The sequence below is a fragment of the Streptomyces sp. NPDC052910 genome (genome assembly GCF_055585605.1).
Window position 1 is genome coordinate 178080 of record NZ_JBVJJR010000006.1, and the last position, 114567, is coordinate 292646.

Genomic DNA, 114567 nt, shown 5'->3' on the forward strand with positions numbered 1-114567 from the left:
CCGACCTGTGGATCATGGGCGTGGCCCTGTCCGGCTTCGGCAGCATCCTCGGTGCCGTCAACTTCATCACCACCATCATCTGCATGCGCGCACCCGGCATGACGATGTTCCGGATGCCGATCTTCACCTGGAACGTCCTGCTCACCGCCCTGCTGATCCTGCTGGTGTTCCCGGTGCTGGCCGCCGCGCTGTTCGCGCTGGAGATGGACCGGAAGTTCGGCTCGCACATCTTCGACGCGGCCAACGGCGGCGCGCTGCTGTGGCAGCACCTGTTCTGGTTCTTCGGCCACCCCGAGGTGTACGTCCTGGCGCTGCCGTTCTTCGGCATCGTCTCCGAGATCATCCCGGTCTTCTCCCGCAAGCCGATGTTCGGTTACTGGGGTCTCATCGCGGCGACCGTCTCCATCGCCGGTCTCTCGGTGACGGTGTGGGCGCACCACATGTACGTGACGGGCGGCGTGCTGCTGCCGTTCTTCTCCTTCATGACCTTCCTGATCGCGGTCCCGACCGGGGTGAAGTTCTTCAACTGGATCGGCACCATGTGGAAGGGCTCACTCTCCTTCGAGACACCGATGCTCTGGGCCACCGGCTTCCTGATGACGTTCGTCTTCGGCGGTCTGACGGGTGTCCTGCTGGCCGCGCCGCCGCTCGACTTCCACGTCTCGGACTCGTACTTCGTCGTCGCGCACTTCCACTACACGCTGTTCGGCACGGTGGTGTACGCGATGTTCGCCGGGTTCCACTTCTGGTGGCCTAAGTTCACCGGCAAGATGCTGGACGAGCGGCTCGGCAAGGTCACGTTCTGGACGCTCACGGTGGGCTTCCACCTGACGTTCCTCGTCCAGCACTGGCTGGGTGCGGAGGGCATGCCCCGCCGGTACGCCGACTACCTGGCGGCCGACGGCTGGACGGCGCTCAACACCCTGTCCACGGTGGGTTCCTTCCTCCTCGGGCTGTCGTTCCTGCCGTTCTTCTACAACATCTGGAAGACCGCCAAGTACGGCAAGAGGGTCGAGGTCGACGACCCGTGGGGCTGGGGCCGCTCCCTCGAGTGGGCGACCTCCTGCCCGCCGCCGCGGCACAACTTCCCCTCCCTGCCGAAGATCCGTTCCGAATCCCCGGCGCTCGACCTGCACCGCCCGGGCCTGGAGTCGGGCGACGCCCGGACGGCGGCGGAGCGCGAGCGGGCGGTGACGCCGGCGGGCTGACGGGCTCACGGGCGGCGACCGGCCGGGGCCCGGGGACGCGGAAGGACGCGTCCCCGGGCCCCGGTGCGTTTCCGGGCGGTTCACGCGTCCGGTGGTCCGGCGGCCGGCGGGCCGGACAGCCCCAGCCGGGCGTGGACGATGCGGGCGATGTCGGCGACCGTCCCGTTGCTGCGGAGGATCTCCATGGGCGGGATCTCGACGTCGTACTGGCGGCGCAGCCCCACCAGCAGCTCGGTGCCCATCAGGGAGTCCAGGCCGTACTCGTCCAGCCGGCGGTGGTGGTCGATCCGGCCGTCGGGGAGTTGCAGGACGGTGGCGAGCGCGGCGGCCACCGAGTCGGCGAGGTGGGCCAGGGCCTCCTCCGGGGGCATCCCGGCGAGCAGCGCCAGCAGGTCGTCGTGGACCTTGGCGTCCTTGTCCAGCAGGGCGGGCAGCAGCTCGAACAGCCTCGGGGGCAGGACGGCGGGCAGCAGTCTGCGGGTCACCGCCCAGTTGACGCGGCCCAGCCCGACGCATTCGGCGCCCTCGGCGAGGGCGCCGTCCATCGCGGCGAACGCCTCGCGGAGGGTGAGGGGTTCCAGGCCGATCCCGGTCAGGAGGGGCTGGAGGTCGTTGCGCACGACGTAACCGGTCTCGCCGAGGGCGCCCCAGAGCATCGCGAGTCCGGCACGCCCCTCGCGGCGCCGCCTCCGTACGACGGCCTCCATGGCCAGGTTGCCGGCCGCGTACGCCGCCTGGCCGGGGGTGCCGATGGTGGAGGCGAGGGAGGAGTGGACGACGAACAGGTCCAGGGGGCGGTCCCGGGTGACGGCGTCCAGGACCGCGGCCCCGGCCAGTTTCGCGGCGAGGACGGACCGGACGCGCTCGTCGGTCAGCTCGGTCAGCAGCGCGTCGTCGAGGTGCATGGCGGCGTGGACGACGCCGCGCAGCGGACGTCCCTCCCGGTCGGCCTCCTCGACGAGCGCGCGCAGGGCGGTCTCGTCGGTGACGTCCACCGCGTGGGCCCGGGCGGTGACGCCGCGCGCCGCGAGGTCGGCGAGCAGCGCGGGTGCCTCGGGGGAGGCGGCTCCCCTGCGGCCGACGAGGGCCAGCCGGCGAGCGCCGAGGCCGGCCAGCCGGCGGGCGGTCGCCGCCCCGAACCCGCCGAGGCCGCCGGTGACCAGGTAGGTGCCGGCCGGGTCGAGGGCGGCTCTCGCCGGCCGTCGTTCCACGGTCGGCGGGTCGTCGTCGGGGTCGAGGGAGACCACGACCTTGCCGATGTGCCGTGAGTGCCGGAGCAGGGCGAACGCCTCGGCGACGCGGGCCGCCGGGTACACGCTGTGCGGCAACGGGCGGTATCGTCCGGTCCGGATCAGCGCGGTGACTTCCGCGAACTGCCGCCGGGCGAGCTCCGGTTCCGCGAGCAGCCGGAGGAGGTCGACGCCGAAGAAGGCGATGTTCCCCGCGAACGGGCGGAGCAGCAGCGGCCGGTTCTCGTGGATGTCGCGCTTGCCGAGCTCGACGAAGCGCCCGCCGGGGGCCAGTGCCTCCAGGCCCCGGGGGATCGCCTCGCCGGCCAGCGAGTTCAGGACGACGTCCACCCCGCGGCCTCCGGTGAGGTCACGGACCCGTTCGGCGAAGGACGGGTCGCGCGAATCGAGGACGTGCTCGACGCCGAGCACGCGCACGAGTTCGCGTTTGAAGGGGTTGCCGGCGGTGGCGATCACCCGGGCGCCGCGCCGCCGCGCGTACTGGAGGGCGGCGAGGCCCACGCCGCCGGCGGCGGCGTGCACCAGGACGGTGTCGCCGGGGGCGAGACGGGCCAGGTGCCCGAGCCCGTAATGGACGGTGAGGAAGGCGACCGGCAGCGTGGCGCCTTCGGTGAAGGACATGCTGCTCGGCAGCTTCCCCACGGCGTGTTCGACCGTGCACACGTGCGAGGCGAGGGTGCCGGGGGCCAGCGCGAGGACCCGGTCGCCCGGGGCCACCGAGGTGACTCCCTCCCCCACCGCGGCGACGGTCCCGGCACACTCCAGGCCCGGCGCCTCGGCCGTGCCCCGCGAGGGGTCGGCGGGCAGCAGGCCGGCCGAGAGCATCACGTCGCGGTAGTTGAGGCCGGCGGCCCGTACGGCGACGACGACCTCGCCGGGACCGGGTTCGGGTACCGCCTCCTCGGTCCAGGCGAGCCGGCAGGCGAGCCCGGGGTCCCGTACGCGCAGCGAGAAGGCGGGCATCTCGGCGGCCGGGGCCGTGCCGTGGTGGGCCTCGGACCACTCCTCCACCCGGGGGAGGAACCGGCCCCCGGCCGTGAGGGCGATCTCGTCCTCGTCGGTGGGGGTGAGGAGCTCCCGGACGATCCGCCGGGCGTCCTGGGCCGGGTCGCCGGTGCGTTCCGCCGAGATCCGGGTGACGGTCAGCTCGGGGTGTTCGTTGGCGAGGGTCCGGGCGACGCCCCAGGCGGCGGCGTCGTGCGGGGCCAGGGGTCGCTCGGGTGCGGGCAGCGCGCCGCTGGGGCGGGTGACCAGCCACAGTCGGGTCTCCGGACCGCCGTCGGCGGTCCGGACGGCCGTGGCGAGCGCGCGCAGCACCGAGGTCCGGCGGACGGCCAGTTCCACCAGGGCGGCGCCGTCGGGCCGTTCGGGGTCTGCGTCCAGCAGGAGGACGACCGCTGTCGGCCGGCCGCCGAGGGCCCCGCGCCAGACGTCCGGGTCGGAGCTCGGCACCGGGTGGTGCACGACCCGCGCGCCCGCGGCGGCGAGGCCGTCGGCCACGGCGCGCGGCAGGTCCGCTCCCGAGGGGCCTGAAGGGCGCTCGCCGACGACGAGCCAGGACCGCGCGCCGTCGACGGGCGGCGGCGGGACAGGCGGGACGGGCCGCTCGGGAGCGGCGGCGAGGAACACCGACATGACCGGGGCAGGCCCGCCGCGGCGCCGGCCGCCGGCCCGGACGACGTCCGTGAACCCCCCGGCGCGCAGCAGTTCCGGCCACCGGGCGGCGGACGGCAGCAGCGAGTCCCGGCGCGGGTCGTGGCCGGCGAAGGACCAGGCGCTGTCCAGGGTGCCGAACAGCGGGACGACGAACTCCTCAGCGTGCGTCTCCAGGGCCATCAGGTGACCGCGCGGCGCCTGCAGACGGGCGACCCGGCCGAGTGCGGCGCCGAGGTCCCTCGCGGTGTGCAGGGCGTTGGCGGCCACGACGAGGTCGAAGGTGCCCTCGGCGAAGCCCTGGGCGTCGGGGTCCTTGTCGAGATCGAAGGTGCCGTACTCGACGAACCGGTAGGAGGCGAACCGCTTTTCCGCCCGGGAGACGGCCAGCGGGGAGAGATCGGTGAAGTGGTAGCGCGTCCGGTCGGCGGGCAGCACCGGCAGCAGGGCGGCGGTGGTGCCGCCGGTACCGCCGCCGACCTCCAGCACCCGCAGCGGCCGGTCCGCGGGCCACCGGGCGGCCGCCTCGGCCACCAGCGCCTGGAGGACCCGGTTGTAGCGGCGCATGACCGGGCCGACGTCGTAGTAGTGCTCCAGCCGTTCGACGCCGCCGCTTCCCGACAGCGCTTCCGGGGCGCCCTCCTCGTGGCACAGCGCGTCGAAGCGCGCGGCGACCGCGTACAGCGCGCAGTCGGCGGCCAGTTCGGGGAAGTCCGCGATCAGCCGCCGCAGATGGGCGTCGGCGTCCGGTCCCGGGTCCGCGAGCCGCCACCGGCCGGCCTCCGCGCACGCCGTCAGGGCGCCGTGGCGCTCGGCCGAGGCGAGGCGCCACGCGACGAGCCGCCGGTGGCGGGCGAGGACGCCGGCGGCCACGAGGTCGTCCACGCCGAACGGGCGGGCGGGACCGGGCAGCAGCCGGGCCACGGCCCCCGCCGTGTCCGCGGCCAGGGCGGCGCCGATCCGGCGGCGCAGCACGACCGGCCGGTTCTCCCGGGCCGGCGCGGGCCGGGCGCCCGGGCGGTCCTCGGCCGCCGCCAGGAGCAGGGCGGGCGCGGGCAGGGGGCTGGGCTCCGCCGGTACGGCGGAGTGGGGGGCCGCCCGCATCAGCCACCGGTAGCGGACCGGTGGTACGCCGCCGCTCCGGTCGAGGCGGCGGAGCCTGCAGCCCTCGAAGACCGCGGCGACCGTCCCGTCCCCGTCGGTGACGACGGTGTCCCAGCACACCTCGTTCGCGGTGCGGCCCCGCTCGCGGACGTGCATCCAGCCCCTGATCGGGGGGCGGCCCCAGACGCGGACGGCGTCGAACGCCGAGGGCAGGAAGGCCTGCCGCCCGTCGGCCATCGTCTCCGCCAGCAGTGGCACCCCCGCCTGGAGGGCTCCGTCCGTGAGCGACGGGTGGGCCTCGTACCCGTCCTCCGGCACCGGGTGCTCGTAACGGGCGAGCACCTCGCCGTCGCCGACGTGCAGTTCCCGGAGGCCGCGGAAGGTGGGCCCGTAGTCCAAGCCGGCCTCGGCGAGGGCCGGGTAGAGCTCCCCGCCCGGAACCGTCCGCTCGCAGCGGCCGCGCACCGCCGCGACGTCCAGCGGGTCCGGGCGGCAGCGGAGCAGGGGCCGGATCCGGCCGCGGGCGTGCCGCTGCGGCGGGCCGTGGCGGCCCCGGGAGCTCGCCACGGTGAGGATGCCGTCGTCCGGGGAGAAGGAGACCTCCGTCCACACGCCGCCGGGGTCGTCCCACGGCACGACGAGCGGGCGGACCAGCTCCAGCGCCTCCACTTCCGTCGGCCCGTCCCACGTCCGGCGGCCGACGGCCAGGGCCGCTTCGACGTAGCCGACGCCGGGCATGATGACGGACCCGCCGACCCGGTGGTCGGCCAGCCAGGGGACGAAAACCGGGTCCAGCGGCCCGCGCCAGGCCGGTTCGAGCAGCGGCAGGCGCTCGCCCAGCAGCGGGTGCCCGTCTCTCGGCAGGCCGCCCGTCCACGCGTCCGGTCCGCCGTTCCAGTGCCGCTCGCGCCGCCAGGGGTAGGCGGGCAGGTCGACCACCCGGCCGGGAACGGGGAAGTACGCGCCCGGGTCGACGTCGGCGCCGGCGGCGATCGCGCGTGCCACGGCCGTCGGCAGCGCGGACGGGCCGTGCGCGGCACGGGACAGGGTGGGGATCACCGCGACCGGCCGGCCGGCCGCGGCACGGCGGAGGTGCGGGGCGAGGATCGGTTCCGGTCCGACGTCGAGGAACACGTCGTACCCGTCCGCCAGCAGCTCGCGCACGGCGGGCCCGAAGCGGACGGGCCGGCGCATGTTGTGCCACCAGTACGCGGCGTCCAGCACCGTGCCCTCGACGGGGCCGCCGGTCACCGTGGAGTAGAGAGGGATCCGGGCCGGCCGGGGCTCGAGCCGGTCCAGCGCGGCCTTCAGCGGCCCTTCGGCCGGGTCCATCGCGGCGCTGTGGAAGGCGTATCGCAGACCGAGGTCCACGCAGGGCGTGCCCGCGTCGGTGAGCGCCCGGACGAACGCGGCCAGCTCTTCGGCCGGGCCGGAGACGGTGACGTGCCGGTCGGAGTTGACGCAGGCGATCTCCAGGCCGGGGAACGGCTCGACGGCCCGCGCGGCCTCGTCGGGCGGGAGCGCGACGCCCGCCATCCGGCCCTTGCCCGCGGTGCCGGCCTGGACCCGTCCCCGGGTGGCGACCAGCCGTGCGGCGTCCTCCAGGGAGAGGGCGCCCGCCGCCCAGGCCGCCGCGATCTCGCCGACGCTGTGCCCGGTCACCGCCCGGGGTACCACGCCCCGGTGGCGCAACGCCTCGACCAGGCCCACCTGGACGGCGAAAAGCAGCGGCTGGGCCACCTCGACCGCCGCGAACCGCTCCTCGTCGGCAGGCCCCGCCGATGCCTCCAGCACCGACCAGCCCAGGTGCGGGGTCAGGACGGCGTCAGCCGCCTCGACGCCCGCCCGGAACGCCGGGTCCTGCCGCAGCACCTCCCGCGCCATCCCCGGCCACTGGGACCCGTTGCCGGGGAACGCGAAGACGACGCGGCCGTGCTCGACGGCCCGGGCGGTGACGGCGACGGGCGCCGCGAGGACGCGTACGGGAGGCGGGGCGGACGCGGGCGGGACCGAGCCGTCCGTTCCGGCTCCTGCCCCGGCGGTGCCGCCCGGCGGGGCGAGACCACCGGGCCGTTCGCCGCCGGGGGCGCCCCCGGCGGCGGTCCCGGCTTCCTCCGGCCCGGTCATGCCTGCCCCTGTGCCGGGCGACACCGCCGCGCCGCCGGGGCGTCCGCCGCCCTCCGCCCGGCCCTCGCCGGCGCATCCGCCGTCCGCCTCAGGGCCGCTCTCCGGGGGTGCCCCGGCCTCCGCGCCGGTGAGCTCCAGCAGTCCGGCCGCCGCTTCGGCCGGGTCCGCGGCGAGGACGACGGCCCGGTGGGGGTGGTGGCCCCGGCGTACCGTCGCGGTGTGGGCGAGGTCGTGGAACTCCTCCGGCCGGGTGTCCCGCAGGCGCTCGGCCAGGGCGCGCGCCGCGTCCGCCAAGCCTTCGGGAGTCCGGGCGGAGACCGCCACCGGCCGTACGCCCGGGGCGGGTTCGGCCCGGGGCGCGGGTCGGGGTGGCGGGGCCAGGATGACGTGCGCGTTGGCGCCGCCGAAGCCGAACGAGTTGACGCCGACCACCGCCCGGGTGCCGATGTCGACGGTGCGGGGTTCCACGGCCGGGGCGAGGCGCAGCGCGGCGAAGTCGATGTCCGGGTGCGGGGGCGAGGCGTGCAGGGTCGCCGGGACGGTTCCGTGCCGCAGCACCAACAGCGCCTTGAACAGGCCCGCCATGCCGGAGGCGGGCTCGAGGTGGCCGAGGTTGGACTTCACGGAGCCGATGGGCAGGGCACCGCGGGTCCGGCGGACGCCGAGGGCGCGGCCGACGGCCAGGCACTCGGCGGGGTCGCCCACCGGTGTGCCCGTGCCGTGCGCCTCCAGGTAGACGAGGTCATCGGGGTGTACCCCCGCCCGGGCGTACGCCTCCCGCAACAGGGCTTCCTGCGCGTCCGGGTTGGGGAGGGCGATCCCGGCCGTCCGGCCGTCGCAGTTGGTGGCGGAGTCCAGGACGACCGCGTGCACCCGGTCCCCGTCGGCAAGCGCGTCGGCCAGCCGCTTGAGGACCACCACGCCGCCGCCCTCGGCGCGCACGTAGCCGTCGGCGCCGGCCGAGAACGGCCGGCAGCGTCCGCTGGGCGACAGCATGGACGCCTGGGAGAAGCCGACGTAGTGGTACGGGCTCAACAGCACGTTGACACCGCCCGCGAGGGCCGTGCGGCTGGTGCCGTCCAGCAGGAGGCGGCAGGCCTGCGCCACGGCGACCAGGGACGACGAGCAGGCGGTGTCCACCGCCGTGCTCGGGCCGCGCAGGTCGAGGAAGTGGGACAGCCGGTTGGCGGCGATCGAGGAGGCGCCGCCGGACATGGTGTAGGCGTTGACTGACTCGTTCATGAGCATCTGCAGGGCGCCGTAGGAGTGGTCCGACAGCCCCATGACGACGGCGGTGTCCGAGCCGGCCAGCCGGGCCGGCGCGATGCCGGCGTCGTCACACGCCTCGACCGCCATCTCCAGCAGCAGCCGCTGCTGCGGGTCCATCCGTGCGGCCTCTTTCGGCGCGATGCCGAAGAAGTCGGCGTCGAAAGAGGCGACGTCCGGGAGGAAGCCGCCGGCCGCGGTGTAGCTCCGGCCGGGGCGGGGGCGCGCCGGGTCGACGAAGCGCGGGACGTCGAAGCGGTCGGGCGGCACCTCGGTGACCAGGTCCCGTCCCTCGACCAGCGCTCTCCACAGGCCGTCGAGGTCCGAGAGTCCGCCGGGCAGCCGGCAGGCGGCCCCTACGACCGCGACCGCGCGCTCCGCCACGCCGGCCGCCCTGGTGCGCTCCTCCGCGCCGTCCCCGCCCGTCCCGCCCGTCCCGTCCGCGTCCACGCCGGACCACCCGCCTCTCGCTTCGCTCGGAAACCGACGCCGTTCCGACGGGGGACCGCCCCGCGTCCTCCCGGGCAGGTTCGGAGCCGGGCCGGGGCGACGCAATCGCTCTCCCACCCTTTCGAGTGAGTTAGTCCGGGGGACGACCGCCATCACCAACGGTCCGACACCTTGGGCGCGTTGGCGCGCTTCACGGCGCTTGTCCGTTTTCGGGCGCCGCCGCGCCCTTCGCTCTTCACCGTCACCCACCGGCCGGACGACACCCGGATCGCGGACCGGATCGCGGTGATGGAGCACGGTGATGGAGCACGGCCGGATCACCGGACAGGGGACGTTCGACCGGCTGGTGACGGCCGGCGGCCCCTTCCGGGAGCTCTCCGCCCTCTCACAGGGCCGCTGACCCGGGCGTCTGCCGGGAGGAGCGCGAAGGCGCCCGCCCACCGGACCTGGAGTCCGGCGGACGGGCGCCTTCGACGTACGTACGCTCCTACCCGCGTGTCACCCGCGCCGCTCCGCGCGGCGCACGGCCACCCGCCGGCGCAGCAGCACCAGCGGGACGGCGCCGACGAAGGCCACGGCGGTGGGGGCCGTGGCCGCCGCCTTGTCGAGGCCCTTCTGGTCGAAGGTGTCGGGTACGGGCAGGGTGGCCCAGCGGTCGATCGGCCAGGCCACGACGATGGCGCGGCCGACCACGTTGCCGACGGGCACGAAGCCGTTGCCCGGCTCGTCCTGGTGGAAGCGGGAGTCCGCGGAGTTCTGCCGGTGGTCGCCCATCACCCAGAGCCGGTCCTTGGGCACGGTGACCTTGAACTGGCCCCACTCGCCCAGGCTGCAGGGGGTGTTCCCCGGGAAGACGTACGGCTCCTGGAGCGGCTTGCCGTTGACCTTCAGCGGGCCGGTCCCCTTGCACTCCACGGTGTCACCGGCGACCCCGACGACCCGCTTGATCAGGTCCTTCTCGTTGGCCGACGGCATCAGTCCGATGAAGCCGAGCGCCTTCTGCACCATGTTGGGCTGCGGTGTCGGCTCGTCCTTCAGCCAGGTGCCGGGGTCGTGGAAGACGATGACCTCGCCGCGCTCGGGCTCCGACCCGAACCACGGGGTGAGTTTGTCGACCAGCACCCGGTCGCCCCGCTGGAGGGTGTCCTGCATGGAGTCCGAGGGGATGGAGAACGCCTGGACGAGGAACGTCTTGATCAGCAGCGCCAGCACCAGGGCGACGACGGCGAGGAGGGGCAGCTCCTTCCAGAGCGGCCGCTGCTTTCCGCCCTTCTTCGTCGCCTTCCGGGCCTTGCCGGTCTCCCCCTGCTCCCCGGCCTTCCCGGCACTGCCGGCCGACCCTGCCGTGCCTGCCGTACCCGCCGTCCCGTCGGGTGTGCCCACGGGCTCCTCCTCCGGCCCGCCGTGCTCCGAACGCGCGCCCACCGCCACGTCCCCCACATCCACTCCTCACTTCGACCACCGCCCGCTCCGTCCGCGGTTCGGGCCCCGGCGTCCCCGTCGAGCGGCGATTCCGGCGGGGCCAGCCTATGCGAAGCGGGAGGAGCGCGTTCCGGGCGGCGCCAGCGCGCGCCGTGACGGACCGTCGGCGGCGCGGCGGATTCCTCCGTACGGGCCGCCGGAACCCCGGCCCGCCGGCCCGGCTCCCGTTCGACGGGCGAGAAGCCGGCGACCACGCGCGCCGGGGGGAGACGACGGCAGGGCGACGGTGGGGGACGTCGTGGCCGGTCACCTCGCCGGTGTCCGGTCCCGTCCTCACCGGCCGCCGTCAGGACAGCAGCAACCGTGCCGCCAGGAGCAGTCCGAGCACCGTACCCGCCTCGGTCACGGCTCCCGTCCCGGCCGCGTGGACCGCGTCGGCCAGCGGCATCCAGCACACCCGCATGCCGGCCTCGGTCGGGTCCCGGCGGACGGTGCCCGGGCGCAGGGCGGTGCCCAGGTAGAGGTGGGTGACGGCCGAGGTCCGGGACGGGAGCGGGTGGAAGACGCCCAGCGGCCGGAGCGCGCCGGGGCACCGCCCGGTCTCCTCCTCGCACTCGCGCGCCGCCGCGGCCTCGGGGCGCTCTCCGGCGGCCACGCCGCCGCCCGGCACGTGCAGCAGCCTCCGGCCGAGCGGTGCGAAGGCGTCCTCGACCAGGGCCACGCGGCCGTCGTCGTCGACGGGGACCACGCGGGCGCCGTCCGCGAGCGTGAGGCGTTCGTACGTCCCGGGCGCGCCGTCCGGCTGCACGACACGGTCGCGGTGCAGCGTCAGGTGCTCACCGCGGTACAGGACGTCCGTGCCGAGCCGTTCCCAGCCCCGGCACCCTCCGTTGTCGTCGGCCATTCCTCGTTGCTCCCCCGGGCTCTCGACGGCGATGTGACGTCGTGAGAACGACCCGGGCGCCCGCCGGTTCCGCGGCCGCCGTGCCATGGCGGACCTTGCGGCTCCCGACCCCGCGGGATAGACCTGCCCCACCACGCAAACGAACTGGAGTACGACACATGACCCCCGACGACCGCGTTCCCCCGCCCACCACCGGAGACGAACGGGCGACGCTGCGGGCCTATCTGGACTACCACCGCGCGACCCTCGCCCGGAAGTGCGCGGGCCTGACCGACGAGGAGCTGCGCCGCCGCTCGATGCCGCCCTCGACGCTGTCGCTGCTCGGCCTCGTCCGTCATCTCGCGGAGGTGGAACGCGCCTGGTTCCGCCGGGTGTTCGAGGACAACGACCTGCCGCTCGTCTGGTCCGACCGGACCGACTACCAGGCGGCGTACGACGCGGCCTCCTCGACCCGCGCCGAGGCCTTCGCCGCGTGGGAGGCCGAGGTCGCGCACTCCCGGCGCGTCGAGGCCGCCGCACCGGCCCTGGACGCCACGGCGCTCCAGCCCCGGTGGGGGCAGCGGGTCTCCCTGCGCATGGCGATGGTCCACGTCCTCCTGGAGTACGCCCGCCACAACGGCCACGCGGACCTCCTGCGCGAGGGCGTCGACGGCATGGTGGGGGCCTGAGGTCATGCGTGGGGATGCGCCCGGGCCCGGTCCCGGCCGGCCGCCGTCCGGCCGGCCCGGCGGAGGGGAGGCGATGCTGGTCAGCGCGTGTCTGCGAGGGGTGCCGTGCCGGTTCGACGGGCGGCACAAGGCGGCGCCGGAGGTCGAGGAGGCACTGGCCGGGCGGGCGGTGGTCGCCTTCTGCCCGGAGGTCGCCGGCGGACTGGTGACGCCGCGGCGCCCCGCGGAGCTGGTCGGCGGCGACGGGCACGACGTACTCGACGGGACGGCGCGTGTCGTCGAGGACACCGGGCGGGACGTCACCGCGGAGTTCGTGGCCGGGGCGCGGCGGGCGCTCGCGGCGGCGCGGCGGGGAGGCTGCTCGGAGGCGCTGCTGATGCCGCGCAGCCCGTCGTGCGGGCGGGGTGCGGTGTACGACGGCTCGTTCGGTGGCGAGCTGGTGCCGGGCGACGGTGTCACGGCCGCGCTGCTGGAGCGCGCCGGGATCGCCGTGCGCCCCGCGCCCGGGGTGTGACCCGGCCGGATCCCCTCGGACGCGGGACCTCGCACACCGGCCCTCGCACGCCGGCCCTCGCACGCCGGATGTCGGACACCGGATGACGGACACCGCATTTCAGACGACGGTTTTCGGACCGGTTTAGCCACCCGGCGATCGGCAACGCGTGCCCCATCGGCACTTTCCGGCCATAAGGAGGCACAGTGGCAGCGTCCGGCAAGGTGAGCACCGAGCTGTGGGACGAGTTCCACGAGGCGGTGAACATGACGTCCCGCGAGCTCCAGGACTGGCTGAACGTCCAGGCGGCGGGCGAACGGACCGAGGAGGTCCCCGACCGCGCCGGTCCGCGCACCGGGCGGCAGGTCCTCGACGTCCTGGCCAAGTGCCGCACCGACCTGACCGAGGAGGACGCGCGGGTCATGCGGCGCGTCTGCGACGTCGTCCGCTCCCAGCGCGGCCCCGACCGCGAACCGGAGGCCGGAGGGACCCAGTGGCGCCACGGCCTGATGAACATCGGCCACGACCCGCTGAAGCCGTCCTGAAGCCGTTCCGAACCCACCGCGAGACCGCCGTCCGGGCCACGGCGTGCGCGCCGCACCGGGCCGGACGACACTGGAAACCGGGGCGGGGGCGCGCCGTACCGGGCGCCGGCCGTCCCGACCCTCTGCAAGCGAAGCGAAGGGCAGCGCCGACATGAGCGCCAAGGACAGGACGAAGGCCAAGGCCGACCAGACCAAGGGCCGGCTGAAGGAGACCCTGGGCCGGGTGACCGGCGACCGGAAGACACAGTCCGAGGGCCGCATCCAGAAGGCCAAGGGCGAGCTCCACGACGCGGTGGCGAAGGCCCGGCACGCGGCGGAGCGGAAACAGCACAAGGGCAGGTGACACACACAACCCACCCGGAGAGCCGCACGCCCGGAGGGCCGCCTCACGCCCTCCGGGTGCCGGGTGCGGTGCCGAGGCGCGGCGAGGCGCTGACGGCGAGGGAATGCCCGTTCGGGCCGTGATGTTGCAGCCGACGCCGGGGGTGGCGACGGTTACGGGCGTCGGCCACGGCACCGGCTCATCAAGGGGGGCACATCGCCATGCACGACGCCGACCGGCGTTTCCTCTTCCTGCTGGGCAGTTCCCGCACCGACGGGAACACCGAGGCACTCGCCCGGCACGCCGCCGACCAGTTGCCGGCACGCGTGCCCCGGCGGTGGTTGCGGCTCGCGGACCTGCCGCTGCCCGCGTTCGACGACCTGCGCCATGCGGAGGGGCGTGCCCGCGACGAACCGACCGGCAACGAGAAGCTGCTGCTGGACGCCACGTTCGAAGCGACGGATCTGGTCGTCGCCTCACCGCTCTACTGGTACAGCGTGTCCGCCTCCACCAAGCTGTACCTGGATTACTGGGGCGGCTGGCTCAACACACGGGAGCTGCGCTTCCGGGAGCGGATGCGGGGCAAGACGATGTGGGCCGTCACCACCACGAGCCACGACGTGGACACGGTGGCCGAGCCCCTGCTCGGCACCCTGCGGCTGTCCGCCGAGTACATGGGCATGCGCTGGGGCGGCTCCCTCGTCGGGCACGGCAACCGGCCCGGCGACATCCTCCGTGACACCGACGTCCTCGCGTCGGCCAAGACGCTCTTCACGGCCGGGGACCGCTGACGCCGGGCCCCGGCTCGGCGTCCCGCCGGAGGAGCGGCAGGAACAGTACGTCCACGATCTCCTCCAAGTAGGCCTCGGCCGGCGTGCGGTGGGCCACGAGCAGGTCGTGGACGGTCAGCACCACCGGCAGGGTGACCAGCCGGTCCGGGAGCGGTGCCGCCGGGGCGATCTCGCCGCGGCGGACCGCGCGGTCGAGGACCGTCCGCATCCAGTCGCCGCCCGGGTCGCGGTTGCGGGACACGAGGCAGGCGGACAGGTCCGTGTCCCGGTCCGTCTCCGCGGCGAGCACCTGCCGGACGGGGGCGAGTTCGGCCATCCGCCGGACGACGAGGCGCAGCACCGCGAGGACGTCGCCCCGCAGCCCGCCGGTGTCGGGCGGCCCGTCCGGCAGGGGCGGGGCCCGGTGCCCCAGCGCGGCGAGGACGAGCTCCCGCTTCGTCGGCCACCGGCGGTAGAGGACCGGCCGGCCGGTGCCGGCGCGGGCGGCCACCGCCTCGTACGTCAACCGAAGGCCGCGTTCCACGCGCTCGCCGCGCGGTACCGGGCCGTGGCGGAACGGGAGGCGGGTGCGCGCGGCGGACGGTGAACCGGGCCCTGCGGGCCGGAAGGGCTCCGCGCCACACCTCACACCCTCGTCCCGTGGCCACACCATGCCCCGGTGTGATCGGCTGGCGCCGTGGAAGCCATCTGGACGAGTGCCGTGGCGGTCGCGGGAACACTGCTCGGTTCCGTGATCACGCACTTCCTGCAGCGCCGCGTGTCCGAGCGCGGCGAATCGTTCGCCCGGTCCGAAGCGCTCAGGCGGGAACGCATGACGACGTACAGCGCGTTCGCCGAGGCGTTGGAGGACTACCGGCACGGCCAGGCGGAACGCTGGTACCGCCGGCTGGAGGCACCGGACACCGAGGCGTACATCGCGGCGCGCGACGAGGCCCACCGCCGCCGTACGGTGGCCCGGCAGGCCCTGTACCGGGTGCGGCTCCTCACCGACGCCCCGGTGGTGAACACGGCGGCCGGACACGCCTACGCGTGTGCGGTGGACATCTCCAACGCCCGGGACCAGGACGACCACGACGCCCGGAACACCCGGGCGAGACGGGCCGTCGAGGAGTTCGTGGCGCGGGCCGCGCCCCTGGTCCGCTGAGCCCGGGGCGGTGGGGAGCGGCCGGTCAGGCGGCGGCCGCCTCCAGCAGGATGCCCGCCAGTTCCCGCGGCCGGGAGAACATCGGCCAGTGACCGGTGTCCATCTCGGCCCGCTCCCAATGACCGCCGGCCCTCGTTCGCGGCGACCTCCGTCGCCACCGCGGGCGGCGAGTTCGAGCGACCCAAGGGCCGCCGACAGCCGTACCCGGTCGGTGGTGGGGTCGTGGCCGGGCACGGGGTGCGCGCCCGTGGGCCCGTCCGGCGCGTCCCGGTGCCGGTCGCGGTCCGGGTGTTTCCGCCGCGCGTACCGCCCGTAGGGTGTGGGGTGTGGGCAATGTCTTCTCCGCCGGTGATCTGCGTCTGTACCTGTCCAACGGGGGTACGGCGGTCTTCGTCGACGTGCTCACGCTGGCGGTGTCCGACTTGGCGGAGCGGCCCTGGGACCACCGGTTCGCCGCGCTGCTCGCCCGGCAGGACCAGTCCGTCATGGGACGGGGTGCCGTCGGTTTCGACCTGGCGGCCCTCGACTGGGGACGGACCGCGCGCGAGCGGGCGGCGGCCAAGGACTTCGTGCTGCGCGTCACCGACCTGGCGCTGCGCCGGCACCGCTGGGACGAGCTGAACTACTTCCCGCCGTTCGCGGAGAAGTACCTGCGCCGGTTCCGGGAGATGGTCGAAGGGTTCGACCCGGCCGCGGCCCGGGACGACGGGGAGACCCTCCCCGGGCCGGACGAGGCGGCGACGGCCTCATGCGTACGGCACCGGGTGCTGAGTTCGCTGCCCCTCTTGGAGGGCTGCGTCTTCTGTTTCGCGGGCTGACACGCGGAGCGGACCCCCGCGCGGGCGCCGGACCGCGGCCCGTACCGCCGACGCCTGGGGGCGCGGGACGTCTCAGGTGTGCATGCGGGTGTCCAGGGCCTCCATCAGCTCGATGACGGACGCCTCCCAGAACATGTCCCCGGCCAGGGCCTGCAGGGCGGATCCGCGGACGATGGGAACCGGGTCGTCGTCGAGCCCTTGTTCCCGGAGGAGCGCCCGGACCGCTTCCTCGGCCGGTTCGGCCGCCTCGGGGTCGGCGAGCGCGTCGCACTTGTTGAGGAACACCGCGAGCCGCCGCACCCCCGCTCCCCGGGCGAGGCGCAGGTGTTCACGGGCCTGCGGGGGCACGGCGCCGAGCGCCGAGACGACGAGGACGACGCCGTCCAGCGGCGCCAGGTCGAGCAGGTCGCCGACGTGGCCGGCCGCCGTGTCGAAGTGGGTGTAGTGGCACCCGGGTGTGGCGTACGCGCTGTGGGTGCTGTACGGGGCGAGCGCGGCCCGGGTGCTGCCCGCGGCCTCCACGATCCGTTCGACGGCGCCGGCGTCCTGCCGGTACGTCTTCGCCGCGGCCTTGCCCGCCGCGACGGCCAGGGTGGTCTTGCCGTGCCCCCGGTGTCCGATCGTCCCGATGGTCCGATGCTTCCTGTGGCGTGGTCCTCCGCGTTGCCCGCTCATGAGCGTGTCCTCTCTTCCGGCTTCCCGGTGTCCGCGGCCTGCTCGGTGCCTCCCGGGCCCGTTCTCCGGCGCCCGTCACCGCGCGGGTGCCCCGGGCCCCCACCGCGATGCGGTCGCGTGACGGGGCGCCGGGAGCGCGGGAGGCTCGCGGAGAGGGCGGACGCGTCGGACGTCGGGGCGTGTACTCGCGCCCGGACGGCCGCGCACCCCTCACGCCCGTCTCGGCGAGGGGCCGGGGCCGAGCCGGGTCGAGGGGCAGGGCGGCAAGCCCCGGGCACCGGCCGGGACACGCTGTCGATCCCCGACCCGACAGGCTCCCGGTTCACCCTCCGCACGCGCGTACGCCCGCATGTTGTGCTCAGTTCACACGCGCGTACGCCCCGCAGGCCGCGCTCAGTGCACGGGCCGCCAGGCGTCGACCGCCAACTCGTCCGTGCCCCCCAGGTCCACGCCGCCCTCCGGCTCGACGGCCTGGGCACGCTCGCCGGGAGCCGGGGTCACCTCCAGGCGACGGCCGAGCAGTGGGGGACGGCCGGTGTCGTCGTATGTGTCGCGCCACAGCACCACGGTCACGGCCGCCGCACCGGGGCGCAGGGTCACCGGGCGGGACGGGGTGTTCGGCACGCCGGAGCGGGCTACGGCCCTGACGTCGTCGCGCACCGCGACGTCGAGGACCTTCCCCTTCTCCCCCAGGACCCGGACACCGGGGTGGCCCTCGACGGTCCGGGGACGGGCTCCGCAGTTGTCCAGCCGCACGGTCATACTGCGCAGCCCCATGGCGCCCTCGACCGGCTCGGCCGTGATCCGCAGGCCGTCGCGCGGGCAGGCGGCCGGAGAGCCCGTCATGGCCGGGGTGTTCCGGAGCCGCTCACCGTAGGGCGCGTAGTCGCTCGGCAGCGGGCGGGCCATGCCGGGCCGCGGGGCGCCGGACGGCGACGGGCGGGCCGGGGCGGTGCGCGCGGCAGCCGTCGGCAGGGGCCGGGCCCGTACGCTCGGCGCGGGGTCGGACCGTCCGCAGGCGGTCAGTGCGGCGGCCGAGGAGACGATCAGCAGCGGGACGCAGGCGTGGTTCCACACGGTCCGGTTCATCGGGCGGATCCTCCCACGCGCCTCCCTGCGGCCGCTCAGCCCGTGGCAAGGATCGCGTCGACGGTCTCGCCGAGGGTCATCCCGGAGCTGTCGAACCACGTCCCGCGGCCGTGGAGCTCGGCCCGCATGGCCCGGTCGAGGAACGACCAGTCGTCGGCCAGCACCTTGTCCCGTGCGGCGAGCCGCCGGGCGACGGCGTCCGGGGTGGGCGCGAGGACGACGAGGTGCAGCGGCAGGCCGTCCAGCCGCTCCAGGTAGTAGTCGAGGTGCGCGCGCCGGACGACCACGTCGTCGATGACGGGGACGACGCCGGCGGCGTGGAAGCTGTGGGCGAGCGCCGAGGCGTTCCGGGCTCGCAGCAGCAGTTGGCGGTCGGCCTCCGGGTCCTCCTCCGGCGAGGGCAGGTGCCCGCCGGAGACGATGAGTTCCTGGAGGTGGTCGCCCTCGATGTGCGCGCCGCGGGGGAAGCGCCGGGCGAGCGCGGCGGACACCGAGCTTTTCCCGGACCCGGGGATGCCGACGACGAGGTAGGCGGCGGACGCGGGCTCGGTGTCGACGACCAGGCCCCGGAAGAAGTCCTCCGGCATTTCTTCCTCTCCTTCTCTTACGGAAGGTGCCGCTCCTTCTCTTCCGGAAGGTGCGGCGCCGTCGCGCTCTTCCCGACGGCGCCGCTCCGTCGTGGTGGCGGCGGGCAGTGCCGCGAACGCGGCGGGGCCGGGCCGGCCGGTGCGGCGATCGTAACAAGCGCCGGTGACCGGCCGGCCGCACGAGGCGCGCCGCCCCCGGCCGCGGGCCGCCCCGGTCGCGAGGGCGGCCCGCCCGTCAGGGGCCCGTTCACCGTTTCGTGTCCTCTCCCGGCGTGTCCCGGCGGCTCCGGGCGGGCTCGGGCGGGCCGGCCCCGCGCGCGGGCCGCGGTGGTGCGGGGCGGAGGCGAAAGCGGTGGTGCGGGGGCGTTTCAGGAGGGCGGAACGGCCATCGGTCCGATCTTGCACCGGTTCGCCCGGCCCGGCAGTGAACCGGATCACGGTCTTCCGCTCGTTCCGCCGGTTCCGGGCGGTCCGCTCCCTCCCCGATGACCGCCGGCCACCGTCTCTCGAACTCCCCTCCACGGCACGGCGGTTCCTGAGAGCATGAGCGGAGGGGCCGCACCCGCGTCAGCACCCGAACCCTCGTCCGTCCACTCGTCCTGATGTGCGGAAACGGGCCGGGTGGCGGCCGACTGTGCCATGCTCGGGGCGTGACGAGCGAGTCTGTCCAGGACGAGAAGTCCGGCGTCGAACCCGACGTCGTCGCACTGGCGAAGGTGGTGGCCAAGCTACGGGCGGAGAACGAGCGGCTGGAGCAGTTGTCCTCCACCACGGCGGTGCTGGAGCGCGCCAAGGGTGTCCTGATGGCGCGCTCCGACTGTTCCGCCACGGCGGCCTTCGAGCGCCTGACGCGGCGCGCCCGCACCGCCGGCCGGACGTTGATAGAGGAGTGCTGGATCGTCCTGGGCGACCTGCCGCAGGCCGGCGGCGTCCCCGCCGCCCGGAGGGCTCCCGGCTCGGACGGACCGGCGGGCGGCTCGCTGTTCGACCCCACGCGGTACACCCGCGACGGCCCGCCGCGGCCCGCACCGCACCGGACGCACGCGGAGGTCCTGGGCTCCGTCGGCGAGGCCCTGGCCCGCGTCACGGGCCTCGCGGAGCTCGCCGGAACGCTGCTGGACCACCTGTCGGGGCCGCCCGTGTGCGCCGACGCCGTAATGATCTTCCTCAGCACGCCGGACGGCGTGCTGGAGCTCGGCGGCCACGCCGGCGTCGGGGCCGCCGTCGCCGCCCAGTGGCGGTCCGTGCCGCCGGTCAGCGGCATCGCCGCGCAGGATGTCGTCCGCCGGGGCGAGGCCGTCTGGCTGGAGGACCCCGAGGGGGACGCCCGGCGGTACCACCTGATCGGCGAGGCGACCCACCGGTGGTCCACGCGGGCCTGGCTCCCCGTGATCACCGGCGGCACGGTCACCGCGGCCCTGGGCGTCCTCCGCACGGTCGACGCCCCCTTCGACCCCGCCGTCCGGGAACTGCTGCGGGCGGTGGCGCGACTCTGCGCGGGGAGCTTGCACATGTGCGACACGGCGGACGGCCGGCCCGGCCCACTCCTCACCGAACACGTCCAGAGCGTCTTCGACGCGCTCATGGGCCCTGCGGCCCTGCTCACGCCCCTGCGGTCGGCGACGGGCGCGGTCGAGGACTTCCGCGTCGACGCCGCCGCCCCGCAGTCCGTCGACGTCGCCGGCCGGCGGGGCCGCCAGCTCGTCGGCCTGCGCGTCCTGGAGTGCTACCCCACCATGGCCGGATCCTCGGCCTGGCACGGCTACCTGCACACCCTGGAGACCGGGCAGCCGTACCAGAGCGAACCGTTCGCCTACGAGGAGGTCGTCGCGGGCGTCCGCCGCCAGTCCGTCTACTCGGTGCGGGTGGCGCGGCTGGGCGGCTCCCTCGTCGTCTGCTGGACCGGCCACGACACCGAGACCCGGCAGCGCGAACTGCTCGCCGACCTCCAGCGGCTCGGCAACCTCGGCTGGACCGACTGGAACCTGGCCACCGACACCGTCACCTGGTCACCGCAGGTCTACGACATCCTGGACCGCGACCGCTCGCTCGGGCCGATGCGCCTCGACGAGCTGCCGCGCCACCTGCTGCCCGAGGACCTGCCGGGCTTCGCCCGGGCCATCCAGGCGCTCCTCGACGACGGAACGCCCATGGACCACCTGTTCCGGTTCGCCACCACCTCCGGCGTCAAGCACCTCAGGGTCGTCGCCGAGATTGTGCCGGACGCCGACGGCACACCCGTCGAGGTGCACGGCGTCATCCAGGACCTCACCGCCCGGCGCCGCGCCGAGCTGGCCCTGCTGGAGTCCCAGCAGGCAGTGCTCGCCCAGCGCAACGTGCTCCAGACGGAACGCCTGGTCGCGGCGCGGCTCCAGCACGCGCTGCTGCCGCTGCCCACCCAGTCGCTGAACCTCGCGGACCTCCGCGTCGACGTCGCCTACCTGCCGTCCCACGACGACCTCAGCGTGGGCGGCGACTGGTACAGCGCCGTCGAGATGCCCGACGGCTGCGTCCTCTTCGCCGTCGGGGACGTCGCCGGACACGGCATCGACGCGGTGGCCACCATGGCACAACTGCGCTTCACCGCGAAAGGAATGGTGTTCACCGGCTCCTCGCTGACCGGCGCCCTGCACCGGCTCAACACCCTGCTGCTGCACACCCCGGACGGGCACGCCACGGCCACCATGGTCCTCGGGCGGTACGACCCCACCGACCGCTGCCTGACCTGGGCCCAGGCCGGCCACCCGCCGCCCCTGCTCCTCCGCCAGGGCAAGCCGGAGTACCTGACCCCGCCGGAGGGCGTACTGCTCGGCGCGACCCTGCGGCCCTCCTACGAGGAGGCCACGTGCCGGATCGAGCCCGGTGACCATCTGCTGATGTACACCGACGGGCTGATCGAGCGCCCCGGCGAGCATCTGGACGTCGGCCTCGACCGGCTCGTCGAGGCCGCCCGGAGCGTCTCCGCGCGCGGCGGCGCCGGCTCCCTCGACGCGCTGCTCGCCCGGCTGCTCCCCGACGAGCAGCGCGACGACGTGTGCCTACTCTCCGTCCATCTCCCCCCGGAGTCCGCACCGCGCGCCTGACGGGCGACGAGCCCGGCGGGGCCGGGCCGGGACCACGAGGGGCGCGGGCCGGGCCGACTCGCGCTCGCTCCGCACCACTCACTCCCCCGCGCTCGGCGGACGGCTCCACGAAGGGCCCCGCGAACGGCACCGCCGTGAAACGGCACCGCCATGACCCGACGGCCCGGGTGACGCCCGTACCTGCGGCGCGCCGGACCGGACCCTTCCGTTCGGCGGTCCGGTACGCCCCCTTCCTCCGGTTCCGGTGCCCGTGGGGCACCGACGTCCGTCGTGCCGGATGTTTCACCGTACCAAGGCGTTTCGTCCCGCCCGGGTGTTCAGGTGTGTTTTCGGACGGACCGATGGCGTTCCGGCCCAACTGAGTTCATAGAGCACTCAGTTCCGGACAACTGAGGCCAATGGGGGTTGCGGGGACACCGGGGACCGTGAAATCCATGGGTCCCGAAGCCGACGGCCGAGTCGCCCGCCAAGGCGACGGCCGAGCCGGCGACCGAGTCGAGGACTCCTTTCCGGCTCCGGCTTCGCGTGTGGAATTCCCCTGCCTCAGGAGGAGACATCATCATGCGTCAATTCAGGCGAGTTCGTTTCACCGCCTGCGCTCTGGTCGCCGCCGCCACGGGTATCGCCCTCGGTGCGGGGCCGGCGTCGGCCGACATTCCGATCGGCCAGAAGATGACCGGCAAGATGACGTACTACAACGACAAGGGTTACGGCGCCTGCGGAACGCCGATCGACGCCTCGTCGCAGGACCTGGTCGCGGTGCCCGCCGCGTGGTGGACCAGCCCCAACCCGAACAACGACCCGCTGTGCAGAGGCGTTTCGGTGGAGGTCTCCTACAACGGCAAGACCATACGGGTTCCGGTCAGGGACAAGTGTCCGTCCTGTGACCGGACGCACATAGACCTCAGCCAGACGGCATTCCGTAAGCTCGCGCCGCTGGACCGGGGTGTGGTCAACGGGATCACCTGGAAGTTCGTCCGCTGACCTTCCGCAGTGCGGTACGCCGGGCCCTTTCCTCTCGCACGGAAGGGGCCCGGCGGGGCGGGCGTCCGGCCGAATCCGGGTCTCCGAAACTCGGCCACTCCGCCGCTCCGCCGCTCCATCACTTCGCCACTTCGCCACTTCGCCCACGGAAAAGCATGCCCCTTCGCTTTTCGTGGTGCCGAGCCGCAGCCCGGCCACCCGTCCGCCGCGCGGCGGACGGGCCCGTGTCACGCGCCGGCGGCCAGGCGCTCCCGCCACCACGCGACCGTGGCCTCGACCTGCTCGTCGACGGGCGTGGCGCGGACCGTGAACGCGGCCCGGTAGGCGCCGGAGTCGACGACGAAGGGCCGGTCGAACTGGTAGCGGATCTCCTTGAGTTCGCGGAGCAGCGGGGAGAACAGCGACGCGACGCCCAGGACGGCCGGCGGCATCGCGCGGACGGCGGCCGGTGCGGTCCCGGCCGCGGCGGCGAGACGGTCCGCCATCTCCCGTACGGACAGCGGCGGTTCCGTCGGGACGTGCCACACGCGTCCCCAGGCCCGTTCCTCGCCCGCGACCTCCACCAACGCCCTGGCCACGTCGGGGAGGTAGGTCCAACTGTGCGGGACGTCGGGGTCGCCGAGCGCGCTGACCGCCTTGCCGCGGAGCAGCGGCGGCACGAAACGTCCGGCCAGGTGACCGCCGTCGGTCACGCCGGGACCGAAGAAGTCGGAGGCCCGTACCTCGACCGCCTTGAGACGCCCCTGTTCGTGCAGGGTCCGCGCCCGTTCCCAGGCGGCGGCGCGCACCCCGCCCTTCGGCCCGGTCGCCGCGAGCGGCAGGTCCTCCGTCAGGGGCCCGTCCACCGGACCGTAGCCGTAGAGGTTGCCGAGCATGACCAGAACCGCTCCGGTCGCCTCGGCCGCCTCGCGGAGCGACGCGGCCAGCGGCGGCCACTCCTTCGTCCAGCGGTGGTAGGGCGGTGCCGCGCAGCCGAGGATCGCGGTGGCGCCCCGGGCGGCCTCGGTGAGCCGTTTCCCGTCCGCCGCGTCCAGGGCGATGTGCTCGATGCCGGGTTCGGGGGCGCGGCCCGACCTGGTGACGACGCGTACGGCGTGGCCCTGTTCGGCCAACAGCCTGGCGGTGGCCGCTCCGGCGGGCCCGAATCCGACGACGATGTAAAGATCCACCGGCGCACCCTAGCGCGTAAGGCCGGCACCCCGACGGACGCCCCGGGCCCCTGCGGTCGCCCTCTCTTCCGAGAGGCCCGGTGCTCCGCCACGACCGGCGGCGTCCGCCGGCGACCCCGGACCGACCTGCCGGCCCGGCCGACCGGCCGGCCCGGCCGACCGGCCGGCCCGGTCGGCCTGATGACCGCAACGGCCGTACGCCCGGTCAGTCGTCCGACCGCGTGATCAGTTCGAGCTCGTCGAGCACGGCCTCCACCGTGGTGCCGGTGCCCACGGCCCGGTGCTCGATCTCCACGGACAGACAGACCGCGAGGTTCATCACCAGCAGGACCAGGCCCTGTGGGCCGTGTTCGGCCAGCACCTCCTCGGCGGTCGCCCGGGCCGCCCCGGCGATCTCGTCCTCGGGCGCCGTGGAACCGCACATACGCCGCAGCATCCTGATCGCGGCGGCGTCGATGTCCGGCGCGAGCGCGATCAGCTGCTGTTCTTCCTCCGGTGTCATATCGGCGGAGCGTAGCCAACCGCTGCGGACTCTGTCACAACATCGGCCGAGAACCGTGGACTTGGCGCCGGAATCCGACCAGGAGTGATCAACACCGGGGGCGGGCGGCCGGGGTACGGAGAAAAAACCAGCGAGGCCCGACGCCGGGTCCGGTTATAGTCCCGGCGTGGCCGTCGTAGCGATCTCCCGCCGATTTACCGGCCCCCCGGCCCCCGACGGGCGCCGCAGGGGTCGGACGTCGCCGCGTTCCCGGAGCCGAGTCGGCTGACCCCGTCTCGCGGCCGGGCCCAGGGGCCGGGGGGATTCCGCATCCCCCGTCATCGCCCTTGACTTGGCCAGGAGGCCGCCATGCCCGCGCACCTCTCCCCCGAACAGCTCGCCCGTGATCTGTCCCTCCGGGACCTCACCGATCCCGCCGCCGGACCGCACGCCCTCCAACTCGTCCTCGAGCAGGCCGTTCAGGCGCTCGCGAGTCGCTGGGGCTGCGAAGTCCGCTGGTGCCGCGGTGCACGCGTCGTCACCGTCGAGGACAATTACGACAACCTGGGCTATCGCCCCGACGCCGTCACCCGCGACTCCCGTCACACCCGCTACGTGGACGACCGGCACATGCTGCGCAGCCACTCCAGCGCCCTGGTGCCGGCCGCGCTGCGGGCCCTGGCCGCGGAACCGGCCGACGACGTGCTCCTGGTCTGTCCCGGCCTGGTCTACCGCCGCGACAGCATCGACCGTCTGCACACCGGCACTCCCCACCAGCTCGACCTCTGGCGCGTCACCCGCCGCCCGGCCGCCCTGACCACGGACGACCTGGACGGGATGGTCGCCGCCCTCCTCGAAGCGCTCCTCCCCGGGGCGCGCCACCGCCACGAGGAACGTGCGCACCCGTACACCCTCGCCGGCCGCCAGGTGGACGTCGACCGCGACGGCGAGTGGGTCGAGGTGGCGGAATGCGGCCTGGCCCACCCCGAGGTGCTGGAGCGGGCCGGTCTCGACGCCTCGTGGAGCGGCCTCGCGCTCGGCATGGGACTCGACCGGATACTCATGCTCCGCAAGGGTGTTCCGGACATCCGCCTGCTGCGCTCGGCCCGGCCGGCCGTCGCCGCCCAGATGACCGACCTGGCCCCTTACCGGGCCGTCTCCACCATGCCCGCCGTCCGCCGGGACGTGTCCGTCGCCGTCGACCACGACGACTCGGCCGAGGACCTCGGCGACCGGGTCCGCGACGCCCTCGGCCCGGACGCCGACTGTGTGGAGACGGTCGAGATCCTCGCGGAGACGCCGTGCGCGGAGCTCCCGCCGCAGGCCCTGGAACGGCTCGGCGCCCGCCCGGACCAGAAGAACGTTCTCCTCAAGGTGGTCCTGCGGCACCTGGACCGCACCCTCACCGACCACGACGCCAATGTGATGCGCGACCGTGTCCACGCCGCCGTCCACCGGGGCGGCGGCCCCCGGTAGGCCGGGAGCCGGCAGGGTTTCCGTGGCGGTAGCCGGAGTCCTCCTCCGGCTACCGGCCTGCCGTCCGCCGCCGGTGCCCGCTGGGGTGAGCGACCGGGTGAACAGGCCGCGCAGGAGCCCTGCCGCGGTGCTGCAGACCTGACCAGTGGATCTTCGACCGTGTCCGAAATCGTGTGCTGGACACCGAACGGGTCCGCTCCCTCTCCCGGTGCGAGAACCGCGACCCGCGGCCCGGGAGTCGGGAGCGGAAGGAGCGGCTTGGCAGGGGCGGCGGGGGCGGCGACGGTCAGACCGCCCAGGGTCGACAGGACGCCGGCCACGGCGGCGGTGGCTGTGGCGGCGCGGCGCGCGCTGATCTGCCTCGTGCCGGGGCCGACGAGGCGGCGCCCGGGCGGTGACGTGTCGCGCGGACCGGTCCTGGCGGATGGTCGTGACGCCTCGTCAGTCGTCGAACTCCAAGATGTCGTCGACCGGGCGACGTCGCGTCGCGGTGCCCCGGGGGCCGTAGCCGAGCCGCAGGATCATCTGCGTGGATCCGGTGCCGGTGAGGGGGTCGCGGAGCGGCCACCGCAGGTCGGGCCATTCGAGTGCCTGGGTGGCGAAGGAAGTGGCCAGACCTTCGAGGGTGGCGACGAGCAGGACCCGCTCCGTGGCCTGTCCGGCACGCAGCCAGTCCGCCGGGCGGTCGTTCTCGGTGGTCAGTACGGCGAGGTGCGGAGTGTCCTCGAAGACCGCCGCGCCGCGGCCCGGGACCGGCCGGCCGCCGGAGAAGTCCCGCGTCGGGGCGTGCCCGGCGTGCCGGCGCGGCCCGAAGGCGTGTTCCGGGACGCCGTCGGCCGCGTTTTCCGCCTCCTCTCCGTCGCCGGTACGCGTCCACCGGGCGAGGTCGCGTTCGCGGTCCGGGTCGGCCCGGTTGCGCGCCTCGGCCTCGTCGGCGAGTTCCGTGATCCAACTGGCCTGCCAGGACTCGGGGAAGGAGAGTACGGCGCCCTCCTCGCGCGCGGCGTCGGCGAGTGCGGCGCGGATTCCGTCGGGCACCGGTTTGTCCAGGAAGGGGTGGCGGCTCGTGTGCCGCAGCGGGATGGCCGGTGCCAGGGCCGCCGGCGCGGCGTCCGGTCCGACCGGGCGTTCCGTTCCGATCGGCCCGTCCGCGTCGCCGGAGGGGGCCGGGCGCACGAGCGCCAGCAGGGTGGGGTCGTCCGGCTCGGGCAGGAGCGTGACGTCGGCGTGGTGACCGGCCCGGGCGAGGGCCACTCTCAGGTTGAACAGGGCGGCTCCGCAGCCGATGTGCAGCGCGCGGCCGTCCGGGTCGCTGTGCGGCATGCCACGACCGGCGTCGGCGTGCAGCCGGAACGCACCGCTGCCCCGGGCGTACCGGAACCGCCAGGGCTGCGCGTTGTGCATGGAAGGGGCGGCCGCGGCCGCGCCGACGAGTTCGCGCACGCGCTCGTCGTCCAGAATGGATGCCGCTGTCACGGGGTCTCCCTTCCGGCCGGTGTCCGGCGACGTCGCCGGCTCCCTTCCATGCTCCCTCTTCGGGATGGTCGGGGCATGGGCCGGGAGACCCTGTTCGCTCGCCGGTGCCTCACCCCGGGCGAGGGCGCGCGGGGATCCGGGCGGGGGCGGGCGAGGTTCCGGGCGGGGGGTCCCGGGCAGGCCTGACGGCCGCCGGGCGGGAGTGGAGCCCGGGGCGGGCGCGGAGTCCCGGACGGGCTCAGAGTCGCTGGGCGGCCAGAAGCGCGAGTGCTCGTTCCCGGAGGGGCACGGAGTCCGGACGGGCTCAGAGTCGCGAGGCGGGCCCGCGAGTGCTCGTTCCCGGGCGGGCGCGGAGTCCGGACCGGCTCAGAGTCGCGAGGCGGGCTCGCGAGTGCGCGTTCCCGGACGGGCGCGGAGTCCCGGACGGGCACGGAGTCCCGGACGGCGCCGAGCCTCCGGCGGACGCGACGGCCCGGCGAGCGCAAGAGCAGGCGGGCGCAAGGTCAGGCGAGCACAAGAGCGGGCGGGCGCAGAACCCGCGGCGGACGCGTCGTCCCGGGCGGGCGCGGAGTCCCAGGCAGGCAGGGACTCGGGCCGGGCCCGGTCTCGGACCAGGTGCAGTCTCGGGCCAGGCGTGGTCTCGGACCAGCCGCAGTCTCGGGCCGGGCGCGGCGTCCCTGGCGGCCTGTCAGACGCCCGATTCGGCCAGTTCGGTCAGGACCCGCTCGGCGGCCTCCACGGACGACTGCCGGGCCGCGCGGGAGGCGGCGCGCCGCAGGCGGGTGAGGCCGACGGCGGCACCGGCGTATCCGGCTGCCAAGGCCAAGGCCGCGCGGGACGGCGGCAGGACCCGCTCGGTGGCCCGCAGAAGAGCCTGGTGGGCGGAGACGAGGGAAAGGGCGCCGAGCGCACCGCTCAGGGCCATCGCGGTCCCGGCGACGCGCGCCCGGCCGATCGCCGTGGTCAGCGGGCCGTCGGGTCCTCCGGCCTCCGCGCGCACCAGCCCGGACACGTCCTTCCAGATCCGACCCGCCGCATCGGGCCACGGCCCGTCCCACGGCAGCCCGCCTCCGGACCCCGTACTCGCCGCCATGCCGTGCCTCCGTTCCTCCCGTCCGCCTCGGTCGCCACCGTCGGCGCCGCCGTTCGCGGTCACCGGCGGTATGTCGCGGGTGCCACGGATCCGTGTGGCGAAACCGGGAGGTGCCCTCTTCCGGGAGGGGGCTTGGGGGCTTCCGGGGGGTCTTGTGGGGCTTCCGGGGAGGGGCCGGGGCGCCCCCGTCCTTCCTACCCCTCCTCCCACGGCCTCCCGAGGCGCGCCGCGCACTCCAGCATCAGGGCGTGGACGAAGGCCTGGGGCAGGTTGCCGCGGAGCTGGCGCTGGGCGACGTCGTACTCCTCCGAATAGAGGCCGGCGGGGCCGCAGGCGGCACGGTTGCGTTCGAACCAGCGGAAAGCGGACACCTCGTGGCCCTGCTGGTGCTCGGCCAGGGCGGTGACGAAGCCACAGAGGAGGAAGGCTCCCTCGGCCGTCTCCAGGGGCTGCTTCCCGTGGCGGAAACGGTAGGCGTAGTGGTCCTCGGTGAGGTCGTCGACGTAGGCGCGCAGGGTGGCGCGGGTGCGGGGGTCGTCGGCGGGGACGGCGCCGCGGAGCGGGGGCAGCAGCAGGGCGCCGTCCAGGCCGGGGTCCTCGGGGGAACGCTGCCAGCGGCCGGACGGGTGGAGGCAGCGGGCGGCGGTGTCGGCGACCAGGCGGTCGGCGAGCGCGCTCCACTCGGCCGCGCGTCCGCCGGCCGCGCCGGTGGCGGCGACGCGCCGCAGGCCCGCCGCGCATGCCAGCCGGCTGTGCGCCCAGCGGCGCGGGGGGAGTTCCCACACCCCGGCGTCCGGTTCGTGGTGGCGCCTGGCGATGGTGTCCGCCGCGATGACGGCCGCGTGCCACCCGTCGGCGTCCAGCCTGCCGTGCCGCGCGGCCGTGCCCAGCAGGAGGAGGGACTCCCCGAAGACGTCGAGCTGGAACTGGCCGCTGACCTTGTTGCCGACGCGGTCGAAGCCGCCGGGGTAGCCCGGGAGGTCGAGCTCGCGTTCGTCGGGGATGGGGTGCCCCTCCACGGTGTAGGCGGGGGCCATGCGGGGCCCGTCCTCGTGCAGGCGGGCGGTGACGAACCGGACCGCGTCGTCGAGCAACGCCGTGTCGCCGGCGGTGGCGACGGCCTGGCCCGCGTAGCACTGGTCGCGGATCCACACGTAGCGGTAGTCGTAATTGCGGCCTTCCTCGGCGCGCTCGGGGAGGCTGGTCGTGGCCGAGGCGACCATGCCGCCGGACGCGCCGGTGAGGCCGCGCAGGACGGTGTACGCCCGGCGGGCGTCAGCCCGGGCGACCGTTCCGTCGAGTGACGGGACAGTGGCGTGCCACGCCTCCTCGGTGGCCCGCCACAGGACGTCGGGGTCGGGCGGGCGGCCGGGCAGCGGCCGGTCGCCGATTTCCAGGACGAGGTCGAGAGAGGCCCCGGCCTCGACCGTCAGGTCGGCCACCAGCCGCCGGCCCCGGGCGTCCGCCGGCCGCGGATCGGGGAACCGGCCGGACCAGCGCAGCCGGAGGTCCCCGGCGCGTCCGGTCCACACGCCGGGGGCCCGGCGGGAGAAGTCCCGCAGCGGGTGCCGGCCGAAGGCCGCGCACGGTTCGAGCGCGACGGACATCCGGGCGGCGGCGTTCCGGCAGGGCATGATCCGCCGGAGGAGGACGGCCCGGTGCGGATCGCCGGGGAAGGCGAGGGCCTCGCGGCACTCGACGATGCCGTCGTCGGTGACCCAGCGGCTGCGCCAGATGAGCGTCCCCTCCTCGTAGTAGCCTCCCCAGACGCACCGCCCCGCCGGAGTGACCAGGTAGACGCCGGTCCCGCCGACCAGGGTGGAGAAGACGGCGTCCGAGTCCCACCGCGGGGCGCACATCCAGGCGTACTCACCGCGGGGGCCGACGAGGACGCCGCGCTCGCCGTCGGCCAGCAGGGCGTACTGCCGCAACGGCTGGGGCGTGAGGTGCCCTCCGGCGAGTCCGGTCTCCGCCGCCGTCCCGGTCATGTGCTCATCCCGGTCATGTCCTCGCCCCGGGCATTCCCTGTTCCGGTCATTCGCTGTCCCGGTCGTTCGCTGTCCCGGCATCGTCGTTCTTCGGCCGACGCACTCCCCCGGCCCCTGCCCGTGGGGCCGCGGGGGCGGGCCGGGCCGCGCGGCGCCGCACAGGGCGCGGGAGTTCCCTAACCGCCGTCGGCGCGGGGCAAACCGCACGGCGCCCCTGGCCGCCACGGTGCTCCGATCGGCACCCTCACATAATGGGGACAGGCGCGACGCCGCGCCACGGGGGACGGGGAGGCTCGGGAGATGGTGGGGAAGGCGGATGCGGCCCGGTGCGCATGCCGGGGTCTCCGTACCGTCGTCCGTTCCGCGTCGCCGTCCCCTCCGGGTCCTCGACGAAACGTCACCGTCTCTTCCGCGTCACCGTCTCTTCCGGGTTACCGACGAAACCATCCGGTGCGGAGCCGCCCGGTGCGCCCGGCCACCCGCGCGAGGCGGTACGCGCCGCTCTCTGCGACTCCCCCGACCGGCTCCCTCACCTCACCACCACCGCGCCGCCGGACGTACCCCCTCACCACCCGTACCGAAAGGCCCCTCACCGTGATCATCGTCGCCGGGGAAGCCCTGATCGACCTCGTTCCCGAAGAGCTCGTCGCCGGGAAGACGGCGAGTGAGGGGGCCCCGGCCGGGCGGCGCCCCGACGTCCCGGGCACGGGCGCGGGCACGGGCACAAGCGCCGCCGAACTGCCCGCTCTGCGGCCCAAGCGCGGCGGCGGCCCCTACAACACCGCCGTGGCGCTGGCCCGCCTCGGCTCCCCCACCACGTTCTGCTCCCGCCTGTCCACCGACCACTTCGGCGAGGCGCTGCTGAGCGGGCTGGCGGCGGACGGGGTGGACGTCTCGCTCGTACAGCGCGGCCCCGAACCCACCACGCTCGCGGTGGCCCACATCGACGCCGACGGCTCCGCGGTCTACTCCTTCCACGTGGAAGGTGCCGCCGACCGCCTCTTCCAGGCCCCGGACACACTCCCGACGGCGGCGCGCGCGGTCTCGTTCGGCACCTGCTCCCTCGTCCTGGAACCGGGCGCCTCGGCGTACGAGGAGCTGATGCGCCGCGCGTCGGACGACGGCCTCTTCACCGCCCTGGACCCCAACGTCCGGCCGGGTCTGATCCCCGACGCCGACGCCTACCGGGCCCGCTTCCGCTCCTGGCTGCCGTACGTCACCCTGCTCAAGCTCTCGGAGGAGGACGCGGCCTGGCTGGCCGGCCCCGCCGACCCGGCGACCGCCGTCCGCGCCTGGCTCGCGGCCGGCCCGTACGCCGTGGTCCTCACCCGGGGCGGCGCGGGTCTGACCGTTCTCACCCGGGACGGCCTCGAACTCTCCGTTCCCGGCGAGAAGGTGGCCGTCGTGGACACCATCGGAGCCGGCGACACGGTCAACGCCGCGCTGCTGCACCGGCTCGACGGACACGGCGCGCTCGTCCCGGCCCCGGCACTGGACGCCGACCGATGGCACGACACCCTCGCCTTCGCCGCCCACGCCGCCGCAGTGACCTGCTCCCGCGCGGGAGCGCAGCCCCCGTACGCGGCGGAACTGGCGATTCCTGCGGGAAGTTGACGGCACCCGGCACAGCGGCGCCCGCCTTCCCGCCCCGGCGCCCTCCCCTGCACCGCTCATCCGCCGGTCTGGCCTGACCGAGCACCACCCGCCCGACGCGCGGCGACCATGGAGGTGCGGCGGACGGGCCGGTGGTCGCGCGCTGCGGCCGGCGGCGCCCCACACGCCCCGGGCGCCGTCGGCGCGCCCGCTCATCGACGGGTGCCGCCCGGGCCACCGCCGCACCCCGTCGCCGGGCGCCTCGCACGGCCTCCGCCCCGGCCGGCGCGGGCATCGCCCGTCTCGCCGTCCCCACGGCCGGCGCGGCACAGCACCCGTGACCGGAGCGAGCACCGGCCGCCGACCGGCGTCCCCGACGTCACACCGAGCGGTGGTACTGCGGGGGAATGTGGACGTCGCCACCGAGTTCCCGTGCCGCGTGCCGGGCCCAGAAGGGGTTGCGCAGCAGTTCGCGGCCCAGCAGCACCGCGTCCGCCTCGCCGTTGGCGAGGATCTTCTCGGCCTGGCGGGCCTCCGTGATGAGGCCGACCGCGGCGACCGGCAGGCCGGTCTCGTTCTTCACCCGTGCCGCGAAAGGCACCTGGTAGCCGGGCTCGACGGGGATCCGGACGCGCGGGGCGACGCCGCCGGTCGACACGTCCAGCAGGTCCACGCCGTGGTCCTTGAGCAGGGCGGCGAAGCGTACGGTCTCGTCAGCCGTCCAGCCGGGCTCGTCCTCCAGCCAGTCGGTGGCGGAGATCCGGAAGAACAGCGGCAGTTCCCCAGGCCACACCGCGCGCACCACGTCGACGACCTCCAGCGCGAAGCGGGTGCGGTTCTCGAAGGAGCCGCCGTACTCGTCGGTGCGGTGGTTGCTGTGCGGGGAGAGGAACTCGCCGATGAGGTAACCGTGGGCGCCGTGGATCTCGACCACCTGGAAGCCGGCGTCCAGAGCGCGGCGCGCGGCGTCCGCGAACTTTCCGACCAGGGCCGCGATCTGATCCTTGGTCAGCTCTTCGGGGGCCGGATAGCCCTCGTCGAACGCGAGCGGGCTCGGGCCTGCGGGCCGCCAGCCGTGCCCGTCCGAGCCGACCGGGCCGCCGCCCTTCCACGGCCGCTCCGTCGACGCCTTGCGTCCCGCGTGGGCTATCTGGATGCCCGGGACCGTGCCCTGGCTCTTGAGGAAGTCGGTGATCCGGCGCAGCGACGCGACCTGGGTGTCGTTCCAGATGCCGAGGTCGTACGGGCTGATCCGGCCCTCGGGGGAGACCGCGGTCGCCTCCTGGAGGATCAGGCCCGTGCCGCCCGCGGCGCGGGCCGCGTAGTGGGCGAAGTGCCAGTCCCGCGCCACACCCGCCCGAGGGCCGGTCGGCTCGGCGCTGTACTGGCACATCGGGGCCATCCAGACGCGGTTGGGGATGGTCAGCGACCGCAGGGTGCGGGGCTCGAAGAGGGCGCTCACGGGGACTCCATTCGCAGCGGCTGGCGTCCGGCCCGACGGCCGGCGGCACGACGCTTGTACGATACCTTCCGTACTACGAGACCTGTCAAACTACGATGCTTCTCGTACCATGGAGCTCCCCGAGGAACCGGAGCCACCGTGACGCCCACCACCAGCCCGCGGGTTCTTCCCCACCCCACGCGGGAGGAGATCCGCCTCGAAGCGGTGCTGCACGCTCTCGCCGACCCCGTGCGGCTGCTGGTCGTCCGCCGGCTCGCCGCGGCGCAGGCCGAGGTGAACTGCTCCTCCATCGAGCTGCCGGTCACCAAGTCGACCACGACGCACCACTTCCGTGTCCTGCGGGAAAGCGGCGTGATCCGCCAGTGCTACCGGGGCACCGCCAAGATGACGGGCCTGCGCCTCGACGATCTCGACGCCCTGTTCCCCGGCCTCCTCTCCAGCGTCCTCACCGCCGCCGGCCACCAGTCCGCTCGCGACGCGACGCGCTGATCCCGCGGCGCCCGTACCGGGCCCGACGCGATACCGCCGGGTCGGCACGTCCCGTCGGCGCGCGCCTGCCGCCCCCTCCCGAGCTCACCACCTTCCTCCGTCCGCCCGGGTCCACGTCTCACCTCCGCCCGCCGGAGCCCACGCCTCGCCTCCGTCCACCGGAGCCCACGCCTCACCCCCGTCCGCCAGGACCCACGTCTCGCCGAACGCTCGCCGCGCCGCCCGGCGCCACTGGTTGGCGGGCAGGTTCGGCCGCAGGACCGCGAGCGCGCCGCAGTACTTGGTGAAGGCCGCCGGGCGCTCCCCGTACCCGTGCAGCAGCCGGTCCGCGTCGGTCAGACGGCCCGCCGACTTGGTCTCGACGAGGACCAGGTCCGTGTCGCAGCGCACGGCCCGGCCCGTCCGCGGATCGCCGCAGACCAGGCCGGCGTCGCAGGTGACGCGTTCGCCGTCCGCCACCAGGGTGGTGCGCAGGTAGTCCGTGGTGAGCGACGGGACCAGTACGGCGGGAGGGGCGATGCCGTAGGCGCGGCGCAACGTGCCCGCCAGGAAGGAGCGGTGGCGGGCGTCGAGCGGGGTCGCGCCGCCCGTCAGGGCGCTGCGGTGTTTCACGGTCGAGCCGCGCCGCCCCTTCAGCTTGATTTCGAACTGCCGCTCCCCCGAGTCCTGGTACACCCGCTCACGGATCTTGAACCGGATCCTGCGGCCCTGGCGGTGGTCGTGGAAGGAGCGGAGGCCCGGGGTGTCGTAGTAGACGGAGTGGTAGCGGAAGGCGCGCCGGCCGTCGATCGTCAGGGCCCGGAAGGGGCCACCGGGGCGCCGGGGGTCCGTCAGCCGTTCCGCCAGCCGCAGGAAGACCTCCGCGGGCACCAGGTAGGTGCGGTCGAAGCGGGTGAGGAGACCGGCCCGCTCGTTGAGTTCGGCGAGGGAGAGGGGCGCGGCGGCCCGGGCGGCGGTCCGGAGGCCGCGGACGGCGGACGGCTCCGCGCACAGCGCTCCGACGGTGCTCACAGCGCCTCCCCGGCGCCCACCGCGCGGTGCGCGTACGAGCCGGGCAGCTCCTGCCGGGCCTCGCGGTACCGCACGTCGACGACGGTCAGGTCGCGGACGTAGTCGACGTTGACCACCGTCCAGCGCAGGGGCTCCCCCAGCCGTCGGGCGAGGTCGGCCCGCAGGGCGGCCGGGTCGCCGTACGCGGTGTCGAGGGTGACGAGGGCCCGACGGGATCCGGTCAGGAGCCGCGGATGGTCGGCCACGTGCACGACGAGCAGCAGGACGGCGCTCAGCCCCGCGGCCGCCGGCACCGAGAGGTGGGGCAGCGCGCACAGCAGACCGAGGACCACCGCCGTGAAGTAGTAGGCGACCTCCTCCTGCTGCACGGCGTCCGACCGGAGCCTGACGAGGGACAGCACGCCGAAGAGCCCCAGCCCCAGCGACGTCCCCCCGTGACCCCCGCCCGCCCCGGCGAGGACCTGGACGACGGTGAACAGACCGACGTTCAGCGCCAGCAGCGCCGGGACCAGCTCGCGGCGCCCGTGCCGCGGATGATAGACGCGGAAGACCAGCAGGCTGACGGCCGCGAGGTCGAGCGCCAGGTGAGCGGCGAGGTGCCGCAGAGTGTCCATGATGGTGCCCCCTGAGTGCGTTCTCCGAGTGGTGGAACGGACACCGACGATAGACACGATCACAGCGAAAATGCGTTCGACTGTGGAGAAACGTTTTTCCACAGCCTGAATCCCCACAATTCCGGCCCCCACCGCCTCGGTTCTTCACAGCCGCACGCCACGCCCCGTCTCACCTCACACGACGGCACACACCCCGCGCCTTCCCGGCCGGACTCGCACCGGCGTACCCGGCGAGCGGCGAGGCCCCGCAAGTGCCAGTGGCGAGGAAAGCACCTTCCGCGCTCCTCTTCCTGGCTGCCTGTCACACCCCGCTCCTACGATGGCCGTACCACGGGGGGAGGCCGGGTCATGGGGCGGAGGACATCGGACGTGGGGCGGGGGCTCGAACGGGCCGTCGCCTGGACGCTCAGACGCATCGACGGGGTCGTCGCCATGGCGGCGGCGCTCGTCATCGGCACGCTGGACATCCTGGACCAGAAGGTCGACGCGAACATCACGTCGGGGGCGATCCTGCTGGTCCTCGCCGCGCTGGTGTTCGGCACGCTCACCGAGCGGCGGCGGCGGGTCCAGGATATCCGCGAGGCCATGAGCGGTACCCGGCAGACGCTCGAGGACCTCGCCATGGTGCGCACGGTCTCGGGCGACGCGCTGGAGCAGGCCCTGAGCGAGGCTCGGAGCGACACCGACCGCTGGATCTTCAAGGGCGGAACGGGCACCTACCTGCGCGCGGTGACATTGCCGGTGTGCGTGCGGAAGGCGCGTCAGTTGCGCCGTTCGCTGAGCATGAAGATAGACATCGTCGACCCGGCCGACGAACAGGTGTGCGCGGCCTACGCCCGTTTCCGCCGCAACTTCACCCAGCGGCTCGACCCGGCGCGGCCCGACACCTGGACCACGGAGCGGACCCGCAAAGAGTCCTTCGCCACGGTGCTCGCCGCCTGCTGGTACCGGCAGCGGCTGGACACCCTGGAGATAGACGTCCACCTGTCCTCGGTGGCGCCGACCCTGCGGTTCGACATGTCCTCGTCCTGCCTGATCATCACTCAGGACGACCCCCAGCGCGACAACCTGCTGGTGCGACGGGACCGCCCGCTCTACGCCTACTACGAAACCGAGCTCCGCCAGGCCCGCGAGCAGGCCCGCACCCTCGACCTCGCCCGCACCGAGCCGCTCGGCGACGAGCCGACCATCGACGAGGTGCGGCGGCTCTTCGAGGGCCTGGGGCTGCCGCTCCCGGCGTCCTTCACCGACGGCGACATCGGCGAGATCATCGACAAGGCCCTGCACGCGGAGAACCCTTACCGGAGGTGAGGTCGCGAGTGATCGGCCCCGTGGACTGCTCGAGGATCGAACAGATCATGGCCGGCGGCGGTGACGTCGCCGAACTGTACGACGCGGCCGCCGCGGCCCTCCACGACGTGGCCTCGGGGCGCGGTGGACCGCGCGCCGTACGCCACCCTCTGGGCTTCCTGTGCCTGCCCGTGCGGCGCGAAGAGGACCGCGGTGTCTGCGTCCACGTCTTCGAGGACGCCCCACGCCGCGCCGGGAACCCCCTCACCACCTCGCCCGTCCACGCGCATAGCTGGGATCTGACCAGCTTTGTGCTGTACGGGGAGGTGGGCAATATGCGGGCGCGGGTGCACGAACGGCCCGACGATCCCACGCACCGCGTGTTCGAGGTGCGCAGTGGCGCCGGTTCCGTCGACGAGATCCGGCCGACGGCACGGCTGGTGCGATGGTCGGAGGGCCCCCGGGAGACCAGCGGCGGCGGCCAGATCTACACCCTGCCCGCCGGCGAGTTCCACGCCACCGTCGTCCCGCCGGGCGTCACGGCCGCCACGCTCCTGATGGGGCGCGTCCTGCCGGGGCGGTGCGACCTCACCCTCGGACCGGTGCACGGCACGCTCCATCGGGTGGTACGACAGACATGCGACGCCGCGCGGACCGCCGACGCGGCGCGCGCCGTCCTCAGGAGGCTGGATGAGCGCCCTTAGGAGGCTGGATGAGCGTCCTTCCCGGTGACGACAGGACGAACGGCGGCGAGCCCGCCGTGGGCGGCCGTTACGCCGAGGAACTCGCGGTGGCCGTGGGGGCCGCGCGGGAGGCCGGGGCGCTGCTGAGCTCCCGCTTCGCGGGCGACTGGGGCGTCCGGGCCAAGGACGGCCTCGGCGACGTGGTGACCGACCTGGACCTGATGGCCGAACGTCTGGTGATCGCCCGCCTCCGCGAGCGCTTCCCTCGGGACCGGATCCTCTCCGAGGAGGCGGGGGTCCTCCCTGCCTCCGGTTCCGCCGCCGGGCCGTCGCGCCGCACCTGGCTGGTGGATCCCCTGGACGGCAGCAACAACGTGGCGATCGGGCTGCCCGCCTACGGGGTGGGCATCGCCCTGTGCGTCGGCGGGCGGCCCGTGGTGGGCGTCGTGCACGACCCGGTCACCGACCGGACGTGGACGGCCCACGCCGGCGGCGGCGCGTACGGCCCCGGCGGCCGGCTCACCGGCCCGTCCCGTCCGCTGTCCGCCGCCGGCCCCCTGCTCGCCTGGACGCAGGGGCACACCGTGCCGCGCAAGGACCCCGTGGCCCGTGCGCTGAAGGGGGCGCTGGAGGATCACTGTCGGCGGCTGTTGCAGTTGTGGGCGCCGCTGCTGGCCTGGGCCATGCTGGCCCGCGGCGACATCGACGGTTTCGTCGGCTACCGGGCGGAGGGCGTCGACCTGCCCGCCGGTCTGCTGCTGGCCGCCGAGGCGGGGCTGGAGGTGCGGGCCCTGGACGGGGGCGACTTCCGCGGCGACGCGGAGGGGCCGGACACGGACCGCAGCTTCGTCGCCGGGCGCGCCGGGGACATCCCGTATCTCCTCGGCTTGGTCGCGTCCGTACGGCCGCTGAGCGTGGTGCCGGGGTGAGTGCGGTGCCGGGGTCGGAACGGTGCGGGAGTGGGCGCGGTCGGGACAAGCGTTGCGCCGGGTGAGCCTGGTCGCGTGGGCCTGGTCGCATGGGCCTGGTCGCGCCCGAAGGAGGTGACGAGCTGAGAGCGGGCCGGGTCGCAAGGCCGAACGCGCTGCCCGGCCGACGGGAGCACGTCGACGGCCCGTCGGGGCCGTCGGCGACTGCCGTACGCCCACCGGGCACCCCCGCCCGTCCCGTCCCCCGTCCTCCCTCCCCCGTTCTCCCTGACCCCACCACCCCGTATCCCCACCACCCCGTATCCCCGTCACCCCGTCACCTCGTCACCCCGTCAAAGCCAACGCCCCCACCGATGCCGCCACCGCCCCCACCGCCAGCACCGCGCCCGTGCCCATGAACCGGCGCAGGGGCACCCTTACGCCTCGGGCGTGGCACCGCTCGAACCACAGCAGGGTGGCCAGCGAGGCCCATGGGGTGATCAACGGGCCGACGTTGGTGCCGATGAGCAGGGCCAGCAACTGCTCGTGGTTGCCCTGCGGCACGGCGGATTCCCCGGCCAGGTACACCGGCAGGTTGTTGAGGACGTTCGACAGTCCGCCGCCGACCCCCGCCGCGCGCACCATGCCCAGCAGACCGTCGTCCGTGCCGACCGCCGAGGCGAGCAACCGGTGGAGGCCGTTCGCGTCCACCGTCTCCACCACCAGGAACAGCCCCGGCACCAGCACCAGCAGCCGCCAGGGCACCAAGGACAACCGGAGCTCTTCCCGTTGCCGGACCGCGAAGGCCGCCACCGCCACCGCGGCGGCCGCCGCCGACGCCACCCACAACGGCACGACGTCCACCAGGATCGCCACCAGGAACCCCGCGCAGGCCACCGCGCAGACCCGGAACAGCACCGGGTCGTCGGGCCTGCGGTGCTCGGGCGGCCGGTAGCAGTCCTCGCCCCGGCGGTCCCGCCGCCAGAAGAACAGCCACAGGCAGCCCATCGTCACCAGCAGCGACGCCACCTGGGGCGCCCACATGCGCGCGGCCATCCCCGCGGGGGAGAGCGCCACCCGGTCCGCGGCCAGCAGGTTCGTCAGGTTGGACACCGGGAGCAGCAGGCTGGCCGTGTTGGCCAGCCACACCGTCGTCATCACCAGCGGCACCGCGGCGATGCCCACCCGGGACGCCAGGGCCAGCATCACCGGGGTCAGGAGCACCGCCGTCGTGTCGAGGTTGAGGGTGATGGTGGTGAGCGCGGCGAACCCCACGCACCACAGGAACAGCAGCGCGTAGCTGCCGCGCCCCGCCCGGGCCATCGCCGTGGCCACCACGTCGAACACCCCGGCCCGGCTGGTGAGTTCCGCCATCACGATCACCGTGCCCAGGAAGGCCAGCAGCGGCCCGATGCGGGCCATCGCGTGTCCGGCCGACGCCGCCGGCAGCAGGCCGGTGGCGAGGAAGAGCAGTCCGCAGACGAGGATCCCACCGGCGAGCCGGTCCAGTACATGGAGACGTCCGAAGAGCTGTATGAAGGCACGCACGCCACGAGCATCGCACAGCATTCCCGCGAAGACGGTGACCGGGTGTGACCCCGCTTCCTAGGATGGACGCATGGTGGCACGCCAGGAAGATCCCCATGTCGGGCCGGAACGACGGCCGTTGGACTTCTTCATCAGCTACTCCCCGGCCGACGAGCGGTGGGCCGCGTGGATAGCGTGGACACTGGAGGACGCGGGTTACCGCATCGTGCTCCAGGCCTGGGACTTCGTCCCCGGGACCAACTTCGTCGACTTCATGGACCGCGGGGTCAGCGAGTCCGCGGCCGTCATCGCCGTCCTCTCCAGCAACTACGAGCGCTCCCGTTACGGAAGGATGGAGTGGCAGGCCGCCCTCCGGGCCGATCCCGACGCCCCCGAACGCAAGCTCATCACCGTCCGCGTCGAGGACATCCCCGTCGGGGGCCTGCTGGCCACCCTCACCTACGTCGATCTGGTGGGCGTCCACGACGCCACGGCCGCCCGCTCCCGGCTCCTCACCCGCGTCGGCCACGCGCTCGACGGCCGTGCCCGCCCCGACCGGCGGCCGGGCTTCCCGGGGCAGTCGTCCGGCGCGCCCGCCGTGGCGCCGCCCGACGCCGTGCCCCCGCCCCGCGGCCGGGGTCCCGGCAGCCCGGGCTGGGCCGGCCGGCACCGCCCGGCCACCGCGCCGGCCTACCCGCCGACCGGCGAGGGCGGCCGGCTCCGCGAGGACGTCACCGTTCTCCACGTGGCCGGTCCCGGTTTCGGCCGCGGCGCCGATCCCGCCGAGCTCCAGGCCACCCTCCGGGGCGACCTCGTGGAGCTCACCGACGCCGGCGCCCCCGCCCCCGACCTGCTCGTCGTCACCGGCGACCTCACCGCCTCCGGCAGCCCCCGCGAGTGCGACCAGGCCCTCACCTTCCTCACCGGCCTGCGCTCCCGGCTCGGGCTGGCCGCCGACCGGCTCGTGCTCGTCCCCGGCGGCCAGGACGTCAGCCAGGCCGCCTGCCGCGCCTACTTCAGCACCTGCGAGGCCGACGAGATGCAGCCCCGGCCGCCCTACTGGCCGAAGTGGCGGCACTACGCCCGGCTGTTCCACGAGCTCTACCAGGGCCTCGACGCCGTCTTCGACGGCGACCAGCCCTGGACGCTGTTTCCCGTGCCCGCCCTGCACACCGTCGTCGCGGGCCTGAACTCCTCCATGGCATACAGCCACCGGCCCGACGACCAGTACGGCCGGCTCGGCGCCGAACAGGCCGCCTGGTTCGCCGAGGCCCTGCGCCGCTACGAGCAGGAGGGGTGGCTGCGCCTGGGCGCCGTGCGCCACGCGCCCGAGGGCCTGCGTCCGCTCACCCTGCGGCCCCCGACCGGCCCGGACGGCACGCCCGGCGGAGCGCCCTCCGGCGCGTCGCCCGCCCGGCTCCCCGGTGTCACCCCCGGTGGCGCGGGCCGGCACGGCCCCGGCACGCCGCCCCTGCGCGACACCGACGTCCTCGCCCGCCTCACCGCTCCCCGGCTGCACTGCCTGCTGCACGGTCCGGCCGACGCGCCGCGCACCGGGGCCACCCCCACCGCCGGTCTGCTGCCCCTGGCCGGCCGCGACCTGCCCGTCTTCGGTGCCGCCGCGCCCGGCCGGCACCAGTTGCTGCAGATCACCTCCGACGGCCTGGTCCACTGGCCGGAGAAGGCCCACGGCGGCCCCCGCCGCTACACCGCCGCCTGGCCCCGCGCCCACCGCGTCTTCGGCCCTCCGCCCACCGCGCCCGAACCTGCCGGCGCCGGCCCCGCGGCCCCGCCCGGTGACGGCCCCGGCACGGCCGGTCCCGAGCCCCGTACCGCCGAGGGCCCCCGCGACACCCTGCTGGCCCGCGTCGCCGAGGTCTGCCGCATCCGCCACGAGGGCGTCCAGTTGCGTGACCTCCCCGGCGACCCGCCCGGCTTCCTCGTCACCTGGACCGAGGCCGGCTTCGTCCGCCAGCAGCGCGTCGCCGTCCACGCCGGCACCCCGGCCGCGGAGGACATCGACCGCTTCGTCGACCAGGTGCACGCCGCCGGCCCCGAGCCCGACGCCGAACTCGTCCACGACGGCCCGCCGCCCGCCCGCGCCCTGCGCGACCGCGCCCGCCGCCGAGGGGTGCTGGTCCGCAGTTTCACCGAGTTCCAGGGCCTGCTGGACCTGCGCGACTACGTCGCCGCCCAGACCGAGCGGCTGGCCGCCGACCCCCAGTACCAGCCCGCCCTCTACCTCCCCCAGCGCTACCGCGAGCTCGAACGCGCCGGTGCCCCCGAGCGTGACGGGCTCGTCGACGACCTGCTGCGGCTGCTGGAGGCCGACCACGGCCGCTTCGTCCTCGTCCTCGGCGACTTCGGGCACGGCAAGACCTTCGCCCTGCACGAGCTGGCCCGGCGGCTGCCCGAGGAACTGCCGCACCTCACGCCGCTGCTGATCCAGCTCAGCGGTCTGGACAAGGCCCACACCCTCGACGGCCTGGTCGCCGCCCACCTCGCCGGCCACGGGGTGGACACCATCGACCTGCGGGCGTTCCGCTACATGCTGCGCCGGGGCCGCGTCGTCCTGCTCTTCGACGGCTTCGACGAACTCGTGAACCAGGTCAGCTACGACCGCGCCGCCGACCACCTCCAGGTCCTCCTGGACGCCGCCGTCGACAACGCCAAGATCGTCGTCAGCAGCCGGACCCAGCACTTCCACTCCCAGGCCCAGGTCCTCACCGCCCTCGGCGAACGCGTCGGCCTGCTGCCGCAGCGCCGGGTCCTGGCCGTCCAGGAGTTCTCCGGCCGGCAGATCCGGTCCTACCTCGTCAACCGCTACGGCGACGAGCGCGCCGCCGACCGCCGCCTGCGGCTCCTGGAGAGCATCCCCGACCTGCTCGCCCTCTGCCGCAACCCCCGTCTCCTCAGCTTCGTCGCCGACCTGGACCACGAACGGCTGCGCGCCGTCGCCGGCGCCGGCCGCGCCCTGAGCCCCGCCGGACTGTACGAGGAGGTCTTCACCTCCTGGCTGCGGCACGAGGAGCGGCGTGGCCAGGGCGGTCCCGGCGCCGTCCCGGGCCTCTCCCTCGACCAGCTCTGGCAGGCGGTCACCACCCTGGCCCTGCGGCTGTGGGAGGCCGGGACGAGCGCGCTGCGGCTCGACGAGCTCAACGACGTCGCCGAAACCCTCACCGAGCTGGCCGAGTCCCGGATGTCAGTGCCTCACGCGGCCCACGCCGTCGGCTCCGGCAGTCTCCTCGTCCGCACCGACGACGGGCTCTTCCGCTTCATCCACGGGTCCGTCGCCGAATGGCTGGTCGCGCGCGAGGCCGCCACCCGGCTCGGCGCCGGCCGCGGCGGCGACACACTGCTGACCAGGCGGCCGCTGAGCCGCCTCGCCGTGGAGTTCCTCTGCGACCTCGCCGACCACCGTGCCTGCCAGCGCTGGGCCGAGGAGGTCCTCGCCCGGGACCCCGAGCCCGGCCGTCCCGACGGCTCGGCCGGTCCCGGCGGTCCCGATGGCTCGGACGGTCCCGACGGCCCCGACGGCCCCGACAGTCGCGGTGGTCGCGGTGCGCCCCCGCCCGCCGGCGCCGAAGCCGCCCGCGCCAACGCCGTGAAGATCCTCACCCGCCTCCGCGTCCCCGCCCACACCGACCTGCGCGGCGCCCTGCTCGCCGGCGAGGACCTCTCCTACCGCGACTTCTCCGGCGTCGACCTCACCGGAGCCGACCTCACCGGCGCCTCCCTCGTGGGCACCGACTTCTCCGGCGCGGTGCTGCGTGACGCCCGGTTGTGCGGCGCCCGGCTGGACGGCGCCGATCTCGGCGGCGCGGACCTGCGCGGCGCCGACCTGCGCCGCGCCCGGCTCATCGGCACCGGCCTGAGCGGTGTCCGCGTCACCGGCGGCAACTGGCGGCGGGCCGCCCTCGTCAACGCCGTCACCGACCCCGCCACCCTCGACACCCCCGAGCTCCGGATGGCCGCCATCGCCCCCGGCCTGACCGCCGAGACGGGCCTGCGGCCCGCCGCCGTCGGCGTCCCCTACGGCTTCGACATGCGGACCAGCCGGCTGCCCGAACCCGTCTCCTTCAGCCCCGGCGGCGAACTCCTGGCCCTCGGCGGCGACGACGGCGGGGTCCTGGTGTGCGACGCCGCCACCGGTCAAGCCCTGCGCACCCTCCACGGCCACGAAGGGCGTGTCTACGCGGTGAAGTTCCGCGGCCAGGTGCTCGCCACGGGCGGCGCCGACGGCACCGTACGCCTCTGGGATCCCGTCTCCGGCGCCTGCCGGCACCGGCTCGACGTCCACCCCGGCGGCGTGTGGCCCGTCTCCCTCGACCGCTCCGGCACCCGCCTGGCCACCGGCGACGCCGACGGCACCGTCACGCTGTGGGACGCCGTCGCCGGCACCGCCCTGCACCGGCTCACCGGCCACCGAGCCCCCGTCTACACCGCGTCGTTCGGCCCCGACGGCACCCTGCTGGCCACCGGCGACGCCGACGCGGCCGTCCGCCTCTGGGACACCCGCACCGGGCGGCTCGCCGGTGAACTGGAAGGCCACCAGGGCGCGGTCTTCCGGGTGACGTTCAGCCCCGACGGCACGCTGCTGGCCACCGGTGACAAGGGCCGCGACGACCGGGGGACGGTCCGCGTCTGGGACGTCGCCGGACGACGGCTGCTGCACACCCTCACCGGTCACGCCGGACGCGTCTACACCCTCGACTTCCACCCGGGCGGCGCGCTGCTGGCCAGCGGCGACACCGCGGGCAACGTCCTGCTGTGGGACCCGCGGGACGGCACCCGCGCCGCCGCCACCGCGCCCGGACGTGGAGCGGTGTACCAGGTGGTGTTCGACCCCGAGGGCACCATGCTCGCCGCCGGCGACAGCGACGGCGCCATCCGCCTCTGGCGCGTCGGCCGCCAGGCCGCCGACTGGTCCGTGACCGCGCTGCGCCGGCAGCCGGACGACCACCAGGGCTCGGTGTGGGCCTGCCGGTTCCGGCCGCGGGGCACCACCGGCCCGGAGGGCGCGGGAGCGCTGCTGGTCTCGGCGGGCAACGAAGGCTCCGTCCGGCTGTGGGACACCTCCACCGGTCACGGCCGCCGCATCCTGCGCGGCCACGGCCGGAAGGTCGCCGGCCTGGCCTTCGACACCGACGGCGCCCACCTGGCCGCCTGCGGCAACGACGGCGTCGTCCGGCTGTGGCACACCGCCACCGGCCGCATGGTGCGCGAGGTCACCGGCCACAACGACCGGCTGGTCTCCGCCGTCTTCGCCCCCGGCGCCCCGGTCCTGGCCACCACCAGCAGCGACGGCGACGTCTACCTGTGGAACTCCCTCACCGGCGAGTACCAGCGCGAGATCGACGCCGAGACCGACCACGTGTGGGCCGAGGCGTTCAGCGCCGACGGCGAGCTCCTCGCCACCGCCAACGACGACGACACCGTCCGCCTCTGGTACCGCAGCACCGGCGCCCAGGCCATGACCCTCGCCGACCACCGCGGCCGGGTGCGGTCCCTGTCCTTCACCTCCGACGGCTCGACCCTCGCCACCGGCTGCGACGACTCCCACGTCCGCCTGTGGGACCTCGACCGCAACCGTCTCACCGCCGAGCTCACCGGACACACCGACCGCGTGTACGCCGTCGTGCACGGCGCCGACGACGCCTGGCTCGCCAGCGCCTCCTGGGACGGCCAGGCCATCGTGTGGCGCGACGGCCGCCCGCACAGACGACTGCGCGGCCACACGGGCCGTCTGTGGACCGCCGCCGCCCACCCGCACCGCTCCCTGCTCGCCACCGCCGGCGACGACCGGACCATCCGGCTCTGGGACCCCCTCACCGGCACCGAGACCGCCCGCCTGACCGGCCACCGCGGCCGGATCCTCACCCTGGCCTTCGCCCCCGACGGCACGACGCTCGCCAGCGGCGCCGAAGACGGCACCGTACGCCTGTGGACCGTCCCCACCGAGGGCACCCCCACGGCCCGCGCCACCCTCCTCGGCGTCCCCGGCGGCTGGGCCGCCCTCTCCCCGTCCGGCGGCTACAAGTCCGACGGCGACGTCAGCGGCGAGTTCTGGCACGTCCTCGGCATGTGCCGCTTCGAGCCCGGCGAACTGGACGACCACATCCCGGGCCTGCGCCGACTGCCTCTTGAGGCGGAACTGTGACCGGGCCCGGCCGCGTCGCCGGCCCTGCGGGGGCCTCCGGGCCGCGCACCCAAGCGGGACGACCTGCCCGGCCGCCCACCCCCAAGGCGGCGGACGGACCGGCTTCCGACGACGACGGAGATCTCGTCCGCGGCCTGTTCCTGGTCGGCCACGAGGTCGACGGGGCAGCCGAATGGCAGGTCCGTGACGGTCGGCTCGTCGTCTCGGCCGCCGACATCAGGCACCGGTACCTCGACGAATAGCCCGCCTTCGTCCGCCGGGTGACGCGCACCGCGATCAGGCCCGGGGCGGCAGTGGAGCGGCCGGGGCCCAGCCCCCCATCGCCATGATCGGCGAGGTCCGGCGCCCCGGGCGTACCGGCCGGCACACGCCCGTCCGTAAGCCCCTCACCTGGCCAGTAGACTCGGCAGACGTGGCGGACACCCAGTACGAAGACCTGTTGCGGCTGGTGCTCACCTCCGGGACGGCCAAGGCCGACCGGACGGGCACCGGCACCCGAAGCATTTTTGGGCACCAACTCCGGTATGACCTCTCGCAGGGGTTCCCCCTGGTCACCACCAAAAAGGTGCACCTGAAGTCCATCGTGTACGAGCTGCTGTGGTTCCTGCGGGGCGACTCGAACGTCGGCTGGCTGCGGGAGCACGGCGTCACGATCTGGGACGAGTGGGCCGACGCGAACGGTGATCTCGGTCCGGTCTACGGTGCCCAGTGGCGTTCCTGGCCCGCGCCGGACGGCACGCACATCGACCAGATCAGCGAGGTGCTCGACACGCTGCGCCGGGATCCGGACTCCCGCCGGATGATCGTCTCCGCCTGGAACGTCTCCGAGCTGGACAAGATGGCTCTGGCGCCGTGCCACGCCTTCTTCCAGTTCCACGTCGCCGACGGCAGGCTCTCCTGCCAGTTGTACCAGCGCAGCGCGGACCTGTTCCTCGGCGTCCCGTTCAACATCGCCAGCTACGCCCTGCTCACGCACATGGTGGCGCAGCAGGTCGGTCTCGAGCCGGGCGACTTCATCTGGACCGGCGGGGACTGCCACATCTACGACAACCACGTCGAGCAGGTGAGCGAGCAGCTTTCGCGGACGCCGTTCGAGTTCCCCCGGCTGCGTCTGCGCCAGGCCGACTCCCTCTTCAGCTACGCCTACTCGGACGTCGAGGTGCTCGACTACCGGCACCACCCGGCCATCAAGGCCCCGGTCGCGGTATGAACGTCGGCCTGATTTGGGCGCAGACCCTCGACGGGGTGATCGGCGCGGGGAACGCCATTCCGTGGCGGCTGCCGGAGGACATGGCGCACTTCAAGGCCACCACCCTCGGCCACCCGGTCGTGATGGGGCGCAAGACCTGGGATTCGCTGCCCCCTCGGTTCCGCCCGCTGTCCGGCAGGCGCAACATCGTGGTGACCCGTGACCCCCGATGGGCGGCGGAGGGTGCGGAACGTGCCGGGTCCGTCCCCGAGGCGTTGGACCTCGCGGCCGGCCCGTCGGGGCCTTCCGCCCCCACCGCAGCCCCTGCCGCGGTGTGGGTGATCGGCGGCGGAGAGATCTACCGGGCGTCCCTGGAGTACGCCACGAGACTCTCCGTGACCGAGGTCGACTCGACGGTGACCGGCGACACCTACGCCCCGACCCCGGACGCCGCGTGGAACGTCACCGCGGACACGGGCTGGCGGTCCTCCACGTCCGGGCTGCGCTATCGCATCCGCGAATACGCACGGTGACGACGACACTCCCCCCGTTGCCCTCTACGGGTGAAGCCCGTCCACGGCGCCGGCATCCGGCGGACGGCTGCGGACGCGACCGTCGCCCGTAGCCGGACAGGGCCGAGGAGGCTGCCCGGCGGACGCGTACGCCTGCTGCCGGCCCGGCCTGGTGCCGTGTCCCGCGGGCGTGGTCGTCGTTCTCCTCACACAGTCCTCTCGATCCCTAGGGAGTTCCCGTGCGATCCATCCTTACGGCCACGGCGCTGACGGTGGCTGCCATGGCGGTGACGTCCGCCGCCGCCCAGGCGGCCGAACTGCCCGACGCGTCCAAGCTGGGCGGGCTCACGGCAGTCGACCCGTCCAGCCTCGGTGAGACCGTGGACGGTGCGGCCCAGAACGTGTCGGTCCTCGCCGGCGACGCCGGAAGCCGTGCGGTGAAGAAGGCGGTTCCCTCGGCGGGCAAGACGCTCGGAACGGCGGCGAAGCAGGCGACCCACTCGGTCGGGCAGGTGACCCGGGCCCGGTGACGCCGCCGACGGGGCGCGCACTGCCGCTCGGGGCCCGACGGCCGGCGGCGGTGAGACGACGTCCCTCGTCCCGGAACGCGGCAGGGGGCCGGCTGCTTTCGCGGCCGGCCCCCTCACCTGTGTGACACCGCGTGACCTAGGGGCCCGTCGGCCCACACCGTCCGGCCGTCCGGCGCTCGGCTCCGCGGCATGACGATGCCCGTACGATTCGTGCGCTCCCCAGCCCGGCGGCGGCAGACGCATCGCCGCGCGCAGGCCCTGCGTCGTCGGAGGGTTCGCCCTCCGGCGCCCACCCCCGCCAGTCACGCAGGCAAGGTGTGTTGCAGCCGGACGGTAAAGCACTGCGCGGCGTAGATTGCCTCGCGTCTGCTCCGCGCTGCGATCAGCCCGATCGACGCACCCTGACGGAGAGGAGATCTCCGATGGTCGAGCCGCTTCCCGAGCGGGCCGAGGAGTTCCCGGCAGTGTTCCGCGACCGCTACAACAGCGGCGACATCGAAGCGTGCATGGAGCTGTACGAGGCCGACGCGGTATTCATGCCCGCTCCAGGGGCACCTGTGAGAGGCGAGGGCATCAGGCAGGCGATGACGGAGTTCCTCAGCATCGGGGTACCCATCACGAGTCGGAAACCACGTCACATCCACACCGCGGGCGACACCGCGTTGCTCATCTACGATTGGCTTATCGACGGCACGGCGGCCGACGGCAGCGACGTGCATATCGAGGGCACTGCGACCGATATCGTTCGACGCGGGCCTGACGGCCGCTATCGATACATCATCGACAATCCGTACGGCATCCAGCCGACCGCCGAAGCCTGAGGCCTCCGGGCGCGACCTCAGCACATCCACACCATCCGGGCTCGGTGCCTCTTGATCGAACAGACCGGCCGTCTCGTCGGGGTCGACCGGTTCTCAGGAGCGGCGCGGAGGAGACGTTCGGCCTGACGGTCGGCTCCGGCGGCGCGCATCCGCGCGCTGCGCTTCGGGCGGAGGCGCGTTACCGCCAACTGCTGGGGAAACGGCTCAACACACCGGCTATGGCGCACCCGCACCGAAGGCGACGCGCCCGCTCGTCAACCGCGCCTCGCCGCCCGGAGTCCTGTTCCCTTGCCGTCTCGGCACACCGCCGTACCGGCAGCCCGAACGGAACGCCTCGGACCGGCCCGGGCGGCTGACCGTGGCGCCCCGGGCGGCCGGCTGGTCGGTTCGGGCGTTCGGCGCCTGTCAGCCCGGCGAGCGGTCGGGTTTCGCATCGGATTCCGCCTTTTGGTCCTTCGCGGCCGACGGCGGGAGTGCCCAACCCCGTTTGTTGAAGCGGTGGTTGCCTACATCTCACGCGTCCCACACTGCTACGGTGCCCCACGTCGTCAGCGACTGTCAGACGGCAGCCGTGTCACGGCATCCGCGCCTCCGCTCTCCCCTCGCATGCTCTGCCCTTGCCTCGCATTGGAGCATTGATGCCTGTATCAGGTGGTGTGTCCCAGCCTCGGAGCGCCGTAGCGTCGTGCCCGCCCGTGCCACTTGTCCAGCCCGTCCCGGCCGTCCCGGCCGTCCAGCCTGTCCCGGCCGTCCAGCCCATCCCGGTCATCCCGGTCCTCCCAGCCGTCGCGAGCCTGTCCCGGCCGACGCGGGGTGGCGGCTGATGGTGGGCTACCACCCGGCCGGGCGTGACGCCGCCCTCCACGCGGCGGTGCAGGATGTGAAGGCGGGCCACTGGATGCGGATGCGGCAGGTGCTGGCCCGGACGGGGACGTGGCGGGAGTGGACCGCGCGTACTCAGGTGCTGGGCGTGGCGGCCGCCCGGTGCAATGTGGTCGAGTTGTGGTTGCGGGAGGAGCCGCGGAGCGTCGCGGCCCGGGTGATGTACGCGAGGGTGGCCACCGAGCGGGCGCTGGAGGCCCATCGCGGCAGCCAGCGGGAGGACGACCCGCGGCGTGTTCGGCATCTGGACGAGTTGACGGACCGGGCGCGGCAGGCATGCCACGAGGCGGACGAGCTGCACCCGCGGGATCCGGTGGCCCTGATCTGCTTGCTGGCCCTGGCGGAGACGGACACGGCCGGACGTTTTCCGGAGCACCGGGTACCCCCTCCGCCGCCGGACGTCCTGCTCCCCCACGGGCCGTGGGGGCTGCTGGAAGCGGCGCACCGGCGGGACGCGTTCAACCGTGAGGCGTGGCACCGCATGCTCCGGGTGCTCCAGGCCGGCCCGGGGTCGGCGTACCTCAGCCGGCAGGCGGTCGCGATGGATTTCGCCCGGTGGTCGGTCTCGAAGGCGCCGCCCGGTTCGCCGCTGCTCCTGCTGCCCCTCTACGCCCACGTGGACGAGTACCGGGCCCGGCGAAGCGGCGGCGACGCCATGCTGAGCCTGTGGTGGGTCAGCGAGTCGATCACTCCGGCCATCGCCAAGGCCTTCGAGGACTGGTTCCGCCGCTGTGACCCCGCGGCCTGTTCCCCGACCGATCTGAACCACCTGGCCCACGCCCTGGCGGCGGGCGGTTTCCTGCCGGAGGCCGCCGCCGTGTTCCAGGCCATCGGCGACTACGCCACCCCGGCCCCGTGGCAGTACGTCACCCACCATCCGGACCGGTGGCAGGAGGAATTCGAGGCGACCCGCGGTGCCTGCCTGCGGCGGCTCCGGCCGCCGCCGCCCGGCATGGGCAGACCGTCGTGAACGCCCGTCGGCCGCGCGGGCGTTCACCACCGGACGACGCCGACGGCCGATCGGCCGTTCCGCCCCCTTGTCCTTTTCCGCTCTTCTCTCCGCGGGGATTCACGATGCGTACCTCAGCACGCGCACGACGGCAGCGGTCCGAGCCGCCGGCGAACGACGAGCGCATACTCAAGGAACTCGGCTATACGCAGCAACTGCACCGGCGCATGGGCGCCTTCGGTAACTTCTCCGCTTCCCTGTCGGTCATCTCCATCATGTCCGGGACGCTGTTGCTCTTCGGTTACGGTCTGAACAGCGGCGGCCCCGCGGTGGTGGTGTGGGGGTGGCTCGTGGTGGGCCCGCTGGTGCTGTGCCTGGCCGCGGCGCTGGCCGAGATCACCTCCCGCTACCCCACCAGTGGCGGCCTGTACTACATGGCTCGCCAGCTCGGCGGTGAGCGGTGGAGCTGGTACACCGGCTGGCTCAATCTGCTGGGGCTGCTCGGCGGGATCGCCGCCCAGGACTACGGCATCGCGACCTTCGGCGCCGCCTGGGCGAACCTGCAGTTCGGCTACGAGCCGACGCCGGAGTCCCTGTTGGTCGTGTACGCGGTCATCCTCGTGCTGCACGCGGTCCTCAACCTGTTCGGCACCCGGCTGATGAACGTCCTGACCTCCCTGAGCGCGTGGTGGCATCTGGCCGGGGCCGTCGTCATCGTCGGCGCCCTGGCGCTCGTGCCCTCCCATCACCAGCCGGCCGGCTTCGTGTTCTCCGAGTTCACCAACAACACCGGTTGGCCGAGCGCCGCGTACGTGGTCCTGCTGGGCATGCTGCTGCCGTGCTTCGCCCTGGCCGGCTACGACACCTCGGCCCATCTGAGCGAGGAGACCAGTGGCGCGTCCGTGGCCGCGGCGCGCGGGATCGTCCGCTCGGTGGCGGTGTCCTGGGTCGCGGGCGGCGTCCTGCTGGGCGCCTTGCTGTTCGCCGTCCAGGACTATGCCGGGACGCTGGGCAGCGCGACCGGGGTGCCGGTGGCGCAGATCCTGCTGGACGCCCTGGGCGTGGGGACGGCGAAGGCGCTGCTGCTGGTGATCATCGCTGCGCAGTTCCTGTGCGGCTACACCGTGACCGCGGCCGCCAGCCGCATGATCTACGCCTTCGCCCGGGACGGCGCCCTGCCCGGCTCGGCGCGCTGGCAGCGGGTCAGCCGCCGGACGGCCGTTCCGGCCGACGCCGTCTGGCTCGCGGTCGTCGTCGCGTTCGTGCTGGCCCTGCCGTCGCTGTATTCCGCCACGGCGTTCGCCGCGGTGACCGCGATCTCCGTCGTGGGGTTCACCCCGGCCTACGCCATTCCGGTGTTCCTGCGGCTGCGCCACCGGGAACGGTTCACCCCCGGGCCCTGGCATCTGGGCCGCTGGAGCCGGCCGATCGGCTGGGTTGCGGTGGTCTGGGCGGCCGGGGTGACCGTGCTGTTCCTGCTGCCGCAGTCCAGCCCGGTGACCACCACGACCTTCAACTACACGCCCGTCGCGCTGCTGGTGGCCCTCGTGATGGCCGCCCTGTGGTGGCGCTTCGGGCGCCGCTCCTACGGCGTGCCCCGGTCCGGCCCGGCGAGCGCCCACGACCAGATCGAAGAGGCCGAGAACATCATCTGACACCGGTATGACGACAGCGGCGATCCGTGGCGGAAGCAGAAGTCTGCTGCCGTACCGTCGCCGCAGGGAGGCACCATGACCGTTTCCCCCGAGTCCCTCGAATCGGTTCGGCAACTCACCACGGTCTGGCGGACCTTGGTGCTCGACCGCGACGCGGACGCGGACGTCCGCGATCTTCCGGGTATGGCCGTCCGCTGGGCCGACAGCCGGTTCGCGTTCTGGAACTGCGTCACCCTGACCGAGCCGGAAACAGGGGCGGAGCTCCTCGGACACCGCCTGCGCCAGGCCGCGGACCTCATGCGGGCGAAGAGGCACCCGGGCTTCCTGTGGCTCTTCGAGGACCTCCTCGAAGACGAGGCACGGTCCGTGCTGAAGGCGACGGCGGAGCGGGCCGGCCTCCACTACGCCTTCCCCGGCACGGGCATGGCCGGCGACCTGCTCCCCGTCCCCGAACCGGCCCACCCCGACCTGGTGTTCGCCCGCGTACGCACCGACGGGCAACTGCGGGCCTACGCCGATCTCCAGTCGCGCGCGTACGGGTTCCCGTTGGAGGAGGGCCGCGCCGGCCTGGCCGGGTCCGCGCTCTGGAAGAACGGGGTGTACGCCTACCTGGCCCTGCGCGGCGACGAACCGGTGGCGTGCGCCGCCACGCTGGCGGCGGAGGGCCGCCTGTTCACCGCGTTCGTCGCCACGGACCCGCGGTGGCAGCGCAGGGGGTACGGCGAAGCGGTCACGCGCAAGGCGCTGTACGAAGGCGGCCGGGCCACCGGGCTGACCCGTGCCACCCTGCACGCCACCGCGGCCGGAGCCCCCGTGTACCCGCGCATCGGGTTCGCGCCGAACTCGCCCATCCACTTCTACGGTCTCGGCGGCTGATCCGCCGAGGTGGCGTCATCCCACAGGGGCCACACGGGCCGCCGGCGCGCACAATGGCGGCATGCCGTACGAGCGGACCGACCCCCTGTGCCGGCTCTCCCCCGACGACCTGCGCCGCCGGACGAGCGCGAAGTGGCGGACGTACCCGCCGGACGTGTTGCCGTTGTGGGTCGCGGAGATGGACGTTCCGCTGCCGGAGCCCGTGGTCCGGACGCTGCACGAGGCCGTCGCCCTCGGGGACACCGGGTACGCCACGGGCACGGGCTACGCCGAGGCCCTGGCCGCGTTCGCCCGGGAACGCTGGGGCTGGGACGGGGTGGTGCCGGAGCGCACGGCGGTGGTGGCGGACGTGATGCGCGGCGTGGTGGAGGTGTTGCGGCTGGTGACCGGGCCGGGTGACGCGGTGGTGGTCACCCCGCCCGTCTACCCGCCGTTCCACGCCTTCGTCGCGCACGAGGGACGCCGGATCGTGGCGGCGCCGCTGGACGGCGCGGGGCGGCTGGACCCCGGCGGGCTGGAGGCCGTCTTCCGGGAGGCCGTGGCCGGCGGGCGGCGTGCCGCCCTGCTGCTGTGCGGTCCGCACAACCCGACCGGGACCGTCCCCACGCGGCCGGAACTCACCGCCGTCGCGCAGGCGGCGCGGCGGTACGGGGTACGGGTCGTCGCCGACGAGGTCCACGCCCCGCTGGTGCTCCCCGGGGCGGAGTTCGTGCCGTACCTGTCGGTGCCGGGGGCGGAGGACGCGTTCTCGGTGCTGTCCGCGTCCAAGGCCTGGAACCTGGCCGGTCTCAAGGCCGCGCTGGTCGTCGCTGGTCCGGAAGCCGCCGCCGACCTGGACCGGATGCCGTCCGAGGTGAGCCACGGCCCGTCCCACCTCGGGGTACTGGCCCACACCGCCGCCCTGCGGCACGCGGGCGGCTGGCTCGACGCCCTCCTCGACGGGCTGGACGCGAACCGCCGGCTGCTCGGCGACCTGCTCGCCCGGCACCTGCCCGAGGTGGGGTACCGGCCGCCGGAGGGCGGTTACCTGGCGTGGCTGGACTGCCGTCGGACCGGTCTCGGCGACGACCCGGCGGCCGCCTTCCTGGAGCACGGGCGCGTCGCCCTCACCTCCGGACCGCCTTTCGGCCCGGGAGGTGCCGGACACGCCCGGCTGAACCTGGCCGCCTCGCCCGGCGTGCTCACGGAGGCGGTCCGCCGGATGTCCGTCGCGGTGCGGCGGGGCGCGGGCGGCTGACGGAAGACGCGGGCGGCGCCCCGAACCGGTCCGGCCGGTGACGCCCCCGGGCCCTGCTCCACCCGCGCGACGGCCACGCCCCGCCATGCGCCATCCGGCGCACAAAGCGGATGATCCGCCTCCGCCGCTGGGTACACTCGCCGCGCGTTGCTCGGCGAGGGAGGCCGTACTCATGGGGTGCGGCGATCCGTCCCGTCGCGCTCTCTTCGTACAGGTCCGCCGGGGTCCGGGTGACGCGCACCGGACGGTCCGGAGACGACGACACACGAGGAGAGCAGTCATGGCCGAGGTCAAGCTGGCCGCCGAAACGCGCACCGATTTCGGCAAGGGCGCCGCCCGTCGCATCCGCCGGGACGACAAGGTACCGGGAGTCATCTACGGCCACGGCGCCGACCCGAAGCACGTCACGCTCGACGGACACGCCCTGATGATGGCGCTGAAGACGCCGAACGTGCTGCTCCGTCTCGATCTCGGGAGCAAGGGCGGCGAGTTGGTGATCCCGAAGGAGGTGCAGCGCGACCCGCTGAAGGGCTTCCTCGTCCACGCCGACTTCCTGGCCGTCAAGAAGGGTGAGAAGGTCACCGTCGAGGTGCCGGTGCACACGGAGGGCGAACTGGCCCCCGGCGGCAACCTGCTGGAGCACATGCTCAACGCGCTGCCCGTCGAGGCGGAGGCCACCCACATCCCGGAGGGCCTCACGGTGTCGATCGAGGGCCTGGAGGCCGGGCACACCGTCCGGGCGGGGGACGTGCCGCTGCCGCGGGGCACGACGCTGGCCGTGGACGAGAGCACCGCCGTGCTCCAGGTCGTCGCCGCGCAGACCGAGGCGGCGCCGGAGGAGGAGGAAGAGGAGGAGGCGGAGGGCGCCCCCGCCGAGGCGGCGCCCGCGGAGGCCGCCGCTCCGGCCGAGGAGTCCTGAAGCGGTCCTCGCGCGCCGGGAGCGCTCGCCCCGGCCTTCGCGACGCCCCGGCGCGCCCGGTTTCCCGGGCGCGCCGGGGCGTCCCCGTTCCCTAGGCCGACAGGGCGGCCCCGCCGTCCCCGGCGTCGTCCTCCGGCGCGGACGCGGCGGCCAGCGCGTCCAGAGAGAGGCCGAGCGCCGACGCCAGGGCCGCCACCGTGAAGAAGGCGGGGGTCGGCGCCCGCCCTGTCTCGATCTTGCGGAGGGTCTCCGCGGAGACGCCGGCCGCCGCGGCGACCTCCACCATGCTGCGTTCGCCCCGCGCCTGCCGGACCAGTGCGCCGAAGATCTCGCCGCGTCGGCGTTCCCAGGGGGTCAGAGGAGTTCTCACCATGACCGTGATACTAATACCGTGATACCAATACCGGTATAAGAATCGCGGCGGCGAGTGAGCGCGCGAAAGGGAACGGGGCGAGGGGAGCGTCGGACATGGTGGAGATCAAGAGCGACGGCGAGCTGGAGGCGATGCGCGAGGCGGGCCGGGTGGTGGCCCACGCGCTGGCCGCCGTGCGGGAGGCGGCGGTGGTCGGGATACGGCTCCGGGAGCTGGACGAGGTGGCCCGGGAGGTGCTGGCGAAGGCGGGCGCGGAGTCGCCGTTCCTCGGCTACCGGCCGTCCTTCGCCCCCGTGCCGTTCCCGGGGGTGATCTGCACGTCCGTCAACGACGCGGTGGTGCACGGAGTCCCCTCCGGCTACCGGTTGCGCGACGGTGACCTGCTCAGCGTCGACTGCGGTGCCAGGCTGGACGGGTGGACGGGCGACTCGGCGATCAGCTTCACCGTCGGGACGGCCCGCCCGGCCGACACCGAGCTCATCGCGCGCACCCAGGAGGCGCTGGACGCCGGCATCGCCGCCGCGCTCGTGGGCGGCCGCATGGGCGACATCTCGCACGCCATCGGCACCGTCGCGGCCAGGGCACGCTGCGGCATGCCGGCCGACTTCGGCGGGCACGGCATCGGCCGGGAGATGCACGAGGACCCGCACCTGCCCAACCGCGGCCGGCCGGGCCGGGGATTCCCGCTGCGGCACGGGCTGGTGCTCGCGATCGAGCCGATGCTGATGGCCGGAGGCCGCGACACCTACCGCACCGCCGACGACGGGTGGACGCTGCTCACCACCGACGGCAGCCGTGCGGCCCACATCGAGCACACCGTGGCCATCACGGACGACGGACCGCGGATCCTCACCCTGCCCTGAGCGCGGCCCCGGCGGACTCGTCCGCCCCGCCGGCCGCGTCCGGCCCGCCGAACTCGCGCAGCGCCTCCCGCACGATCGCCTCCAGCCGGGCGTGGTGCGCGCCGCGCCAGTACACGCGCTCGCAGGCCGCGCACTGCGCGAAGACGTCGTAACTGCGGCGCGTGCCGTGCTCCAGGAGTTCCCCGACGGAGTCCTTGTCGGCGTCCCGGAGCTCGCCGTTGCAGGCGGTGCAGCGCGTCCACGGCGTGAGGGCCGGGGCGAACCGGCCGAGGACGTCGCGCACCTGGTCGTCGGGCCGGTCGCTGTAGACGTAGGCGCCGGCCCAGAGCTCGCGGCGGCGCAGCAGGCCGCGGTCGCGGGAGAGCATCACCCGGCGTTCCGCGGCGGAGCGGGCGGCGAGCGCCGGGTCGCCGATGTCCTCGCTCTCGTAGGCGGCGTCGACGCCGAGCAGGCGCAGCCGCCGGGCCAGCGTCCCGAGGTGGACGTCCAGCAGGAAGCGCAGGGGCGCCCCGGGGACCCGCTGCGGGCGTTCGACCGCCCGGACCTCCACCGTCTCGCCCGCTCCCGGCACATGGGACACGGACACCTCACGGCCGTCGACGAGCAGCCGGCCGGCCTCGGTGAGGGGCATGCCCAGCGACTCGATCACATGCCCGAGCGACGACGATCCGTCGGTGACGACGGTCATCCGCTCGGCCCGGCGTTCGGCGGGGACGAAGAGCCGCAGTTCGGGGGCGAAGGTCACGGTGATCTCGGGTCGGTTCACGGCTTCAGCATGCCATGGCGGCTCCGTGCCCTTTCCGGGTGTCCCGGCTCCGGGCCCCGGCGCACGCTCCCCCGCCCCCCGCGGGCTGTGTACGGTCGTGCGGAGGGCCCCGCAGCGACGCGTCAGGAGGAAGAACGTGAGGAAGCACCGCAGGCTCCGGTCGCCGTTGGCCGCGCTGGTCGTGCTGGCGGCCGTCGCCGGTGGGGCCACCGCGTGCGGCGGCGGGGACGACGACGGGCCCCGGGACCGTACGGCGGCGTCGGGCCGCCCGTCGTCACCGGCGGCCGGTGCCGACCGGAAGTCCCCGGAGAAGTCCGGGGACCAGGACCCCGCCCGCTTCGCCCCCGAGGTGAAGCGGTACGCCAAGGAGGCGGGCGTCAGCGCGCAGTTGGTGATGGCGATCCTCTACAACGAGGCGTACAAGCCGCACGACCCGGAGTTCGAGAAGTCCTGGCAGAAGATGAAGCCGGACTCCGCGTTCGGGGTCGCCAACATGCACCGGGCCGCCTACGAGGAGACCAGGCGCGGACGCCCGTTCGCCGGCCGCAGTTGGTTCGATCTGCCCGACGATCCCGCGCTGGCAATCCGGGCGGAGTCCTGGCACCTGCGCGACCTGGCCGCCCAACTCCCGGGATCCTGGCCGGGGTCGTACACCAAGGAGGAGCTGCTGGCCCTCGGGTACAACGCGGGCGCGGGCAACATGGCGGCGTTCGCCCGCGGGGTGAAGCCCGGGCCGCAAGCCGGTTCGTACCTCGCGAACCTGCGCGGGAACTGGTCCAAGGCCGCGGCGGCGCTGCGGCGATCGGGCTGACGTTCGAGGCCGCGCCTCGGCCGGTGCTCTCGCCGGCACCCCGCCCGGCGGCGCACGCTCCGGTCCGTCGCGGGCCGCCCATGTCCCCCGGCGCCCCTCCCGCGTTGCTCAGGGTGCGCGCCCGTGACCGGGCGCGCATTGAGCGACGCCGAGAGGCCGAGAGGGAGTACGTCAGCCATGCGTGCACGTCCGCACCGGTTCCGCCGCCCCGCCCCGGACGGCAAGGACCCGTCCGCCCGGAGGAACGCGCCGCCCGCGGAGGAGGACGGCAGCCTATGGGCCTACCTGCGCGGCGGCGCGCTCCGCCGGGAGGAGGCGCGGCACGGCTTCGAGTGGGCCGCGCCGCACCACAAGCGCCTGTCGAAGGCCCATCCCACCGACTGGCTCACCCACCACGGGACGACCGGGGGCACGCTCCGCGTCAACCTCACGTGGAGCATGCACACCGGCCCGGGCGGGGACGGGCCCACCGGGCTGCTGCGCAGCCTCTTCTCCCCGATGGGCGCCTCGGTGCAGGTGCACGGGCCGGCCGTGGTCTCCGCCGACCTGGACCTGGCCTGCCTGTACGAACTCACCGACGGCACCAAGGGGGTGGTGCAGCCGCTGGGCGGCTTCCACGGCGACCTCTACCGGCCGCCGTACATCTCGCTCAGCGCGGACAGCCGGTTCGGCGGCCCGATGGGCGAGACGCTGTACATCAACCTGGACAAGCGGGACGAGTTCCGGCGGATGCTCGTCTTCGTCTACAACTACGACTGCACGCCCGTCTTCGGACGGGTGGACAGCGTGCTCACGTTCTACCTGCCGGACGGGCACCAGTTCGCCGTGGAGCTGAGGGAGCGGGTACCGCAGGCCCGTTCCTGCGCGGTGGCGCTGATCGAGAACCGGCAGGGGCATCTCACGGTGCGCCGGGAGGCGACGTACGTGTACGGGTTCCAGTCGGACCTGGACCGGCTGTACGGGTGGGGGATGCGGTGGGCGCGGGGGCACAAGCGGCCGTGACGGGCGGGCGGGGACCCGCGTCCGGGCCGGCCGGGCCGCGGTCGCGGGACCTCGCCTACGCCACCGGCACCGGTTCGAGCAGGCGCCGCCGCAGGGCACCGACCAGGGCGTCGTCCACGCCCAGCACCCCGGCGGCGTACCCGCGCACGGACCCGTGCCGGCGGGCCAGGCCGTCGAGGAAGAGGCGCATCACCTCGGCGGGCGCCGTGCCGTAGCCGGGCCAGGTGAGCTCCCGCCCCGGGTGACCCGCCCGCCAGTCGGCGACGAGTCGCGCGGTCGCGCGGCCGGTGAGCGTGAAGTCCTCGACGACGACGTCCTCTTCGACGCCCAGCAGGGTCAGGACGAGGGCGGCGAGCAGCCCGGTGCGGTCCTTGCCGGAGGCGCAGTGGAAGACCACCGCGCCGTCCCCGGCCCCGGCGATCACGTCGAGTGCGCGGCGCAGTTCGACGGCGCCGTCGTGGGCGACCTCCAGATACCGCTCGGCGAGGTAGGGGCCCGTGGCGACCTCGGGCCCGAGGGCGGCCTGGTCGTACGGCCGGTGTTCGACGCTGAGGTTGTGCCAGGCGTAGGACGGGTGCTCGGGCGCCCGGCCGGCGGCTTCGATCTCCCAGGGGTAGCGCAGGTCGACGACGGTGCCGACGCCCAGCTTCAGGAAGCGGTCCAGGTCCGCTCCGGCGAGCTTGCCCAGCGAGTCGGCGCGGTACAGCCGTCCCCAGCGCACCGCGGCTCCGTCGCGGGTCGGATAACCGCCCAGGTCACGGAAGTTGTGCAGGCGGTCGAATGTCAGATGTCTGTCCATGGGCGGACCCTAAGGGGCCGCGAGCGCGGTCGCCGCGACGCACGTCACGCGCCTACGCCTCCGCGCGGCGGCGTTCGCGGTGGGCGCGGACCCGGCCCCGGCTGGCGCACGCCGCCGAGGGGCACCAGCGGCGGCGGCCGGTGGGGTTGGCGAACAGACCGCGGCAGTCGTCTTCCGGGCAGACGGCGAGCGTCGCGCGTTCATGGCCGGTGAGGTGGTCGACCGCCTGACGGACGATCCGGGCGAGAGCGGCACCGGTGTCGGCCGGGGGCTGGCGGAGCAGCCGGTCGGTGACGGTGAGGCGTACCGGGTCGGGCTGTTCCGCGAGGAAGCGGGCCGCCTCGGCGACCGCGTCGGCGGGTGGGGTGCCGCCTTCGACGACGGGCAGGGCGAGGCGGCGCAGGGTCTCGCGCACGGTCCGGGCCCGGGCCGTATCGGCCTCGTCCGGGGGCCGGACGGGAGCGAGTCCGACCCGTTCGAACCACTCCGCCAGCCGCTCGGGCGCGGCGACGCGTTCGACCGGGCGCGCGCCGAACGTCCGGCCCTGCGTCGCGAGGAAGTCGAGCCAGGTCGCGCCGAGGTCGAACCGGAAGGGCGGGTGTTCTGCTGCGGACATGTCCACGATGGTAACGGCTGATGCGTTACATTGATCGCCGTCATCGATGTAACGGGTAAGCCGTTACATCATCAGGGGTGGGAGGAACCGGAATGACCGAGGACATCGGCGGCACGGACGTCCGTACGGAGCCGCGGACGGCGACGCTCGACCGGGCGGCCGGGTACCGGCTGTTGGGAGTGCTCCAGGACGAGCGGACGAGGGAGTCGACGCTCCCGGGCCTGGAGCGGATGGCGCCCGGCTTCGCCGACTGGATCGTCACCGCCCTCTTCGGGGGCACGTACCAGCGTGCCGGACTGGCCCTGCGTGACCGGCAGATCGCCAACCTGGCCGCGCTCGCCGCGCTGGGCGGCGTGGAGCCGCAACTGGCGGGGCACGTCACCACGAGCCTGCGGGTGGGGCTGACGGCGGAGGAGGTCGTCGAGGTCTTCGTGCACCTGGCCCCCTACATCGGCGTGCCGAAGGCGGTGGCCGCGCTGCGGGTCGCCGCGCCGGCCCTGGCGGCCGAGCGCGCTTCCGACGTCCGGCCCGCGACGGGAGGTGCCGCGTGAACACCGTCGTCCGCACGGTGCTCGGCGACGTCCCGGCGGACACGCTGGGCACGGTCGACGCCCACGACCACCTTTTCCTGCGCAGCCCCCTGCTGCCCGGCCGGGAGCTCGACGACCCCCGGGCGGCGGAGGCGGAACTGCGTGCCTTCGCCGCGGCGGGCGGCGGCACGGTGGTGCAGTGGACGCCACGCGGCATGGGACGGCGGGCGGCCGACGCCGTGGCGGCGTCCCGCGCCGCGGGCGTCCACGTCGTCCTGGCGACCGGAATGCACCAGGCGGCGCACTACGCTCCGTCGCGCCTCCCCGTCGAACCGGAGTCGCTAGCACGCCAGTTCATCGCAGACCTGACGACGGCTCCGGTCCGGGCCGGTCTCGTCAAGGTCGCCGGTGGGTTCCACGGCCTCGACGAGCACGCCCGGCGCACCATGACCGCCGCCGCCGGGGCACATCACGCGACGGGGGCTCCGGTGGCCGTCCACCTGGAACTGGGCACGGCGCCGCTGGAGGTACTGGACCTGCTCTGCGGCACGCTCGGGATGCCGCCCGGCGCCGTCGTCCTCGGCCACCTGGGCCGCTGCCCCGACACCCGCGTGCAGCGGGAGGCCGCCCGCGCGGGGGCGTTCCTGGCGTTCGACGGCCCCTCGCGCGCGCACCACGCCACGGACTGGCGGCTGTTCGACCAACTGGCCGCACTGGCCGACGCCGGGCACGCGGACCGACTGCTGCTCGGCGGCGACACCACGACGGCCGGCGCCCGGTCGGTCGACGGGGGCCCGGGCATGCCGTACCTGCTGCGCGTGCTCCGGCCGCGACTCGCCCGGGAGTTCGGAGAGGACTTCACCACCCGGGTGTTCGAGCACAACCCGGCCCGCGCCTTCGCACTGCGCCGCCCGGCGCCGGAGCCCTCGGGCGGCGCGTGACGGCGAAGGACCGCGCCGCGAACCGGCGCCGACGTGCCGTCGGCCTACCGCCCGGTGTTCTCCCGGGGACGCGCCGGGGCCCGGGCGGCGTCGGCCGCGCCGCGATCCGCACCGGCATCGGGCGGCAGCCGGTGACCCGTTCGGCTCAGACGCCCGCGCCGGCATCACGGCGCGTCACCTGACGGCCCGGCACCTGACGTCTCGTCGGCCACGCACCCGACGCTACGTCACCTGACACTCCGTCGGACGCGTCCCTCCGTTTGCGGCCCTCCGGAACCGGTCGCAGGGTGGCGTCAGGATCGCCTCTCCGAAGGAGCCCCGATGGACGCCCTCCACAGAACCGGTCTTCTGACGGCGACGGCCCTGTGCGTCGCGGTCGCCGTCGCTCCGGCCCTCGCCGACGCCCCGCCCGCCGTGCCCGCGCCGGGGCCCGTGCCCGCCGGCGCGCCCGCGCCGTCCGGCGGTCCGGCGCCCGCCGTCCTCACGCTGTCCACGGCTCCCCTGCCCGTCGCCGAGGCCGGGGCGGCCGCCACCGCGGAGGCGGCGCGGAGCGTCGCGGCCGATGCCCTGCGGGTGCTGGACCAGGACGCCATCGGGCAGCGTGCCGCCGAGGCCGCCGCCGCGTGCGGCGCGGTGCGGAACCCGTCGGCCGAGCGGCGCCGGGCCTGCGGCGCGGTGAAGGAGCGGCTCGACGTACTGGTATCGGCCCGTACGGGACTGCGGGAGCAGGCCGCGGCAGCGGCTCCGGACCGGGCCGCCGTCGCCCGGATCGTGGCGGACGCCCAGCGGGCGCGGGACGAACTCGCCCCGCGGGCCGCCGACCAGACCGAAGGCGGCGGCCCGCTGTCCCTCGTCACCCGGCTGCCCGGCGCCCTCGCCGATCTGACCGGCGGTCTCGTCGGCACGTTGACCGGTCTCGCGACGGGCCTCTTCGGCTGAACCGCTCCCGTGCCCCGGCCGGACGACCGGCCCCCGTACCCCCGATCGCCCGAAAAGAACGCCGCCAAATGGCGGGACGGACGGCGTCCGGCGGGGCGGCGGCCGGGTGCCGGGTGCATTGTTCAGCTCCGTGAGGGGCCGCGACGGGCGGCCCTCGGCCGGACGGGCCCGCGCACGCGGCGTGCCGCGGGCCGACGACGAACGGAGCAGCGAACGATGCGTATGCGACACCGGGCCATGACGGCGCTGGCGGTCCTCACCCTCTCCGTGGGGCCGGCCGGTTCGGCCCTCGCCACGGACGCCCTCGACGACGCCTTCCTCGGCGCGGTGCACCAGGGCAACCTGGCCGAGATCGCCGCGGGCGGCGACGCCCAGAAGAACGCCGTGTCGGTGTGTGTACGGGAGACCGGGAAGGTGCTGGTCCGCGACCACACGCTGATGGACGAGGGAGTCAAGGAGCTCAGCCGCAAGCTGAAGGTCGCCCTGCCCCGCTCGGTCACCCCGAAGCAGGAGCAGGAGCTGAAGGAGATCCGGAAGAAGGCGCGGACCCGCGGCTACGACAACCTCTGGCTGCGGGCCCAGGACACGGCGCACGTCCAGACCCTGGACCTGCTGGAGGCCGAGGCGGCGCACGGCAAGGACGCGACGCTCCGGGACGCGGCGAAGAAGGCGCGGCCCGTCGTCGCCAAGCACCTGGACATGGTGCGCGACTGCATGATGCACATGCCGCCGCGGCACCGCTAGGAGCCGGCCGGCGACATCCTTCCGACGACGACCGCGGGGCCCGCGAGGGCGGGCCCCGCGGTCGTCGCGTTCCACCGTTTCACCAGTCCGCCGTTTCAGCGGTCCGCCGTTTCGGCGGTCCGTCAGTGCACCGGCCTCAGTCGACGCAGGTGACGCCGCCCATCCTCACCGGCCGGCCGTGGAAGGCATCGTCGGGCATCCGGCCGTCCGCGCCCGGGAGGACCGGCCGGGCGGAGGTGTCGCCCAGCGGGCGTGGGGTGCGCGGGGCGGAGCCGAGGGTGACGACGACGTGCCGGGCGGGGAGGGACGGGTCCGGGACGGGGTCGGCGCCGAGGCGGGCCGCGATGTGGCGGGCGGCGGCGTCCGCGCCGGGGCCGTGGGTGACGGTCGTGGCGGTGGCGGCGGGGGCGTTGGCGATCCGCCCCGGGGTGTAGCCGAGGGCGGCCAGGGCCCGGGACTCGGCCGCCGCTGCGCCCGGCGCCCCGGAGGCGTTGCGCACTTCGACGGTCGTGGCGGACGCGTCGGCCGGGAGGGTGGGGGTGGGGGCCGTGGAGGGGTCGGGTTCGGGGGGCCGCCGGTGGTCGGTCATGGCGCGGACGATGCCCCGGACCCGCTGGAGGTCGACCAGGTTGACGGCCTCCCCCTTGCGGTTGGCGAACCCGGCGATGGGCAGGGTGTGGAACTCGGCGTTGCCGCCGGTGAGGTTGGGGACCTGCCGGGCGAAGTCGAGCAGGTCCCACTGGTCGTCCAGGACCACGTCCTTCTTGACGACGTCGAGCAGCCCTTCGAGCTTGTCCAGGTCACCCCAGGCGCCCTGGGAGGTGAGCTTGTGCATCACGGAGGAGAGGAACGCCTGTTGCCGGTGGGTGCGGTCCAGGTCGCCGTTGACCAGGCCGTGCCGCTGCCGGACGAAGGCGAGGGACCGACGGGCGTCGAGCTCCTGGCGGCCCGCCGGGAAGTCCGCGCCGGAGTAGCGGTCGTGGACGGCGTTGCGCAGGCACACCGGGATCGGCTGGAGAACCTTGGCGATGTCGTAGAAGCCGAGCAGGTTGACCTCGGCGAAGTGGTCGATGGGGACCTCGAGGAACTCCTGGACCGTCGCCAGGGTGGTCTCCCGGCCCGCCTCGCGGCTGCGGTGCTCCAGTTCGGCACCCTGGACGCCCTCGGCGGCCAGCCGGTCCTCGGCCTCGGCCTTGGCGATGCCGTACGCCTCCTTGATCTTGTGCTCGCCGCGTCCGCCGGCCACCGTGACGTAGTCGTCGCGGGGGATGGAGAACGCCGTGACCCGGCCGCCGTCGGCCGGGATGTGCACGAGGATCAGGGTGTTGGTGTTGTAGCCGCCGATGGCGCTGGAGCCGGCGTGCAGTTCGTCCTGGACGAACCGCCGGGGCAGGTCGCGGCCGTTCATGTCCTTGCGGCTGTCCAGGCCGATCAACAGGACGTTGACCGAGTCGTCGAGCTTGCGCGGCGCGTGCTCGCGCAGGGCGTCGAGCGCCCGGGAGGTGGTGAGCCCGTCACCGATCCAGTGGCCGGCGAGCCAGCCGGTGCCGGCCACCGTGAGGACGGCGGCCGAGGCCAGGCAGACACCGATCCGGGCGGCGTGGCCCGGACTGCGGGCGGGTCTCACCCGGCCGTCGGTTCCCCGGTGCCCGTTCCTGCCCCCGCGGGGTTCGCGGTTGCCGCGGGGGTCGCGCATCGCCCGCCCTTCCTGCCGTGCCGTCGCCGGCGGGCGGTCTTCGGCGACCGGCACCCGCCCGTCCGCTCAACGAGCCAGACGGGCGTCCGGTGACGGCCGGGCCGGGAGCGGCGTACGCGCCGGCCGTACGCCCGACAGGCGTCCGGCGAACCCCCGTTCGCGGCGGGCGCGGGGCGGCGCCGGGGCGGGGAGGCCGTACACCCGCGGGACGGGGTGAGGGGCGGGGTGGGTGCGGGGTGCCGGGTAAGGACCGGCGTGCGGGTGCGGGGTAGGCCACTGGCGCGCGGATCATACGACCGGGCGGGGTACCCGCTCGTCGCCGACAGCGCCACCGCGGAGGCGGGGATGTGACGAGGCAGCCCCTAGGGGCCTGACACCTGCCACCACAAGAGCGTCTCTCGGTCACATCGACCCCAGCGGTCAAGCGCCGAAAGGGAGCAAATTCGGGGGGAATCCCCGCCGCCCCTTTTCCCGTTCCCTCCGGTCGACCCCGGCGGTTCCACCCGCCCTGCCGTCCGATATGCCGAAATGCGCGGCCCGCCAAGTGAGTTGAGGCTCGAAGCAGCCGCTTGCGGGCGACTTTTTCTGACACGTAAAGTTCTGGCGCGGGCCGGCCGCCGAGGCCTGCGCGACAGGCCGCTCTCGCTCCACAGGCAAGGAGTGCTCCCCAGTGACCGTCCGAGAATTCCCGTAAGCCGTCCGTCCCTTTCGGTACGTGATTCCCGGCCGCGCCCGGTCGAGTCGCGTCCGCCCCGCCGTCCTCCCCCTCGCCCGACGCACGCCTCCCCCGCACCGGGGTGGCGTGCGGCCCTCCGGCCTGCCCGGAAACCGGCCGCGACGGGGGTGAGCCGGCTCCCCTGACGCGCCCGCGGGCAGCGCCGCCGCACCGCGGCGGCCGCCCGACGGGCCGGCGCGCGCCGGACGACGGCGCGCGGACACCGGACGAGGGAGATTTCTTGAGACGCCACAGAAGATCCAGCCGGGCCCCGGCCCTGCGGGCCGCCACGGTGGTGACCGCCGCGACGGCCACCGTCGCCGCGCTGCTGCAGGGCCCCGGCGCCTGGGCCGGGCAGTCGGCGGGGGACGGCCGGCAGCCCGACCGGGCCGCGGCCTCGCCCGCGACGGTCGCCCCGGCCGAGCGGGACGCCGCCCTGGGCAAGGACTGGAACAAGTCCTCCGACCGCGCCTGGACGACCGCCGGCGACGCGACCGGCCTCCACCTGCTGGTCGCCGAGGGCAGGACCGGCTACACCTGGCGCACCGCCGCCACCCTGTCGGAGCCGGGGCTGCGGACCGACCAGTGGATCGGCAACGCGTGCGTGACCGCGTCGGGCCGGCGGGCCGTGGTGGTCTACGCCCCGCGTGGCTTCACCAACCGCCAGCACCTCTTCGACCGCGGAGCGTTCACGGCGGTCGTCGACCTGGAGAGCGGCAAGGTGAACAAGCTGCCGCTCAACGCCAGTCTGGCCTACTTCGACCCCGGGTGCGGCAGCGGCGAGACCGCCGTGATCACCCAGGCCGCCGCCGAGGGAGCGGCCGAACGGACCCGGCTCCAGACGGTCGACGCGGTCACCGGCGAGATCGTCGCCACCAACACGGTGAACGGGCAGGCCACTTCGGCCGTCCCGGCCGGCGAGGGCGTGGTCGCCGCCTCCGGGCCCCGGCTGCTCCGGCTGACCCCGTCCGGCAAGACCGAGCTGCTGGCCACCGTCCGGCAGACGCCCCTGCGGCTGCGCCCGGACGACCAGGGCGGCGTGACCTTCCTCGAACCGGCCGACGGCCGGAGTGACAAGGCGCTGGTGCGGCACCTGAAGGGCCGCGAGGTGAGCACCGTCGCGGACGGCAAGCTGGGTGACGTCGGCCTGACCCAGGGGTCCGGCGGCACGGTCTTCCTGACGGGCGGCTCCCGGCCCCGGGGCGGCGGTCTGCCGAAGTCCGTGCGCCGGCTGCCGGACGTGCCCGGTCAGGCCGAACTGTCCGGACAGGGCCGGCTCGCCATCACGCAGGCGGTGCCGCGACACCTCGCCAAGAAGGCGGCGGCGCCGCTCAGCGGGACGGCGAATGACGGCCCCGAGCCGGTGGACATCACGGCGAAGGCCGTCGGCTCCGGAAAGGGGCTCGGCTTCTCCGTCGACACCTCGGCGTCCGGGCACGCCGTGGACGGCCGGCGGCCGTCCCCGGTGCTGCCGTACGTGGTCGGCGGCGCCACCGCGACGCGGAAGGCCCTGGCCGCCGAAGGAAAGGCGGCGCCCGGTGACGTCTCACACAACACGGTGGACGACGACCGCTACTGCTCGGTGCCCAGGAACGACCCCAGGACCCAGGCGCTGCAGCCCACCCCCAACCAGGTGGAGTGGGCGGTGGACATGGCCATCCGGGGGCTGCTGACGTCCGGCAACGTCAACCGGCCGGCCAACTGGCACAACTCGGGGCTGCCGGCCTGGTCCCCGCAGGGCATGTTCCCGCCGCGCAACCTCGACACCGGCGGGCGCATCCCCGCCCAGGTGATGCTGGGCATCCTGGCCCAGGAGTCCAACCTCTGGCAGGCCACCTCACACGCCGAGCCGGGCGAGTACGGCAACCCGCTGATCGGCAACTTCTACGGCACCAACATCTACGCCGGCACCAAGGGGTACGACCCCAAGCGCATCTGGAAGGTCAACTGGGAGAAGGCCGACTGCGGTTACGGCATCGGCCAGGCCACCGACGGCATGCGGATCGCCGGCCACCCGAAGAAGGACGAGAAGCTGCTGCCCCCGGACCAGCAGCGGGCGGTGGCCCTGGACTACGCCACGGGCATCTCGTACTCCGTACGGATCCTCCAGGACAAGTGGAACGAGCTGCACAAGCCCGGCACGATCATCCGGATGAACGACGACGACCCGGCCCGTCCGGAGAACTGGTTCGCCGCCGTCTGGAACTACAACGCCGGCTTCAACCCGCCCGGCTCGGACTCGTCCGGTCACTGGGGTCTGGGCTGGGGCAACAACCCCGCCAACCCCAAGTACCCGGCGGACCGTTTCGCGTTCCTGGACAACAACCACTACGCGGACGCCGCCCACCCGGAGCGCTGGTCGTACGAGGAGAAGGTGATGGGCTGGGGTGCCTACCCCATCGACACCACCCGCTCGTACGACGACAACGGCAACCGCAACAGCGGCAACACCCACGGCTACTCGCCGTCCTGGTGGACCACGGCGAACGACCGGACGACGGCCATCATGCCGCCCCGGGGCGCGTTCTGCGACAAGAGCAACGACTGCTCGCCCGCGAGCCCGCCGGAGTGCAAGGACGAGGCGTGCTACAAGCCGCACTGGTACCGGGCCGACTCCGTCTGGAAGAACTGCGGAACGAAGCAGCAGACGACCGACCCGCGGACGAAGCAGTGCGGCAACGAGTACCTCACCTACAAGACCGTCCGCGGCGAGCCGGGTGACGCCAACCCCAGCCCGGGGCCCTGTGGTTCCGCCGACCTGCCCAGCGGGACGGTACTGGTGGACGACCTGCCCGACAACGTACCCTCCAGCCGCTGCGGGGCCCGCGCGTGGTCCAGCGGTGGCGCGTTCGAGTGGACGTTCAGGGCCGATGACGAGGGGCACTACGAGGCCCGGGAGGACCTCCATCAGATGGGCGGCGGCTTCGGCGGCCATTACTGGTTCTCACACGGCCGCGAGCCCAACAACTTCGACAACCATCTGGTGACGTCGGGCACGTGGAAGCCGAAGCTGGCCGACAAGGTGTACAAGGTCCGGGCGTTCATGCCCTACCTGGGCAAGCGGACCAAGTCGGCCCACTACGAGGTCACCACCCGCGGTGGGCGTGTCGTCGAACGGATCGTCGACCAGAGCAAGGCCACCAACGGCTGGGTGGACATCGGATACTTCCAGCTCGGGTCCAACGCACAGGTGCTGCTGACCAACGTCACCGACGACAAGTCGTCCGGCGACTCCACGGTCGCCTTCGACGCGCTGGCGTTCATCCCGGTCAACGCCAAGTACGAGCACCACACCTTCGACGCGGTGTCGGTCTTCCGGAGCAACCAGGACCTGGACACCGATACGCCCTACCTGCTGAGAACCCCGATGCGCACCCGGCAGACGCTCCACGACTGGGCCAAGTCGCGCACCACGGGCGGCCCGGACTACGACAGGGAGTTCATGGTCACGGGGCTGCTGCAGTTCCAGCTCTGCGTCGACGGATCACGCCCGTCGGAATGCGTCGGCCAGCGGGTGCACAACGCTGCCCGGAAGTGGGAGACCGAGGTCGACGCCGCCGGCGTCGACCCGTCGCGGAAACCTTCCATAGCCGACTGGATGGGCTTCGCCATCAAGGATCCGCCGGCGACGATCAATGAGCACACCTTCGACGACGACCGCTCCTACAAGATCAAGACGCATGTCGACGCCGAGTGGGTCACCGACGAGGACGGGAAGATCATTCCTGGTACCGAGACCGTGGTGCCCAAGGGGCGGACCGGTGACACCGAGATCCCCACGTTCGTCCGCGACTTCGTCAAGGCGACGGTGGACGACTACGGGTCGCTCGGCGTCCGGATGCCGGACCTGTCGTTCGAGCTGGACGACGCCAACGAGCCCGGCAGCCGCCGGGCGGTGCCCAACCCCCTGGAGACCGGCGTCACCCCGGGCCAGGCCTACCGCGTCGGGCACAAGCCGACGAGCATCGACAGCAGCGGCAAGTGCGTCACCACCAAATACGTCAGCGGCGGAACGATCGGGTACCGGCCGCTGATCTCCAAGTCGAAGGCCGAATCCGAGGTGGGAGGCTGGGTCTCCAAGCTGCAGTCCCTGGCCAAGGCGGGCAGCATGCCGCAGCAGGTGGCCGACACCGCCGCCGACATCTACGGCGTGTTCTTCCGCAAGGCGGGCCTCGACCGCAACAGTGTCCTCCAGGGGTCCCTGTTCAACATGGCGGGCCCGATCTGGCAGAACGTCAGCATGGGTTTCTGCACGGACGGAACGGTCAAGTCGACCCAGGCGGTGCCCAACTTCGAGAACCCCGAGCCCAAGCAGGGCCTTGTCTATCAGAGTTACATGCCGAGCCTGTACCTGTACCTGGACGGCCGGATGGTCGACCAGGCCGGACGGCCCACCGGCGGGCCGGTCCAGAACGGCAACTTCGTCAAGTTCAGCGCGGTGGCAGCCACCGCGGAAGGCTCGTCCGCCTACGGCACCTGCGGTGTCGAGATCCGCGGCAACGGCGGCAACCCCTGGAGTCTGCAGCAGGTTCCGGACGGCTTCCCCGGGGGCAACCCGAACATGCCGATGTTCTGTGACGACGGCAGTCACTAGCCCGTGAACCGGCCCTGGTGGGGTCCGCGCCGCGGGCCCCACCAGGGCACTTTTCCCGGCCGGCCTCAGGGACGGCCGCGGAGCTGCTCCATCTCCCGGCGCTCCCGCTTGGTCGGCCGCCCCGCCCCACGGTCGCGTACTCCCATCACGGCCACCACCTCGCGCGGCGGGGCCGGCGGGCTGTTGTCGACGTAGCACTCGGCGGCCACCGGGGCGCCCACCCGCTTGCGGACCAGTCGGGAGACGACGACGATCCGCTCCCGCCCGGCGTGGAAGAGCCGTACCTCGTCACCGGTCTTCAGCGGCAGTGCGGGTTTGGCGCGCTCCCCGTTGACCTTGACGTGTCCCGCACGGCAGGCCGCCGCGGCCAGCGAGCGGGTCTTGGTGAGCCGTACCGACCAGATCCAGGTGTCGACGCGGACGGGGACCGCGTCTCCTGCGTCTCCTGCAACCATGCCTCCGACTCTATGCCAGCGGCCTTTGTCCCCCGGCCGGGGGACGGAGGGTTCCCCCGGCCGGCCCTCCGGCCGGCGGACCGGTACGCGGCAGGTCCCGGTCTAGCGTGGACGGTCCCGGTGGCGCGACGGCCCGGTCTCCGGCGGTACGCCCGGCACGGCGGGGATGCCGCCTCGGAGGCCCGCGACCGTCCGTCCCACCGGAGCCGAACCCGCGAACCCCACGGAACGGAGAATCGCGATGTCCCGGTACCGAGCCCCCGTCGGCAGCGCCGCCGCCGCGCTGAAGCTCCTGGCCCGCGAACCCGAACGCGGTGTGCCCTTCCGCCGGCTGGCCGCCGCCCTCGGGCTGCCGGACCGCACCGTCGGCGACCTGATCAGCGGCCTGCGCGCGGAAGGGCTGGTCGAGTACGACACCGGCTCCGGCACCTGCCGCCCCGGGGAGCCGCTCCGCCCGCGGAGGGGACCGGCGGAGCGGGACTGCAACGACATCCGCGCCGCGGCCATGAACTGGGCCGACGCCCTCGCCGCGCGCACCGGCGCGGGCGTCCAGCTCGCCGTGGCGCACCCCGAGGGCGCGCAGCTCATCCACCATGTGTTCCGGCCGGACGGCAGCCCGCAGCGGCTGGTGACCGGGGAGGTCCTGCCGCGTTCGAGCGCCCCGGCCCGGGTGCTCACCGGCCCGTGCGACGCGCGCTGCGTCTACGAGGAGGGGCCGGGCCCGGACGACGCCCGGCTGGCCACGTCCGTCTGCTGCCCCGACGGCGTCCGGCACGCGGCCGCGCTCTGCCTGACCGGCCCCCGGCGGCTGCTGGCCCCGGCGGGCGCGCCGTCCCGGACCTGCGAGGAGGCACTGCGGGACACCGCCAGGACGATCTCCGCGGAGCTGGCGGGGACGCCCGCGCGCTGACCGTGCGCACCGCCGCGCCGACGCGGCGCGGCGCTCCTCTTCGCGGCTCCTCTTCGCGGGCGCCGGCCCCGGAGGAGTACGGCGGTGATCGGTGCCCGTTCCCCTTCCGTCGTGTTCCGTCGTGTTCCGTCGTGTTCCGTCGTGTTCCGCCGTGTTCCGAGCCGGCGGTGGCGAGCCCGGGGTGTCCCGGCGGCGGCCGGGTTGCGGGCGGACCGGCGGCCCCTAGGGTGGAGACAGCCATGAAGCGAGCCCCCGGTACCGCCGGCCCGCACCCGGTGCCGGCCCTCCCCCGCCCGGCGCGCCTGCTCGTCGTCGCCGCGTACGTCCTGCTGGCCGCCGCGGTGGGCGTCGACCTCGCCTCGGACCCCCGGCTGACGTTCTCGCCCGTGCTGGGGACCGCTCCGGTGCTGGCGAGCATCGGGGCGCGGCGGGCCCGGGTGCCGTTGCTGACCGGTGTGGTGGCGCTGCTCCTGGTGGCCCCGCTGACGCTCGCGGATCCGGAGGTGCCGGCCGCCCTCCATCTGACGGCGGCCTTCACGGTGCTCGCCCTCACCTGCATCAGCACGGCGAACGTGGTGCTGGTGGCCACCCGCGAACGGGAGCTGCTGCGGTCGCGTTCGGTCGCCACGGCGGCGCAGCAGGCACTGTTGCGGCCGGTGCCGGAGCGGGTGGGCGGGCTGCGGGTCGCGGTGCGCTACCTGGCCGCGGCAGCGGACGCGCAGGTGGGCGGTGACCTGTACGAGGTGCTGACCACGCCGTTCGGGGTGCGGCTGCTCATCGGGGACGTCCGGGGCAAGGGGCTGGGGGCGGTCGAGACGGCGGCGGACGTGCTGGGGGCGTTCCGGGAGGCCGCGCAGGTGGAGGCCGAGCTGGGGGCGGTGGCCCGGCGGCTGGACGCGGTGGTGCGGCGGCGCGGGGTGGGCGAGGAGTTCGTGACCGCCGCGCTGCTGACGGTCCCGCGCACCGGGGAGACCGTGGAGCTGGTGAACTGCGGCCATCTCCCGCCGCTGGTCCGCCGGGACGGCCGGGTGGACGCGGTGGGCGCCCTGGACGCGGGCTCGGACCCCCCGCTGGCCCTGCGCGAGCTGGCGGAGGGCTCGTACCGGCCGGCCGCCTTCACTTTCGGCGGGGGCGACCTGCTGTTGCTGTACACGGACGGCGTGACGGAGGCGCGGGACGCGGCGGGCCGGTTCTACCCGCTGGAGCGCCGGCTGGCCGCGCTGTCCGAGAGCGCGCCGGGGCCGCTGGTGGACCGTCTGGTGGCGGACCTGCTGGCGTACGCCGGCGGGGAACTGGCAGACGACGCGGCGTTGTTGGCCGTACGGCGGGAGTGACGGCCCGCGGGAACGGGGAGGCGAGGCGGTCTCGCGAGATCGTCCCGCCGAGTGCCGGGCAGGCACCGGAGGCCTGCTCCGGCGAGCGGCGGCGGGCGGTCACGGCGGAGACGACAGGCGGGGACGGCTACCAGGGCCTGTCGGTCGCGCCCGCGTCAGAGGGCGGGCCGCTTCCCGGGACCGGCGCGACGGGTCGTCCCCCGTCGTGGGTACGGTGTGAGCCACCGCCGGCATCACCTCACGGAGGGAGAGCCATGACCGCCGCACCGGACACACCGCCCAAGGAGACCCTGGACGGAACCGCGCCCCTCTTCATGTCCCTTGAGGACTCGTCCACGAGAACCGGCCGGGGCACGGTCGTCACGGGAACGGTGGAGCAGGGGGTACTCCGCAGGAACGCGGCCGTCGAGATCGTCGGGGCCGGGGGCGCGGTCACCGCCACCGTCCTGGACATCGAGACGTCCGGCGGTACCGTCGAGGAGGCCCGGGCGGGCCGTGCGGTGGGCGTGGTCCTGAGCGGGGTGTCGCCGGACGAGGCCGGCGGGGGCCGGGTGCTCGCCGCACCGGGGGCGTGGAATGACCTGTTCGAGGAACAGAGGGCGTTGCAGGCCGAGGCCGGCCAAGTGGCGGACGACCTCGGCCTGTCGGGACTCCTGGCGGAGCTGGGTGAGGCCGTCCGCGTGGGCAGCGCGGCGCTGGGGCTGATGGTGCGCCCGGATCTCGACGTCACCGTGGTCTGCCCCGGGCTGGGGGACCGGGCGAAACGGGCCGTCGCGGGCGTCGGCGCCGCGCTGGCGGTGCACGACCGGGTCCGTCAGGTCCGCTTCCGCGACGACACCGGGCACTGGAACACCGACCCGCTGTACCCGGACGGGCTCTACCTGGGGGTGGAGTACCGGTCCGGGGCCGGGCGGGAGTGGACGCTCGACATCTGGTTCGTCGACGATCCCGACCGCCAGCCCGACCTCGCGCACATCCGTGCGCTGCCGCCGCGCCTGACCGAACTCCACCGCGCCCGCATCCTGCGGATCAAGCGGGCGCTCGCCGCCCGGCCCGGCGAGCGCGTCCCCGGCTACGACGTCTACCGCGCGGTGCTCGACCACGGGGTCAGGACGCCCGGGGAGTTCGACGCGTGGCGTACCCGTACGGGCGGGTGAGCGGCGGGCGGCAAGGGGGCGCGTCGCCGCCCGCCGGAGCCACGATCTGCTCTGGCCAGGAACAGCTCCGCGACGCTCAGCAGGCCATCGCCACCGACTGGACCACAGCCCTCGTCATGCTCCCGGCCAGGATGTGGATTCTTTACCATCGTTGTTCTGTGATCGGACCGGTACCCGTGGCGGTCGACCCACCAGGGCGAGGCGGCATGGACCGCCTGCCAAGCCGAGCGCCGGCGCCGGGGCGAGACCGGCGAGGACCCGTTCACCGCGTACAACTCGTTCCGGCACGGCCGCTCCCACTGACCAGCAGTGGCGGTACCGCGTTCAGGAACGGAACGTGGTACCGCCACTTCCTGCCCCGATGCTCCCGCGGGTGCCTCGAGATCGGCTGATGACCCCGATGCCCCTCACCTCGGCGCACACGAGTGGAGCGCTGCGGCAGACGAGGGACTCGGGACCGGGGTTGCTGCAGGGGGATCCGGTCGGGGCCGACAGCAACTGCGTGACGGAAGCCCTCTCCCCTACGCCCCGGAGCGCGACGCGCGAGCACGGCCGGATCCAGGGGGTGCCGTACCGGCCGGTGCAGTTCGACGCCGACGACTTGCCGAGGGCACTGCGCCAGGCGGCATCCTGGCTCCAGGACGTCGAGAGGCGGATCGGCGAGGCAGTCAATGTCATCGCCATCCGGTTGGACTTTTTCGAGGACGAACCGCAGTCGTACGCGGTGAAGCTGCTGTGCGCCGACGATGATCTCGACGGTCTTACCAAGGCGACGGCCGCCGTCTCAGAGTGACGGTGCCCCAAAAAGGCCTGTTCAACCACGGTCAGACCTATTGGGCCCAATAGGCCTAAGGGGTCCGTTCTGGCCATTGGGACTGGAGCGCACCCCCCTTAGGGAGTATCGGCTGAGTTCATGTGGGAGTAGAGGTCATCGTGGTTCCTGGTCGGGCGGGGTGTGGGGTGGGGTGGGGGTACGGTCTGGGTGTTGGTGCGGCGGTAGGTCGTGAACAGGCCGATGGCGAGGCCGGCGACCATGCCGACGCTGGGGCCGATCAGCGTGTAGAGCAACGCGGTGACGGCCAGGAGGACCAGCAGCGCGGCCAGGTCTTCGAGCGAGGCACGCGGGGATGTGTCACCGGCGGTGGTGGGGCGCGGGGCGGTGGCGGGCGTATCGGGGCCGGTGGGGCCGACAGGTACGGGGGCCGGGTTCTCCGGTGGCTGAGGCGTCATGACGTGCAGTCAAGGACTTTCGCTGGTGGGTGACCAGGAGATATGGACAAGCAAGGGCGGGCGTGGACGGTGAGGTTGTGTGCGCGGACATGGTGGGCGTGAGTGCCGTTGTCCGCAGGTGTTCGCCGATGTCCGCCCCTGCGGCCGGCCGGCGCCCTATCGTGGCTTTTCGAAGACGACTTCGGGGGGAGCCGCATGGGGTTGCACGGCGGGCGTGCCGAGGGTGCGGGATCGGCAGGCGGGGATTTTTCCGTCGAGCGGGAAGCGCTTAACGCCGCGTTGGAAGATCTGCGGGTCGCCCGGGGTCGGCCCTCCTTGCGTGCCATCCGTGAGTACAGCAACGACGCGCTGGCCGTCACCACCGTCGGCAGAGTTCTGTCCGGCGACGGGCTGCCCCGGCAGGAGCACTTGCTCGACGTGGTGCGCGTGCTGCTGGCCCTGGACGAGGACGGTCGGTTGACCACGGGCAAACCGCTGCGCGAGAACGATTCCGCGCTGAAGCCCTGGCGGCAGCGCTGGCAGACCCTCGCCCGCCTCCACCTCCAGCACACCACCGCCTCACCAGCATCGGCCGACCGCCCGGCGCCGCAGTCGCCGCAACCGGCCCGAGAGTCCCCCGCCCCGTCCGTCTCTCCAGCCGGCCCGCCGGCGGCACCTGCCCCCGCGCGGCAGTACAGGCTGCTCACCGAGCTCCCTGGCCGTGGCGCTCCCGTGGTGGGCATGGCGTTCTCGCCTGAGGCGCGCCTGCTGGTCGTTGACGGTTACGACGGTGCGGTGCAGTTGGCGAAGGAGGCCGCCGGTGAGGCTGCCGGGGACGGTCCCGCCGACACCGGCGACGTGATCGCTGCGGCGTTCTCCCCTGACGGCCGCCTGCTGGCCACTGGCGGCTATGCCACGATCGTGCGGCTGTGGGACGCCGTCACCCGACAGCCCGTCGGCGAGCCTCTGACCGGCCTTACCCACACCGTGAATGCGGTGGCGTTCTCCCCCGACGGCCGTCTGCTGGCCGCCGCGGACGTCGGCGGGAAGGTACAGATGTGGAAGGTGGCCACCCGACGGCCCGTCGGCCAGGCCTTCACCGGCGAGACTTTCACCGACGAGAGGTGCGGGGTGGACGCGGTGGCGTTCTCGCCCGACAGCCGCCTGCTGGTCACCGCCAGCGCCGTCGGGGAAGTGCAGTTGTGGAAGGCAGCCACCCGGCACCCGGTCGGTGCCCCCCTCATCTCTCACACCGGCAGCGTGAAGACGGTGGCGTTCTCCCCTGACGGTCGCCTGCTGGCCACCGGAGGCAGCGACGGGACGGTGCGGCTGTGGACCGTGGACACCAAAAAACCCGCAGGCGAATCCCTTACCGGTCTCACCCACACCGACCATATCCGGGCAGTGGCGTTCTCCCCTGACGGCCGTCTGCTGGCCACCGCCATTACCTTCAAAAGGACAGTGCAGTTGTGGGACACGGCCACCAGACAGCCGGTCGGTGAACCCCTCACCCACTCCGGCTCCGTGTGCACGGTGACCTTCTCCCACGACGGCCGCCTGCTGGCCACCGGCTGCAGCGACGGCACAGTGCGTCTGTGGGAGGCACCCGGCGCACATGCCGCCGCGGAAACGGAGCGATCTTGATCCCCATGTTCGGTGACTCGCCGGGACGAGCTCCCGGGCGCTCGACGGGCACACGAAGGATCGCCATCCACTCCTCAGACCAGGCCCCGGCCCTCCGGAAGGCGCACCGTAACGGTCTGCTTGCCCACTCCCCCTGGCGAGCCGGTCAGCGACCACGGATAGCCCTCCGGCCCGCCTGCCCCAGCAGAGCATCGGGCGGCCCGCCCGGCTGCACCTCGAAGGCACGCCGGACATCGACAGGGGTGGGGGCGGAATGGCCGCCGCCGACCGAGAAGGTGACCGACGTGCGGCCAAGCGTCGCACCAGCCGCGGCACGAATCCGGCGGCAGATGTGCTGTCACGCTCGCTGCCACGGTGTCTCTCCCCCCGGGGGGGGAGCTCCCTGCATCCGGCCACGGAGCGCTCCGTCAAGACTCGTTGGTGGACCACGGCGTCCACTGCTACGTTTCCGGAGGCCGCGCGAGAGAACGAGGATGCGGTACCCGTGAACGCAATATCGGCATGGGTGCTCTCCTGCGGGGTCACGGTCGGGCGATAGGTCGTCGGGGAGCGCCGTTCATGAGCTCTCCCGAAAGGCATGACCGTGCGCTTCACTTCCGAACGGCGTCTCGACGACGGTGTCCTCGAGCGCGAATTCACCCTCGGTGAGGTCACCGGCATCCTGTGGACGCCCTTACTCGTATCCGCGCCAGCCCCGCTGATTCTGCTCGGCCCCCCGCCGCTCGGACTGCGCAAGGTGTACCCCCGGCTGGTGGCGCGGGCCCGGCACGCCGTCGCGGATGGTTTCGCCGCGGCCACCATCGAGCTCCCTGGAAGCGGCGAGCGGCCCCGCCTCCCCGCCGCCGAGCGGCCCCACCGACCTGCGCCGGGCGATGGAGGCCGGCGAGCCGGTCACCGGCGAGATCATCGACGCCCTCATCCTCCCGCTGGTCGACAAGGCAGTCCCGGAATGGCAGGCCGCCTTGGACGCCCTCTTGTCGCTGCCCGGGATCGGCGGGCCGGTCAGGTACTCGGGAGGAGTGATCTCCATCGGCGTCCGGCTGGCGGTTCGAGCCGCACATCGTGGCCGCCGGTCTCTTCGCCGGGAGTTTCATACCCCGCGCCATGTTAGAGGAGGCCCGCCAGATCACCATTCCGTTGCACCTCCTGCTGCAGTGGGACGACGAAGGCAACGACCGGCAGGCGGCCCTGGACCTGTTCGACGCCTTCGGTTCCCGGGAGAAGTCCCTCCACGCCAACATGGGCGGCCATACCGGCGTCCCGCAGTTCGCGGGAGAGGACGCGGCCCAGTTCTTCACCCGGCACCTGAAATGACGCCGAGCCATCAGGCCACCAATCGACGGTAGGCCGCGCCGGCCAGGATGCCCCTCGCAGAGGGAAGGCCCCGGCGCCCCTCTGCTGTTCACCCCGCGGGGGCCCTCAACCATGCCCAATCCGGTGCGTCCAGCGCCTCAGGCGCTGGACGCACCGGAGCCGGCCGTGTCGTCCCCACGCAGCGGGCGGGTCATGGCCAGGAACGTGGGGCTGTCGGGGAACGGCTTCTGATAGCCGACGTCCTCGTACCCCCAGGAGCGGTACAGCTCGACCACCTTCGGGTGCTCGGGGTCCACCAGGAGCGTCACCCGCTCCTCCGTCCGCCCGGACAGCAGCGCGTCGTGCAGGCGGGTGGACAGGCCGGTGCCCCGCCACGGCCGCCGGATCATGATCTCGTTCAGGGCCAGGGTCCTCTTGCCGTCCTCCCGGTCGTAGCCCTCGGGAAGCGGGGTGAGCATGTGGCTCCACCACCGGCCGCCGGCGCCGAGCGGGACGCCGTAGGCGAACCCCGCCGGCTCTCGGCCGTCGTAGGCCACGACGGCCTCCCAGCCGGGCCGGGAAGCGTGCATGTCCAGCCGCTCGGCGAACCTGTCGACGGAGTGAAACGGGTCCGTCGCCGCCTCGGCCGCGTAGACGTCGGCGAACACCTCCAGCAGCGTCTCCCGGACGGCCTTCACATCGGTATAGCTCTTTATCTCCACGCTCACGTGGTCCCCTTCTGTCGGGTCTCGGCGGCCCAGGTACGGGCCTCGGGCGTGCCCGGGGCCAGGGACTCCAGCCGAGCGGAGAAGGCGGTCAGGAGTCGGCCGGTGCGGCCGTGGCGGGCCGCCGGCGGCACCGCGCCCGCCGTCGCCACCGCCTCCCCGAGGGCGCCCTGTTCGAGCTGGGCGCGCGCCAGGTGAGCGCGGGTCAGCGACGCGTTGCGCAGCAGGTGGGGGCGCATCTGGGCAAGGGCGACACGGGCGTGGGCCTCGGCGTCCGCCCACCGGCCCAGCGCACCGTGCGTAGTGGCGGCCAGGAGCTGGAGTTCGGCGGCGTCGTAGAACTCCACCCACGGCGGCCGGGGCGCCGGCTGCGCGCGGGCCAGGGCGTCCTCGGCATGGCCGAGGCTGCGCAGGGCGGCGGTGGCGGCGCCGGTGTCGGCGTGGTGGATGGCGGTGCGGGCGTGGACGAGGGAGGCGAACAGCGGGTCGCGGCGGGTGATCGCCGTGGCGCGGGTGGCGTCGTCCGCCGCCAGGGCGTCCCCGGGCCGCCCCAGGTGCCGGGCCAGGGCGGCGGCGTGCCCCCACGCCCGGAAGACCTCGCCGCTGTCGCCGGAGAGGCCGGCGAGCATGACCGCGCGGTCGAGGTGGCGCTGCGCGGCCTCCAGCCGTCCGCCGTCCGTGGCCGCCCACAGCGCCGAGGAGGTGAAGGACGCGGCCAGGGCGTAGAGGCGGTTCCTCACGCGGGCGGAGACGGTGGCGTGCTCCTGGAGGGCCAGGGCCTGCTGGGCCAGGGCGACGGCACGGGCCTCCAGGCGGTCGGTGCCGCCGTACCGGTCGTCCGCCGCCACCACGTCCGCCAGCCGGGCCGTGAGCCGGTCGACGTCGCCCATCCCCACCCGCGGCTGCGGCCCCCGCGCCCCGGGCACGGCCGGGCTGACCCCGGCGGTGGTGACGGCCGTCACCACGCCTGTTGTGATCACAAACTGTCGGCGTTTCATGGGGTCCACCACCTCCTGCACCCGGCGCCGGCGCGGCACGAACCCCAGGTCCGTCAGCGGACGCCCGGCGACCTCGGCCAGGGCCCGCGCCTGCCGCGCCTGCGGGCTGCGGACTTCGCCGGACAGCCACCGGCGCACCGTCCGGTCCGTCACGCCCCCGCGCCCGCCCGTCGCTTGCATCCGGTCGTTGACCGCGTCGGCCAACTCCCTCTGTGACATGCCCGTCTTGGCCAGCCAGTCCGCCAGCCGGGCGTTGGGCGTCTTCACCTCCTCACCGTAGAACCGAAGCCCACCCCTCGAACGGTAAAGCCATGGTCAATTCGCCCGGTGCCCCGCGCGCACGAACAGGGCTTTCCGCCCTTCCACCCCACAGGTCGCGGCCGTTATCTGGGAGTCGGCACCACCCGGGGCTCCGGCGGACCCAACCCGCCGCTTTCTCCTCCTGCCCCTGGTGGTGCCGGTGCGACCGGACCCCGCCCCCGTCGAGGCCCGGCCGCGCCCCGTTCCCGCCCGCCGCGCCGTCCAGGGAGGACTCCCGTGACCCACCCCCGCCCCGCCGAAGTCGACCCGATGCTGACCGGCGACATCCCACCCCTGGATCTGATCACGATCCGGGCCACTGTCCGCCGCGCTCTCCAAGAACGCCCCGGCCTCCCGCCGATGACCGAAGTGCGCGACCTGACGGCGACGCTGCGCGGGCACCTGGAGGAGATGCGCGCCGATGCCGAGGAGCGCCGCGACGCGCTGGCGAAGTCCACGGTGGCCTGGCACCGCTGGAACTGCATCCTCACCCGCGTCGACAGCGACTTGCAGGCGTCGCCGGGCCCGCAGCCGTGGACGGCCGTGGCCTACATGCAGGTCCTCGCGCGCACCGCCCGCCACCTCGCCGACTGCCTCGACGAGCACTGAACGTAGCTGACATCGCGGTATTTCCCCTGGACAAGCCCCGCTAGCGGTGACAGGACGTCACACGTGGCTGCTAGCGGGGCTTTCGCATGCCCGGGGTCGTCAGTTCGTGCGGCGGACGACGGTGGCCACCAAGAGGGCGATGCCCGCGAGGCCTCCGAGGAGGCCGCCCCACGCCTCCAGGGGAGCCACCAGCCGCGGGTGGCACACCAGGACGTACAGCAGCGCCACCGCGAACAGCACATCCAGGCTGACGGCGACACCTACCACCGCCTGGTGCAGCCGGCCGAGCTGGCGGCGCAGCGCGACCGTATCGCCCGTGTCGGGCACCGCCGGGGCCGGGGCGGGGGGGGTATCGGCTGCGGCGGTACCCCGGCCGCACCGCCGTCCCCCGCAGGCCCCGGAGTCGGGGACGGGGCCGGCTGCGGAACGAGCGTGCTAGAGGACCTCTGGGCCCGTCGCTCCGAGGGTGTGGCTGCCTGGGAGCGGCTCCATGTGCCGATGGCTCTGCGCGACCACACCTGCGCTCTGGAGGACCTCGTCGGCTCGTCGGCAGCGCTCACCCACTACATCCTCGTCCCCTACGAGCCCCACTGAACCCGCGCGCCGCCGTTCTCGTCGCCAGGCACCGCCGGTAGTGAGGTGGTCAGTTTTTCGCCCCGCTGTTCCGAATGGCCCGATCGCGAAAGTCGGTGCCGAGCTCTGGGGTGTGCGACGAGCTGGTCCCACACCCGGTGCAGCCGGCCCCCGGGACGCAACGAGGCCCACGTTCGACTCGCCGGTCGGCGCCCGTGGTTCGTCGGTGTCGCGGTGCAGCGGGTACGGCCTGGGACCGAAGGTCCGCTGCTTGCCGCCCTTCGCGCCTGCGGCCCTGGACACCAGCGCAGGCGAACCAGGGGTAGATCCGTCCGGGCCGCCACGAGGAAGGTCTATATCCGGCGCTGGATGGTTTCGCGCGCTGCTGGGGAGCCGATAACCACGGTCAGGGGCGACGCTCCTTGCGGGCTTTCCTTGACAGAAATATTCCCCTCTTGGCGGGAGGCGGCATCATGCCTCTGAGAGGAGTAGTCGATCACCATCGCTGTCTTGCTACAGGCCAAAGAGGCCCAAGTTTCCGGCTCGTTCGATCCTGCACCCGAGATGAAGCTGTAGGGGCCGGCAGGGTACCGCTTGCTGCCTTCTGAATCTGTTCTCGGCCACGCCGAGGTGATATCGATTATGGATCGCTCGGGTTTCCGTGTGTCGGCCACGAGGAGACCGCAAGAGCCATCCTTGATGTACGCCACTAGGCGATGACTTCCCTTTTGAACCTCGCCTATTACGTTGGAGTCTTCGGCGGGAAAGTCTTTTGGTGCATCAGTCAAGTTAATGGGCTTGAGCTGACTCAAAGAAGGAAATGTATGAGTCGATGGTTGAGGCGTCGCGGGTTGAGGGTTGACCCCTCTCTCGCTGTCTGACGTACAGGCAGCGAGAGAGAGTGCAAGCATGGTCCCGACGGCTAGCTTCCGATATACCCGCACCATGGGGCCAACCTTTCACTCACAACATGACAGCTTTAGTTCGCCCACTGATTGAAGCACACACCGATCGGCTTGAAGATCTGGATACCCCCATACATGTTGACCTGGTAGTGCTGGTAGAGCGGGTACGCCTCGATGGTCCCAAACTTGCCCTTGGGCACCTCGAAGCGGGTCTGGTTTTCCACTTTGTACTCTCGGGTCACGCTAAATCCGACTTCGGCGGACACGGCACCCCAGTTGATGCCGCCCTTTCCGCTCTTCATGACGGACACCCCCTTGCTGACGGTCAAAACCAGAGTGGTCTTCCCCTGACCGCTCGTCTTCTGGATGACGTCCGTGCCGCAGGACTCGCCGAGGTCGACTGTTTTGCCGCCCGTCGCACTCGGAGCAGCAACGCTGGGGGAGCCGGCGTTCCGCTTGATCGTCAGCTTTGCACCCGACTTCAAAACGTTGGCAGGTATCTTGGCGCCAGGCTCGAAGAAGTCCTTAACGCTGGCGGTCGGCTTGTCCTGCGCCAGGGCGGGAGCCGTCGAAACGGCTCCCAGGCTGGCTGCGGTCATGGCGACCGTGCTGGCGAGTGTGGCGATTCTGGCTATGCGGGTCACGCATTCCTCCGGGCTCTCGCGGGATTTCCCGCCCCTTGATCGTTGGAGCGAGTAGCGGAAAAGCTATCGGCGATAGATTGCGGAGCCAACTACATTGATCACTTCGAGACAGGTGTAGATGCCAAATTCCCGCTGCCGCCGGCCCGGCAAAACGCCCTCCCAGGGGCATAGCACCTACCAGGCTGAAACCCCGCGCGGTACAGACCTTACGCAGCGTGGCGGCCGCGCTGCCGATCGCGGGGTGTCAGAGATCCCGCGGAATTGTCGTAGCGTTGCGGTTTGGGTGAACCTTGAGGGCGGGTGTCCCGGCTGCACAAGAGGGCGACTTGCGTGACATTGAGTGACGACTTGATCGCTGCGAGGAGGATAGTGAACGTAGGGCGCCACACTTGGCGTGATTGCACCCATACACCCCGTAGTGATTTTCATTCTCGATGTGAGAACTAAGCATCGTCAGCGAGGAGTAGACGCACCGTCCGGGATTGGGGCTCGCCCGGTCCTTGCCCGGGACGACGCCGGCCTGCGAGCTTCACCTGGCCAACCCGAAGGTCGGCTCCCTGCGTCATCAAGCCGCTGTCCCCAAGGGCCTCCGCCGGTGTCACGATGGGCAGCGGCCCGGCCGGCGCGGCCGCGGCCGCACGTGCAGCGGCCAGCCTGTCCAACAGCGGTGGCGACCTATGCGTGCCTTGTCCAGGCGTTCGCCGACGGGAGGGGGGACAGCGTCGAATCCCTCACCGGGACGGCGCCACGACGCACCTCGATGTGACTCGCAAGCGAGTGACCGATGGCCCGACGAGGGTCGAGACGGGGCACAGCCTGCGCAGCCAGCTCATTAATGACTCGGCCGGCACCGGCCACTCTTCCGGCAGAATCGGCGCCAGCCGACGGGCGTCGCGGACAGCTTCATCCTTCCCACAACAGCCACAGATCCGGATGCCCCGCCGGTCAGCGTCGCCCGGCTACGGGCTCCAAGGTGCCAGCGAACGCCGCGCGGGGACCAAGACAGCATGGGCACTCGAACTCGGACTTTGACGCGCTCCTTGACCACCTCAAGACGGTGGTGGGCCCGGCGCGGCGGCGGTGTCTTCTGACGCGCGGCGAGAGCGCGGTGGAAGCCGGGCGAGGCCATCTCCCGGTTTCCACCGAGACGGCGTCGGCGGACAAGACCCGGATGCTGCGGGCCGCCTGCGCGCCGCCCGCATCATTCGTTGCGGCGAACGACGCGGGCGTCGAGCAGCCGGAGTTGGGCGGCGTAGGCCGGGGAGTCGGGACGCAGGTCCAGCTGGCCGGTCTCTGGGCGGAAGGCGACGGCGGCCGCGATGTCGGGCCAGCGGTCCAGCACGGTGTCGCCAGCGGTCGGAAGGTCCCAGGCCCGGTCGGTCCTCAGGCCCTGGAGCACGGTGGCGAACCGGGCCGGCTCCCGACCCTCGCGCTGCACGACTTGGGTCCGGCGGCGCGGGGCGGGGGCCTCGCTCTCGCCGAGCTTCCTGGCCGTGTCGAGGTTGATGCCGGCGACCTCGATCGCGCTGCTGCGGAACAGCCTCACCCCACGACGGTGGTGTGGCGCCTCTTCGCTCTGAGGCGTCGGGCACCAGGGAAAGGCTCGCCCAGCCACCGTGCGGTCTCAGGTTTGAACCGGTTCACAGGACTGGAAGATCCAAGACAGTTCGAGCCGCTTGGCGGAAACGACGCGCCGCCTCGTTCAGTTCACGGGCTCGCTCGTTGTAGACCCTCATCAATCGAAGACGTTCCTCAAAAGTTGCGAATTCTTTGGTCGCCGCAATCACATCGATCAGTGCCTTGACTGCTGCGTTTTCGGCTGGTCGCATGGCTTCGAATTCTTCGAGAATGGTCTCGGGGCCTTCTAGTTCGACGGCGTCTCGATTGTACTGCAGGTCAAACCACCGTCTGCGGTACTGACTTTCGGTGCGCTCTACCTCGGTCATATCTGGATCCGGATGGTTCGCGGCGTCGATCACCTCCCAGGCAGCGAGCGCCACGGCTTGCTGGTGACCGAGGAACGTGAGGTATGCATCGCGCCGGACTCCCCGTCTCCACTGTGCAACACCGGCTTTTTGGTGCTGACGTGTCTGCCACCGTAAGCCCCACAAGGTCAACAGGGCGGTACCGGTCGTACCAACCACGCCGACAACCGCTCCAAGCGCAACAGCTGCACCCTGATCCATGAGTTCCCTTCAAGAGCCGGCCGTGACCCTTTGGCTCATACGAGCCAGCGTCCGGTACGGAGCCTCCTGGCCAGCCGCAGTGACCTGCACTTGACCGGCCGACTCCTCCACGCCCCCGGCGGCCTCGTCGGGACGGTCAACAGGTGCGGCGATATGGCACATTGGGTAGGTAGGTTTCCCATTCAGGTCGTGTTATGGAACCGCCAGCCCGCGCGCAAATGCTGGCCACAGCTTCTGTCGGGTCAACGGTAAATGACTGCGTGGCGTGCTCTTCGGCTACGCGCAAAGTACGGCCGTCGGAGGTAAAAGCCATGGAGCTCACAGTTTTGTCGGCAAGGGGAAGAGGAAGTCCGATTTCTTGTTGGGAGCGCGGGTCCCAGAGTCGAATAGTTCCGGAATTTCCTGCTACAGCCAGAGTGTTTCCATCAGAGGAGAAGGCCAGCGCGGTGGCAGGGTCGATGCCTCCGTGGGACTCCCGGTCGGCTGTGCCGGGCAGGATTCCCAACGAACGGGTGACGTCCCCGTTCCAGAGCGTCACCTGACCTGACTCGTCTCCGACGGCTAGTTGCTTCCCGTCAGGACTAAAGGCGAAGGAGCGGATTTCATTCTGACCGAGAGGACGGTTGATCTTCGCTCCACTCGGAAGGGACACGACCTGATCTGTGGAAGTGACCATCATTCGACCATCCGGCCGGATGGCTAGGATGCCTCCGCCGACATCCGGCAACAATTTCACTCTGTGACGGCGATACGCATCCCACACTTCCGTCAGTTGCGGAGGAACCATTTTCTGCAGATTGCTGCGGCCAGGCTGTAGACCCTCTCTTGCGATATATGCATATTTTCCGCCGGGTGCGAGCGCTATGCCGCTTACTTTTTTCATAGTCGGATCATTGCTCGAGATTGCAAAAGGGGTCGATTTATTGCTATAGCCCCAATTTTTTACTGCGATCTGAGTGATGGCCGGAGGACCCTCTGTTCTGGCATCGCCATCTGCGGCCGACTCGGAGGGCCAGTGACCGTCCTGACTAACACCGTAGGCGACGGCTTGTCCGTCTGGGCTGCTCGCAGTCATCGGTATGCATTCTTCTATGCCTAGGTCGGGGCGTTCGTCGCGGGGGCACTTGATGCTTGGCAGCATGGTTGACTCTTGCTTCTCTCCGAGGTCGAACTGCTCGAAGCGAAAGGACTGGCCTGAGCGTTGGGCCGTGAGCAGGGCGCGCGCATCTGGTCTGATGGAGGCTTTGGCCACCGGAGATTCAAGCCAGGCCGGCGTGGTGATGCCCTCCAAAGAAATGGTTTTTGTCAGAGTTCCGGTTGCCCCGCCCAAGTAGCGGAGGACCCGGTTATTGAGGTCCCACTGCATGATGAAGGGGCGCTCGCTGACCAGCGGGTACCGGTAGACGGGGGTGGTCGACCCCTTCACTCGCCATACTGCGATCGACTCCTTGTCGATGGCTGCAAGAAAACGCCCGTCGGGGCTGAAAGTGGGGCCTCTAGCGCCCTGCTGTTCGACCTTCCAGATCTCCTTTCCTGATTGCGTATCCCGCAAACTCCAGGAACCGCTGCCTTCCATTCCTGAAGTGATTAAAATGCGGCTGCCGTCGGGGCTGAATTCAAAACCGGTACTCGCGCAAGCCCTTTTCTCGCCGGACAGATGCGGGGCGATAGGGCGCTGATCTCCTGCAAGCTGTCTTACTTCCAAAATGTCGTTGGCGCATACTGCGACCAACTTGTTATCTGCACTAACAGAGGCGAAGAAAGAGAGGGTAGATGAGTGCCGCTCGAAAAGATGCCTTCCGGTTCGGGTGTCCTGCAACCACAGGCTTCCCACCCCTCTCTGGGCAATGATGATGGACCCGTCGGCGCTGAAGTTGCCGGTAGCGTGCGGAATTTCAGGTCCTGCAGGCCTTCCTTTAACGAGATCCCATGGCACCAGCCCACCTCTTGTTAGCAGCATCACCCTTCGAGTCGGGAAGTTAACCTCAGGAAAGTCGGCTACATGCTTTCCGAGCCCTTTGAAGGTGGCTATCCGTCGTCCAGTGCGCACATCCCACTGTGTCGTTTTTCCTCGGCCTAGACTCATCATGGTCCGTCCGTCAGGTCCCAAAAACCGTGCTGCATGGGGGTCGTCGTCAGGATCGGTAAATACACTTTCTTCGCGCTGTACCAGGGCGCTGAGTAGCGCGGACCGGGTCTCGGGCCCTTTGTCCAGGCTCCAAGCGGCCAAGCCCAGTCGCATGGCAATCCTGGGGTCTTTGTAGCGCACTGTTGGTACCAAGGCGGCGATCCTGCGCGCTTCGGCTCTAACGTGTTGTTGTTCCACACTCCTGCTCTGCTGCCATGCGGCAAGCCCGGCGATGATGGCCAAGACCAGCAGCAGTGAGAGAGCCGATGCCAGCACACGCAGCCTTCGGGTGGTGCGCGCGGTCATGCGTTGTTCGTAGTCTCGGGCCTCGGTGGAGCGGGTGAGGAAGTCGGTCTCCAGGGCGTTGAGCTCCGCCTGCCGTTCTGGCGTGGTGAAGGCTTCTTCGGCTGCGGTGAGGCGGCTGCCCCGGTAGAGCGCTCCGGGGTCCCGACCGAGGTCCTGCCAGCTGCGGGCTGCCTCGGTCAGCTGGCGGTGCTGGCGCAGCCGTTCGCGGTCGGTTTCGATCCACCGCCGTAGTCGGGGCCAGGAGGTGATGACGGCTTCGTGGGCGAGGTCGACGGTGTCCTCATCGACGGTGACCAGGCGGGCGCGGGTGAGGTGTTCGAGGACCAGGGCCGCCGGGGATCCCGGCGCCGCATCGAGCTCGGTACGGGAGGCCGGGCGGCGGGTGTCCTGCGCGCCTTCACCGGGCTGGACCAGGCGGAGCAGGATGCGCCGAGCCGCGGCCTGCTGCTCCGGGGCGAGGTACTCGCAGACTTCTTCCGCGGTTGCGGCGATGGCGCCGTGGACGCCGCCGAGGGCTTCGTAGGCTTCCAGGGACAGGACGCGGCCGCGCCGGCGGCGCCAGGTCTCCTGCAGGGCGTGGGAGAGCAGGGGCAGGCCGCCGGGGGCGTCTTCGATCTCCTCGATGAGCCGGGCGGTCAGAGCCCGTTCGACGACCAAGCCCTCGGCCGTGGCCGGCTTGGTGATCACCTCGCGCAGTTCCGCCGCGTTCATCGGGCCGACGGGAACGCTCGCCTGCCGCAGCGCCGCCGTCAGCCCGGGGTGTTCGAGGCAGCGGCCGTAGAAATCCGCACGCACGCTGAGAACCACGCGCAGCCTGCTGCCGGCAGCCTCGGCGCTCATCAGCGCGTCGATGAACTTCGTCCGTTCCGCGGTGTCGCGGCAGAGGGTGAAGACCTCTTCGAATTGGTCCACCACCAGCCACGTCTCTCCCCGGCCGTCAGCCGCGCGCAGGGCGTCGACGTGCGTGCGCAGGGGCCGCTCACCGGGGGTGAAGATGCGCAGCGCTGCCGGGCGGCGGCCGGGCTCGGCGGCATGCTGGAGCCGGGGAATGAGGCCGGCACGCAGCAGAGAGGACTTCCCGCTGCCCGACGGCCCGATCATCACGGTGACCCGGTGCGCCATGCCTGCCGGTACAGCTCGTCGATGAGACGGTCACGTCCGAAGAACCGGTCGTGGTCCTTCGGCTCGTACCGGGCCAGCCCCCGGTAGGGCGCTTCCCGGCCGACCGGAGCGACCTGCATCTGACCGGCTGACTCCTCCGCGGCCTTGCGCCAGCGTTGCTCCCACTCGGTGATGTCTCCGTCGCAGGCTTTGACGTAGGCGAGGGTGAGCTCCAGAGAGGGCAACCTGTCTCCTGCCGCCGCTCCGGACAGTCCGGTCGGCGAGTACGGGACCCGTTGGGCCATCTCGCGGTAGGTGATCCCGCCCGCTTCTTGCCGCAACTGCCGGAGGTCGGCTGCCAGCCGCTGCACCGGACCGGCGTTCGGATCGATCGGTTTCTCACGGCGCCCCACTCGCACCCCTCCCCAGCCCCGGCCCGCTCCGGCGGACCGGACCAGCCCACGCTAGGCACCACGTACCTGCTGGCCCAAGGCGGGAACCGGTCACGCGAGAGCGGTTGATGACCGTGCCTCCGGGACTCACCCGGGTGCTGAACAACGGCTGGGGATTGATGGAAGCCATGGGAGCGGGCTGTTCATCAAGTGCTCCGCTGGCACGTTTGGTGCTCGGCGAGGCGGACGGGGGACCCGGAGCGCCGCTGACGGGGGATTAGAGCGGCGCTCCGTGTCCGCCTCGCCGTCCTGGCTCGAGTCGCCGGGAGAAGAGAGGGCTCATGCATGTGCGAATAGCGGCTGTAGCGGCCGCGTCCATCGCAGGGGTGGCACTCTCCGCTGCCGGCGGCATCACCTCCCGCACAACACGACGAAGGGCAGAGTCCGTGAAACGCTACATACCAGTCCTGGCATTGGCCGGATCACTTGCCGCCGCGGGCGTGCTTCCTGCCGCTGCCGCTACCGAGGCAACCGGCAGCCACGCTGCGATCGCGGCCAACCGGTGCGAGCAGAAGAACACGTACAAGAACGCGGCGAACGGCGAGGTCCTCGACGCCGCAGGCGGCGGAGGCAAGGGCACCAAGGTCGTCACCTGGCAGTGGAACGGTGGCTCCAACCAGCGGTGGTGCATGGAGAGGGCAAGCGAAGGCGGATGGTACTTCCACCCTTCCTATGACCTCGGCCTGTGCCTGGACGTGCCGGCCGGAAACTCTAACCCCGTCATCTGGACCTGCAAGGGCAACGCCAACCAGCGGTTCAACGTGAGCAACGGCAAGATCCAGCTGCGCCGCAGCGGTCAGTACATCACCGCGGGCGGCAGCGGGAAGCCGGTCTACATGTCCAACAGCACGGGCAGCGCCGCCACATGGCACTAAAGGCGCAGGCCACTGTCACAGCGTAAGGCGGCCGCCTAGTCCTGCCGTACGGCCCGCAACCCGGCGCCCTCTCCAGTGACCATGGAGAGGGCGCCGTTCGCGCTGTGATCCTCGGCCTCCAGAGCCGTGCGGACGCTGTCGACGGCGGCCCGCTCTCCTCGGGTCAGCTCGATGCGGGCTTTCTCGGTGGCGTCGGACTGCAACGCGTGGCTCAACAGGCCACTCCGTCGGCGAGCTTGCGCCGCGGTTCGGCCATGACGTCCTCACGCGGCCGGCCCACTGCGGCCGATCCCACCGGATCGAGCCGCAGCAGGACGCGGTGGCGGACGGATCACCCACTTCGTCCTGCCCGACCATGAACAGAGACCTCTGCGCTGACACCGGACGGGCGGCCCAGATCGCCACCGCCAGAGTCCTTGGCCATGCGCCCGACCGCTACGAGCGTGGCCAGGCGGCCGGGACAGTCGGCGCCAGCGAAATCTCGTCCAGCCGCAGCCACCGCTCCTGTCCGTTCCCACTGCCCGCAACAGGGCCCGCAGCCTCGGGTGGGGAGTCTGCACTGCCCGGCCGCGTACGCCCGCCGCGCAGGGCGACCAACGTCAAGGACGCGACGTTCACCCCGGTGCGCCGGTGGCCATCGGCGTGGGCGATCGCTTCCGGGTGCTCCACGATGGAGGCCAGCGCCGCCGGGCCACCGTATACGTCAGCATCAAATCCCCGCGCTGGAGCGCCACCTGCGCTCCTGGCGCCACCATAGAACGGTCCCGCGACGCATCAATGGACAGGGCCACCTTGCCGACCATCGGGCCCATCCCTATCTCGCGGACCTCATCGAACTGCTCCACCGTGGCGTCCACGAGCCGCCCGGAGTCGGGCAGCACCAGCACACAGTGCCCGTTCCAGGAAGCGCCCGTCCAGCTCGGAGTGAGCGATCCGTAGCGGGTACCGCCTCCCTCCTGGTTCTGGATCGCCAGGTCTACCGGGAGCAGTTCCGCCCGCACCCCCATCTGGTCGTAGGCGTGCCGCAGCGTCATGCACGCGTCCACGCATATGTTCGCCGGGGCGCGGCCGTCAGCGAGGGACACCCACAGATACGGCAGCACCAGTTCCACCATCTGGTCCGGCTTCGCGTGCTCCAGCATCCGTGCCGTCGCATCCATGCTCCCCCGCAGCGACAGCCCGCCACCTGGCAGCACTGGAACCGCAGCGCGCGGACGCGGAACCGAAGGACTCCGTGGAACACGTTTTTGCAGCGTGCGCTGCTTCCTGCCCCGCTTCTGCTTCGGCATGAGCAGAACCCAAGGAGCGGTCTCGTGCCGCAACAGACCGCACCCGCGCTCCGCCCGTTCGACTGAGGGGCCCTTCGCGCCTCAACAACGGTCGTGCGGTTGCCTAACCCCTTAAGGGGCTGGATGGGCGGGTATTGGGCGGGTGGCCTGATCAAGGTGTGAATAGCCGCTTAGCGCTGCTGATGTCCGAGCTATCCCGCAACGGTAGGTGACCTTGCGCGGTGACAGAGGGGGCTCGTGTGGTGAAACGGAGCCGGCGACGGGCGGCTCGGAATCTCATGGCGGCATGCGCGAACGGTGTGTTGCTGGCCTGCTGCGCTTCCGCAGGGCTGATGCCAGCAGGGGGCGAGTCCTGCTCACCGCTCATGCGCTTGGACTGATCGAGATCAGCAGCGGAGCGCCATCCGCTTTCTCGGGCAGAGTGCCGAATCCGCTCTCTGAAGAGGGGCGCTGCTGTCGGTCTCTCCCCAGACCGCAGGGTGGGCCATGCAGCGCTATGAGGCAGAGGTCACCGTGCGGAGCGCCGACGTGGACCCCTGACAACCGCCCCGCCGACTGGAAGCGGCAGATGACCTGCTGGGACTGCCTCCATCACGTCCGCGTCGCCGTCATCGCCGCCTTCACCCTGCTGGTCGCTGCCCTTGCCTGAGTCTGCGACCAAGAAAAAAATGCCCCGATCACAGGTTTCTGCGACACGCTTCAGTCGGTGCTGACGACTCGCCACTCCTCGTCCTGCTTGGCGACCAGGAACCGGGTAAACCCGAAGGCGTTGCCGGGCAGGTTGACGGGGACCAGTGGGTCCTTTTTGCGGGGAGAGACGTGCTTGTCGGATAGTTCCATCGCGGCTACCGAGTCGCGCTGCTCGGCGGTAAGGGAACGCGCCAGGGAGGTAACGGCCGATGAACAACCGGACGACTTCTGGCGGAGTGCCAAGGTCTCGGCAGCGGGCCGCGACAGCAGAGCACAAGCCGCAGGGGCGTCTCCTCGCCCGAGCGCGTGCATGAGATCGGTGGCGGTTCGTGCGACCGCGGCCTGCTTGGCGTGGTCCTCCCGCCCTGAAGGGACGACCACGCAGGCATAGGTAAGTCCGAACACGAGGACCACTATGATCGGGGGCCCATAGGTCAACGAGCGCGTTCTCATGCGATCAGCCTATGACTGCGCAGGCCGGGCACAGGAGACCGATCCCTCTTGCGCTGGCCACCTGGGGTGATCCCGCTGAGTGCGAGCCCGCCAGCGGGCGACCCGTTCCGTCGGTCGCCAAGCGTCCGGTGCTGGTTGCCGAACAGCTTCTCCGGTTCCCGGAGCCCATCTCTGATTTGTCGTTCTGCCGCTGCGCAGATCACCGGATCGACCGTTGGAGGTTTTTTCGCCGCCTGGTGGGCGGCGAGTGCGCTGCGGTAGCCGGGCGAGGCCGTGCAGCCTTCGTCGATGTCCGGTCTCCGGATGGAAGGTGACGGCGGCGACGTGGTGGGCCGGACGCGGGGCGATGGTGGCCGCGGTGTCGGGCCAGCGGTCCAGGATGCTGCCGCCGGTGGCGGGCAGTTCCCAGGCTCGGGTCGGCCATCAGCCCGGCGGGCACGACGGCGAACCCGCTGGGCTCCCGCTCGTCTCGCCACCGTGAAGCGGGATGCCGGCGACGCGGCGTGCGGGCCTCGCCGCCGCCGTTGGTTCTCGCGGCCGGCCGGGCCTGCTGGAGAGCGACCTGGGCGAGGTCGAGACCGGACAACCCCGGGGCGCCGTTGCCGCTGCCCGCCGGGTCGGTGATGGTCTGCTCGGTCATTGTCGACCTCCTAGCCGGTGTCCGTGGGTCATCAGCGAGCTGCGGAAGCCGCTCTCCGTCTGGCGGGCGCGGTGGACGAGGCGCTCGCCGCTCCCCGGGAAGGCGCCGGCAGCGGCACGACGGGCGGACGCGGCCCGCGGGGCGGCTCGTTCAGTGGGTGACCGGGAGGGTCGCCGGCGGGCCGAACCACCGGTCCAGCGCGGCGCGGACCGCCGCCGCGGCCGTGTCCGCCGCCGCCACGCCCGGCTTCCCCGGCGGGGCCACCCAGCCGACATGGCCGTCCGGGCGCACCAGCACCGCCCAGGTGTCCGGCAGCCGGCCGGAGGCGACGGTGGTGACCGCGACCCGGTCGGCCCACGGCGTGGCGGCCTCGCGGACGGCGGGCGGTGCCGTGGCGTCGTCCAGCAGCAGCACTCCCCCGCCGTTCCGGGCCGAGGGAGGCAGGAGGCCGCCGCCGGCCGGCGGAACGTCGGGGAGCGTCCGGCCCTCCCAGGGGTGGCCGCACGGCTCGTGGACCGGATAGCGGGTGCCGACGCCGGTGACGGTCTCGGCGAGGAAGCCGGCGGTCTCCTCCGAGGTGGCCAGCTCGGCGAGGAGGTCGCGCAGCGGTGCCAGCCGCTCGCCCTCGGCGGCGACCAGCGCCTGGGCGCGGGTGTCGCGCAGCAGTCGGGTGCCGGCCGCGTGGCGTTCGGTGTGGTAGCTCTCCAGCAGGCGCTCGGGGGCCCGGCCGCGGGCGACGAGGCCGAGTTTCCAGCCGAGGTTCATGGCGTCGTCGATCGCCGCGTTGACGCCGACCGCCCCGGCCGGCGGGTGGATGTGGGCGGCGTCACCGACGAGCAACACCCGGCCTGTGTAGAGGCGTTCGGCCAGCCGGGCGGCGTCACCGAATCGGGTGAGCCACCGCACCTCGGCGATCTCCACGTGCCGGCCCAGTACCCGGTCCAGTGCCTGCTGGAAGCGAGCGCGCGTCACCGGTTCGTCGCGGTCCTCCGGCGGGTCCGGGTCGGCGGTCACCAGGCGGACGTAGCCGGGGCGCGGGATGGTGAAGACGGCACCGCCGGGGCCGGCCGTCGGGCCGAAGGGCAGCGCCGCGGGATCGGCCAGGACGACGTCCCCGAGCAGGGTGAAGCGGCGGGAGGGGGTCCCGGGGAAGGCGATGCCGGCCGCCTTCCGGACGGTGCTGCGCCCGCCGTCGCAGCCGGCGAGCCACCGGCAGCGCACCCGGTGCGGCCCGTCCGGTGCCGTGACGTCCGCGGTGATCCCCTCGGCGTCCGCGCGGAATCCGGTGAGTCGGTGCCCGCGGAGGATGCGCACGCCCAGCTCTTCCGCCCGTTCGGCCAGCAGTTCCTCCACCCGGGTCTGGGCTATGCCCAGGACGTAGGGGTGGCGGGTGCGCATGGCGGACAGGTCGAGGGTGGCGGTGCCGACGAACGCCGTGGCCGGCAGCGTCGGGCCCTCGGCGAGGAAGCGGCCGGCGAGGCCGCGCCGGTCGAGCAGGTCGAGGCTGCGGGCGTTGAGGTTGAAGCCGCGGCAGAAACCGGGCGGGACGGGGTGCCGTTCGAGGACGGTGGTGTGGACGCCGGCCAGGCCGAGTTCGCAGGCCAGCATGAGCCCGGCGGGGCCGGCGCCGGCGATCAGGACGTCGGGGTGCGCGTCAGGCACGTCCGGCCTCCCCGGGCCACGGCAGCGCGCCGCGCTCGATCTCCTCGGCGGTGGCGCGTACCCACCGCAGCTCCGCCTCGGCCATCGCGCGGGCGTACTCGGCCTCGATGACGAACAGCCGGGGCACCCCGTGGTCCTCCCGCGCCGCCCGGTACGCGCGCTCGCCGGCCGCCAGGCGGGACTCCAGGGTCATCGCCCGTTCGCGCAGGGCCTCCGCGGCGCGCCGCGGTCCGAGGGCGCCGAGATAGGTCAGGGCGGAGATGAACTTGGGGAATTCGCGGGCGGGTTCGCGGATGAGTTCGTCGAGCCAGGCGGTGAACCGGGCTCGCCCCTCGGGTGTGTGGCGGTAGACGGTGCGCGCGGGGCGCCCGCCCACCTGTTCCGTGCCGTCCGCCTCGATCCAGCCGTCGCGGGCCAGGGCCCGGACGGTGTCGTAGAGGGAACCGGTGGTGAGCTTGAAGGCCGAGTCCAGTCGGCGTTCGCGCAGGGCGGCGGCCATCGCGTGCGGGTGCGTCGGCCGTTCCAGGAGGAGGCCCAGTACGGCGAGGGCCAGGGGGTTTGCGGGTTTTCCGTCGGGCATCTCACTCCGTGTTTCCGATGACGGATGGTGCTCGGAACCGATTACTCGGATCCGAGCATACGCCGACCCTGTCTCACCGCGCCAGCAGCTTCTCCTCAGTCTCCGGGTCGCGCCAGCAGCTTCTCCTCCGTCTCCGGGTCCAGACCGACCGGATCGCGGTCCGGACGCAGCGGCGGCCGGCCGCCCAGCGACTCCAGCCAGGCCCAGGTGTCGGCGACCGTCTCGGCCACGGGCCGGCAGCGCAGCCCGGTGGCCAGGGCCTTGTCGACGCCCGCCGCGAAGAGGGTGGTGTGATCCTCGCCCGGCGGCAGCCAGATGGGCAGGTCCGTCCAGGGAGCGACCCCGGCCGCGAGGATCGGCCCGGGGTCCGTCCAGCACAGCTCGGCGTCGGAACCGGTGACGCGGACGCAGGTGTCCAGGAGTTCGCCCATGGTGGTGTGGCCGGGCGGGCTGACGAGGTTGTAGGGGCCGCCGAGGCCGCGCGCGGCGGCGTCCAGGGTCCAGGCCGCCAGGTCACGGGCGTCGATGTACTGGATCGGTGACGCGTAGGGGCCCGGGGCCAGGACCCGGCCGCCGCGCGCCACGCGCAGCAGCCACCAGGGCAGCCGGCCGATGTTCTCGCCCGGCCCGAGCACCAGCCCGGCCCTGACCAGCAGCGCCCGGTCGCCGAAGGCGTCGCACGCCGCCAGTTCCCCGCCGCGCTTGGCCTCCGGGTAGGGGACCTCCCCGGCGTCCGGCGAGCCGTCCACCAGCGGGCCGTCCTCCGCGAGCCCGGCCGGGCAGGGATGCGGGTGGACGGAGCGGCTGGAGACGTAGGCGTACCCCGCCGCCCGGCCCGCCAGCAGCCGGGCGGTGTCGCGGACCGCCGAGGGCGCGCCCGACCAGGTGTCGGCGACCAGGTCCCACTCCCCATGGGCGAGCGCGGCCAGTCCGCCGTCCGCCCGCCGGTCGCCGTGGAGCACCGTCACGCCGGGCGGCGCCGGATGCCGGCCCCGGTGGAAGACCGTCACCTCCCAGCCGCGGGCCAGGGCGTCGTCCGTCAGGGCGCGGCCCACGAATTCCGTTCCTCCGAGTATCAGCAGTCTCATGGTCATGACCCTGCCCCGGGGGCCTGCCCGGCGGAACCCCCGCATGCTCTGGGCGTAATGCGGGGAGGGTCGGGTGCGGAGGGGGGACGTCGGGGAAAGCGGGTACGGACGTGGTACGAGGTGGCGACGGCCGGACGGTGGCGGTCGTGGGCGCCGGGACGGCCGGGACGAGCGTGTTCGCGCACCTGGTGGAGGCCGCCGCCCGCCGGGACGGCCGGCCCGTCGGCACGATCCTGGTGATCGACCCGTCGCCGCCCGGCTGGGGACTGGCCTTCGGTGACGAGGACCCGTTGCTGATGTGCAACAGTGCCGCGAACGTCAACTCCCTGTTCCCGGACCGGCCGGACGACTTCGTCGGCCATCTGCGTGCCCGCGGCTGGACGGGCGCCCCTGACACCTGCGTACCGCGCGCCGCCATGGCCGCGTACTGCGCGGACCGCTGGGAGCGCGCCCGGGCGTCCGCCGAGAGTGCGGGTATGACCGTCCGTCACATTCCTTGCGCCGTGAGATCGGTTCTCACGCCCGGCACACCGCGGCTGCGGCTGGCCGACGGATCGGAACTCGCGGCGGACGACGTGATCCTGGCTACGGGCGTGCACCGGCCGCGCGTGCCCCGGGGGTTCGCCGCGTTCACCGGCCACCCCCGCTATCTGGACAGCCCCTACCCGTCCGCCCGGCTCCGCGCCGCGCTCGGCACCGGGCGCCGCGTCCTGGTGCTCGGCTCGCGGCAGTCCGCGGTGGACGCGGCGCTGCTGCTGTGCCGGGACGGCCACCGCACGACGCTGACCTCGCCGTCCGGCACCCTCCCGGCGGTACGGGTCTCCTTGCACGCGCCGCCGCGGGAGTTCCCGCCGCTGGAGCGCATGGCCCGGCTGGACCCCGACGACCCGCTGCTGGAGCGGCGGATGACGCGCTGCGTGGTGGAGGCCGTCCGGCTGCTCGGCGACCGCCCGTCGCGCGCCCAGACCTCCCGGGCCGCCGACCCGGTCCGGCGCCTGGCGGAGGAGACGGCGCTGGCCGAGGCCGGAGTGTGCCACTGGCCGGGGGTGGCGGTTGCCGTGATCGAGGCGCTGACCGCCTTCGCCGACGGCCTGCCGGCCGACCGCACCCGGGCTTTGATGCGGCGCTTCGACTGGTTCGTCGGCCGCTACCTGACCGCGCTCACGCTGGTCAACGCCCGCCGGCTGCTGGAGCACTGCTCGACGGGCGCGCTGCGCGTGGCTCCCTCCTACCCGGAGTCCGTCGCGTTCGCGGACGGCGTGTGGCGGGTGTCCGCGCCGGGCTCCCCGCCCGAGGTCTACGACCACGTCGTCAACGCGACCGGCTTCGATCCGCCGGAACTCTCCTGGCGGGCGGACGGCACCGAGCTCCTCCTCTCCCCCGGCGGCACCGCTCCCGGTCCTCTCGAGGCGGACCTCCGGGTACGCCGGGCCGTGGGCGCGCCGCCCGAGCGCGTCCGGGTGGCCGGGGTCGGCACGTACGTCCGCATTCCGTTCGCCAACCACCTGCGGACGGTGGTCCGGCAGGCCCGGTGGGTCGCGGGGCAGGTGGCGGCGGAAGGGACTCCCGAGGGCGCGGCCCACCGGTGAGCACGGCTGGCGCGATCGCGTCCTTGCCCGGCGGGTCCCCGGTCGGTGGATACTGGCCGCGGCCGGCTCCCGGCCCGCCGGGGCGGGCGTCCCGCGTCGACGGGCCGGCGACGCGCCGGAGGCGCTGTCCGTCGGGAGGGATGACTCATGGCGATGGTCCGGACGAGGCACGGCGAGGACGGCGTCCTCAACCTTCCCCGGACGGCGACGGGCGTCGACCAGTTCTTCCACGCGGTCCGCGCCCGCCGGCCGCGCCGGCCGCCGGGGCTGCCCGGGGAGCCGCGCTGGCACGGCGACTTCGTCGACACGGACGCGGACGGCCCCCGTGTCTCGCTCCAGGAGTTCGGCTACGCGAGCCGTGAACTCGGGCGCCACGGGAACACGGTGGACGACACCGCGCTCGTCGGACCGTTCCGCCTCCTCACCGCGGAGGGGCTGGACCGGCTCGCCGAGGTCTGCGACAAGCTGGAACCGGCCGCCGGTACCAGCCGGTTCATCGCCACCCGCCGGCTGCGCGGCGCCGACCTCGTGTCGCCGTTCCTCCACAACATGATCCGTGACCGCGGCTTCCTGCTCACCTGCTCCCGCATCGCCGGCGTCCCGCTGATCCCCCATCCGCTGCGCCTCCCGACAGCGCAGATCAACTACTTCGAGGGCAGCGGCCGTCCGGAGATCGTGCGGTGGCACCGGGACGGCATGGACTACGTCTTCACCCTCCAGCTCAGCGACGGCGCCGACTACGAGGGCGGCCGGTTCACCTACTTCCAGGGCCGTACCGGCGAGTTCGACGACGTGACCGCCGACGACCCGCGTCTGCGCGAGGCGGACTGCCGGGCGCGCGGCGCGACGCTCTTCCTGCACGGCAGCCGCGTCTTCCACGCGGTGACCCCCGTGACGCGGGGGCGCCGCGTCACCCTGGTGGTCTCCCTGTTCTGCCCCTACTTCGCCCGGCGGGACTCCAACACGTTCTGGCACCTGGCGGGGGACGACGGCATCCTCGCCACCGTCCCCGGCTGGCTGCGCCTGAAGTGGCCCGTACGGAACCCGGCCCTGGACTACGGCCTGCGGGCCGGGAGCCCGGTGGTGACGTGGGAGGATCTGCGCCGCTGACGCGGCGGGGGGCGGGCGTGGCGCCCCCGGGCACGGGGCTCCCGGGCGTGGCGCCCCCGGGCGCCCGGAACCGCGCGGGCACCCTTCCACGCCTGCCCGGCGGACGGCGCGCGGATCCTGCGGGACAAGGTCCCGAAGCGGCCCTCGCCCCCGTGCGGCCGGTGAGGTGCGGCCGGCACCCGTGATCCGGCCCGGTGCGCGACTCCGCTCCGGCCGACGGCGAGCGAGTACGGGCACCCAGGCGGGGCCTGCCTGCCCCGGCACCGGCGCGCCCCGGCTGCGCCGCCCGGGGCGGCCGTCGCCGTTCCGCGGGCCGGTTCCCGTACGACGGCACCGGCCCGGCACCGGCGTGAGCCGGGGCAGGGCCCGCCTCTTCTTCGCCGCGGGCGGTCACACCCCATGCGGCCCCAGTCGGGCGAGCTCCTCCCCGGTCAGGACGAGGTCGGCCGCCGCCGCCGAGTCGCGGACGCTCCGCGGGCGGCTGCCGCCGGGGATGGGGATCACCGTCGGGGAGGCGGCGAGCAGCCAGGCGAGGCAGACCTGTTGGGGGCTGGTGCCGCGCTCGGCGGCGATGGTGTGGAAGGCGGTGAGGGTGTCGTCGGCGGCCATGCCGGAGGTGCCGTCGAGGGAGCTGCGCGAGATGCCGCCGAGGGGGCTCCAGGGCAGGAAGGCGAGGCCCAGTTCGGCGCAGAGCCGCAGTTCGGGCGCGCTGTCGCGGACGGCGGGCGAGTAGCGGTTCTGTACGGAGACGAGCCGGTCGCCGAGGATCTCGTGGGCCAGTCGGATCTGTTCCGTGTCGACGTTGGAGAGGCCGGCGAGGCGGATGGTGCCCGCGTCGAGGAGGTCGCGGAGGGCGCCGACGGAGTCGGCGAACGGGACGTCCGGGTCGGGCTTGTGGAGCTGGTAGAGGCCGATCGCCTCGGTGCCCAGGCGGCGCAGCGACTCCTCGCAGACGCGCTTCAGCCGGCGCGGGTCGCCGTCGACCGTCCAGTCGCCGTCCGGGGTGCGGCCCCGGCCGCCCTTGGTGGCGACCAGGACGTCGTCGCGGTCGCCGCCGTACGTGGCGAGGGCGCGGGCGATGAGCAGTTCGTTGTGGCCGGGCGCGGCGTGGGGGGCGTGGTAGGAGTCGGCCGTGTCGATGAGGGTGATGCCGGCGTCGAGCGCGGCGTGGACGGTGGCGACGGCACGGGCCTCGTCGGGGTGGCCCTCGATGGAGAGCGGCATGGCTCCGTAGCCGACGGCGCTGACGCGGAGGTCGCCGAGTGTGCGGTATCGCATGTCAGTTGCTCTCCTGGAGTGTGGCGGTGATGGCGTCCGGCAGCCATGCAGCGGCGTCACGGAAGGTGAAACCCAGGCCGGTCGCCCGGGAGTTGTCCATGGCGTAAAGGCGGTCGAAGGCGAACGGCGAGTACGGGCCCTCGGGGGCGGTTTCCAGCACCACGCGTCCGCCGGGAATGCGTGCGGCGAACAGGCGGCACAGCTCGGCGACGTCGACGAGCCCGTGCGAGCAGGCGTTCACCGGGCCGGTGAATTCCGCTCCGGCCGTCCGGAAAAGGAAGTCCGCTATTTCGTCGACGTGCACGAAGGTCGACGGGTGGGTGCGGGGCGGGACGGCGATCAGGGCGCCCGCCCGGACGCGGTCGGCGTAGTGGGCGAGCCGTCCGGTGAAGTCGTCGGAGCCGCCCAGGACATGGGCGGTGCGCACGGCGACGGTCGGGAAGGCGGGGTCGGCCGCGAACACGGCCTCGGCCTGGCGCTTGCCCTCCCTGTAGCTCCACGGTTCGGTGGGAGCGTAATCCACCGGCCAGGAGGCGGCGTCGAAGGCGGATTCGGGCAGCGGGCCGTCGGCCCCGGCCACCTGGTCGTACACCTCGATCGTCGAGGTCATCACATAGCGCCGGGTGCGGCCGGCGAACACCCGGCGGGCGAGGGCTGCCTGGACGGGCGTGTAGCAGACCTGGTCGAGGACGACGTCGAAGGTCCGGTCGCCGAGGGCCGCCCGCAGGGCCGTCTCGTCGTCGCGGTCGGCGATGAGGTGCGCGGCGCCGGGCGGGGGCGCCGCGGAGCCGCGGTTGACGACGGTGACCGACGCGCCCGCGTCGAGCAGCCGGGAAATCAGCCGTTTTCCGAAGTAGCGATTCCCGCCGATGACGCAGACGTCCCGTGGCACACCGTCGCGTGGCATGGCCTTGATTCCCCCCGTTCCGGGGCGGATTCCCCGCCCGTTTTTCCGACGCCGACCAGTGTTACGGTGACTGATCGTTTCCTGAAGGGGGAGTCATGGGAGATCCGGCCGTCCTGCCGAAAGAAACTCGGTATCCGCGGGCAGTGGCCAACGATTCGACGGTGGCTTTCGACGCGGTGGACCGGCGGCTGATCGGCCTGCTCCAGAGCGAGGGCCGGATCACCCTCAGCGAGCTGGGCCGCCGGGTGCGGCTGAGCCCGGCCGCGGTCGGCGAGCGGGTCCGGCGGCTGGAGAGCGGCGGGGTCGTGACCGGGTACACGGCCGAGGTGTCGCCGGCCCGGCTGGGGTACGGCGTCCAGGCGTTCGTCCGCGTGAACCCCTACCCCGGCTACACCCTGCGCCACCCGGCGGTCACCGTGCTCACCGACCGCCCGGAGGTGCTGGAGGCGCATCACGTCGTCGGTGAGGACTGCTGGGTCCTCAAGGTGGCCGTGGTGGACACCGGGCATCTGGAGGAGGTGCTGGAGCGCGTCTCGGCGTTCGGGCGGACGACGACGTCCGTGGTGCTGTCGTCACCCGTCCCGCGCAAGGCGCTGCTGCCGGCCGAACCGCGGCCGGCAAGCTGAGCGGCGAGCCGGGCCGCGGCCCCGGTCAGCTCCGGGCCCGCAGACTCTGCGTCCGCCAGAACAGCACCAGGAACAGGACCATCAGCAGGTCGTCGGGGAGAGCGCCCGCCGCGGCCCCCTCCCCGGCGGTCTCCCCCGTCAGGGACACCACGTGCGGGCGGCTGCCCAGCTTGTCGTAGGCGATCTCCAGCGGCCCCACCGTGCGCACCCGGGTGCCGTGTTTGTCGTAGTCGAGGCCGTACGGGCCGACGCGCCGGAGCCTGCTGTTGTGTTGGTCGTACTCCAGGTCCCAGCCGCCGATGGACGTGGCCCGGCCGGTCCACTTGGTGTAGGTGATCTCGGTGGGGCCGATGCGGCGGATGAGGGCACTCATCCGCTGGAACTCGATGTCCCACCGGCCGAGCGCGGTCGGCAGGCCGCTCCATTTGCGGTAGGTGATCTCGGCGGTTCCGATGCCGCGCAGCCGCGCCCCCATGGAGTCGTAGAACAGCTCGATCTCCATTCTTCCTCCCTCCTCTCCCCGCCTCGGTGACCGTCCTCTCCGCGCCTCGGCGACCGCCCCCGCTCAGTGGCCACCCGTGACCTTGAACCCGCGCGGTACGAGCCACACGGTCAGGACGGTGACCGCGGCCACCACGGCGGCGGAGACGTACGCGGTGGTCGTCAGCGCGTCGTCGAAGGCGGCGCGCGCCGCCTCCAGTACCCGCCGGCCGGTCTCCCCGCCGGTGCGCCGGGCGACGTCGGCCGCGCCGCCGACCGACCCGCGGGCTTCGCCCAAGTCGGCGCCGCGCAGCGGCAGTCCGGTCATCCGGCCGGTGAAGACGGCCCCGTGGATGCTGCCCAGCAACGCCACGCCCAGGCCGACGCCGAGCTCGTAGGCGGTCTCCGAGACGGCGCCCGCCTGCCCGGCCCGGTGCGGCGGTACGGCGGAGACGAGCACGGCGGCCGCCGCGGTCATCGCCAGCCCGTCGCCGAGGCCGAGCAGCGCCAGGACCCCGGCCACGACGGGGTAGTCGTTGGGCACGGGGGTCAGGGCGAGCAGCAGGAAGCCCGCGACCAGCGCGCCGAGGCCGGCGGCCAGGACCGTCCGGACGCCGGCGCGGTGCATGATCCAGGGTGATGCGAGCGAGCCGGCCAGCATGGCCACGGCCGACGGCAGGGTGCGCAGTCCGGCCTGCTCGGGCGAGTAGCCGTGGACGTACTGAAGCCACAGCGAGATCAGGAACAGGGCGGCGCCGATGGCCAGCATGGCGAGCAGGGTGGTCAGCGCGGCGGCCAGGAACGGGCCGTTCCGGAACAGCCGTACGTCCAGCAGCGGATCGCGGGAGGCGAGCTGCCGCCGGGCGAAGAGGACGAGCAGCAGCACGCCCAGCAGCAGCATCCCCACGTCGGCGGGGGCCGGGCTGCCCTTGGCGACGTGCTTGACGCCCCAGGCGAGGGCGACGACGCCGGCGACCGAGAGCAGGGCGCCGAGCCGGTCGAGCGGCCCGTGCTGGGGCGCCCGGTACTCGGGGAGCAGCCGCAGGCCCGCCGCCACGGTGGCGACGACGACGGGGATGTTCACCCAGAACGCCGACGACCAGCCGTACCGCTCGACGAGGAACCCGCCGATGAGCGGGCCCAGACAGGCGCCCGCGCCGGCCACCGCCGCCCAGATGCCGATGGCCAGCGCCCGTTCGCGGTCGTCGGTGAAGACCGCCCGGATCAGCGACAGGGTCGACGGCATCACCATGGCGCCGCCGAGGCCGAGCAGCACCCGTCCGGCGATGAGCTGCCAGGAGCTGTCCGCCGTGGCGGCGACCACCGAGGCGAGGCCGAAGAGGACGAAGCCGGCCAGGAACAGCCGTTTGCGGCCGAAGCGGTCGCCGACCGCGCCGCTGGTGACCAGCAGGCCGCCGAGGACCAGACCGTAGATGTCGATGATCCAGAGTTGTTCGAGGGGGCCGGGCCGCAGATGGGCGACGAGCGACGGCAGGGCGACGTTGAGGATGGTGGCGTCCATCGCCACCAGCAGCAGGCCGGCGCACAGCACCGCGAGGACCGCCCAGCGGTCCGCTCGCTTCCCGGTCGCGGGCCCGGCGGCCCGGCGCGGGCGGGCGCCGGTCATTCGAGCAGACCCCGGCGCATCGCCTCGGCGACGGCCGCGGCGCGGTCGGACACCCCGAGCTTCTCGTAGAGCCGCTGGGTGTGGGTCTTGACGGTGCTGGCGCCCAGGTACAGCTCGTCGGCGAGCCGCGGGATGCTCTTGCCTTCCGCGAAGCCCCGCAGCACCTGCCGTTCGCGGTCGGAGAGGACCGTCTCGTCGCGGTCGGCGTGCAGCCGGATCTGGTCGACCAGGCCGTCCGAGAGGTCCTCGGAGACGACCTGTCTCCCGCGGGCGACCTTCAGCACGGCGTCCACGATCTCGGAGCGCTTGGCGTCCTTCGCCAGATAGCCGGCGGCGCCCTCCTGGACGGCGCGGTAGACGACCGCGCCGTCGGTGGTCGCGGACAGCAGGAGGACACGGGTCGGCAGCCGGTCGCGGACGACCGCGTGCAGTACGGCGAGGCCGTCCAGCCCGGGGAGCCGGTAGTCGACCAGGGCCACCCGGGGTTCCAGCCGGCGGACGGCGTCGAGGGCGGCCGGCCCGTCGCCCACCTCGGCGACCACCGAGATCCGGCCGCTGAGCTGGAGGCCGCGGGTGATGCCCTCGCGGTAGACCGGGTGGTCGTCGGCGACCACCACCGTCACCTGCGTACCGGAATCGGTCTCCATGGGCTCGCCATTTCCGTGCTCGCGTCGCCGCCGTCCGGGCCGTGGGGCCCGGAGTGCGCCTGGGCCCGGAGTGCCCCTTTCGTCCACCATAAGCGGGCCGCCGCCCTCCGGCCGCTCCGGGCGCCCGCCCCGCGCCGGGCCGCCGATCGGGGGACCCCCGGCTCCCCCGGCCCGCCGCCCGGCCGGCGGACGCCGGAGCGACGGGCCGGCCGCCAGGCTGGAAGGGAGACGACGGAGCACCACACGGACGGAAGGAGTGAACGGGCATGAGGACGGACACGGTCGAGCGGGTGGTCGTCGGCGTGGACGGTTCGGCGGGCAGCGTGGCGGCCCTGCGGCAGGGCGCCCGGGAGGCGGCCCGGCACGGCGCGGTCCTCTGCCCGGTGTACGCGTGGGCGCCACCCGGTGGCGAGGCGGCCGACGCGGTCAGCCCGGCCCCGGCGGACGTGTGCGCCCACTGGGAGCGGGCGGCGGCGACGGTGGTGCGGGAGACGTGCGAGGCCGCGTTCGGCCCGGCCCCGCCGGGGACGGTCCTGCGCCCGCGCACCGTACGCGCCGCTCCCGGCCCCGCGCTGGTGGCCCTGGCGCGCGACCCCGGCGCCCTGCTCGTCGTGGGCACCGGCGACCACGGGCCGCTCCACCGCGCCCTGCACGGTTCGGTGAGCCGCCACTGCCTCCGGCACGCGCGCTGCCCGGTCCTCGTGGTCCATCCCGACCCGGCGGACCACCGCGTCGCTCCGGTCCCGAACGGCAGGCCGTACATGGACGCGCCCGTCCCCCGGCCGGACGACGCGCCGGCGAGCCCGGCGGCCGTGCCGACAGGCCGGTAAGGGGGTGGCGGGGCGAGGACAAGCGGAGTTCGACCATGGCTCACTCGCGGGGGTGGCTCTCACCAAGGGTGACAGAATGACCACATGACCCGGAACAGGTGGTGGGCGGGGCCTCGGGAAGACCACCGCGCGTCGGATCCCGCCGGCGACGGGCCGCACGCCGGGCGGGGCGTGGGCGGCCTGACGCTGGGGGCCGAGGAGGAATACCTGCTCGTCGACCCGGCGTCCCGGCGGCTGCGGCCGGACGCGGAGAAGGTGGTGGCCGAGGCCGCCGCGGAGCTCGGCGGGCGGGTCGGCCACGAACTGACGCGCTATCAGGTCGAGGTCCGCACGGAGCCGCACGGCGATCTGGCCCGCTTCGCCGAGGATCTGCACGCGCTGCGGCGGTCGGTGGGCAGGGCGGCCGCGCGCCACGGGCTCGCCCTCGTCTCCAGCGGTACGCCCGTACTGGCGCAGCCGACGCCGACGCCGTTCAGCGAGGGGGCGCGCTACGCGCGGAGCGTCGCGGAGTTCGGGGCCCTGGACGACGAACAGACCGTCTGCGCCTGCCACGTGCACATCGGGATCCCCGATGTGGATCTCGCCCTGCGCGTCTCCAACCACCTGCGCGCCCACCTGCCCGTTCTGGTCGCGCTCGCCGCCAACTCCCCCTTCTGGCAAGGCCGCGACACCCGCTACGCGGGCTGGCGCACGATCGCCTGGGCCCGCTGGCCGGCCGCCGGCCCGCCGCCGTTCCTCGCCTCCCGGGCCCACTTCGAGGACCTCGTCGCGGGCCTCATCGCGACCGGGGCGATCCTGGACCGTTCCGGGCTGTACTGGGACATCAGGCCGTCCCACCATGTGCCGACCCTGGAGTTCAGGGCGGCCGACGCCGCCACCGGCGTCGAGGACACCGTCCTGCTGGCGGCGCTCGTCAGATCGTCGGTCGCCACGGCCGTGGCCGACGTCGAGGCCGGGAAGCCCGCGTTCCGGCCCCCGGACGAGCTGGTGCGCGCCGCCTACTGGCGGGCGGCGCGCGACGGGCTCTCCGGCGCCGGCGTCGATCTGCGCACCGGGCGCCTCGCCCCCGCCGCCGTGCTCGTGGAGCGCTTCCTGGACGGCCTCCGCCCCGAGGTGCTGCGCCGCGACGACATGGCGGCGATCCGGGCCGGGTGGGCGCGGCTGCGCGCGCACGGCAACGGCGCGGACCGGCAGCGCGCCGCGTTCCGGGTCCGGCGCAGCCTCGCCGACGTGGTCGACCATCTGATCGGGGCCACGGCCTTCCGCCGGCCGGAGGATCCGCTTCCGGGCGGTACGTGAAGCCGGGCGCCGACCCGGCGCGGGACCACCGGCGCGCACGTGATCGACTGGCCCCATGCCGCACGCCACAGCCGCCGACGGGACCCGCATCGCCTACCAGGCGCGCGGGTCCGGGGCCCCGCTCGTCCTGCTCGCCGGGCAGGCGAACTCCCATCGCTGGTGGGACGCCGTCCGCGCCGACTTCCATCCCGCCCGCGCCACGATCACCCTCGACCACCGGGGCACCGGCGACAGCGACAAGCCCCAAGGTCCGTACGGCACCGGGCTGTTCGCCGACGACGTCGTGGCGGTCCTCGACGACCTGGGCATCGACCGGGCGGACGTCTACGGGACGTCGATGGGCGGCCGGGTCGCGCAGTGGCTGGCCGTCCGGCACCCGCGGCGGGTGCGCCGGCTGGTCCTGGGCTGCACGTCCCCCGGCGTCCGGGGCGTGGCGGCCGACGAGGCGGTCCGCGCGGCCCTGGCCGGTCCGGACCCGGCGGCGGTCGAACGGACACTGCTCGACCTGATGTACACGCCCGCCTGGCGGGCCGCCCACCCCGGCCCGTACGCGGTCCTCGGGGACCCGGGCATGCCGGGCCACGCGCGGCGGTGGCACCGGCTGGCCGGCGCCCGGCACGACGCCTGGGACGTCCTGCCGGACATCACCGCGCCCACGCTCGTCATCCACGGCACCGACGACCGCTTCAACCCCCCCGCCAACGCCCGTCTCCTCGCCGGCCGCATCCCGGGCGCCCGGACGCACCTCGTGCCGGGCGGCCGCCACGCCTACTTCGAGGAGTTCCGGGCGTAGGCGAGCCCGGTGGTACTCGACTTCCTGACCGCGCCGGCCTGAACGGCGGACGGCTCCGGTCAGGCGGTGTCGAGCCGGGCGGTCAGGCGCGCCACGTCCTCCGGGGGCAGGCTGATGCCGAACTCTTCGGCGAGGCACGCCCCGAACTCGTCCGCCTCCAGCTTGCGTTCGGTCCGCGAGCCGTCCGGGCGGGCGGTGACCACGGCGGCGGCGTCGAGCGAGCGCTGCCGGTCGGCGGCGAACCGCTGGGCGATCGGGCGCCGGACGAACGGCGAGCGGGGGTGGGTGGACACGTAGTGGCTGGCGACGACGTAGTCGATGGTGTACTGGGGGGTCAGGGTGAAGGTGTGGCGGTCGAGCCAGCCGTCGGAGCGGTACTCGTGCAGCCACCAGTCGTCGATCCCCCGGTCGCCGGGGCGCCGTTCCATCCGGAACCGCCAGCCTTCGAAGTCCGCTTCCACGCCGTCGGCCAGCTCGATCGGCTCCAGGGGGCCGGACCCGAACCCGACATCGCAGAGCCACGTCCGCTCGTCGTCCTCGGCCCGCACGGCGAGGAGGGCGTGGGTGGCGGGAAGGATCTTGTCCGCGCCGAGCGTGACCCGGCCGCGCAGACCGGTGAAGCGGAAGCCGAGCCTTTCGAGGACGGCCGCGAACAGGACGACGTGCTCGAAGCAGTAGCCGCCGCGGCGCCGCCGCACCAGCTTGTCCTGCACCGACTCCAGGTCCAGGAGGATCGGAACCCCGAGTATGACGTCGAGGTTCTCGAACGGGATCGACGTGACGTGCGCCCGGTGCAGGGCCCGCAGCACCTCGCGGGTGGGCCGGCGCTCCCCCGCGTACCCGATCCGCTCCAGGTAGGCGTCCAGGTCCAGCAGGTCGCCGTGCCATTCCTGGCCGGTCTTCGGTCGGCCGGTCTGCGGCGCGGTCATGACTCCACCTTTCCGGACCGTGGGGGTCCGCTTCGTGCGTGCTCAGAACACGTGCCGGTGGTCTCCGTTTCAACGACCGGCACGTGTCCGACCCTACGTGCTGCGAGCTGCGGGAACATCCGTCATCTGACCGGGTTGGGGGCAGGCTCCGGCCTTAGGAGCTCCGGCCTTGGGCGGGGCGGTCCGCCGCGGGGCGGGCAGTACGGGGGGCGGCCGGTGGCACCGATCCCCCCACCGGGGGACGGCCGCGTCCCCCTTCCCGTCCCCCGGCCGGCCGGGGGACGGCGGGCGGGCCGCCGCCTAGCGTGGACGGCGTCGACAGGCAGGCGGTCGAAAGGCAGGCCGCGGAGTCGGAAGGCGCAGCCGGCGGAGGAGGCGAGATCGTGATCAGGATCAGGACACCGGCCCGGAACGCCGCGGGCGCTCCCCGCCCGCACGGCCACGAGGGCCCGGCCGCCCTCACCGTGGCCGCCCTCGTGGTGGCGGAGGCCCTGGCCCTCCGCCTGACACCGGTGGCCGACTGGCCGCCGGCCACCTTCGCGCTGGGCGCCGCCCTCGTCGCGGTGGCCCTGGCGGCCGGCGTCATGAGCCACCGCCCCCTCAGGACCGGCCACCGCGACCGGCGGCTCCCGGTACGGGACGGCGCCCTGTTCGACGCCGCCACCCGCGCCGGCTGCCCGCTGGACGCCCTCCGCCCGGGCCTCCCGCCGTCGGACCCGACCGCCGAGAACCGGCTCTGCGCGGCCTGGATCCTCGCCCGCCGCGGTCACGACGCGCCCTGGCTGAGCCACCACCTCGACCTGCCGGAGGATGTCACGGACGCCCTCGTGCGCGCGGCGCGGGCGGCGACCACCGGGGACGGCCGCCGGTGAGGGCACGGGACGGAACGGTCTGGCGCGCCCACGGGCAGGGGGCGGCGGTGGACCGTCGCACCGGAGGGCTCCTACCATGCCCGGGTGATCGACAACTCAGGGGAAGAACGACTCGCCACCATCACCACGACATTGACCATTCCCACCCCGGACGGCCGGGCCGACGCGTTCGCCGTCCGTCCCGACGACGGTGAGCGGCACCCGGGGGTGCTGCTGTACACGGACGCCTTCGGCCCGCGGCCCGTGATCCGGGAGCTGGCCCGCGAGCTGGCCGGGCACGGCTACCACGTGCTCGTCCCCCACCTCTACTACCGGGAGGGACCGGCGCCGGTGACCGAACTGCCGGAGCGCATCCGGCAGGAGGACCGGCCGCGGCTGTTCGCACGGCTGAGGCCGCTGATGGACGCGCAGACCCCCGACCGCGTCCTGCGTGACGCCGAGGCCTACTTGGCGTTCCTCACCGGCCGGCCCGAAGTGGCCGCCGGGCCGGTCGGCGTGATCGGCTACTGCTGGGGCGCGGAGCTGGCGCTGCGTACCGCCGCGGCGCATCCCGGCCGGGTGGCCGCCGTGGCGGGGTTCCACCCCGCCTTCCTGGTCACCGACGCGCCGGACAGCGCGCACCGGAGCGTCTCCGCGCTCACCGCGGAGGTCCATATGGGCTGCGCCGAGGGCGACTTGACGCCCGAGGCCGCCGACGAGCTCCGCCGGGCCCTGGACGCCGCGGGGGCCGTCCACGACATCGAGGTCTACCCCGGCACCGTCCACGGCTTCACCATGGCCGACACGGAGGCCTTCGACGCCGCCGCGCTGCGGCGCCACTGGGACCGGCTGCTGCCGCTGCTCGGCCGCACCCTGTCGGGCGGCTGACGGAAGGCGGCGGGCAGCGGGCAGCGGGCAGCCGGCTGCTTACAACGGCGGGCGACTTACAACAGGCGGCCGACGGCGGACCGTTACCGCCCGCCGCCCGAACCGATCCGCGCGCCGCCGCCCGTACCACCCCGCGCCCCGGCGTGCGTCCGGCAGTAGGCGTCGCGGCCCGAGCGGTAGCCCGGCGTTCCCGGGACGCTCAACAGGGCCGCCCAGTGGGCGGCGTTCGCCTCGATGGCGTCCGCGGCCCGCCGCCGGGCGGCGGGGCCGTCGGCGGCGGCGAGCAGGCGGGCGTGCTCCCAGGCGGTCTCGCGCCACAGGTGGAACAGTTCGCGCGCGGTGTGCCGGGCGATCGGGTTCCAGCGGGCGTCGCCGAGGGCGACGAGGGCGTCGTAGCGCCGGGCGACGTCCTCGACGGCGGGCTGGTAGGCGCGGTCGAGGACGGCCTGGACGCGTTCGTAGTCCGGTTTGCGGGACGCCCCGTCGCGGGTGCGCTGCCCGAGTGCCGCCAGGACGTACGGCATGTCCCGCTGGATGTGGGCGTTCGCGCCGAGCAGCACGTCCTGGCCGGCGTTGAGGTCACCGGAGCGGGCGGCGTCGAAGGCGGCGCGCCAGGCGGCGGGCACCGGGCGGCCGGCCCGGTCCGCGTGGTAGGCGGCGAGGTAGCGGTTGACGAAGCCGGTGTTGAGGCTGCCGCCCACCCAGTCCGGTTCGGCGAATTCGCCCGCCCGGACGGCCTTCGCCAGCGACTCCTCCAGCCGTGTGTAGACGGCGGCGAAGGGCGCCCGGTGGTCGCAGCCGAGGCCGTCACGGAGCCGGCCGAGTACGCGGACGGCCTCGTCCGCGCAGGCGGCCGGCGGCCCGGCGCAGTGGAGTTCGCGCGGCACGTCCCCGGCCGGGGCGGCCTCCACTGCCGCCGCGGGCTCCGCCGCGGACGGGCAGAGCAGGAGCAGCACCGAAGCCGCGAGCCCCGCCGCCCGACGTGTCTTTCCGGATCCGGTCACCGCTCCCCCAGCCGTCGTGGACGTCACACCGGGTCAACGACGGCGGGGAACGCCGGTTGCGGGAGAACGGGCGAGCGGGTCCGCCGGGTCCGGGCACGCCGGGAACTCCCGGCGTTTCGACCGTTTCGTTCCCCCGGGCGGCGGAACCGGACCGACCGGCGCCGCACGTCCGAAAACACACCCTCCCGGCGCCCGGCCTCCGGCAAGTGCCTTCCTCCCGGCCGCTTTCCCGACAGAATCTCTGGGCACTGCCTGACCATCCGAACCGGCCGACGGGCCCGCGGCGCCCTCCGACGCCCCCGCCCGGCCGGCCGTTCGCATCGTCGGACCGACCGACCGACTGACCGATCCCGACACATCAGGGGGGAACGTGCATCGCATGCGGGGCATGAGCCGAAGAGGACTGCTACGGACGGGGCTGGGCGTGGGGGGCGCGGCCTGGGCGGCACAAGCGCTGCCGGGGGCGGCGTCGGCGGCTCCCACGAGCCCGATGAGGGTCGACTCCGCACCCTGGGCCGGACCGGCCGTCCGCCAGGGGGCGTTCCCCGAGTGGGCGCGGTACGCCCGGGTGGCGGACGGCACCTTCGACGAGGACGCCGATCCGGCCCGCGACATGAAGCCCGTGATCAACGCCCTCAAGGCGCAGAACGTCAGCGTCATCGAGCTGGACACCGTCCTGTCGAACTGGCTGACCCAGGCCGAGTTCGACTTCCACGTGAAGCAGGTCGGCCGGTTCACCGAACTGGCCCACGCCGCGGGGATCCGGGTGGTCATGTACTACCCGTCGCTGGAACTGATCAGCGTCGGCGGCGAGAAGGGCCGGTCGTTCTACAAGAACGACAAGGGCAAGGACTGGGTGCAGCTCTCCCTCGACGGGCAGCCGAACGTCTTCTACGGCAGCCTGGTCGTCTGGGTGGACCCCGGCGACGAGAGCTGCTGGCTCAGCCCCAACTCGCCCTGGCGGGACTACTACCTGACGCGCGTCAAGGCGCTGGCCGGCTCGGGCCTGGACGCGATCTGGCCGGACGTGCCCATCTACTTCGACGGCAAGGCCAGTTGGTGCGACACCTCGCCCTGGGCCGCCGCGGCCTTCAAGGCCGACACCGGCCTGCCGCTGCCGAAGAAGGCGGACTTCGGGGACACCACGTTCCGCCGGTTCGTCGAGTGGCGCCACCGCAACCTGCTCCAGTGGCAGCTCGACATCGCCGCCGCGGGGAAGTCGGCCAACAAGGACCTGGTCACCTTCGTCGAGACGGTGAGCATGGACTACCAGTACGCCACCTCCATCGGTCTGGACGGCGCCTACCTGCGGCAGGCCGAGGGCGTCAGTCACGCCTGGGAGGTGGACATCCTCGGCAACTACGACGGCATGCGGCACGCCACCGCCTCCGACTGGACCTGTCTCATCTCCATGTACAAGTACGCCCGCGCGGCCAGCGGAACCAAGCCGGCCTGGGCGTTCTCGTACGGCTGGAAGGCCGACGACGCCTCGCTGGTGATGGCCGAGCTGCTGGCGGCCGGCTGCAACCCGTACGAGGTCAAGAGCCCGTTCAAGAACGAGACGACCGACGCGAAGATGCGCACCCGGATGTACGGGTTCGTGGCGGCGCAGCAGCAGCGGCTGTACGACGCCGTCCCGGCCGCCGAGGTCGGCGTCTACCACTCCACCGCCTCCCGGGACTATGTCAGCCCCTCGGTCGGCACCGGCATGTACGTCAACGCCAAGAAGCCGTCCGGGGTCAAGGAGTGGTGGAGCGAGGGCACCCCGGAGGACAGTTGCACCACGATGCCGTGGCTCGGCGAGTTCCGGGGCACGGTCAAGGCCCTGGTGTACGGGCACGTGCCGTTCGACACCGTGCCGAGCCAGGGGGTGACGGCGGCGGACCTCGCCCGCTTCAAGGTGCTGATGCTGCCCAATCTCCAGGCCGTCTCGGATGCCGAGGCGGAGGTGCTGCGCGGCTGGGTGGCGGCCGGCGGCACGGCGGTGATCACCGGTCCGGCGCCGACCGCTCTCACCGAACTGGGCGCGGCACGGGACGAGTTCGCCCTCGCCGACGTACTGGGTTTCCGCAAGCGGGATCCGCTCCCGGCCACCAGGCAGAACCGTTTCGGCGCCGGGACCTGCCACTACGTCAAGGACCTGCCCGGCCGGGCGTTCCTGTCGGCCACCGGGCAGGCCGACCCCGGCCCGCTGCTGGCACCGGTGCTGGCGGCGGCTCCGCCGGCGGTCACGTTCAGCGGCGACCGGCGGATCCACCTGGAGCTGAGCCGGCTCGGTGACGACACCGTCGTCCAGTTGGTCAACTTCACCTGCTTCGGCGACCAGCCGGCCGCCTTCGCCGTCAAGCCGGCGGCCTGCTCGGTGACCGTCGCCGTGCCGGAGGGCAAGCGGGTGACGGCCGCCGCGGTGAGCTCCCCGGACGCGGCCTCTCCCGCGCCGCGGCCGGTGACCTGGACGACGTCCGGGGCGACGGCCACGATCGCGCTCACGGTGGCGCAGTACTCACTGCTGACCGTCACCATGGCCTGACGGGCGGTCCG

At 73.5% G+C, this 114567-nt stretch carries 98 protein-coding genes and 3 pseudogenes (2 of these 101 running past the window's edge); 54 read left to right on the forward strand and 47 right to left on the reverse strand.

All coding sequences use genetic code 11. From position 1 onward, the window contains the following. Positions 1 to 1208 carry the 3' portion of an aa3-type cytochrome oxidase subunit I gene (ctaD, locus tag ACZ6X9_RS22600; protein ID WP_469780062.1) on the forward strand. 496 nt of this gene lie to the left of the window's left edge, so 1208 of the gene's 1704 nt are visible here — the last part of the coding sequence; the start codon falls outside the window, past its left edge; its stop codon occupies positions 1206 to 1208. Between the two features lie 80 nt (positions 1209 to 1288). Here the strand turns inward: ctaD and ACZ6X9_RS22605 are convergent, their stop codons facing one another. From ACZ6X9_RS22605 to ACZ6X9_RS22615, 3 genes are all read right to left on the reverse strand, one after another. Then, positions 1289 to 8992, reverse strand: coding sequence for an SDR family NAD(P)-dependent oxidoreductase (locus ACZ6X9_RS22605; protein ID WP_469780063.1), 7704 nt, complete (start codon positions 8990 to 8992; stop codon positions 1289 to 1291). A 564-nt stretch (positions 8993 to 9556) separates the two neighbouring features. Further along, a complete protein-coding gene (gene lepB, locus ACZ6X9_RS22610; protein WP_469779790.1) occupies positions 9557 to 10498 on the reverse strand; it encodes a signal peptidase I in 942 nt (313 codons plus the stop codon). A 328-nt stretch (positions 10499 to 10826) separates the two neighbouring features. Continuing rightward, the gene (locus ACZ6X9_RS22615; protein ID WP_469779791.1) at positions 10827 to 11384 is read right to left on the reverse strand and encodes an NUDIX domain-containing protein; all 558 of its coding nucleotides are present in this window, start codon (positions 11382 to 11384) and stop codon (positions 10827 to 10829) included. A gap of 158 nt (positions 11385 to 11542) precedes the next feature. Here ACZ6X9_RS22615 and ACZ6X9_RS22620 point away from each other — a divergent pair, with 158 nt between their 5' ends. From ACZ6X9_RS22620 to ACZ6X9_RS22640, 5 genes are all read left to right on the forward strand, one after another. Continuing rightward, positions 11543 to 12052, forward strand: a complete 510-nt coding sequence (locus tag ACZ6X9_RS22620) for a DinB family protein (RefSeq protein ID WP_469779792.1) — start codon at positions 11543 to 11545, stop codon at positions 12050 to 12052. A 73-nt stretch (positions 12053 to 12125) separates the two neighbouring features. After that, complete coding sequence (locus ACZ6X9_RS22625) at positions 12126 to 12566, forward strand: 2-thiouracil desulfurase family protein (protein ID WP_469779793.1); 441 nt, start codon at positions 12126 to 12128, stop codon at positions 12564 to 12566. A 185-nt stretch (positions 12567 to 12751) separates the two neighbouring features. Then, positions 12752 to 13090, forward strand: coding sequence for a DUF3140 domain-containing protein (locus ACZ6X9_RS22630; RefSeq protein ID WP_469779794.1), 339 nt, complete (start codon positions 12752 to 12754; stop codon positions 13088 to 13090). 151 nt (positions 13091 to 13241) lie between these two features. Continuing rightward, positions 13242 to 13433 carry a CsbD family protein gene (locus ACZ6X9_RS22635; RefSeq protein ID WP_469779795.1) on the forward strand — a complete coding sequence of 64 codons (192 nt, stop codon included), beginning with the start codon at positions 13242 to 13244 and terminating at the stop codon, positions 13431 to 13433. A 200-nt stretch (positions 13434 to 13633) separates the two neighbouring features. Next, a complete protein-coding gene (locus tag ACZ6X9_RS22640) occupies positions 13634 to 14203 on the forward strand; it encodes a flavodoxin family protein (protein WP_469779796.1) in 570 nt (189 codons plus the stop codon). Here ACZ6X9_RS22640 and ACZ6X9_RS22645 read toward each other — a convergent pair. Next, the gene (locus ACZ6X9_RS22645) at positions 14184 to 14726 is read right to left on the reverse strand and encodes a TetR/AcrR family transcriptional regulator (RefSeq protein ID WP_469779797.1); all 543 of its coding nucleotides are present in this window, start codon (positions 14724 to 14726) and stop codon (positions 14184 to 14186) included. The genes ACZ6X9_RS22640 and ACZ6X9_RS22645 overlap by 20 nt on opposite strands. 153 nt (positions 14727 to 14879) lie before the next feature. Here ACZ6X9_RS22645 and ACZ6X9_RS22650 point away from each other — a divergent pair, with 153 nt between their 5' ends. Beyond that, positions 14880 to 15347 carry a hypothetical protein gene (locus ACZ6X9_RS22650; RefSeq protein ID WP_469779798.1) on the forward strand — a complete coding sequence of 156 codons (468 nt, stop codon included), beginning with the start codon at positions 14880 to 14882 and terminating at the stop codon, positions 15345 to 15347. 25 nt (positions 15348 to 15372) lie between these two features. Here ACZ6X9_RS22650 and ACZ6X9_RS22655 read toward each other — a convergent pair. Beyond that, positions 15373 to 15474: pseudogene (locus ACZ6X9_RS22655) on the reverse strand (alpha/beta hydrolase); the annotation flags it as partial. A 199-nt stretch (positions 15475 to 15673) separates the two neighbouring features. Between ACZ6X9_RS22655 and ACZ6X9_RS22660 the strand changes: the two are divergent. After that, positions 15674 to 16165, forward strand: coding sequence for a hypothetical protein (locus tag ACZ6X9_RS22660; protein ID WP_469779799.1), 492 nt, complete (start codon positions 15674 to 15676; stop codon positions 16163 to 16165). A gap of 72 nt (positions 16166 to 16237) precedes the next feature. Here ACZ6X9_RS22660 and ACZ6X9_RS22665 read toward each other — a convergent pair whose 3' ends face one another. From ACZ6X9_RS22665 to ACZ6X9_RS22675, 3 genes are all read right to left on the reverse strand, one after another. After that, entirely contained in the window at positions 16238 to 16840 is a 603-nt protein-coding gene (locus ACZ6X9_RS22665) for a GTP-binding protein (RefSeq protein WP_469779800.1), read from the reverse strand. Between the two features lie 393 nt (positions 16841 to 17233). Then, positions 17234 to 17929, reverse strand: coding sequence for a DUF4232 domain-containing protein (locus ACZ6X9_RS22670; RefSeq protein WP_469779801.1), 696 nt, complete (start codon positions 17927 to 17929; stop codon positions 17234 to 17236). A gap of 35 nt (positions 17930 to 17964) precedes the next feature. Further along, positions 17965 to 18516 carry an AAA family ATPase gene (locus ACZ6X9_RS22675; RefSeq protein ID WP_469779802.1) on the reverse strand — a complete coding sequence of 184 codons (552 nt, stop codon included), beginning with the start codon at positions 18514 to 18516 and terminating at the stop codon, positions 17965 to 17967. Positions 18517 to 19166: 650 nt separating this feature from the next. Here ACZ6X9_RS22675 and ACZ6X9_RS22680 point away from each other — a divergent pair. Both ACZ6X9_RS22680 and ACZ6X9_RS22685 read left to right on the forward strand, forming a co-directional pair. Continuing rightward, positions 19167 to 21599, forward strand: coding sequence for a SpoIIE family protein phosphatase (locus ACZ6X9_RS22680; RefSeq protein ID WP_469779803.1), 2433 nt, complete (start codon positions 19167 to 19169; stop codon positions 21597 to 21599). A 561-nt stretch (positions 21600 to 22160) separates the two neighbouring features. Next, positions 22161 to 22583, forward strand: coding sequence for a cysteine/serine endopeptidase inhibitor (locus ACZ6X9_RS22685; protein ID WP_469779804.1), 423 nt, complete (start codon positions 22161 to 22163; stop codon positions 22581 to 22583). Between the two features lie 227 nt (positions 22584 to 22810). Here ACZ6X9_RS22685 and ACZ6X9_RS22690 read toward each other — a convergent pair whose 3' ends face one another. Together ACZ6X9_RS22690 and ACZ6X9_RS22695 are read right to left on the reverse strand one after the other, a co-directional pair. Next, entirely contained in the window at positions 22811 to 23752 is a 942-nt protein-coding gene (locus ACZ6X9_RS22690) for an NAD-dependent epimerase/dehydratase family protein (RefSeq protein ID WP_469779805.1), read from the reverse strand. A gap of 205 nt (positions 23753 to 23957) precedes the next feature. Continuing rightward, a complete protein-coding gene (locus ACZ6X9_RS22695; RefSeq protein WP_469779806.1) occupies positions 23958 to 24254 on the reverse strand; it encodes a hypothetical protein in 297 nt (98 codons plus the stop codon). 348 nt (positions 24255 to 24602) lie between these two features. Here ACZ6X9_RS22695 and srmL point away from each other — a divergent pair, with 348 nt between their 5' ends. Next, complete coding sequence (srmL, locus tag ACZ6X9_RS22700; RefSeq protein ID WP_469779807.1) at positions 24603 to 25709, forward strand: PheS-related mystery ligase SrmL; 1107 nt, start codon at positions 24603 to 24605, stop codon at positions 25707 to 25709. Between the two features lie 441 nt (positions 25710 to 26150). Here srmL and ACZ6X9_RS22705 read toward each other — a convergent pair whose 3' ends face one another. From ACZ6X9_RS22705 to ACZ6X9_RS22715, 3 genes are all read right to left on the reverse strand, one after another. Beyond that, on the reverse strand, positions 26151 to 27185 hold the full coding sequence (locus tag ACZ6X9_RS22705; protein WP_469779808.1) for an Acg family FMN-binding oxidoreductase: 1035 nt from the start codon (positions 27183 to 27185) through the stop codon (positions 26151 to 26153). Positions 27186 to 27873: 688 nt separating this feature from the next. Continuing rightward, positions 27874 to 28278 carry a phage holin family protein gene (locus tag ACZ6X9_RS22710; RefSeq protein ID WP_469779809.1) on the reverse strand — a complete coding sequence of 135 codons (405 nt, stop codon included), beginning with the start codon at positions 28276 to 28278 and terminating at the stop codon, positions 27874 to 27876. A gap of 194 nt (positions 28279 to 28472) precedes the next feature. After that, a complete protein-coding gene (locus tag ACZ6X9_RS22715) occupies positions 28473 to 30266 on the reverse strand; it encodes a glycoside hydrolase family 15 protein (RefSeq protein WP_469779810.1) in 1794 nt (597 codons plus the stop codon). Positions 30267 to 30860: 594 nt separating this feature from the next. On the opposite strand from ACZ6X9_RS22715, the gene ACZ6X9_RS22720 reads away from it, so the two are divergent. After that, positions 30861 to 31880, forward strand: coding sequence for a carbohydrate kinase family protein (locus tag ACZ6X9_RS22720; protein ID WP_469779811.1), 1020 nt, complete (start codon positions 30861 to 30863; stop codon positions 31878 to 31880). A 358-nt stretch (positions 31881 to 32238) separates the two neighbouring features. On the opposite strand, the gene ACZ6X9_RS22725 is transcribed toward ACZ6X9_RS22720, so the two are convergent. Then, the gene (locus ACZ6X9_RS22725; protein WP_469779812.1) at positions 32239 to 33321 is read right to left on the reverse strand and encodes an NADH:flavin oxidoreductase/NADH oxidase; all 1083 of its coding nucleotides are present in this window, start codon (positions 33319 to 33321) and stop codon (positions 32239 to 32241) included. A gap of 138 nt (positions 33322 to 33459) precedes the next feature. Here ACZ6X9_RS22725 and ACZ6X9_RS22730 point away from each other — a divergent pair, with 138 nt between their 5' ends. Continuing rightward, positions 33460 to 33810: an ArsR/SmtB family transcription factor gene (locus ACZ6X9_RS22730; protein ID WP_469779813.1), complete on the forward strand. Its 351-nt coding sequence runs from the start codon at positions 33460 to 33462 to the stop codon at positions 33808 to 33810. A gap of 84 nt (positions 33811 to 33894) precedes the next feature. Here the strand turns inward: ACZ6X9_RS22730 and ACZ6X9_RS22735 are convergent, their stop codons facing one another. Beyond that, on the reverse strand, positions 33895 to 34821 hold the full coding sequence (locus ACZ6X9_RS22735; protein ID WP_469779814.1) for a polyphosphate polymerase domain-containing protein: 927 nt from the start codon (positions 34819 to 34821) through the stop codon (positions 33895 to 33897). Further along, positions 34818 to 35435 (reverse strand): DUF4956 domain-containing protein, encoded by a 618-nt coding sequence (locus tag ACZ6X9_RS22740; protein WP_469779815.1) that lies wholly within the window; start codon positions 35433 to 35435, stop codon positions 34818 to 34820. Before ACZ6X9_RS22740 ends, ACZ6X9_RS22735 begins: the two co-directional genes overlap by 4 nt. A 348-nt stretch (positions 35436 to 35783) precedes the next feature. Here ACZ6X9_RS22740 and ACZ6X9_RS22745 point away from each other — a divergent pair, with 348 nt between their 5' ends. The 3 genes from ACZ6X9_RS22745 to ACZ6X9_RS22755 are packed head-to-tail and all read left to right on the forward strand — an operon-like array spanning position 35784 to position 38337. Then, positions 35784 to 36746: a hypothetical protein gene (locus tag ACZ6X9_RS22745; protein ID WP_469779816.1), complete on the forward strand. Its 963-nt coding sequence runs from the start codon at positions 35784 to 35786 to the stop codon at positions 36744 to 36746. An 8-nt stretch (positions 36747 to 36754) separates the two neighbouring features. Continuing rightward, the gene (locus ACZ6X9_RS22750) at positions 36755 to 37429 is read left to right on the forward strand and encodes a hypothetical protein (protein ID WP_469779817.1); all 675 of its coding nucleotides are present in this window, start codon (positions 36755 to 36757) and stop codon (positions 37427 to 37429) included. 8 nt (positions 37430 to 37437) lie between these two features. Further along, positions 37438 to 38337 carry an inositol monophosphatase family protein gene (locus tag ACZ6X9_RS22755; protein WP_469779818.1) on the forward strand — a complete coding sequence of 300 codons (900 nt, stop codon included), beginning with the start codon at positions 37438 to 37440 and terminating at the stop codon, positions 38335 to 38337. Between the two features lie 324 nt (positions 38338 to 38661). Here the strand turns inward: ACZ6X9_RS22755 and ACZ6X9_RS22760 are convergent, their stop codons facing one another. Then, entirely contained in the window at positions 38662 to 39864 is a 1203-nt protein-coding gene (locus ACZ6X9_RS22760) for an ArsB/NhaD family transporter (RefSeq protein ID WP_469779819.1), read from the reverse strand. A gap of 70 nt (positions 39865 to 39934) precedes the next feature. Between ACZ6X9_RS22760 and ACZ6X9_RS22765 the strand changes: the two genes are divergently transcribed. The 11 genes from ACZ6X9_RS22765 (at position 39935) to ACZ6X9_RS22815 (ending at position 55573) form a co-directional block, all read left to right on the forward strand. Further along, positions 39935 to 46003 carry a WD40 domain-containing protein gene (locus ACZ6X9_RS22765; protein WP_469779820.1) on the forward strand — a complete coding sequence of 2023 codons (6069 nt, stop codon included), beginning with the start codon at positions 39935 to 39937 and terminating at the stop codon, positions 46001 to 46003. Continuing rightward, the gene (locus tag ACZ6X9_RS22770) at positions 46000 to 46245 is read left to right on the forward strand and encodes a hypothetical protein (RefSeq protein WP_469779821.1); all 246 of its coding nucleotides are present in this window, start codon (positions 46000 to 46002) and stop codon (positions 46243 to 46245) included. Before ACZ6X9_RS22765 ends, ACZ6X9_RS22770 begins: the two co-directional genes overlap by 4 nt. Positions 46246 to 46415: 170 nt before the next feature. Continuing rightward, positions 46416 to 47213, forward strand: a complete 798-nt coding sequence (locus ACZ6X9_RS22775) for a thymidylate synthase (RefSeq protein ID WP_469779822.1) — start codon at positions 46416 to 46418, stop codon at positions 47211 to 47213. Next, positions 47210 to 47725, forward strand: a complete 516-nt coding sequence (locus tag ACZ6X9_RS22780) for a dihydrofolate reductase (protein ID WP_469779823.1) — start codon at positions 47210 to 47212, stop codon at positions 47723 to 47725. Before ACZ6X9_RS22775 ends, ACZ6X9_RS22780 begins: the two co-directional genes overlap by 4 nt. Positions 47726 to 47943: 218 nt before the next feature. Then, entirely contained in the window at positions 47944 to 48234 is a 291-nt protein-coding gene (locus tag ACZ6X9_RS22785) for a hypothetical protein (RefSeq protein WP_469779824.1), read from the forward strand. 422 nt (positions 48235 to 48656) lie between these two features. Next, positions 48657 to 49055 (forward strand): YybH family protein, encoded by a 399-nt coding sequence (locus ACZ6X9_RS22790; RefSeq protein WP_469779825.1) that lies wholly within the window; start codon positions 48657 to 48659, stop codon positions 49053 to 49055. 823 nt (positions 49056 to 49878) lie between these two features. Beyond that, positions 49879 to 50907 (forward strand): hypothetical protein, encoded by a 1029-nt coding sequence (locus ACZ6X9_RS22795; protein WP_469779826.1) that lies wholly within the window; start codon positions 49879 to 49881, stop codon positions 50905 to 50907. A 104-nt stretch (positions 50908 to 51011) separates the two neighbouring features. Beyond that, positions 51012 to 52541 (forward strand): amino acid permease, encoded by a 1530-nt coding sequence (locus tag ACZ6X9_RS22800; protein WP_469779827.1) that lies wholly within the window; start codon positions 51012 to 51014, stop codon positions 52539 to 52541. Positions 52542 to 52616: 75 nt separating this feature from the next. Next, positions 52617 to 53417 (forward strand): GNAT family N-acetyltransferase, encoded by an 801-nt coding sequence (locus ACZ6X9_RS22805; RefSeq protein WP_469779828.1) that lies wholly within the window; start codon positions 52617 to 52619, stop codon positions 53415 to 53417. 61 nt (positions 53418 to 53478) lie between these two features. Further along, a complete protein-coding gene (locus ACZ6X9_RS22810; protein WP_469779829.1) occupies positions 53479 to 54654 on the forward strand; it encodes a MalY/PatB family protein in 1176 nt (391 codons plus the stop codon). Positions 54655 to 54934: 280 nt separating this feature from the next. Beyond that, positions 54935 to 55573 (forward strand): 50S ribosomal protein L25/general stress protein Ctc, encoded by a 639-nt coding sequence (locus tag ACZ6X9_RS22815; RefSeq protein ID WP_469779830.1) that lies wholly within the window; start codon positions 54935 to 54937, stop codon positions 55571 to 55573. A gap of 91 nt (positions 55574 to 55664) precedes the next feature. On the opposite strand, the gene ACZ6X9_RS22820 is transcribed toward ACZ6X9_RS22815, so the two are convergent. Beyond that, on the reverse strand, positions 55665 to 55946 hold the full coding sequence (locus ACZ6X9_RS22820; RefSeq protein WP_469779831.1) for a helix-turn-helix domain-containing protein: 282 nt from the start codon (positions 55944 to 55946) through the stop codon (positions 55665 to 55667). A gap of 95 nt (positions 55947 to 56041) precedes the next feature. Here ACZ6X9_RS22820 and map point away from each other — a divergent pair, with 95 nt between their 5' ends. Next, on the forward strand, positions 56042 to 56809 hold the full coding sequence (map, locus tag ACZ6X9_RS22825; RefSeq protein ID WP_469779832.1) for a type I methionyl aminopeptidase: 768 nt from the start codon (positions 56042 to 56044) through the stop codon (positions 56807 to 56809). Here the strand turns inward: map and ACZ6X9_RS22830 are convergent. Then, the gene (locus tag ACZ6X9_RS22830) at positions 56796 to 57575 is read right to left on the reverse strand and encodes a Mut7-C RNAse domain-containing protein (RefSeq protein ID WP_469779833.1); all 780 of its coding nucleotides are present in this window, start codon (positions 57573 to 57575) and stop codon (positions 56796 to 56798) included. The two genes, map and ACZ6X9_RS22830, sit on opposite strands and share 14 nt — an antisense overlap. Positions 57576 to 57711: 136 nt before the next feature. On the opposite strand from ACZ6X9_RS22830, the gene ACZ6X9_RS22835 reads away from it, so the two are divergent. Together ACZ6X9_RS22835 and ACZ6X9_RS22840 are read left to right on the forward strand one after the other, a co-directional pair. Further along, entirely contained in the window at positions 57712 to 58386 is a 675-nt protein-coding gene (locus tag ACZ6X9_RS22835; RefSeq protein ID WP_469779834.1) for a lytic transglycosylase domain-containing protein, read from the forward strand. A 177-nt stretch (positions 58387 to 58563) separates the two neighbouring features. Further along, positions 58564 to 59388 (forward strand): Tellurium resistance, encoded by an 825-nt coding sequence (locus ACZ6X9_RS22840; protein ID WP_469779835.1) that lies wholly within the window; start codon positions 58564 to 58566, stop codon positions 59386 to 59388. A 55-nt stretch (positions 59389 to 59443) separates the two neighbouring features. Here ACZ6X9_RS22840 and ACZ6X9_RS22845 read toward each other — a convergent pair whose 3' ends face one another. Both ACZ6X9_RS22845 and ACZ6X9_RS22850 read right to left on the reverse strand, forming a co-directional pair. Continuing rightward, positions 59444 to 60187, reverse strand: a complete 744-nt coding sequence (locus tag ACZ6X9_RS22845; RefSeq protein ID WP_469779836.1) for a tyrosine-protein phosphatase — start codon at positions 60185 to 60187, stop codon at positions 59444 to 59446. A 52-nt stretch (positions 60188 to 60239) separates the two neighbouring features. After that, the gene (locus tag ACZ6X9_RS22850; RefSeq protein WP_469779837.1) at positions 60240 to 60803 is read right to left on the reverse strand and encodes a CGNR zinc finger domain-containing protein; all 564 of its coding nucleotides are present in this window, start codon (positions 60801 to 60803) and stop codon (positions 60240 to 60242) included. Positions 60804 to 60895: 92 nt separating this feature from the next. On the opposite strand from ACZ6X9_RS22850, the gene ACZ6X9_RS22855 reads away from it, so the two are divergent. The 4 genes from ACZ6X9_RS22855 (at position 60896) to ACZ6X9_RS22870 (ending at position 63957) form a co-directional block, all read left to right on the forward strand. Then, on the forward strand, positions 60896 to 61354 hold the full coding sequence (locus ACZ6X9_RS22855) for a carboxymuconolactone decarboxylase family protein (RefSeq protein WP_469779838.1): 459 nt from the start codon (positions 60896 to 60898) through the stop codon (positions 61352 to 61354). Beyond that, entirely contained in the window at positions 61351 to 62274 is a 924-nt protein-coding gene (locus ACZ6X9_RS22860; protein WP_469779839.1) for a phosphotriesterase family protein, read from the forward strand. Before ACZ6X9_RS22855 ends, ACZ6X9_RS22860 begins: the two co-directional genes overlap by 4 nt. A gap of 321 nt (positions 62275 to 62595) precedes the next feature. Beyond that, the gene (locus ACZ6X9_RS22865) at positions 62596 to 63213 is read left to right on the forward strand and encodes a hypothetical protein (protein WP_469779840.1); all 618 of its coding nucleotides are present in this window, start codon (positions 62596 to 62598) and stop codon (positions 63211 to 63213) included. Between the two features lie 216 nt (positions 63214 to 63429). Beyond that, entirely contained in the window at positions 63430 to 63957 is a 528-nt protein-coding gene (locus tag ACZ6X9_RS22870) for a DUF4142 domain-containing protein (RefSeq protein WP_469779841.1), read from the forward strand. 136 nt (positions 63958 to 64093) lie between these two features. Here the strand turns inward: ACZ6X9_RS22870 and ACZ6X9_RS22875 are convergent, their stop codons facing one another. Then, positions 64094 to 65653, reverse strand: a complete 1560-nt coding sequence (locus ACZ6X9_RS22875) for an LCP family protein (protein WP_469779842.1) — start codon at positions 65651 to 65653, stop codon at positions 64094 to 64096. A 956-nt stretch (positions 65654 to 66609) separates the two neighbouring features. On the opposite strand from ACZ6X9_RS22875, the gene ACZ6X9_RS22880 reads away from it, so the two are divergent. After that, a complete protein-coding gene (locus ACZ6X9_RS22880) occupies positions 66610 to 70962 on the forward strand; it encodes a golvesin C-terminal-like domain-containing protein (protein WP_469779843.1) in 4353 nt (1450 codons plus the stop codon). Positions 70963 to 71027: 65 nt separating this feature from the next. On the opposite strand, the gene ACZ6X9_RS22885 is transcribed toward ACZ6X9_RS22880, so the two are convergent. Continuing rightward, entirely contained in the window at positions 71028 to 71417 is a 390-nt protein-coding gene (locus tag ACZ6X9_RS22885) for an RNA-binding S4 domain-containing protein (RefSeq protein ID WP_469779844.1), read from the reverse strand. Positions 71418 to 71658: 241 nt separating this feature from the next. Between ACZ6X9_RS22885 and ACZ6X9_RS22890 the strand changes: the two genes are divergently transcribed. From ACZ6X9_RS22890 to ACZ6X9_RS22905, 4 genes are all read left to right on the forward strand, one after another. Then, positions 71659 to 72327, forward strand: a complete 669-nt coding sequence (locus tag ACZ6X9_RS22890; protein WP_469779845.1) for a helix-turn-helix domain-containing protein — start codon at positions 71659 to 71661, stop codon at positions 72325 to 72327. Positions 72328 to 72566: 239 nt separating this feature from the next. Next, on the forward strand, positions 72567 to 73661 hold the full coding sequence (locus ACZ6X9_RS22895) for a PP2C family protein-serine/threonine phosphatase (protein WP_469779846.1): 1095 nt from the start codon (positions 72567 to 72569) through the stop codon (positions 73659 to 73661). Positions 73662 to 73915: 254 nt separating this feature from the next. Then, positions 73916 to 74818 carry an EF-Tu/IF-2/RF-3 family GTPase gene (locus tag ACZ6X9_RS22900; protein WP_469779847.1) on the forward strand — a complete coding sequence of 301 codons (903 nt, stop codon included), beginning with the start codon at positions 73916 to 73918 and terminating at the stop codon, positions 74816 to 74818. A gap of 391 nt (positions 74819 to 75209) precedes the next feature. Next, on the forward strand, positions 75210 to 75611 hold the full coding sequence (locus ACZ6X9_RS22905; protein WP_469779848.1) for a hypothetical protein: 402 nt from the start codon (positions 75210 to 75212) through the stop codon (positions 75609 to 75611). A gap of 98 nt (positions 75612 to 75709) precedes the next feature. Here the strand turns inward: ACZ6X9_RS22905 and ACZ6X9_RS22910 are convergent, their stop codons facing one another. After that, positions 75710 to 76048 (reverse strand): hypothetical protein, encoded by a 339-nt coding sequence (locus ACZ6X9_RS22910; RefSeq protein ID WP_469779849.1) that lies wholly within the window; start codon positions 76046 to 76048, stop codon positions 75710 to 75712. 195 nt (positions 76049 to 76243) lie between these two features. Here ACZ6X9_RS22910 and ACZ6X9_RS22915 point away from each other — a divergent pair, with 195 nt between their 5' ends. Together ACZ6X9_RS22915 and ACZ6X9_RS22920 are read left to right on the forward strand one after the other, a co-directional pair. Then, positions 76244 to 77671, forward strand: coding sequence for a WD40 repeat domain-containing protein (locus ACZ6X9_RS22915; protein ID WP_469779850.1), 1428 nt, complete (start codon positions 76244 to 76246; stop codon positions 77669 to 77671). Positions 77672 to 78254: 583 nt separating this feature from the next. Then, positions 78255 to 78985: pseudogene (locus tag ACZ6X9_RS22920) on the forward strand (alpha/beta hydrolase). 137 nt (positions 78986 to 79122) lie between these two features. Here ACZ6X9_RS22920 and ACZ6X9_RS22925 read toward each other — a convergent pair. Next, on the reverse strand, positions 79123 to 79692 hold the full coding sequence (locus ACZ6X9_RS22925; RefSeq protein WP_469779851.1) for a GNAT family N-acetyltransferase: 570 nt from the start codon (positions 79690 to 79692) through the stop codon (positions 79123 to 79125). Continuing rightward, positions 79689 to 80954 (reverse strand): helix-turn-helix transcriptional regulator, encoded by a 1266-nt coding sequence (locus tag ACZ6X9_RS22930; RefSeq protein ID WP_469779852.1) that lies wholly within the window; start codon positions 80952 to 80954, stop codon positions 79689 to 79691. The genes ACZ6X9_RS22925 and ACZ6X9_RS22930 overlap by 4 nt, the downstream gene beginning before the upstream one ends. Positions 80955 to 81224: 270 nt before the next feature. On the opposite strand from ACZ6X9_RS22930, the gene ACZ6X9_RS22935 reads away from it, so the two are divergent. Beyond that, positions 81225 to 81596, forward strand: a complete 372-nt coding sequence (locus ACZ6X9_RS22935; protein ID WP_469779853.1) for a DUF6415 family natural product biosynthesis protein — start codon at positions 81225 to 81227, stop codon at positions 81594 to 81596. 99 nt (positions 81597 to 81695) lie between these two features. Here ACZ6X9_RS22935 and ACZ6X9_RS22940 read toward each other — a convergent pair whose 3' ends face one another. After that, on the reverse strand, positions 81696 to 81923 hold the full coding sequence (locus tag ACZ6X9_RS22940) for a hypothetical protein (protein ID WP_469779854.1): 228 nt from the start codon (positions 81921 to 81923) through the stop codon (positions 81696 to 81698). 105 nt (positions 81924 to 82028) lie between these two features. Here ACZ6X9_RS22940 and ACZ6X9_RS22945 point away from each other — a divergent pair, with 105 nt between their 5' ends. Continuing rightward, on the forward strand, positions 82029 to 82190 hold the full coding sequence (locus ACZ6X9_RS22945; RefSeq protein ID WP_469779855.1) for a hypothetical protein: 162 nt from the start codon (positions 82029 to 82031) through the stop codon (positions 82188 to 82190). Positions 82191 to 82522: 332 nt separating this feature from the next. On the opposite strand, the gene ACZ6X9_RS22950 is transcribed toward ACZ6X9_RS22945, so the two are convergent. The 6 genes from ACZ6X9_RS22950 to ACZ6X9_RS22975 form a co-directional block, all read right to left on the reverse strand. Then, positions 82523 to 82981, reverse strand: a complete 459-nt coding sequence (locus ACZ6X9_RS22950) for a hypothetical protein (protein ID WP_469779856.1) — start codon at positions 82979 to 82981, stop codon at positions 82523 to 82525. Between the two features lie 167 nt (positions 82982 to 83148). Then, on the reverse strand, positions 83149 to 83718 hold the full coding sequence (locus ACZ6X9_RS22955) for a hypothetical protein (protein WP_469779857.1): 570 nt from the start codon (positions 83716 to 83718) through the stop codon (positions 83149 to 83151). A gap of 1201 nt (positions 83719 to 84919) precedes the next feature. Further along, positions 84920 to 85264, reverse strand: a complete 345-nt coding sequence (locus ACZ6X9_RS22960) for a DciA family protein (protein ID WP_469779858.1) — start codon at positions 85262 to 85264, stop codon at positions 84920 to 84922. Between the two features lie 94 nt (positions 85265 to 85358). Further along, on the reverse strand, positions 85359 to 85904 hold the full coding sequence (locus ACZ6X9_RS22965; RefSeq protein ID WP_469779859.1) for a hypothetical protein: 546 nt from the start codon (positions 85902 to 85904) through the stop codon (positions 85359 to 85361). A gap of 136 nt (positions 85905 to 86040) precedes the next feature. Next, the gene (locus tag ACZ6X9_RS22970) at positions 86041 to 89460 is read right to left on the reverse strand and encodes an nSTAND1 domain-containing NTPase (RefSeq protein WP_469779860.1); all 3420 of its coding nucleotides are present in this window, start codon (positions 89458 to 89460) and stop codon (positions 86041 to 86043) included. Continuing rightward, positions 89439 to 89852, reverse strand: a complete 414-nt coding sequence (locus ACZ6X9_RS22975; RefSeq protein ID WP_469779861.1) for a helix-turn-helix domain-containing protein — start codon at positions 89850 to 89852, stop codon at positions 89439 to 89441. The genes ACZ6X9_RS22970 and ACZ6X9_RS22975 overlap by 22 nt, the downstream gene beginning before the upstream one ends. Before the next feature lie 425 nt (positions 89853 to 90277). Here ACZ6X9_RS22975 and ACZ6X9_RS22980 point away from each other — a divergent pair, with 425 nt between their 5' ends. Then, positions 90278 to 90766, forward strand: coding sequence for an RICIN domain-containing protein (locus ACZ6X9_RS22980; RefSeq protein ID WP_469779862.1), 489 nt, complete (start codon positions 90278 to 90280; stop codon positions 90764 to 90766). Between the two features lie 35 nt (positions 90767 to 90801). On the opposite strand, the gene ACZ6X9_RS22985 is transcribed toward ACZ6X9_RS22980, so the two are convergent. Then, positions 90802 to 90981: a hypothetical protein gene (locus tag ACZ6X9_RS22985; RefSeq protein WP_469779863.1), complete on the reverse strand. Its 180-nt coding sequence runs from the start codon at positions 90979 to 90981 to the stop codon at positions 90802 to 90804. Positions 90982 to 91380: 399 nt separating this feature from the next. Then, the gene (locus ACZ6X9_RS22990) at positions 91381 to 91926 is read right to left on the reverse strand and encodes a hypothetical protein (RefSeq protein WP_469779864.1); all 546 of its coding nucleotides are present in this window, start codon (positions 91924 to 91926) and stop codon (positions 91381 to 91383) included. Positions 91927 to 92581: 655 nt separating this feature from the next. On the opposite strand from ACZ6X9_RS22990, the pseudogene ACZ6X9_RS22995 reads away from it, so the two are divergent. After that, positions 92582 to 92704 (forward strand): annotated as a pseudogene (locus ACZ6X9_RS22995) (DUF1772 domain-containing protein); the annotation flags it as partial. A gap of 50 nt (positions 92705 to 92754) precedes the next feature. On the opposite strand, the gene ACZ6X9_RS23000 reads toward ACZ6X9_RS22995, so the two are convergent. The 4 genes from ACZ6X9_RS23000 to ACZ6X9_RS23015 form a co-directional block, all read right to left on the reverse strand. Beyond that, complete coding sequence (locus tag ACZ6X9_RS23000; protein WP_469779865.1) at positions 92755 to 92895, reverse strand: hypothetical protein; 141 nt, start codon at positions 92893 to 92895, stop codon at positions 92755 to 92757. A gap of 1093 nt (positions 92896 to 93988) precedes the next feature. Further along, positions 93989 to 95500: an FAD-dependent monooxygenase gene (locus ACZ6X9_RS23005; protein WP_469779866.1), complete on the reverse strand. Its 1512-nt coding sequence runs from the start codon at positions 95498 to 95500 to the stop codon at positions 93989 to 93991. Beyond that, a complete protein-coding gene (locus tag ACZ6X9_RS23010) occupies positions 95493 to 96080 on the reverse strand; it encodes a PadR family transcriptional regulator (RefSeq protein ID WP_469779867.1) in 588 nt (195 codons plus the stop codon). Before ACZ6X9_RS23010 ends, ACZ6X9_RS23005 begins: the two co-directional genes overlap by 8 nt. Before the next feature lie 95 nt (positions 96081 to 96175). Continuing rightward, on the reverse strand, positions 96176 to 97168 hold the full coding sequence (locus ACZ6X9_RS23015; RefSeq protein WP_469779868.1) for an NAD-dependent epimerase/dehydratase family protein: 993 nt from the start codon (positions 97166 to 97168) through the stop codon (positions 96176 to 96178). A gap of 110 nt (positions 97169 to 97278) precedes the next feature. Here ACZ6X9_RS23015 and ACZ6X9_RS23020 point away from each other — a divergent pair, with 110 nt between their 5' ends. Both ACZ6X9_RS23020 and ACZ6X9_RS23025 read left to right on the forward strand, forming a co-directional pair. After that, a complete protein-coding gene (locus ACZ6X9_RS23020; protein WP_469779869.1) occupies positions 97279 to 98757 on the forward strand; it encodes an FAD/NAD(P)-binding protein in 1479 nt (492 codons plus the stop codon). A gap of 147 nt (positions 98758 to 98904) precedes the next feature. Then, positions 98905 to 99867, forward strand: coding sequence for a hypothetical protein (locus ACZ6X9_RS23025; RefSeq protein WP_469779870.1), 963 nt, complete (start codon positions 98905 to 98907; stop codon positions 99865 to 99867). A gap of 390 nt (positions 99868 to 100257) precedes the next feature. On the opposite strand, the gene ACZ6X9_RS23030 is transcribed toward ACZ6X9_RS23025, so the two are convergent. Both ACZ6X9_RS23030 and ACZ6X9_RS23035 read right to left on the reverse strand, forming a co-directional pair. Beyond that, entirely contained in the window at positions 100258 to 101145 is an 888-nt protein-coding gene (locus ACZ6X9_RS23030; RefSeq protein ID WP_469779871.1) for an aldo/keto reductase, read from the reverse strand. 1 nt (position 101146) lies between these two features. After that, positions 101147 to 102052 carry an NAD-dependent epimerase/dehydratase family protein gene (locus tag ACZ6X9_RS23035; protein ID WP_469779872.1) on the reverse strand — a complete coding sequence of 302 codons (906 nt, stop codon included), beginning with the start codon at positions 102050 to 102052 and terminating at the stop codon, positions 101147 to 101149. Between the two features lie 161 nt (positions 102053 to 102213). Between ACZ6X9_RS23035 and ACZ6X9_RS23040 the strand changes: the two genes are divergently transcribed. Next, positions 102214 to 102678 carry an Lrp/AsnC family transcriptional regulator gene (locus tag ACZ6X9_RS23040; protein WP_469779873.1) on the forward strand — a complete coding sequence of 155 codons (465 nt, stop codon included), beginning with the start codon at positions 102214 to 102216 and terminating at the stop codon, positions 102676 to 102678. A gap of 25 nt (positions 102679 to 102703) precedes the next feature. Here the strand turns inward: ACZ6X9_RS23040 and ACZ6X9_RS23045 are convergent, their stop codons facing one another. The 3 genes from ACZ6X9_RS23045 to ACZ6X9_RS23055 form a co-directional block, all read right to left on the reverse strand. After that, the gene (locus tag ACZ6X9_RS23045; RefSeq protein ID WP_469779874.1) at positions 102704 to 103180 is read right to left on the reverse strand and encodes a hypothetical protein; all 477 of its coding nucleotides are present in this window, start codon (positions 103178 to 103180) and stop codon (positions 102704 to 102706) included. 63 nt (positions 103181 to 103243) lie between these two features. After that, positions 103244 to 104785 carry an MFS transporter gene (locus tag ACZ6X9_RS23050; RefSeq protein WP_469779875.1) on the reverse strand — a complete coding sequence of 514 codons (1542 nt, stop codon included), beginning with the start codon at positions 104783 to 104785 and terminating at the stop codon, positions 103244 to 103246. Next, positions 104782 to 105432: a response regulator gene (locus ACZ6X9_RS23055; RefSeq protein WP_469779876.1), complete on the reverse strand. Its 651-nt coding sequence runs from the start codon at positions 105430 to 105432 to the stop codon at positions 104782 to 104784. Before ACZ6X9_RS23055 ends, ACZ6X9_RS23050 begins: the two co-directional genes overlap by 4 nt. Before the next feature lie 266 nt (positions 105433 to 105698). Between ACZ6X9_RS23055 and ACZ6X9_RS23060 the strand changes: the two genes are divergently transcribed. From ACZ6X9_RS23060 to ACZ6X9_RS23070, 3 genes are all read left to right on the forward strand, one after another. Further along, a complete protein-coding gene (locus ACZ6X9_RS23060; protein WP_469779877.1) occupies positions 105699 to 106262 on the forward strand; it encodes a universal stress protein in 564 nt (187 codons plus the stop codon). Positions 106263 to 106346: 84 nt separating this feature from the next. Then, the gene (locus ACZ6X9_RS23065) at positions 106347 to 107561 is read left to right on the forward strand and encodes a carboxylate-amine ligase (protein WP_469779878.1); all 1215 of its coding nucleotides are present in this window, start codon (positions 106347 to 106349) and stop codon (positions 107559 to 107561) included. Positions 107562 to 107616: 55 nt separating this feature from the next. Further along, positions 107617 to 108354, forward strand: a complete 738-nt coding sequence (locus ACZ6X9_RS23070) for an alpha/beta fold hydrolase (protein WP_469779879.1) — start codon at positions 107617 to 107619, stop codon at positions 108352 to 108354. Positions 108355 to 108413: 59 nt separating this feature from the next. Here ACZ6X9_RS23070 and ACZ6X9_RS23075 read toward each other — a convergent pair whose 3' ends face one another. Then, on the reverse strand, positions 108414 to 109283 hold the full coding sequence (locus ACZ6X9_RS23075) for an arylamine N-acetyltransferase family protein (RefSeq protein WP_469779880.1): 870 nt from the start codon (positions 109281 to 109283) through the stop codon (positions 108414 to 108416). A gap of 383 nt (positions 109284 to 109666) precedes the next feature. Between ACZ6X9_RS23075 and ACZ6X9_RS23080 the strand changes: the two genes are divergently transcribed. Beyond that, a complete protein-coding gene (locus ACZ6X9_RS23080; protein ID WP_469779881.1) occupies positions 109667 to 110155 on the forward strand; it encodes a hypothetical protein in 489 nt (162 codons plus the stop codon). 84 nt (positions 110156 to 110239) lie between these two features. Continuing rightward, the gene (locus tag ACZ6X9_RS23085; RefSeq protein ID WP_469779882.1) at positions 110240 to 111022 is read left to right on the forward strand and encodes a dienelactone hydrolase family protein; all 783 of its coding nucleotides are present in this window, start codon (positions 110240 to 110242) and stop codon (positions 111020 to 111022) included. Positions 111023 to 111105: 83 nt separating this feature from the next. Here ACZ6X9_RS23085 and ACZ6X9_RS23090 read toward each other — a convergent pair whose 3' ends face one another. Beyond that, complete coding sequence (locus ACZ6X9_RS23090; protein ID WP_469779883.1) at positions 111106 to 112026, reverse strand: DUF5995 family protein; 921 nt, start codon at positions 112024 to 112026, stop codon at positions 111106 to 111108. A 388-nt stretch (positions 112027 to 112414) separates the two neighbouring features. Between ACZ6X9_RS23090 and ACZ6X9_RS23095 the strand changes: the two genes are divergently transcribed. Next, entirely contained in the window at positions 112415 to 114556 is a 2142-nt protein-coding gene (locus tag ACZ6X9_RS23095) for a hypothetical protein (RefSeq protein ID WP_469779884.1), read from the forward strand. Here the strand turns inward: ACZ6X9_RS23095 and ACZ6X9_RS23100 are convergent. Beyond that, positions 114530 to 114567, reverse strand: the final stretch of a protein-coding gene (locus tag ACZ6X9_RS23100) for a helix-turn-helix domain-containing protein (protein ID WP_469779885.1). It continues 850 nt past the right edge of the window; 38 of the gene's 888 nt are visible here — the last part of the coding sequence; its start codon lies beyond the right edge, outside the window; it ends in the stop codon at positions 114530 to 114532. The genes ACZ6X9_RS23095 and ACZ6X9_RS23100 overlap by 27 nt on opposite strands.

Bases quoted from the DNA above. Each gene is read 5' to 3' on its own strand.
- ACZ6X9_RS22615 (WP_469779791.1), bottom strand. From the start codon at position 11,384: ATGGCCGACGACAACGGAGGGTGCCGGGGCTGGGAACGGCTCGGCACG.
- ACZ6X9_RS22620 (WP_469779792.1), top strand. From the start codon at position 11,543: ATGACCCCCGACGACCGCGTTCCCCCGCCCACCACCGGAGACGAACGG.
- ACZ6X9_RS22625 (WP_469779793.1), top strand. From the start codon at position 12,126: ATGCTGGTCAGCGCGTGTCTGCGAGGGGTGCCGTGCCGGTTCGACGGG.
- ACZ6X9_RS22635 (WP_469779795.1), top strand. From the start codon at position 13,242: ATGAGCGCCAAGGACAGGACGAAGGCCAAGGCCGACCAGACCAAGGGC.
- ACZ6X9_RS22640 (WP_469779796.1), top strand. From the start codon at position 13,634: ATGCACGACGCCGACCGGCGTTTCCTCTTCCTGCTGGGCAGTTCCCGC.
- ACZ6X9_RS22665 (WP_469779800.1), bottom strand. From the start codon at position 16,840: ATGAGCGGGCAACGCGGAGGACCACGCCACAGGAAGCATCGGACCATC.
- ACZ6X9_RS22670 (WP_469779801.1), bottom strand. From the start codon at position 17,929: ATGAACCGGACCGTGTGGAACCACGCCTGCGTCCCGCTGCTGATCGTC.
- ACZ6X9_RS22675 (WP_469779802.1), bottom strand. From the start codon at position 18,516: ATGCCGGAGGACTTCTTCCGGGGCCTGGTCGTCGACACCGAGCCCGCG.
- ACZ6X9_RS22685 (WP_469779804.1), top strand. From the start codon at position 22,161: ATGCGTCAATTCAGGCGAGTTCGTTTCACCGCCTGCGCTCTGGTCGCC.
- ACZ6X9_RS22695 (WP_469779806.1), bottom strand. From the start codon at position 24,254: ATGACACCGGAGGAAGAACAGCAGCTGATCGCGCTCGCGCCGGACATC.
- srmL (WP_469779807.1), top strand. From the start codon at position 24,603: ATGCCCGCGCACCTCTCCCCCGAACAGCTCGCCCGTGATCTGTCCCTC.
- ACZ6X9_RS22710 (WP_469779809.1), bottom strand. From the start codon at position 28,278: ATGGCGGCGAGTACGGGGTCCGGAGGCGGGCTGCCGTGGGACGGGCCG.
- ACZ6X9_RS22715 (WP_469779810.1), bottom strand. From the start codon at position 30,266: ATGACCGGGACGGCGGCGGAGACCGGACTCGCCGGAGGGCACCTCACG.
- ACZ6X9_RS22740 (WP_469779815.1), bottom strand. From the start codon at position 35,435: ATGGACACTCTGCGGCACCTCGCCGCTCACCTGGCGCTCGACCTCGCG.
- ACZ6X9_RS22745 (WP_469779816.1), top strand. From the start codon at position 35,784: ATGGGGCGGAGGACATCGGACGTGGGGCGGGGGCTCGAACGGGCCGTC.
- ACZ6X9_RS22755 (WP_469779818.1), top strand. From the start codon at position 37,438: ATGAGCGTCCTTCCCGGTGACGACAGGACGAACGGCGGCGAGCCCGCC.
- ACZ6X9_RS22765 (WP_469779820.1), top strand. From the start codon at position 39,935: ATGGTGGCACGCCAGGAAGATCCCCATGTCGGGCCGGAACGACGGCCG.
- ACZ6X9_RS22780 (WP_469779823.1), top strand. From the start codon at position 47,210: ATGAACGTCGGCCTGATTTGGGCGCAGACCCTCGACGGGGTGATCGGC.
- ACZ6X9_RS22790 (WP_469779825.1), top strand. From the start codon at position 48,657: ATGGTCGAGCCGCTTCCCGAGCGGGCCGAGGAGTTCCCGGCAGTGTTC.
- ACZ6X9_RS22795 (WP_469779826.1), top strand. From the start codon at position 49,879: ATGGTGGGCTACCACCCGGCCGGGCGTGACGCCGCCCTCCACGCGGCG.
- ACZ6X9_RS22800 (WP_469779827.1), top strand. From the start codon at position 51,012: ATGCGTACCTCAGCACGCGCACGACGGCAGCGGTCCGAGCCGCCGGCG.
- ACZ6X9_RS22805 (WP_469779828.1), top strand. From the start codon at position 52,617: ATGACCGTTTCCCCCGAGTCCCTCGAATCGGTTCGGCAACTCACCACG.
- ACZ6X9_RS22810 (WP_469779829.1), top strand. From the start codon at position 53,479: ATGCCGTACGAGCGGACCGACCCCCTGTGCCGGCTCTCCCCCGACGAC.
- ACZ6X9_RS22815 (WP_469779830.1), top strand. From the start codon at position 54,935: ATGGCCGAGGTCAAGCTGGCCGCCGAAACGCGCACCGATTTCGGCAAG.
- ACZ6X9_RS22820 (WP_469779831.1), bottom strand. From the start codon at position 55,946: ATGGTGAGAACTCCTCTGACCCCCTGGGAACGCCGACGCGGCGAGATC.
- map (WP_469779832.1), top strand. From the start codon at position 56,042: ATGGTGGAGATCAAGAGCGACGGCGAGCTGGAGGCGATGCGCGAGGCG.
- ACZ6X9_RS22840 (WP_469779835.1), top strand. From the start codon at position 58,564: ATGCGTGCACGTCCGCACCGGTTCCGCCGCCCCGCCCCGGACGGCAAG.
- ACZ6X9_RS22845 (WP_469779836.1), bottom strand. From the start codon at position 60,187: ATGGACAGACATCTGACATTCGACCGCCTGCACAACTTCCGTGACCTG.
- ACZ6X9_RS22850 (WP_469779837.1), bottom strand. From the start codon at position 60,803: ATGTCCGCAGCAGAACACCCGCCCTTCCGGTTCGACCTCGGCGCGACC.
- ACZ6X9_RS22855 (WP_469779838.1), top strand. From the start codon at position 60,896: ATGACCGAGGACATCGGCGGCACGGACGTCCGTACGGAGCCGCGGACG.
- ACZ6X9_RS22865 (WP_469779840.1), top strand. From the start codon at position 62,596: ATGGACGCCCTCCACAGAACCGGTCTTCTGACGGCGACGGCCCTGTGC.
- ACZ6X9_RS22870 (WP_469779841.1), top strand. From the start codon at position 63,430: ATGCGTATGCGACACCGGGCCATGACGGCGCTGGCGGTCCTCACCCTC.
- ACZ6X9_RS22875 (WP_469779842.1), bottom strand. From the start codon at position 65,653: ATGCGCGACCCCCGCGGCAACCGCGAACCCCGCGGGGGCAGGAACGGG.
- ACZ6X9_RS22885 (WP_469779844.1), bottom strand. From the start codon at position 71,417: ATGGTTGCAGGAGACGCAGGAGACGCGGTCCCCGTCCGCGTCGACACC.
- ACZ6X9_RS22890 (WP_469779845.1), top strand. From the start codon at position 71,659: ATGTCCCGGTACCGAGCCCCCGTCGGCAGCGCCGCCGCCGCGCTGAAG.
- ACZ6X9_RS22895 (WP_469779846.1), top strand. From the start codon at position 72,567: ATGAAGCGAGCCCCCGGTACCGCCGGCCCGCACCCGGTGCCGGCCCTC.
- ACZ6X9_RS22900 (WP_469779847.1), top strand. From the start codon at position 73,916: ATGACCGCCGCACCGGACACACCGCCCAAGGAGACCCTGGACGGAACC.
- ACZ6X9_RS22905 (WP_469779848.1), top strand. From the start codon at position 75,210: ATGACCCCGATGCCCCTCACCTCGGCGCACACGAGTGGAGCGCTGCGG.
- ACZ6X9_RS22910 (WP_469779849.1), bottom strand. From the start codon at position 76,048: ATGACGCCTCAGCCACCGGAGAACCCGGCCCCCGTACCTGTCGGCCCC.
- ACZ6X9_RS22915 (WP_469779850.1), top strand. From the start codon at position 76,244: ATGGGGTTGCACGGCGGGCGTGCCGAGGGTGCGGGATCGGCAGGCGGG.
- ACZ6X9_RS22965 (WP_469779859.1), bottom strand. From the start codon at position 85,904: ATGGATCAGGGTGCAGCTGTTGCGCTTGGAGCGGTTGTCGGCGTGGTT.
- ACZ6X9_RS22970 (WP_469779860.1), bottom strand. From the start codon at position 89,460: ATGGCGCACCGGGTCACCGTGATGATCGGGCCGTCGGGCAGCGGGAAG.
- ACZ6X9_RS22990 (WP_469779864.1), bottom strand. From the start codon at position 91,926: ATGGATGCGACGGCACGGATGCTGGAGCACGCGAAGCCGGACCAGATG.
- ACZ6X9_RS23000 (WP_469779865.1), bottom strand. From the start codon at position 92,895: ATGGAACTATCCGACAAGCACGTCTCTCCCCGCAAAAAGGACCCACTG.
- ACZ6X9_RS23010 (WP_469779867.1), bottom strand. From the start codon at position 96,080: ATGCCCGACGGAAAACCCGCAAACCCCCTGGCCCTCGCCGTACTGGGC.
- ACZ6X9_RS23015 (WP_469779868.1), bottom strand. From the start codon at position 97,168: ATGAGACTGCTGATACTCGGAGGAACGGAATTCGTGGGCCGCGCCCTG.
- ACZ6X9_RS23025 (WP_469779870.1), top strand. From the start codon at position 98,905: ATGGCGATGGTCCGGACGAGGCACGGCGAGGACGGCGTCCTCAACCTT.
- ACZ6X9_RS23030 (WP_469779871.1), bottom strand. From the start codon at position 101,145: ATGCGATACCGCACACTCGGCGACCTCCGCGTCAGCGCCGTCGGCTAC.
- ACZ6X9_RS23035 (WP_469779872.1), bottom strand. From the start codon at position 102,052: ATGCCACGCGACGGTGTGCCACGGGACGTCTGCGTCATCGGCGGGAAT.
- ACZ6X9_RS23045 (WP_469779874.1), bottom strand. From the start codon at position 103,180: ATGGAGATCGAGCTGTTCTACGACTCCATGGGGGCGCGGCTGCGCGGC.
- ACZ6X9_RS23050 (WP_469779875.1), bottom strand. From the start codon at position 104,785: ATGACCGGCGCCCGCCCGCGCCGGGCCGCCGGGCCCGCGACCGGGAAG.
- ACZ6X9_RS23055 (WP_469779876.1), bottom strand. From the start codon at position 105,432: ATGGAGACCGATTCCGGTACGCAGGTGACGGTGGTGGTCGCCGACGAC.
- ACZ6X9_RS23060 (WP_469779877.1), top strand. From the start codon at position 105,699: ATGAGGACGGACACGGTCGAGCGGGTGGTCGTCGGCGTGGACGGTTCG.
- ACZ6X9_RS23065 (WP_469779878.1), top strand. From the start codon at position 106,347: ATGACCCGGAACAGGTGGTGGGCGGGGCCTCGGGAAGACCACCGCGCG.
- ACZ6X9_RS23070 (WP_469779879.1), top strand. From the start codon at position 107,617: ATGCCGCACGCCACAGCCGCCGACGGGACCCGCATCGCCTACCAGGCG.
- ACZ6X9_RS23075 (WP_469779880.1), bottom strand. From the start codon at position 109,283: ATGACCGCGCCGCAGACCGGCCGACCGAAGACCGGCCAGGAATGGCAC.
- ACZ6X9_RS23095 (WP_469779884.1), top strand. From the start codon at position 112,415: ATGAGCCGAAGAGGACTGCTACGGACGGGGCTGGGCGTGGGGGGCGCG.